The organism is Micromonospora musae, from assembly GCF_003626545.1.
GTDB classification, from domain to species: Bacteria; Actinomycetota; Actinomycetes; order Mycobacteriales; family Micromonosporaceae; genus Micromonospora; species Micromonospora musae.
On sequence record NZ_RAZS01000007.1, the window covers coordinates 228,925 to 340,556 of the forward strand.

General features: G+C 73.0%; 114 protein-coding genes, 2 pseudogenes and 2 riboswitches (2 of these 118 only partly in view). Of the genes and pseudogenes, 68 read left to right on the forward strand and 48 right to left on the reverse strand.

What is annotated here, in order from left to right:
* The 7 genes in view from D7147_RS21045 to D7147_RS21075 are tightly spaced (at most 3 nt apart) and all read left to right on the forward strand, a layout consistent with a single transcriptional unit that may run on beyond the window.
* Positions 1–54, forward strand: the end of a protein-coding gene (locus tag D7147_RS21045) for a GvpL/GvpF family gas vesicle protein (RefSeq protein WP_120680290.1). It extends 702 nt beyond the left edge of the window; 54 of the gene's 756 nt are visible here — the last part of the coding sequence; its start codon lies beyond the left edge, outside the window; its stop codon occupies positions 52–54.
* Positions 55–57: 3 nt separating this feature from the next.
* Positions 58–531, forward strand: coding sequence for a gas vesicle protein GvpG (locus tag D7147_RS21050; RefSeq protein ID WP_199734221.1), 474 nt, complete (start codon positions 58–60; stop codon positions 529–531).
* Positions 488–835 carry a gas vesicle protein GvpO gene (locus D7147_RS21055; RefSeq protein WP_120680292.1) on the forward strand — a complete coding sequence of 116 codons (348 nt, stop codon included), beginning with the start codon at positions 488–490 and terminating at the stop codon, positions 833–835. Before D7147_RS21050 ends, D7147_RS21055 begins: the two co-directional genes overlap by 44 nt.
* Position 836: 1 nt before the next feature.
* A complete protein-coding gene (gvpJ, locus tag D7147_RS33785) occupies positions 837–1,214 on the forward strand; it encodes a gas vesicle protein GvpJ (RefSeq protein ID WP_120680294.1) in 378 nt (125 codons plus the stop codon).
* Entirely contained in the window at positions 1,198–2,214 is a 1,017-nt protein-coding gene (locus D7147_RS21065) for a GvpL/GvpF family gas vesicle protein (protein WP_120680296.1), read from the forward strand. The genes gvpJ and D7147_RS21065 overlap by 17 nt, the downstream gene beginning before the upstream one ends.
* Positions 2,208–2,675, forward strand: a complete 468-nt coding sequence (locus tag D7147_RS33145) for a gas vesicle protein (protein WP_120680298.1) — start codon at positions 2,208–2,210, stop codon at positions 2,673–2,675. The genes D7147_RS21065 and D7147_RS33145 overlap by 7 nt, the downstream gene beginning before the upstream one ends.
* Complete coding sequence (locus tag D7147_RS21075) at positions 2,672–3,025, forward strand: gas vesicle protein K (protein WP_233563264.1); 354 nt, start codon at positions 2,672–2,674, stop codon at positions 3,023–3,025. Before D7147_RS33145 ends, D7147_RS21075 begins: the two co-directional genes overlap by 4 nt.
* 164 nt (positions 3,026–3,189) lie before the next feature.
* On the opposite strand, the pseudogene D7147_RS21080 reads toward D7147_RS21075, so the two are convergent.
* Together D7147_RS21080 and D7147_RS33735 are read right to left on the reverse strand one after the other, a co-directional pair.
* Positions 3,190–4,761, reverse strand: a pseudogene (locus D7147_RS21080) (AAA family ATPase); the annotation flags it as partial.
* A gap of 99 nt (positions 4,762–4,860) precedes the next feature.
* Positions 4,861–5,472: pseudogene (locus D7147_RS33735) on the reverse strand (AAA family ATPase); the annotation flags it as partial.
* A gap of 95 nt (positions 5,473–5,567) precedes the next feature.
* On the opposite strand from D7147_RS33735, the gene D7147_RS21085 reads away from it, so the two are divergent.
* Together D7147_RS21085 and D7147_RS21090 are read left to right on the forward strand one after the other, a co-directional pair.
* Positions 5,568–8,435 (forward strand): alpha/beta fold hydrolase, encoded by a 2,868-nt coding sequence (locus D7147_RS21085; RefSeq protein WP_120680302.1) that lies wholly within the window; start codon positions 5,568–5,570, stop codon positions 8,433–8,435.
* A complete protein-coding gene (locus tag D7147_RS21090; RefSeq protein WP_120680304.1) occupies positions 8,435–9,298 on the forward strand; it encodes an ABC transporter permease in 864 nt (287 codons plus the stop codon). The genes D7147_RS21085 and D7147_RS21090 overlap by 1 nt, the downstream gene beginning before the upstream one ends.
* 6 nt (positions 9,299–9,304) lie before the next feature.
* On the opposite strand, the gene D7147_RS21095 is transcribed toward D7147_RS21090, so the two are convergent.
* A complete protein-coding gene (locus D7147_RS21095) occupies positions 9,305–9,985 on the reverse strand; it encodes a DUF4232 domain-containing protein (protein ID WP_233563266.1) in 681 nt (226 codons plus the stop codon).
* A 172-nt stretch (positions 9,986–10,157) separates the two neighbouring features.
* Positions 10,158–10,292, forward strand: a riboswitch (SAM riboswitch).
* A gap of 11 nt (positions 10,293–10,303) precedes the next feature.
* Here D7147_RS21095 and thrC point away from each other — a divergent pair.
* The 3 genes from thrC to paaN all read left to right on the forward strand — a co-directional run bounded on the left by thrC (position 10,304) and on the right by paaN (position 14,678).
* The gene (thrC, locus tag D7147_RS21100) at positions 10,304–11,590 is read left to right on the forward strand and encodes a threonine synthase (RefSeq protein ID WP_120680306.1); all 1,287 of its coding nucleotides are present in this window, start codon (positions 10,304–10,306) and stop codon (positions 11,588–11,590) included.
* A gap of 342 nt (positions 11,591–11,932) precedes the next feature.
* Entirely contained in the window at positions 11,933–12,952 is a 1,020-nt protein-coding gene (locus D7147_RS21105) for a GNAT family N-acetyltransferase (RefSeq protein WP_120680308.1), read from the forward strand.
* A gap of 52 nt (positions 12,953–13,004) precedes the next feature.
* Complete coding sequence (gene paaN, locus D7147_RS21110) at positions 13,005–14,678, forward strand: phenylacetic acid degradation protein PaaN (protein WP_120680310.1); 1,674 nt, start codon at positions 13,005–13,007, stop codon at positions 14,676–14,678.
* 73 nt (positions 14,679–14,751) lie between these two features.
* Here the strand turns inward: paaN and D7147_RS21115 are convergent, their stop codons facing one another.
* On the reverse strand, positions 14,752–15,207 hold the full coding sequence (locus D7147_RS21115; RefSeq protein WP_120680649.1) for a GNAT family N-acetyltransferase: 456 nt from the start codon (positions 15,205–15,207) through the stop codon (positions 14,752–14,754).
* Positions 15,208–15,504: 297 nt separating this feature from the next.
* Here D7147_RS21115 and D7147_RS21120 point away from each other — a divergent pair, with 297 nt between their 5' ends.
* The 3 genes from D7147_RS21120 (at position 15,505) to groL (ending at position 19,193) form a co-directional block, all read left to right on the forward strand.
* Entirely contained in the window at positions 15,505–15,708 is a 204-nt protein-coding gene (locus D7147_RS21120; RefSeq protein ID WP_120680312.1) for a cold-shock protein, read from the forward strand.
* Positions 15,709–16,471: 763 nt separating this feature from the next.
* The gene (locus tag D7147_RS21125) at positions 16,472–17,296 is read left to right on the forward strand and encodes a hypothetical protein (protein WP_120680314.1); all 825 of its coding nucleotides are present in this window, start codon (positions 16,472–16,474) and stop codon (positions 17,294–17,296) included.
* A gap of 274 nt (positions 17,297–17,570) precedes the next feature.
* Entirely contained in the window at positions 17,571–19,193 is a 1,623-nt protein-coding gene (groL, locus tag D7147_RS21130; protein ID WP_120680316.1) for a chaperonin GroEL, read from the forward strand.
* A gap of 401 nt (positions 19,194–19,594) precedes the next feature.
* On the opposite strand, the gene D7147_RS21135 is transcribed toward groL, so the two are convergent.
* The 3 genes from D7147_RS21135 to D7147_RS21145 all read right to left on the reverse strand — a co-directional run bounded on the left by D7147_RS21135 (position 19,595) and on the right by D7147_RS21145 (position 23,476).
* Positions 19,595–19,837, reverse strand: a complete 243-nt coding sequence (locus tag D7147_RS21135; RefSeq protein ID WP_120680318.1) for a hypothetical protein — start codon at positions 19,835–19,837, stop codon at positions 19,595–19,597.
* Between the two features lie 90 nt (positions 19,838–19,927).
* Positions 19,928–20,860: a GNAT family N-acetyltransferase gene (locus D7147_RS21140; protein WP_120680321.1), complete on the reverse strand. Its 933-nt coding sequence runs from the start codon at positions 20,858–20,860 to the stop codon at positions 19,928–19,930.
* A gap of 57 nt (positions 20,861–20,917) precedes the next feature.
* Positions 20,918–23,476, reverse strand: a complete 2,559-nt coding sequence (locus D7147_RS21145; RefSeq protein ID WP_120680323.1) for a S8 family serine peptidase — start codon at positions 23,474–23,476, stop codon at positions 20,918–20,920.
* Between the two features lie 148 nt (positions 23,477–23,624).
* On the opposite strand from D7147_RS21145, the gene D7147_RS21150 reads away from it, so the two are divergent.
* Both D7147_RS21150 and D7147_RS21155 read left to right on the forward strand, forming a co-directional pair.
* Positions 23,625–25,436 (forward strand): glycerol-3-phosphate dehydrogenase/oxidase, encoded by a 1,812-nt coding sequence (locus tag D7147_RS21150; RefSeq protein WP_120680651.1) that lies wholly within the window; start codon positions 23,625–23,627, stop codon positions 25,434–25,436.
* 64 nt (positions 25,437–25,500) lie between these two features.
* On the forward strand, positions 25,501–26,028 hold the full coding sequence (locus D7147_RS21155) for a hypothetical protein (RefSeq protein WP_120680325.1): 528 nt from the start codon (positions 25,501–25,503) through the stop codon (positions 26,026–26,028).
* 9 nt (positions 26,029–26,037) lie between these two features.
* Here D7147_RS21155 and D7147_RS21160 read toward each other — a convergent pair whose 3' ends face one another.
* The gene (locus tag D7147_RS21160) at positions 26,038–27,438 is read right to left on the reverse strand and encodes an FAD-binding oxidoreductase (protein WP_120680327.1); all 1,401 of its coding nucleotides are present in this window, start codon (positions 27,436–27,438) and stop codon (positions 26,038–26,040) included.
* Positions 27,439–27,552: 114 nt separating this feature from the next.
* Between D7147_RS21160 and D7147_RS21165 the strand changes: the two genes are divergently transcribed.
* Positions 27,553–27,855, forward strand: coding sequence for a DUF4031 domain-containing protein (locus D7147_RS21165; RefSeq protein ID WP_199716663.1), 303 nt, complete (start codon positions 27,553–27,555; stop codon positions 27,853–27,855).
* On the opposite strand, the gene D7147_RS32725 is transcribed toward D7147_RS21165, so the two are convergent.
* Positions 27,836–28,483 carry an HD domain-containing protein gene (locus tag D7147_RS32725; RefSeq protein ID WP_199716664.1) on the reverse strand — a complete coding sequence of 216 codons (648 nt, stop codon included), beginning with the start codon at positions 28,481–28,483 and terminating at the stop codon, positions 27,836–27,838. The genes D7147_RS21165 and D7147_RS32725 overlap by 20 nt on opposite strands.
* A 73-nt stretch (positions 28,484–28,556) precedes the next feature.
* Here D7147_RS32725 and D7147_RS21175 point away from each other — a divergent pair, with 73 nt between their 5' ends.
* Positions 28,557–29,819, forward strand: a complete 1,263-nt coding sequence (locus D7147_RS21175) for an FUSC family protein (RefSeq protein WP_120680331.1) — start codon at positions 28,557–28,559, stop codon at positions 29,817–29,819.
* 89 nt (positions 29,820–29,908) lie between these two features.
* On the opposite strand, the gene D7147_RS21180 is transcribed toward D7147_RS21175, so the two are convergent.
* Positions 29,909–31,174 (reverse strand): aminotransferase class V-fold PLP-dependent enzyme, encoded by a 1,266-nt coding sequence (locus D7147_RS21180; protein WP_407663376.1) that lies wholly within the window; start codon positions 31,172–31,174, stop codon positions 29,909–29,911.
* A 45-nt stretch (positions 31,175–31,219) separates the two neighbouring features.
* A riboswitch (SAM riboswitch) is annotated at positions 31,220–31,341 on the reverse strand.
* 65 nt (positions 31,342–31,406) lie between these two features.
* Here D7147_RS21180 and D7147_RS21185 point away from each other — a divergent pair.
* Positions 31,407–32,831, forward strand: coding sequence for a PrsW family intramembrane metalloprotease (locus D7147_RS21185; RefSeq protein ID WP_233563268.1), 1,425 nt, complete (start codon positions 31,407–31,409; stop codon positions 32,829–32,831).
* Between the two features lie 80 nt (positions 32,832–32,911).
* On the opposite strand, the gene D7147_RS32730 is transcribed toward D7147_RS21185, so the two are convergent.
* Positions 32,912–33,079 carry a hypothetical protein gene (locus tag D7147_RS32730; RefSeq protein ID WP_165947321.1) on the reverse strand — a complete coding sequence of 56 codons (168 nt, stop codon included), beginning with the start codon at positions 33,077–33,079 and terminating at the stop codon, positions 32,912–32,914.
* Positions 33,080–33,204: 125 nt separating this feature from the next.
* Positions 33,205–33,543 (reverse strand): GroES family chaperonin, encoded by a 339-nt coding sequence (locus D7147_RS21190; RefSeq protein WP_120680333.1) that lies wholly within the window; start codon positions 33,541–33,543, stop codon positions 33,205–33,207.
* A gap of 105 nt (positions 33,544–33,648) precedes the next feature.
* On the opposite strand from D7147_RS21190, the gene D7147_RS21195 reads away from it, so the two are divergent.
* On the forward strand, positions 33,649–35,001 hold the full coding sequence (locus D7147_RS21195; protein ID WP_120680335.1) for an AI-2E family transporter: 1,353 nt from the start codon (positions 33,649–33,651) through the stop codon (positions 34,999–35,001).
* A 48-nt stretch (positions 35,002–35,049) separates the two neighbouring features.
* Here the strand turns inward: D7147_RS21195 and D7147_RS21200 are convergent, their stop codons facing one another.
* Complete coding sequence (locus D7147_RS21200) at positions 35,050–37,209, reverse strand: ATP-dependent DNA helicase (protein WP_120680337.1); 2,160 nt, start codon at positions 37,207–37,209, stop codon at positions 35,050–35,052.
* Positions 37,210–37,332: 123 nt separating this feature from the next.
* Here D7147_RS21200 and D7147_RS21205 point away from each other — a divergent pair, with 123 nt between their 5' ends.
* The 4 genes from D7147_RS21205 (at position 37,333) to D7147_RS21220 (ending at position 40,704) form a co-directional block, all read left to right on the forward strand.
* Entirely contained in the window at positions 37,333–37,839 is a 507-nt protein-coding gene (locus D7147_RS21205; protein ID WP_120680339.1) for a DUF402 domain-containing protein, read from the forward strand.
* A 107-nt stretch (positions 37,840–37,946) separates the two neighbouring features.
* Complete coding sequence (locus D7147_RS21210) at positions 37,947–38,936, forward strand: PPK2 family polyphosphate kinase (RefSeq protein ID WP_120680341.1); 990 nt, start codon at positions 37,947–37,949, stop codon at positions 38,934–38,936.
* A gap of 129 nt (positions 38,937–39,065) precedes the next feature.
* Positions 39,066–39,692 (forward strand): DUF47 domain-containing protein, encoded by a 627-nt coding sequence (locus D7147_RS21215; RefSeq protein WP_120680343.1) that lies wholly within the window; start codon positions 39,066–39,068, stop codon positions 39,690–39,692.
* A 4-nt stretch (positions 39,693–39,696) separates the two neighbouring features.
* Positions 39,697–40,704 (forward strand): inorganic phosphate transporter, encoded by a 1,008-nt coding sequence (locus D7147_RS21220; RefSeq protein WP_120680345.1) that lies wholly within the window; start codon positions 39,697–39,699, stop codon positions 40,702–40,704.
* Between the two features lie 89 nt (positions 40,705–40,793).
* Here D7147_RS21220 and D7147_RS21225 read toward each other — a convergent pair whose 3' ends face one another.
* Positions 40,794–41,762: a Gfo/Idh/MocA family protein gene (locus D7147_RS21225; RefSeq protein ID WP_120680347.1), complete on the reverse strand. Its 969-nt coding sequence runs from the start codon at positions 41,760–41,762 to the stop codon at positions 40,794–40,796.
* A gap of 72 nt (positions 41,763–41,834) precedes the next feature.
* Here D7147_RS21225 and D7147_RS21230 point away from each other — a divergent pair, with 72 nt between their 5' ends.
* Positions 41,835–42,668 carry an NUDIX hydrolase gene (locus D7147_RS21230; protein WP_120680349.1) on the forward strand — a complete coding sequence of 278 codons (834 nt, stop codon included), beginning with the start codon at positions 41,835–41,837 and terminating at the stop codon, positions 42,666–42,668.
* A 569-nt stretch (positions 42,669–43,237) separates the two neighbouring features.
* On the opposite strand, the gene pstB is transcribed toward D7147_RS21230, so the two are convergent.
* The 7 genes from pstB to D7147_RS21265 all read right to left on the reverse strand — a co-directional run bounded on the left by pstB (position 43,238) and on the right by D7147_RS21265 (position 50,638).
* Complete coding sequence (pstB, locus tag D7147_RS21235; protein WP_120680655.1) at positions 43,238–44,014, reverse strand: phosphate ABC transporter ATP-binding protein PstB; 777 nt, start codon at positions 44,012–44,014, stop codon at positions 43,238–43,240.
* 20 nt (positions 44,015–44,034) lie between these two features.
* Complete coding sequence (gene pstA / locus D7147_RS21240; RefSeq protein ID WP_120680351.1) at positions 44,035–45,123, reverse strand: phosphate ABC transporter permease PstA; 1,089 nt, start codon at positions 45,121–45,123, stop codon at positions 44,035–44,037.
* A complete protein-coding gene (gene pstC / locus D7147_RS21245; protein WP_120680353.1) occupies positions 45,120–46,211 on the reverse strand; it encodes a phosphate ABC transporter permease subunit PstC in 1,092 nt (363 codons plus the stop codon). The genes pstA and pstC overlap by 4 nt, the downstream gene beginning before the upstream one ends.
* Before the next feature lie 38 nt (positions 46,212–46,249).
* Positions 46,250–47,356, reverse strand: coding sequence for a phosphate ABC transporter substrate-binding protein PstS (pstS, locus tag D7147_RS21250; RefSeq protein ID WP_120680355.1), 1,107 nt, complete (start codon positions 47,354–47,356; stop codon positions 46,250–46,252).
* Positions 47,357–47,915: 559 nt separating this feature from the next.
* Complete coding sequence (mshD, locus tag D7147_RS21255) at positions 47,916–48,842, reverse strand: mycothiol synthase (RefSeq protein WP_120680357.1); 927 nt, start codon at positions 48,840–48,842, stop codon at positions 47,916–47,918.
* 55 nt (positions 48,843–48,897) lie between these two features.
* Complete coding sequence (locus D7147_RS21260; RefSeq protein WP_120680358.1) at positions 48,898–49,818, reverse strand: polysaccharide deacetylase family protein; 921 nt, start codon at positions 49,816–49,818, stop codon at positions 48,898–48,900.
* Between the two features lie 100 nt (positions 49,819–49,918).
* A complete protein-coding gene (locus D7147_RS21265) occupies positions 49,919–50,638 on the reverse strand; it encodes a winged helix-turn-helix transcriptional regulator (RefSeq protein WP_187398626.1) in 720 nt (239 codons plus the stop codon).
* Between the two features lie 265 nt (positions 50,639–50,903).
* Between D7147_RS21265 and D7147_RS21270 the strand changes: the two genes are divergently transcribed.
* The 6 genes from D7147_RS21270 to D7147_RS21290 all read left to right on the forward strand — a co-directional run bounded on the left by D7147_RS21270 (position 50,904) and on the right by D7147_RS21290 (position 55,825).
* Positions 50,904–51,950, forward strand: coding sequence for a hypothetical protein (locus tag D7147_RS21270; protein ID WP_120680360.1), 1,047 nt, complete (start codon positions 50,904–50,906; stop codon positions 51,948–51,950).
* Between the two features lie 296 nt (positions 51,951–52,246).
* Positions 52,247–53,035 (forward strand): LmeA family phospholipid-binding protein, encoded by a 789-nt coding sequence (locus D7147_RS21275; protein ID WP_120680361.1) that lies wholly within the window; start codon positions 52,247–52,249, stop codon positions 53,033–53,035.
* 108 nt (positions 53,036–53,143) lie between these two features.
* Positions 53,144–53,221, forward strand: coding sequence for an Ms5788A family Cys-rich leader peptide (locus D7147_RS33550; RefSeq protein ID WP_325050676.1), 78 nt, complete (start codon positions 53,144–53,146; stop codon positions 53,219–53,221).
* Between the two features lie 208 nt (positions 53,222–53,429).
* A complete protein-coding gene (locus D7147_RS21280) occupies positions 53,430–54,278 on the forward strand; it encodes a sulfurtransferase (RefSeq protein ID WP_120680362.1) in 849 nt (282 codons plus the stop codon).
* A gap of 3 nt (positions 54,279–54,281) precedes the next feature.
* Positions 54,282–54,614 (forward strand): DUF1416 domain-containing protein, encoded by a 333-nt coding sequence (locus tag D7147_RS21285; protein WP_120680363.1) that lies wholly within the window; start codon positions 54,282–54,284, stop codon positions 54,612–54,614.
* 356 nt (positions 54,615–54,970) lie between these two features.
* Positions 54,971–55,825: a hypothetical protein gene (locus D7147_RS21290; RefSeq protein WP_120680365.1), complete on the forward strand. Its 855-nt coding sequence runs from the start codon at positions 54,971–54,973 to the stop codon at positions 55,823–55,825.
* Positions 55,826–55,888: 63 nt separating this feature from the next.
* Here D7147_RS21290 and D7147_RS21295 read toward each other — a convergent pair whose 3' ends face one another.
* The 3 genes from D7147_RS21295 to D7147_RS21305 all read right to left on the reverse strand — a co-directional run bounded on the left by D7147_RS21295 (position 55,889) and on the right by D7147_RS21305 (position 58,785).
* Entirely contained in the window at positions 55,889–57,940 is a 2,052-nt protein-coding gene (locus D7147_RS21295; RefSeq protein ID WP_120680367.1) for an amylo-alpha-1,6-glucosidase, read from the reverse strand.
* Positions 57,937–58,320 carry an SCP2 sterol-binding domain-containing protein gene (locus D7147_RS21300; protein ID WP_120680369.1) on the reverse strand — a complete coding sequence of 128 codons (384 nt, stop codon included), beginning with the start codon at positions 58,318–58,320 and terminating at the stop codon, positions 57,937–57,939. Before D7147_RS21300 ends, D7147_RS21295 begins: the two co-directional genes overlap by 4 nt.
* A gap of 90 nt (positions 58,321–58,410) precedes the next feature.
* Positions 58,411–58,785, reverse strand: a complete 375-nt coding sequence (locus tag D7147_RS21305) for a DsrE family protein (protein WP_120680371.1) — start codon at positions 58,783–58,785, stop codon at positions 58,411–58,413.
* A 12-nt stretch (positions 58,786–58,797) separates the two neighbouring features.
* Between D7147_RS21305 and mtfM the strand changes: the two genes are divergently transcribed.
* Both mtfM and D7147_RS21310 read left to right on the forward strand, forming a co-directional pair.
* Positions 58,798–58,902: a small membrane protein MtfM gene (mtfM, locus tag D7147_RS33395; RefSeq protein WP_267900765.1), complete on the forward strand. Its 105-nt coding sequence runs from the start codon at positions 58,798–58,800 to the stop codon at positions 58,900–58,902.
* Positions 58,903–58,957: 55 nt separating this feature from the next.
* Positions 58,958–59,563: an FABP family protein gene (locus D7147_RS21310; RefSeq protein ID WP_120680373.1), complete on the forward strand. Its 606-nt coding sequence runs from the start codon at positions 58,958–58,960 to the stop codon at positions 59,561–59,563.
* A gap of 92 nt (positions 59,564–59,655) precedes the next feature.
* Here the strand turns inward: D7147_RS21310 and D7147_RS21315 are convergent, their stop codons facing one another.
* Positions 59,656–60,510, reverse strand: a complete 855-nt coding sequence (locus D7147_RS21315; RefSeq protein WP_120680375.1) for an aminotransferase class IV — start codon at positions 60,508–60,510, stop codon at positions 59,656–59,658.
* A gap of 67 nt (positions 60,511–60,577) precedes the next feature.
* Here D7147_RS21315 and D7147_RS21320 point away from each other — a divergent pair, with 67 nt between their 5' ends.
* From D7147_RS21320 to D7147_RS21335, 4 genes are all read left to right on the forward strand, one after another.
* Positions 60,578–61,006: a Fur family transcriptional regulator gene (locus D7147_RS21320; protein ID WP_187398614.1), complete on the forward strand. Its 429-nt coding sequence runs from the start codon at positions 60,578–60,580 to the stop codon at positions 61,004–61,006.
* Positions 61,003–62,115 carry a CAF17-like 4Fe-4S cluster assembly/insertion protein YgfZ gene (gene ygfZ / locus D7147_RS21325; RefSeq protein WP_120680379.1) on the forward strand — a complete coding sequence of 371 codons (1,113 nt, stop codon included), beginning with the start codon at positions 61,003–61,005 and terminating at the stop codon, positions 62,113–62,115. The genes D7147_RS21320 and ygfZ overlap by 4 nt, the downstream gene beginning before the upstream one ends.
* Before the next feature lie 22 nt (positions 62,116–62,137).
* Positions 62,138–62,965 carry a BKACE family enzyme gene (locus tag D7147_RS21330; protein ID WP_120680381.1) on the forward strand — a complete coding sequence of 276 codons (828 nt, stop codon included), beginning with the start codon at positions 62,138–62,140 and terminating at the stop codon, positions 62,963–62,965.
* A gap of 93 nt (positions 62,966–63,058) precedes the next feature.
* On the forward strand, positions 63,059–64,018 hold the full coding sequence (locus tag D7147_RS21335) for an asparaginase (protein WP_120680383.1): 960 nt from the start codon (positions 63,059–63,061) through the stop codon (positions 64,016–64,018).
* 260 nt (positions 64,019–64,278) lie between these two features.
* On the opposite strand, the gene D7147_RS21340 is transcribed toward D7147_RS21335, so the two are convergent.
* Positions 64,279–65,076, reverse strand: coding sequence for an alpha/beta fold hydrolase (locus D7147_RS21340; protein ID WP_199734222.1), 798 nt, complete (start codon positions 65,074–65,076; stop codon positions 64,279–64,281).
* Positions 65,077–65,188: 112 nt separating this feature from the next.
* On the opposite strand from D7147_RS21340, the gene D7147_RS21345 reads away from it, so the two are divergent.
* The 6 genes from D7147_RS21345 to D7147_RS21370 all read left to right on the forward strand — a co-directional run bounded on the left by D7147_RS21345 (position 65,189) and on the right by D7147_RS21370 (position 69,571).
* Positions 65,189–65,806, forward strand: a complete 618-nt coding sequence (locus D7147_RS21345; protein WP_120680387.1) for a helix-turn-helix domain-containing protein — start codon at positions 65,189–65,191, stop codon at positions 65,804–65,806.
* The gene (locus D7147_RS21350; RefSeq protein WP_120680389.1) at positions 65,803–66,543 is read left to right on the forward strand and encodes a hypothetical protein; all 741 of its coding nucleotides are present in this window, start codon (positions 65,803–65,805) and stop codon (positions 66,541–66,543) included. The genes D7147_RS21345 and D7147_RS21350 overlap by 4 nt, the downstream gene beginning before the upstream one ends.
* Before the next feature lie 71 nt (positions 66,544–66,614).
* Positions 66,615–66,929, forward strand: coding sequence for a DUF2516 family protein (locus D7147_RS21355; protein ID WP_120680391.1), 315 nt, complete (start codon positions 66,615–66,617; stop codon positions 66,927–66,929).
* The gene (locus tag D7147_RS21360) at positions 66,926–67,813 is read left to right on the forward strand and encodes an alpha/beta fold hydrolase (protein ID WP_120680393.1); all 888 of its coding nucleotides are present in this window, start codon (positions 66,926–66,928) and stop codon (positions 67,811–67,813) included. Before D7147_RS21355 ends, D7147_RS21360 begins: the two co-directional genes overlap by 4 nt.
* Before the next feature lie 11 nt (positions 67,814–67,824).
* Complete coding sequence (locus tag D7147_RS21365; protein ID WP_120680395.1) at positions 67,825–68,562, forward strand: alanyl-tRNA editing protein; 738 nt, start codon at positions 67,825–67,827, stop codon at positions 68,560–68,562.
* A gap of 94 nt (positions 68,563–68,656) precedes the next feature.
* Positions 68,657–69,571 carry an SDR family oxidoreductase gene (locus tag D7147_RS21370; RefSeq protein ID WP_120680397.1) on the forward strand — a complete coding sequence of 305 codons (915 nt, stop codon included), beginning with the start codon at positions 68,657–68,659 and terminating at the stop codon, positions 69,569–69,571.
* Here D7147_RS21370 and D7147_RS21375 read toward each other — a convergent pair.
* Genes D7147_RS21375 through D7147_RS21395 form a run of 5 tightly spaced genes read right to left on the reverse strand, consistent with a single transcriptional unit; the run spans position 69,562 to position 74,168 of the window.
* On the reverse strand, positions 69,562–70,569 hold the full coding sequence (locus tag D7147_RS21375; RefSeq protein ID WP_120680398.1) for a helix-turn-helix transcriptional regulator: 1,008 nt from the start codon (positions 70,567–70,569) through the stop codon (positions 69,562–69,564). The two genes, D7147_RS21370 and D7147_RS21375, sit on opposite strands and share 10 nt — an antisense overlap.
* A 23-nt stretch (positions 70,570–70,592) precedes the next feature.
* Positions 70,593–71,234, reverse strand: a complete 642-nt coding sequence (locus D7147_RS21380; RefSeq protein ID WP_120680400.1) for a response regulator — start codon at positions 71,232–71,234, stop codon at positions 70,593–70,595.
* Positions 71,231–72,502: a sensor histidine kinase gene (locus D7147_RS21385; RefSeq protein WP_233563270.1), complete on the reverse strand. Its 1,272-nt coding sequence runs from the start codon at positions 72,500–72,502 to the stop codon at positions 71,231–71,233. Before D7147_RS21385 ends, D7147_RS21380 begins: the two co-directional genes overlap by 4 nt.
* An 11-nt stretch (positions 72,503–72,513) precedes the next feature.
* Positions 72,514–73,263: an ABC transporter permease gene (locus D7147_RS21390; RefSeq protein ID WP_233563272.1), complete on the reverse strand. Its 750-nt coding sequence runs from the start codon at positions 73,261–73,263 to the stop codon at positions 72,514–72,516.
* Entirely contained in the window at positions 73,260–74,168 is a 909-nt protein-coding gene (locus D7147_RS21395) for an ABC transporter ATP-binding protein (RefSeq protein ID WP_120680404.1), read from the reverse strand. The genes D7147_RS21390 and D7147_RS21395 overlap by 4 nt, the downstream gene beginning before the upstream one ends.
* A gap of 157 nt (positions 74,169–74,325) precedes the next feature.
* On the opposite strand from D7147_RS21395, the gene D7147_RS21400 reads away from it, so the two are divergent.
* From D7147_RS21400 to mca, 4 genes are all read left to right on the forward strand, one after another.
* Complete coding sequence (locus tag D7147_RS21400) at positions 74,326–75,117, forward strand: EI24 domain-containing protein (protein WP_120680406.1); 792 nt, start codon at positions 74,326–74,328, stop codon at positions 75,115–75,117.
* A gap of 1 nt (position 75,118) precedes the next feature.
* Positions 75,119–75,634, forward strand: coding sequence for an O-acetyl-ADP-ribose deacetylase (locus tag D7147_RS21405; RefSeq protein WP_120680408.1), 516 nt, complete (start codon positions 75,119–75,121; stop codon positions 75,632–75,634).
* Between the two features lie 167 nt (positions 75,635–75,801).
* The gene (locus tag D7147_RS21410; RefSeq protein ID WP_233563274.1) at positions 75,802–76,428 is read left to right on the forward strand and encodes a TetR/AcrR family transcriptional regulator; all 627 of its coding nucleotides are present in this window, start codon (positions 75,802–75,804) and stop codon (positions 76,426–76,428) included.
* The gene (gene mca, locus D7147_RS21415) at positions 76,421–77,332 is read left to right on the forward strand and encodes a mycothiol conjugate amidase Mca (protein ID WP_199734223.1); all 912 of its coding nucleotides are present in this window, start codon (positions 76,421–76,423) and stop codon (positions 77,330–77,332) included. Before D7147_RS21410 ends, mca begins: the two co-directional genes overlap by 8 nt.
* On the opposite strand, the gene D7147_RS21420 is transcribed toward mca, so the two are convergent.
* The 4 genes from D7147_RS21420 to D7147_RS21435 form a co-directional block, all read right to left on the reverse strand.
* Positions 77,268–78,173 carry a GNAT family N-acetyltransferase gene (locus tag D7147_RS21420; protein WP_120680414.1) on the reverse strand — a complete coding sequence of 302 codons (906 nt, stop codon included), beginning with the start codon at positions 78,171–78,173 and terminating at the stop codon, positions 77,268–77,270. The genes mca and D7147_RS21420 overlap by 65 nt on opposite strands.
* Positions 78,166–78,561, reverse strand: coding sequence for a RidA family protein (locus tag D7147_RS21425; protein ID WP_120680659.1), 396 nt, complete (start codon positions 78,559–78,561; stop codon positions 78,166–78,168). Before D7147_RS21425 ends, D7147_RS21420 begins: the two co-directional genes overlap by 8 nt.
* A 71-nt stretch (positions 78,562–78,632) precedes the next feature.
* On the reverse strand, positions 78,633–79,640 hold the full coding sequence (locus D7147_RS21430) for a LacI family DNA-binding transcriptional regulator (protein WP_120680661.1): 1,008 nt from the start codon (positions 79,638–79,640) through the stop codon (positions 78,633–78,635).
* 181 nt (positions 79,641–79,821) lie between these two features.
* Positions 79,822–80,583, reverse strand: a complete 762-nt coding sequence (locus tag D7147_RS21435) for a maleylpyruvate isomerase family mycothiol-dependent enzyme (protein WP_120680416.1) — start codon at positions 80,581–80,583, stop codon at positions 79,822–79,824.
* 70 nt (positions 80,584–80,653) lie between these two features.
* On the opposite strand from D7147_RS21435, the gene D7147_RS21440 reads away from it, so the two are divergent.
* Positions 80,654–81,745: a UDP-N-acetylmuramate dehydrogenase gene (locus D7147_RS21440; protein ID WP_120680418.1), complete on the forward strand. Its 1,092-nt coding sequence runs from the start codon at positions 80,654–80,656 to the stop codon at positions 81,743–81,745.
* Between the two features lie 55 nt (positions 81,746–81,800).
* Here the strand turns inward: D7147_RS21440 and D7147_RS21445 are convergent, their stop codons facing one another.
* Together D7147_RS21445 and D7147_RS21450 are read right to left on the reverse strand one after the other, a co-directional pair.
* Positions 81,801–82,571 carry an SDR family NAD(P)-dependent oxidoreductase gene (locus D7147_RS21445; protein WP_120680420.1) on the reverse strand — a complete coding sequence of 257 codons (771 nt, stop codon included), beginning with the start codon at positions 82,569–82,571 and terminating at the stop codon, positions 81,801–81,803.
* 119 nt (positions 82,572–82,690) lie between these two features.
* Positions 82,691–83,251 carry an NADPH-dependent FMN reductase gene (locus D7147_RS21450; protein WP_120680422.1) on the reverse strand — a complete coding sequence of 187 codons (561 nt, stop codon included), beginning with the start codon at positions 83,249–83,251 and terminating at the stop codon, positions 82,691–82,693.
* Between the two features lie 98 nt (positions 83,252–83,349).
* Between D7147_RS21450 and D7147_RS21455 the strand changes: the two genes are divergently transcribed.
* On the forward strand, positions 83,350–83,826 hold the full coding sequence (locus D7147_RS21455; RefSeq protein ID WP_120680424.1) for a MarR family winged helix-turn-helix transcriptional regulator: 477 nt from the start codon (positions 83,350–83,352) through the stop codon (positions 83,824–83,826).
* A 24-nt stretch (positions 83,827–83,850) separates the two neighbouring features.
* Here D7147_RS21455 and D7147_RS21460 read toward each other — a convergent pair whose 3' ends face one another.
* Positions 83,851–84,648, reverse strand: a complete 798-nt coding sequence (locus tag D7147_RS21460; RefSeq protein WP_120680662.1) for an O-methyltransferase — start codon at positions 84,646–84,648, stop codon at positions 83,851–83,853.
* A 71-nt stretch (positions 84,649–84,719) separates the two neighbouring features.
* Positions 84,720–85,487 (reverse strand): SDR family NAD(P)-dependent oxidoreductase, encoded by a 768-nt coding sequence (locus tag D7147_RS21465; protein ID WP_120680664.1) that lies wholly within the window; start codon positions 85,485–85,487, stop codon positions 84,720–84,722.
* Positions 85,488–85,677: 190 nt separating this feature from the next.
* Here D7147_RS21465 and mshA point away from each other — a divergent pair, with 190 nt between their 5' ends.
* The 3 genes from mshA (at position 85,678) to D7147_RS33150 (ending at position 88,902) form a co-directional block, all read left to right on the forward strand.
* Positions 85,678–87,042: a D-inositol-3-phosphate glycosyltransferase gene (gene mshA, locus D7147_RS21470; protein WP_120680426.1), complete on the forward strand. Its 1,365-nt coding sequence runs from the start codon at positions 85,678–85,680 to the stop codon at positions 87,040–87,042.
* A gap of 84 nt (positions 87,043–87,126) precedes the next feature.
* On the forward strand, positions 87,127–87,639 hold the full coding sequence (locus D7147_RS21475) for a type III secretion system chaperone family protein (RefSeq protein WP_120680666.1): 513 nt from the start codon (positions 87,127–87,129) through the stop codon (positions 87,637–87,639).
* Between the two features lie 690 nt (positions 87,640–88,329).
* Entirely contained in the window at positions 88,330–88,902 is a 573-nt protein-coding gene (locus D7147_RS33150) for a hypothetical protein (RefSeq protein WP_233563302.1), read from the forward strand.
* Positions 88,903–89,288: 386 nt separating this feature from the next.
* On the opposite strand, the gene D7147_RS21485 is transcribed toward D7147_RS33150, so the two are convergent.
* Both D7147_RS21485 and D7147_RS21490 read right to left on the reverse strand, forming a co-directional pair.
* Positions 89,289–90,620: an MFS transporter gene (locus D7147_RS21485; protein WP_120680428.1), complete on the reverse strand. Its 1,332-nt coding sequence runs from the start codon at positions 90,618–90,620 to the stop codon at positions 89,289–89,291.
* A gap of 138 nt (positions 90,621–90,758) precedes the next feature.
* Complete coding sequence (locus D7147_RS21490; RefSeq protein ID WP_120680430.1) at positions 90,759–92,075, reverse strand: MDR family MFS transporter; 1,317 nt, start codon at positions 92,073–92,075, stop codon at positions 90,759–90,761.
* Between the two features lie 152 nt (positions 92,076–92,227).
* On the opposite strand from D7147_RS21490, the gene D7147_RS21495 reads away from it, so the two are divergent.
* A complete protein-coding gene (locus tag D7147_RS21495; protein WP_120680432.1) occupies positions 92,228–92,995 on the forward strand; it encodes a phosphoglyceromutase in 768 nt (255 codons plus the stop codon).
* 68 nt (positions 92,996–93,063) lie between these two features.
* On the opposite strand, the gene phoU is transcribed toward D7147_RS21495, so the two are convergent.
* Positions 93,064–93,717 carry a phosphate signaling complex protein PhoU gene (gene phoU, locus D7147_RS21500; protein WP_120680434.1) on the reverse strand — a complete coding sequence of 218 codons (654 nt, stop codon included), beginning with the start codon at positions 93,715–93,717 and terminating at the stop codon, positions 93,064–93,066.
* 275 nt (positions 93,718–93,992) lie between these two features.
* On the opposite strand from phoU, the gene D7147_RS21505 reads away from it, so the two are divergent.
* The gene (locus D7147_RS21505; RefSeq protein WP_407663382.1) at positions 93,993–95,201 is read left to right on the forward strand and encodes a sensor histidine kinase; all 1,209 of its coding nucleotides are present in this window, start codon (positions 93,993–93,995) and stop codon (positions 95,199–95,201) included.
* Positions 95,202–95,223: 22 nt separating this feature from the next.
* The gene (locus tag D7147_RS21510) at positions 95,224–95,907 is read left to right on the forward strand and encodes a response regulator transcription factor (RefSeq protein WP_120680438.1); all 684 of its coding nucleotides are present in this window, start codon (positions 95,224–95,226) and stop codon (positions 95,905–95,907) included.
* Positions 95,908–96,307: 400 nt separating this feature from the next.
* On the opposite strand, the gene D7147_RS21515 is transcribed toward D7147_RS21510, so the two are convergent.
* On the reverse strand, positions 96,308–97,105 hold the full coding sequence (locus D7147_RS21515) for a hypothetical protein (protein ID WP_120680440.1): 798 nt from the start codon (positions 97,103–97,105) through the stop codon (positions 96,308–96,310).
* Positions 97,106–97,183: 78 nt separating this feature from the next.
* Between D7147_RS21515 and D7147_RS21520 the strand changes: the two genes are divergently transcribed.
* Positions 97,184–98,128 carry a Ppx/GppA phosphatase family protein gene (locus tag D7147_RS21520; protein ID WP_120680442.1) on the forward strand — a complete coding sequence of 315 codons (945 nt, stop codon included), beginning with the start codon at positions 97,184–97,186 and terminating at the stop codon, positions 98,126–98,128.
* 78 nt (positions 98,129–98,206) lie between these two features.
* The gene (locus tag D7147_RS21525; RefSeq protein ID WP_120680444.1) at positions 98,207–99,013 is read left to right on the forward strand and encodes a sugar phosphate isomerase/epimerase family protein; all 807 of its coding nucleotides are present in this window, start codon (positions 98,207–98,209) and stop codon (positions 99,011–99,013) included.
* 91 nt (positions 99,014–99,104) lie between these two features.
* On the opposite strand, the gene D7147_RS21530 is transcribed toward D7147_RS21525, so the two are convergent.
* The gene (locus D7147_RS21530) at positions 99,105–99,695 is read right to left on the reverse strand and encodes a CGNR zinc finger domain-containing protein (RefSeq protein ID WP_120680670.1); all 591 of its coding nucleotides are present in this window, start codon (positions 99,693–99,695) and stop codon (positions 99,105–99,107) included.
* A gap of 161 nt (positions 99,696–99,856) precedes the next feature.
* On the opposite strand from D7147_RS21530, the gene D7147_RS21535 reads away from it, so the two are divergent.
* Positions 99,857–100,777, forward strand: a complete 921-nt coding sequence (locus tag D7147_RS21535) for a proline dehydrogenase family protein (protein ID WP_120680446.1) — start codon at positions 99,857–99,859, stop codon at positions 100,775–100,777.
* Between the two features lie 10 nt (positions 100,778–100,787).
* Here D7147_RS21535 and D7147_RS21540 read toward each other — a convergent pair whose 3' ends face one another.
* Entirely contained in the window at positions 100,788–101,192 is a 405-nt protein-coding gene (locus D7147_RS21540; RefSeq protein WP_120680448.1) for a VOC family protein, read from the reverse strand.
* A gap of 78 nt (positions 101,193–101,270) precedes the next feature.
* On the opposite strand from D7147_RS21540, the gene D7147_RS21545 reads away from it, so the two are divergent.
* From D7147_RS21545 to D7147_RS21585, 8 genes are all read left to right on the forward strand, one after another.
* Positions 101,271–102,071, forward strand: a complete 801-nt coding sequence (locus D7147_RS21545) for an alpha/beta fold hydrolase (protein WP_120680450.1) — start codon at positions 101,271–101,273, stop codon at positions 102,069–102,071.
* Positions 102,064–102,633: a TetR/AcrR family transcriptional regulator gene (locus tag D7147_RS21550; protein WP_120680452.1), complete on the forward strand. Its 570-nt coding sequence runs from the start codon at positions 102,064–102,066 to the stop codon at positions 102,631–102,633. The genes D7147_RS21545 and D7147_RS21550 overlap by 8 nt, the downstream gene beginning before the upstream one ends.
* Positions 102,630–102,977, forward strand: a complete 348-nt coding sequence (locus tag D7147_RS21555; protein WP_120680454.1) for a YrdB family protein — start codon at positions 102,630–102,632, stop codon at positions 102,975–102,977. Before D7147_RS21550 ends, D7147_RS21555 begins: the two co-directional genes overlap by 4 nt.
* A gap of 93 nt (positions 102,978–103,070) precedes the next feature.
* Positions 103,071–104,357, forward strand: a complete 1,287-nt coding sequence (locus tag D7147_RS21560; protein WP_120680456.1) for a hypothetical protein — start codon at positions 103,071–103,073, stop codon at positions 104,355–104,357.
* 491 nt (positions 104,358–104,848) lie between these two features.
* Positions 104,849–105,058: a helix-turn-helix domain-containing protein gene (locus D7147_RS21570; protein ID WP_076466789.1), complete on the forward strand. Its 210-nt coding sequence runs from the start codon at positions 104,849–104,851 to the stop codon at positions 105,056–105,058.
* A gap of 336 nt (positions 105,059–105,394) precedes the next feature.
* On the forward strand, positions 105,395–105,496 hold the full coding sequence (locus D7147_RS21575; RefSeq protein ID WP_007465623.1) for a 30S ribosomal protein bS22: 102 nt from the start codon (positions 105,395–105,397) through the stop codon (positions 105,494–105,496).
* 120 nt (positions 105,497–105,616) lie between these two features.
* Positions 105,617–106,690, forward strand: a complete 1,074-nt coding sequence (locus D7147_RS21580; RefSeq protein WP_120680458.1) for an NAD-dependent epimerase/dehydratase family protein — start codon at positions 105,617–105,619, stop codon at positions 106,688–106,690.
* Positions 106,691–106,743: 53 nt separating this feature from the next.
* Positions 106,744–107,721 carry a lysophospholipid acyltransferase family protein gene (locus tag D7147_RS21585; RefSeq protein WP_233563303.1) on the forward strand — a complete coding sequence of 326 codons (978 nt, stop codon included), beginning with the start codon at positions 106,744–106,746 and terminating at the stop codon, positions 107,719–107,721.
* Positions 107,722–107,751: 30 nt separating this feature from the next.
* Here D7147_RS21585 and D7147_RS21590 read toward each other — a convergent pair whose 3' ends face one another.
* The 3 genes from D7147_RS21590 to D7147_RS21600 all read right to left on the reverse strand — a co-directional run bounded on the left by D7147_RS21590 (position 107,752) and on the right by D7147_RS21600 (position 110,837).
* Complete coding sequence (locus tag D7147_RS21590; protein WP_120680460.1) at positions 107,752–108,624, reverse strand: HAD family hydrolase; 873 nt, start codon at positions 108,622–108,624, stop codon at positions 107,752–107,754.
* A gap of 85 nt (positions 108,625–108,709) precedes the next feature.
* Entirely contained in the window at positions 108,710–109,591 is an 882-nt protein-coding gene (locus tag D7147_RS21595) for a DUF5667 domain-containing protein (protein WP_120680462.1), read from the reverse strand.
* Between the two features lie 286 nt (positions 109,592–109,877).
* On the reverse strand, positions 109,878–110,837 hold the full coding sequence (locus tag D7147_RS21600; protein WP_120680463.1) for an ECF subfamily RNA polymerase sigma factor, BldN family: 960 nt from the start codon (positions 110,835–110,837) through the stop codon (positions 109,878–109,880).
* Positions 110,838–111,356: 519 nt separating this feature from the next.
* On the opposite strand from D7147_RS21600, the gene D7147_RS21605 reads away from it, so the two are divergent.
* On the forward strand, positions 111,357–111,632 hold the 5' end (the start) of the coding sequence (locus tag D7147_RS21605) for an AMP-binding protein (RefSeq protein ID WP_120680465.1). Its footprint extends 1,458 nt past the window's final position; the window shows 276 of its 1,734 coding nt (coding positions 1–276); it begins with the start codon at positions 111,357–111,359; its stop codon lies beyond the right edge, outside the window.

A 111,632-nucleotide genomic window follows, 5' to 3' on the forward strand; every position in this document is an offset into this window, starting at 1 on the left:
CTCGGCCCGCTCGCCCCGTACGACTTCGTGAACGCGCACCAGTTGGCGGGGTGAGCGGTGGACATCCTGCTGAGCCTGCTGACCCTGCCCTACGCGCCGGTACGCGGGCTGACCGCGGTGCTCAGGGTGATCGCCCGGGAGGCGGAGTCGCAGCTGTACAGCCCGGTCAACATCCGTCGTGAGCTGGAGGAGCTGGACGCCGCGGCGGCCGCCGGTGAGATCTCCCCGCAGGAGCGGGACCGGCGGCAGCAGCAGGTCCTGGAACGCCTGACCGGCGCTCCGGTGCGTCAGGCGCCCGTCGCGTCCGGGCGCGCGTCTCCGGCGCAGCGGCAGACCGACGGCGGGGCGCCGGTGGTACGCCGCAACGGGCCGGCGCGGCGGCGCGGCGACGCGGCCGGTCCGCGCGGTGGACGCCCGCGTCCCGCCGCCGAGCCGGCCCGGCGGGCGGAGGCGGAGCGGCGACGAGACGGTGGGGGAGGTGTACGTGATGGAGCGGATTCGCGGCGACGGCGGCCGAACACGCCGACGTGAGCCGGAACCGGAGGAGGAGTGGACCGACGACGAGGAGTACGTCGAGCCGCTCTCGGCCGCCGAGGCGGCCCGCGAGGGGCTGCGGCAGGTCATCGAGCTGACCGGCCGGGAACCGGTGGGGACCACGTCGCTGAAGGCGGTGCGGGACGGCTGGCTGGTCGGGGTGGAGGTGATCGAGGACCGCCGCATCCCGGCGTCGACGGACCTGCTCGGCCTCTACGAGGTGGAGCTCGACATCGACGGCGCCCTGCTCGGCTACCGGCGGGTGCGACGCTACCAGCGGGGGAAGGGCGAGGTGGGCTGAGATGACCAGTACGCCGTCCGTGGTGCAGAACTCCGGCCAGGTCCTGCCGGCCGGGCACGAGCCGGCCAACCTCGGCGACATCCTGGAGCGGGTGCTGGACCGGGGCATCGTGATCGCCGGTGACATTCGGGTGAGCCTGCTCGACATCGAGCTGCTCACGCTGAAGCTGCGGCTCGTCATCGCCTCGGTGGACACCGCACGGCAGATCGGCATCGACTGGTGGGAGCACGATCCCTGGCTCAGCTCCCGGGCCCGCCCACCCGTCGAGCCGGGCCCCCGCGATCCGGAAGAGGTGGAGGCCGAGCGTCGGCCCCGGGTGGCGGCCCGGGCGCGGCGGCGGGACGTCCGACGGGAGGAGTGGGATGAGCTCGACGGCTGACGATCGATCCGCTGCCGAAGGGTCCGGCCGCTGGCTGCACGGCGTCGTCCGGGAGACGGAGCTGGGGCTGCTGAGCACGTTGCCGGGGATGACCGGCGAGCCGGTGCGCCCGGTACGCACCGACGGTCTGGTGGCGGTGGTGAGCACCGTTTCGCTGGCCGAGTACGGCGAGCAGGCGCTGCGCCGCAACCTGGAGGACCTGAGCTGGCTGGAGCGGGCCGCTCGGGCACATCACCGGGTCGTCGACGCGCTGGCCCGGGCGGGGGCAGTCGTGCCGGCCCGGTTGGCGACCGTGCACCACGACGACGAGGCGGTCACCGCCTCGCTCGCCGACCGGCGTTGCGAACTCGTCACCCTGCTCGACGGGCTCACCGGTCGCGGCGAGTGGGGTGTCAAGGGGTACGTGGTGCCGAGTGTCGCTCCCCGGGCCGAGGAGACGACCGGCCCGGGCGGGGTCGGCACGGCGTACCTGCGGCGGCGCCGCGCTCAGCTCGTGGCCCGGGAGGACGCGCAACGGGAGACCGCGCAGGTCGCCGCGGCCGTGCATGAGGCGCTCACCCGGTACGCGGTGGCCGCCCGTCGGCACCCCGCGCAGGACCGCCGGCTCTCCGGAGCGGAGACCGCCATGGCGCTCAACGGCGCGTACCTCGTGGATGCCGGGGCGGTCGCCGGTTTCGCCGGTCTGGTGGAGGCCCTCGCCGAGCGCCATCCGGAGCTGCGGCTGGAGCTCACCGGCCCGTGGCCGCCGTACTCCTTCGTGACGGAGCGTCCGGCGGAGGCCGGTGCCGATTCGCCGGGCGGCTCCGCGTCGCTCCGTGCTGACGAGGCGGTGCCGGCCGTGCCGGACGGTCCGGCGAGGCCGAGCGATCCGGCGGTGTCGGGCGGTGCGGCGGTGCCCGGCGATCCGGTGCCCAGCGGTCTGGTGTCGGGTGATCCGGTGTCGGCGCATGAGTCGACGCCGGGCCGGGGCGCGGCGGTGGTTCGGGGGCCGGCATGGTGACGACCTCGCTCGCGCCGAGCAGCGCGGACGATCCGCTGGCGTACCGGCCGGTCGCCCTGGTCGATCTGCTGGACCGGGTCCTGGCCACCGGGGTGGTGGTGAGTGGTGACATCACCCTCGCCATCGCCGACGTGGATCTGGTCCGCATCTCGTTGCGCGCCCTGATCGCCTCGGTCGGTGCGCTCGCCCCGCCCGAGCCGGTCACCTGGTCCTCCGCCGAGGTCTCGGGCGGCGGTGCGGCGCTCGGCGTCGCCGCCTCCGGTGCCGTCCTCGGCCCCGCCCGCGCCGCTGCCGAGACCGGCGGCGTCGTCAGGCCCGGCGACGCGGAGTTCGGGACCGCCGGCGTCGTCGGGACTGGCGGCGTTGCCGAGACCGGCGGTGCCGTCGGGCCCGCCGACGCGGGGTTCGGGACCGATCCCGGGTTCGGGCCCGGCGATGTGGCGTTCGGAGTCGGGCAGTGACCGGGCGGGACGAGGCGGCCGAGCTGGCCGCCGCACTGGGTGCGCCGCAGTGGCGGCCGCCCCGGGTGACTCCGCTGGATCGGCGGGTCGCCGTGGACCGGGACTCGGTCGAGCGCGGGCTGGCCAGCCTGGTGCTCACCGTGATCGAGCTGCTCCGGCAGTTGATGGAGCGGCAGGCGCTGCGCCGGGTGGAGTTGGGTGATCTCACCGAGGAGCAGATCGAGCGGATCGGCGTGACGCTGATGGCGCTGGAGGAGCAGATGGTCGGCCTGCGCGAGCACTTCGGCCTCGCCCCGGAGGACCTGAACCTCGACCTGGGCCCCCTGGGCCCCCTCCTCCCCACCGACTAACCCACCCCCACCCCCTCCCACCCCCTCCCCCTCCCTCCCGGGTCGACCGCGTTGATCAAGAGGTTGCCGTCATGTCCGAGGAGGAATCTGACGCAAACCTCTTGATCAACACGGTGGGGGCGGATCACCAGGGGTGGGTGGGTGGGGTGGGTGGGGTGGGACGTTTAGGGGGAGGGGTGGGTGGCGGCGTAGGCGGCGAGGCGGGCGACCTGGGCCGGGTCCAGGGACGGGCGTACCCGGTCCAGGGCGGCCGCGACGTGCGCGGCGGTGACCGTGGAGGCGCTCAGCGACTCCCGCATCGCGGCCAGCGCCGCCTCGCGTACCAGCGCCGCGCAGTCCGCCGCCGAGAACCCGTCCAGCTCGTCGCCGAGCGCGGCGAGGTCCACCTCCGGTGCGAGGGGGACGTTGCGCGCGGCGGCGCGCAGGATCTCCTTCCGCGCCGGCCCGTCCGGCGGCGGCACGTAGACCAGCCGCTCCAGCCGGCCGGGGCGCAGCAGCGCCGGGTCGACCAGGTCGGGCCGGTTGGTCGCGCCGACCACCACCACGTTGCGCAGCGCCTCCACGCCGTCCAGCTCGGTGAGGAGGGCGGCCACCACCCGGTCGGTCGTACCGCCGTCGCTGGCCTGGCCGCGTACCGGGGCCAGCGCGTCCACCTCGTCGAGGAAGATCAGGCTGGGCGCCGCCTCCCGGGCCCGGCGGAACAGCTCCCGGACGGCCCGCTCGCTCTCCCCGACCCACTTCGAGAGCAGCTCGGCGCCCTTCACCGAGAGCACGTTCGCCCGACCCGACCCGGCCAGCGCGGTCACCAGGTACGTCTTCCCGCAGCCCGGCGGGCCGTAGAGCAGGACGCCGCGGGGCGGCTGCACCCCCAGCCGGGCGAAGGTGTCCGGGTACGTCAGCGGCCAGAGCACCGACTCGGTGAGCGTCTGCTTCACCTCGATCAGGTCGCCCACGTCGTCGAGCGTCACGGCGGCGATCTCCAGGGTGGACCCCGCCATCGTGGTCGGCCGGACCACCTCCAGCGCGGCGACGAAGTCGGCCATCGCCACCGTCGGCGTGGGGGCCGACTTCTGGCGTAACGCCGCCCGGACGCCCGCCTCCCGGACCAGCGCGGCCAGATCGGCCGCGACGAAGCCGGGGGTCCGGCCGGCGATCTCGTCCAGCCGGACGTCCTCGGCGAGGGGCACCTGGCGGGTGAGCACGGTGAGCTGCTCCCGGCGCAGCGCCGGGTCGGGCAGCGGAACGCCGATCCGTACGGAGAGCAGGTCCGGGGCGCGTAGCGCCGGGTCGACCGCCTCCGGGCGGCCGGTGGTGCAGACGACCGCGGCCCCGGCCCGTACCGTCTCGGCGAGCACCTGGCGGAAGACGGTGGCCACCGGGCCCGGGCCGTCGGCCGGGGCGAGCGCCTCCACATCGGTGACCAGCAGCACGGCCGGCCCGCCGGTTCGGAGCGCGGCTGCGGCGGCGCGCAGCCGCTCGGCGGCGGCCTGGTTGCTCAACGCGGCGACCTCGGGCGCCCAGAGCGCGACGACCCGGGCCTCGACCTGCGCCGCCACCGCGCGCACCAGCGCGGACTTTCCCGAACCGGCGGGGCCGCTGATCAGGACGCCGAGCGAGACGGTCGTGCCGAGCCGCTTCAGCACCTCCCGGTGGTGGAAGCCGAGGTCGAGCAGCTCGGTCAGCTCTTCGGCCTGGGCGCGCAGCCCGGGCAGTTCGTCCACACTCGGCGCACCGGTGCGGGCGGCGTCGCCCGCAACCGCGACCTCGCCCGAACCCGCGACCTCGCCCGAAACCGCGAAGTCGCCCGCGACCGCGAGGTCGGCCGAGACCGCGAAGTCAGCCGCGGGACGGACGGCGGCGGAGCCGTGCGTGACCGGGCCGTGTTCCCAACCGACCAGGGTCTCCATGGTGACCAGCACGCCGTCGGCGGGTTCGGTGCCGACCACGCTGAGCAGGCTGCTCGTCCAGGCGTAGCCGACGGTGTTCGCCAGGCTTCGCCGGGCCTCGGCCACCAGGCTGCGCACCGAGGCGTCCGGCAGCACGTCCTGCGGCAGCAGCGACACGTCGTCCCCGGCGGTGACCACCTTGCCGAGCAACGCCAGCCGGAGCATCTCCGGGCTCACCGCCGCGACGACCTCCACCGGCCCGGCCAGGGTGACCCGGTCGGCGGCGGTCACTGGGAGCGGGGTCACCGTCACCTCGCCGCCGGCGCGGATCCCGAGGTTCCCCAGCGTCAGGTCGTCGGCGTAGAGCAGCGCTCTGCTCGCGCCCGGCTCCGCGGCCGCCACGATCCCCGCGGTCTGCCGCCGGCCGGTGAGCCGGACCGGGGAGCCCGGTCGCAGGTCCAGCGCCGTCAGGACTTCCGGGTGCAGCCGTACGATGCCACGCCGCGCGTCCAGCGCCGCCGGGCGCAGGCTCGCGGTCAGGGTCAGGTCGGGTCGCGCCACCGTCCGACCCTAGCCGTCGTGGCCCACCGGCGTCGGTCACGACGGGTACGGAGATCTCAGCCAATGCTCAGGAATCGACCCGTACCGTGTGCCGCATGACATCGCGGTTGTCGATCCGTCGGATCCGGCGTGCCCTCCCCACCGGCCGTCGGGCGGTCGTCGCGGCACTGGTCGCCGTGCTGCTGGCCGTCGCCGTCGGCTGGACGGTCCGGCCGCGCGGTCCCGAGCTGCGAACCGAGGCCGCCATGCTCACCGTGCGCTCCGGGCCGGACGGCCAGCAACCGGTCGACCTGGACACCACGTTCTACCTGCCCGAGGAGGCCTCGCCCGGGCACCAGGTGCCGGCGGTGCTGCTGGCGCACGGCTTCGGCGGCACCAAGGAGTCGGTACGCGACGACGCCGAGGAGTTCGCCGGCCGCGGGTACGCGGTGCTCACCTGGACGGCGCGGGGCTTCGGCCGCAGCGGCGGCGAGATCCACCTGGACAGCCCCGACTACGAGGTGCGCGACGCGCAGCGGCTGCTGGACTGGCTCGCCGCCCGGCCGGAGATCCGCACCGACGCCACCGGGGATCCCCGCGTCGGCGTGGTCGGCGGCTCGTACGGCGGTGCGCTCGCCCTGCTCCTCGCCGCGCATGACCGGCGCGTGGACGCGATCGTTCCGATGATCACCTGGAACGACCTGTCCCGGAGCCTGGTACCCGACAGCGCGGGCGGGCCGGCCACGGCGGGCGTGTTCAAGAAGGGCTGGGCGGGTCTCTTCTTCGGCGGTGGCGGAAGTGTCGGCTCCGGTCCGGCCGGGATCTCCGGCAACGTCGCGGCCCAGCCGCAGGGGGCGCCGGCCTCGGCCGGGCCGCCCAGCCCCGACCCGGGCGCGGGTCCGGGCAGCGGTCCGGGGCGGGCACCCGGGCCTGCGGCCGATCCGTCCTGCGGTCGGTTCGCGGCGGACGTCTGCGCCGCGTACCTGCGGATCGCGACCGCGGGCCGGGCCGACCAGGCGGCGGTGGACCTCTTGCAGCGGTCCAGCCCGGCCGGGGTGCTGGACCGGATCACCGCCCCCGCTCTGCTCGTGCAGGGCGAGGCGGACAGCCTCTTCCCGCTCAGCGAGGCGGACGCCAACGCGCGCGGCCTCGCGGCGAACGGCACCCCGGTCCGGGTGGCCTGGTTCACCGGCGGGCACGACGGCGGTGACGGGCCGGAGTCGGACTCCGACCGGGTGCGCTTCCTGACCGTCCAGTGGCTGGACCACTACGTGAAGGGTGCGGGCGGGGCACCCGGTAACGACTTCACCTGGTCGCGGATCGCCGGCTTCGACGCGCTGGACCGTGGGCTGGTCGCCACCGGCTACCGCACCACCGACTACCCCGGCACGGGCGGCGAGCGCCGCACCGACGTCGCGGTGACCGGCCCCGAGCAGCAGATCGCCAACCCGCCGAACGGCAACCCGGCCGCCATCTCCTCGGTGCCGTTCGCCGGTGGCCTCTCCGCGCTGCTGGACGGGGTGGCCGGGGACGTGCCGGGTCAGCACGCCCGGTTCGAGTCGGCGCCGCTGGCCGAGGCGGTGGACGTGGTGGGCGCCCCCACGGTGTCGATCCGGGCCGCGTCCCCGACCGGCGAGGCGGTGCTCTTCGTGAAGCTCTACGACGTGGACCCGAACGGCGCGGCCACCCTGCCGAACGGCCTGATCGCCCCGGTGCGCCTCACCGGTCTGCCGCAGCGGCTCGCCGACGCCCGCCCCGTCACCGTCACGCTGCCGGCGATCGTCCGCCGGTTCGAGTCCGGGCACCGGCTCCGGGTGGTGGTCGCGACCTCCGACCAGGCGTACGCGAGCCCGGCCGAGCCGGTCGTCTACACCGTGGCGGCGGGTGACGCGCCGGTCGCGCTTCCCGCCGTGGCGGGCGAGCCGATCCCGACGGCGGCGGCAGTGTGGCGCTGGGTGCTGGTCGGCCTGCTCGCCGCGATCGTGGTCGGGCTCGTCGTGGTCGTCGCCGTGGTCCGCCGCCGGCACCGCCGCCACGACAGTTCGGTGCATCCGGAGTACGCGGACGTCCCGCTCGTCGTACAGCGGCTGCGCAAGGAGTACGCGGACGGCTTCGTGGCGGTCTCCAACGTGGACTTCGAGGTGCACCCCGGTCAGGTGGTGGGCCTGCTCGGGCCGAACGGCGCCGGCAAGACCACCACCCTGCGGGTGCTGATGGGGCTCACCCAGCCCACCGCCGGCGAGATCCACGTCTTCGGTCACCGGCTGGTGCCGGGTTCCCCGGTGCTCTCCCGGATCGGCGCGCTGGTCGAGGGGCCCGGCTTCCTGCCGCACCTCTCCGGCCTGGAGAACCTGAAGGCGTACTGGCGGGCGACCGGACGCCCCGAGCCGGACGCGCGCTTCGCCGAGGCGCTGGAGATCGCCGGGCTCGGCGACTCCGTACACCGGAAGATCAAGACGTACAGCCACGGCATGAAGCAGCGGCTCGCCATCGCCCAGGCCATGCTCGGCCTGCCCGAGCTGCTGGTGCTCGACGAGCCGACCGACGGGCTGGATCCGCCGCAGATCGCCGAGATGCGCCGGGTGCTCCAGCGCTACGCGACCGACGGCCGGGCGGTGCTGGTCTCCAGCCATCTGCTCGCCGAGGTGGAGCAGACCTGCACCCACGCCGTGGTGGTCAACAAGGGGCGGATCGTGGCGTCGGGGCCGGTCGAGGAGATCATCGGCGAGTCGCCGAGTGTGCTCTTCGAGGTGACCGACCCGGATGCCGCGCGGACCGTGCTGGACCGGCTCGACGGGGTGCGGGTGCTGCCGGGGAGCAACGGGCAGCTGGTGGTGGACACGAACGGCACGGCCCGCAGCGAGGTGGTGGCCGAGCTGGTCCGGGCCGGGATCGGAGTGGACCGGGTGGTGCCGCGGCGCCGCCTGGAGGATGCGTTCCTCGCCCTGGTGGGCGAGACCTCTCGGGGAAGCGGGGACCGGTGATGGGGACGTCCACGGTGGGTACGGCCGCCGGCTATCGGCCGTCCGCGACGCTGCCGTTCCTGGCGGAGTTCCGGCGGCAGGCGTCCCGTCGGCGTACGCAGCTGGCGCTCGGGTTCATGGTGTTGCTGCCACTGATCATCTTGATCGCGTTCCAGTTCGACTCCGGCGACGACGACAACGGCGGCGGCGAGTTCGGCAGCCTGATCTCGTTCGCCACGTCGGGCGGGCTGAACTTCACGCTCTTCAGCATCTTCGTCTCGGCGTCGTTCCTGCTGGTCGTGGTGGTGGCGCTCTTCTTCGGCGACACGGTGGCCAGCGAGGCGAGCTGGGGCAGCCTGCGGTACCTGCTCGCCGCTCCGGTGCCCCGAGCCCGGCTGCTCACGGTGAAGCTGCTGGTCGCGGCCGCCTACTCGGGGCTGGCGCTGCTGCTGCTCGCCGGCACGGCCCTGGCCGCCGGCACCCTCCGCTACGGCTGGTCGCCGCTGCGCAGCACCGTCGCCGCGGAGCTGCCGCCGGGGGAGGGGCTGCTCCGGCTGCTGGCGGTGCTCGGCTACCTGGCGGTCGTACTGCTGGTGGTGGCGGGTCTGGCCTTCCTGCTCTCGGTGAGCACGGACGCCGCGCTCGGCGCGGTCGGCGGTGCGGTGCTGCTCTGGATCCTCTCCAGCATCCTGGACCAGATCACCGCGCTCGGCGTGCTGCGCGACTTCCTGCCGACCCACTTCAGCACCGCGTGGCTCGGGCTGCTGTCGACTCCGGTGCAGACCGACGACGTGGTACGCGGCACGATCTCCTCGATCAGCTACGCGACGCTCTTCTGGGCGCTGGCGTACTGGCGCTTCACCCGCAAGGACGTCACCTCCTAGCGGCCCTCACACCCGGGGGTCGAGGGTGGTCGCCCCCGAGGGCGCCCCGCTGGGCTGCGGCGGTGCCGGTGGCGGCGCCGGAGTGGTCGGCTCCGCCGGTTTCCAGGCGCTCACCCCGAGCCGCCCGGTGTTGCCCAGGTCGATCGGGCCGTCCAGCTCGACGGCCTGCCGGGCGCGGCCGGCGCTCGAAGCGACCTCCAGAGCTTCGCCGCTGGTGGCGACCACGGTCGAGTCGGTGACCAGGTTGCGCCAGAGCACCGCGGCGCCGGCCCGCTCGCCGGGTCGCAGGGTGAGCGGTCGGGGCGGGGCGTCGAAGCCCGAGGTGATGCCCTTCGCCCCCTCGATCACCTGGACTGGGATCGGCGTGCCGTCGGCGTCGAGCAGCCGCAGCGACGGGTAGCCGTTCAGCGCGTAGTCCGCCGTGCCGCAGTTGGTCAGCTCCAGGCCGAGCGCCCGCAGCCCCATGGCCGCGTTGGTCCCGAGGGCCCGGATCCGGACCCCCGACACCGGGCAGACGTTCGCCGGATCGTCGCTGGGTGCGGTGGGGCCTGCTCCGGGCCTCCCGCCCGGCCGGGGTCCGTCCCCGCCCGCGTCCGCGTGCTCATCGGTGCAGGCGCCGAGCAGCAGCAGGCCGGCGATCGGCAGACCGGTGAGCAGCAGCCGACCACGGCTGGGACGAGGAGTCACCGCCGCATCCTCGCACCGCCGCGGACCCGGCCGCACCCCTGGGTTCAGCGGGGCCGACGGGAGGAGACCCGGCCGGCCAGGGACCCGCTGCGGCGCAGCGCTCCGCTCACACCGTGGGAGCCCCGCTGAAATCGACCCCGCCGGGCGCTTAGACTCGGCGGCACAACTGAACACCTCATCCAGAGGGGCTTAGGGATACGGCCCGATGACGCCCCGGCAACCACCCCACGCGCTCACCGTCGAGCGCCGGCGGGGCAGGTGCCAATTCCGTCCCCGCCGCACGGTGCGATGCGGGGGAAGATGAGAGGACTTCTCGACATGACGTCGACGATCGCCCCGTCCGGCATCGACACCACCGCCAGCCCCGCCCGCGCCCTCGTCTGCCGCGCCTGTCAGGCCCGCTACCCGCTCGCCGCGCAGCACGCCTGCTACGAGTGTTTCGGCCCGCTGGAGGTCGAGTACGACGCGGCCGCGCTGGCCACCGTGACCCGGGAGCAGATCGAGGCCGGCCCCCGCAACCTCTGGCGGTACGCGGCCCTGCTCCCCGCCGGTCAGGACCCGGCGACCCGGGTCTCCCTCGATCCCGGCCTCACCCCGCTGGTCGCCGCCCCGCACCTCGCCGCGGAGCTGGGCATCACCGCCCCGCTCTGGGTCAAGGACGACAGCGCCAACCCGACCCACTCGTTCAAGGACCGGGTCGTCTCGGTGGCGCTCTCCGCCGCCCGGGCGCTCGGCTTCACCCGGTTCGCCTGCGCGTCAACGGGCAACCTCGCGAACTCGGTCGCCGCCCACGCGGCCCGGGCGGGCGCGCCGTCGGTGGTCTTCATCCCGAGCGACCTGGAGCAGGGCAAGGTCGTCACCACCGCCGTCTACGGAGGCGAGCTCGTCGCCGTCGACGGCTCGTACGACGACGTGAACCGGCTCTGCGGCGAGCTGGTGGAGACCGACGAGTTCGAGGACACGGCGTTCGTCAACGTGAACGTCCGGCCGTACTACGCCGAGGGTTCCAAGACGCTCGGCTACGAGGTGGCGGAGCAGCTCGGCTGGCGGATCCCCGCTCAGGTGGTGATCCCGATGGCCTCCGGAGAGCTGCTCACGAAGATCGACAAGGCGTTCACCGAGCTGATCGAGATCGGACTGGTCGAGGCGCCGGCCGGCGGCTGGAAGGTCTTCGGCGCGCAGTCGGCCGGCTGCAACCCGATCGCCACCGCCCTGCACGACGGCCGGGACGAGATCGTCCCGGTGAAGCCGACCGGCATCGCCAAGTCGCTGAACATCGGCGACCCGGCGGCCGGCCTCTACGCCCTGGAAGCGGTGCGGCGTACCGGCGGCTGGATGGAGTACGCCGACGACGACGAGATCCGCGCCGCGATCCGCCTGCTGGCCCGGACCACCGGCGTCTTCGCCGAGACCGCAGGCGGCGTCACCGTGGCGGTGCTGCGCAAGCTCGTCGAGTCCGGCAAGCTCGACCCGTCCGCCGAGACGGTCGTCTTCAACACCGGCGAGGGGTTGAAGACGATCGACGCGGTCGCCGGGCAGGTCGGCCCCACCCACCGCATCCGCCCCTCGCTGCGCGCCGCCCGGGACGCCGGCCTCCTCGGCTGACCCGCCCCGGTCCCTCCCCGCCTGCCGGGTTGCCGGGGTTCGCCCCGGTCGGAGGCGCGCGAAGTCGGGTGGATCATTCGTGGCTCGCCCGATCGGGGGATCCGGCCGATCCGCCGGGTAACCGGCTTTTCGCTCTGGGTGCGAGAAACCCGCCCCTAAGGACTTGACGGCAGGAACCGGACGGCGCAAGATGCTCCGTGCGGGAGGGCGTTTCGCCGAAGACTTTTAGTTCTTACGACCCAACGCCGGAGGCGTTGTGCGATCGTCCCTCCCGACCAACCTCCGAACGGGCCGGCGATTTAATCGCTGGCCCGTTCGTCTTGCTGCGGGCACGCTCGCGGCATGAGCATCACGATCGCGCCGTTCGACGCCACCGATCCCGCCGCGATCGAGGCGGCCTACCGCATCGGCGTCGCGGCCAACGATGCCGACGTGCCCGACTACCCGCCGTTCTGCCGCCGCCGCTTCGAGGCGATGCTGCGCCACCCGTTCCCGGGCACCGTCACGCTCTGGGCGTTGGCCCGGCTGGACGGCGTGCCCGCCGGCTACCTGGCGCTGGACCTGCCGCAGCTCGACAACACCGAGAACGCCACCGTCGAGCTCACCGTCCACCCGGCGTACCGACGCCACGGCGTCGGCCGTGCCCTGCACGAGCACTGCCTACGGCTGCTGCGCGAGCAGGGCCGTAAGCGGGTCATCGGGATGACCGTCTCGGCGCTGCCGGACGGGCCGGCGCGCAACGCGGCGGGTGGCGCCTTCGCCGCCGCGTCGGGTGCGCAGCCCGCACTCGTCGAGATCCGGCGCCGGCTCGACCCCACCGGGGTCGACCAGGCCGCGCTGGACGCGCTGCTGGTCGGTGCCCGGGCCCAGGCGGAGGGCTACCGCACGCTCCGGTGGCACGGTCTCGTGCCCGAGGAGTACGTGGCCGACATCGCCTACCTCGACGGGCGGTTGAGCACCGACGCGCCCCTCGGCGACCTGGATTGGGAGGCGGAGAAGGTCGACGCCGAGCGGATCCGGGGCACCGAGCGGGCGCTGGCCGCGCGGGGCCGGCGGCAGTATCACGTCGCCGCCCAGCACGTGGCGTCCGGCCGGCTGGTCGCGTGGACCCTGCTCGATCTCGGCCCGTCCGCCGACTGGCACGCGTTCCAGCAGATCACCATCGTCGACCCGGAGCACCGTGGGCACCGGTTGGGCCTGCTCGTGAAGGTCGAGAACCTGCGTCATCTGCTCGCCCACGAGCCGGCCGTACGCGCGATCGACACCTTCAACGCCGCCAGCAACAGCCACATGATCGCGATCAACGAGCAGCTCGGCTTCCGGCCGGTGGACGGCTGGACGGACTGGCAACTGACGATTTGAGTTGTGACACAGGTCTACTGATCGCGCACCCTTCTGTTGCATCATGACGGGCATGACGGACACCCCGCACCCTCTCTACGCCCGGCACGTCGAGACCCTCACCCGTGCGCTGACCGCGATCACCGAGCGCGGATACTGGTCCGCCTACCCGGAGTCGCCCAGCCCGCGCGTCTACGGCGAGACCGCCGCCGCCGACGGCAAGGCCGCCTTCGAGGCGTACCTGAACGGCGACTTCCCGCTCGACCAGCCGGGCGGAGGCGACCGGGTCGCCACCGAGACGAGCCCGTTCGGCGTGGAGCTCGGCGTCCGCTACCCGCACCCCGGGGTCGACGAGCTGGTCTCCGCCGCGAGCGCCGCCCTGCCCGCCTGGCGCGACGCCGGCCCGCAGACCCGGATCGGGGTCTGCCTGGAGATCCTCGACCGGCTGCACAAGCACGTCTTCGAGCTGGCCAACGCGGTGCAGTTCACCAGCGGCCAGGCGTTCGTGATGGCCTTCCAGGCCGGCGGGGCGCACGCGCTGGACCGGGCGCTGGAGTCGCTCGCGTACGCGTACGCCGAGATGACCCGGCACCCGGGGACGGCCGGCTGGGAGAAGGCCGCGGGCAAGGGTGACCCGCTGCGGATGACCAAGACGTTCCACGTGGTGCCCCGCGGCGTGGCCCTGGTGGTCGGCTGCAACACCTTCCCGACCTGGAACTCGTACCCGGGGCTCTTCGCCTCGCTGGCCACCGGGAACCCGGTGATCGTCAAGCCGCACCCGCGCGCGGTGCTGCCCCTGGCGATCACCGTGAAGTACGCCCGGGAGGTGCTGGCCGAGGCCGGCTTCGACCCGAACCTGATGCTGCTCGCCGCCGAGGCGCCGGGCGAGAAGCTCGCCTCCTCGCTGGCCCTGCACCCGGCCGTGAAGATCGTCGACTTCACCGGCTCCACCGAGTACGGCGACTGGCTGGAGGCGAACGCCCGGCAGGCCTCCGTCTACACCGAGAAGGCCGGCCTCAACACGGTCGTGATCGACTCCACCGACGACTTCGCCGGGCTCTGCCGCAACCTGGGCTTCACGCTCACCCTCTACAGCGGACAGATGTGCACCACCTCGCAGAACATCCTGATCCCCGCCGACGGCATCGAGACCGACCAGGGGCACAAGAGCTTCGACGAGGTGGCCGGCGGTATCGCCGCGGCGGTCGGCAAGCTCACCGCCGACGCGGCCCGCGGGGTCGAGCTGACCGGGGCGATCGTCAACGACGGTGTCCTGGAGCGGCTGGACGAGGTCACCAAGGTCGGCGCGGCGGTGCTGGAGTCGCGTACGGTCGAGCACCCGTCCTTCCCGGGCGCCGTGGTCCGTACGCCGGCGGTGGTCAAGGTCTCCGCGGACGACACCGCGACCTACGGGCGGGAGTGGTTCGGGCCGATCTCGTTCGTCATCCCGACCCGGTCGACCGGCCACAGCCTGGAGATCCTGCGCAGCACGGTGGGTGAGAAGGGCGCGCTGACCGCGGGCGTCTACTCCACCGACGAGGCGGTGCTCGACGCGGCCGAGGCGGTGGCGATCGAGGTCGGGGTGCACCTCTCCTGCAACCTGACCGGTGGCGTGTTCGTGAACCAGTCGGCGGCCTTCTCCGACTTCCACGGCAGCGGCGCCAACGCGGCCGCCAACGCCGCCCTCACCGACGGCGCGTACGTCGCCAACCGCTTCCGCATCGTCCAGTCCCGCCGCCACGCCTGAGCCGGATGCCGGGGCCCTGCCGGTAGGGCCCGGGTCCGGGCGCCGGGCCGCGCTGGTCGGCGTGGCTCGGCGCTCAGGCGGCGCGCCGCATCTGGAGTTCGGTCATCGCCGGAACGGTCGGGTGTGGCACGCGGACGCCGGTGTCGACGAAGCCGAGCCGCTCGTAGGCCCGGTAGGCGCGGTCGTTGCCGACCACGACCTCCAGCATCAACTCGGGCCGTCCGCACGCCCGTGACCAGGCCGCGACCGCGTCGACGAGGTCGGCGAGCAGCCCGCTGCCCCGCCAGCCCGGGCTCACGTAGACGGCGTAGACGACGGTCAGCTCGGGCTCGGAGGGGAGCACGGTCCCGCCCGCGTGCCCGACCAGCCGCCCACCCGGGTCCGCGACGAACTGCGCGATCTGCGACCCGATCGAGGTGGACGCGATCCGGAGGGCGTACTCCGCGTGCGGCCGGGCCGCCGCGTCGGCGACGGTCTCCAGGAAGGCCAACGGCGAGTCGGCGAGCATCTCCAGTCGCAGCGCCCGCATCCGGGCCGCGTCCTCCGGCCGGACCCGGTGGATCTCCGGCCGGCTGCGGTCGACGCCGACCGGGGTGCTCGTCACATCGCATGACTACCACAACGACGGTCGACGATGGATTCCTGTCCACCATCGGCGAAATATGCCCGATTTGTGGTCGTGCGCGGTCGTCACGCCTCGTGTAGCGTGCGATTTCGGTCACCGTTTTCAGCGTCCGTCGCCGATTGCGGAAACGGTGGTTTCGAGCGCCCGGCTGCGTCCGGGCGCTCGGGGTAGGTAACGCCGCGCAGATGGAGGAAGTGGACCGTGGCACAGGGCACCGTGAAGTGGTTCAACGCCGAGAAGGGCTACGGCTTCATCGCCGTCGACGGCGGTCAGGACGTGTTCGTCCACTTCTCCGCGATCGAGATGGACGGCTACAAGGCACTCGAAGACGGCCAGCGGGTCGAGTTCGAGATCGCCCAGGGTCAGAAGGGCCCGCAGGCGGAGCGGGTGCACGTCATCGGCTGAGCGGGATGATCGACTCGCCCTCATTGATGTCGGGGTATCGCCGACCGTGTGACACCCCGACATCAAGAAACTCGAGTCGATTACGAATCCGTCGAGCGACCGCTGGGTGGGGCTGCGCGCCGAGCGCGCGAGCAAGGAAGATCATGGGCCGTTCCAGCTGTCGCTAGGAGGGTTCATGTCCGACCTGCCGCCCCCGGCCACCCCACCCCCGGGCCAGCCCGGCCCGTACGGCTCCGATCCCGACCAGACCGGTCCGCAACCCGGTAGGCCCGGCGAGCCGATCACCCCGCCCGCCCACGGCGGCCCCGGCGCGCAGCCCGGCTGGCCCCCAGCCGGTAGGCCGGCCACACCTCCCGGTTGGGATCCGACGGGAGCCGGCACTCCAGGTGCCACCCCCGGTTGGGGTCCGACGGGCGCCGGTGCCCCGGGTGCCACCCCCGGTTGGGATCCGACGGGCGCCGGTACCTCGGGTGCCACCCCCGGTTGGGGTCCGACGGGCGCCGGTGCACCGAGCGCGAGCCCCGGTTGGGATCCGGCGGGGGCGGCCGCTCCGGGTGCGACCCCCGGTTGGGATCCGAACGCGGCGGGCTGGGGCCAGCCCGGCACCCCGCCGCCGGGCTGGGGCTATCCGCCGGCCGGGCATCCCGCTGCCCCGGCACCGGCCGGCTACCCGCCCGCTGCGGGTCCGTACCCCGGTCAGACCTGGTACGGCGGGCCGGCCGGCGGTTGGTACCCGCCCGGTATCGACCCGAACGACCCCCTGGTGACGCCGCCCGGCGTCGGCCTCGGCGGGTGGTGGCAGCGCTGTCTCGGCGCGGTGCGGCGTGGTTGGCGCGTACTGCTGCCACTGCTGTTGCTGACCCAGGTCCTGCCGGGGGTGGTCTTCTCGGTGATCTCGCTCGGGGTGGACCCGACCGCGAGATGGGACGTCTCGACCGCGCAGGACCCCTCGAGGCTGCCGGACACCTTCGTGGGTGACATGACAGTCCTGCTCCTGGTGAGCCTCGCCGGAAGCGTGCTGATCGGCCTGGTGCAGTGCCTGGGCTGGGCAGCCGGCACCTGGGTGATCGCCCGCCAGGCGGCCGGCGAGGCGGTCGACCTGCCCGGGGCCCTGCGCTACGGCGTGCGGCGGATGTTCGGGCTCTGGGGCTGGACGCTGCTGGCCGGTCTGACCATCGCCGTGGGCGTCTGCTTCTGCATCCTGCCGGGCATCTACGTCGCCTTCGCGCTGAGCCTGTTCGGGCCGGTCTACCTCTTCGAGCGGGTGAACCCGCTGGGTCGGGCGTGGGGGATGTTCCACAAGCGGTTCGCGATGGTGCTCGGCCGGGTGGCGCTGGTGGCGGCGGTGCTGCTCGTCCTGAGCCTGGTGGTGGGTGGCCTGCAGGGGGCGGCCGTCGTGCCGTTCGGCGTCGATCCGCTCGCCTCCGCGGGTACGGCGATCGGGGTGATCGTGGTGCTGGCGATCACCGGGGTGCTGACCCTTCCGGTGCAGCTCCTGCAACTGGTGGGGCTGGTGGTGACGTACGCCGAACAGCGCGCCCTGGAAGGCCCGGTGAACAGTGCGAGGCTGGCCGCGGAACTCGGCTGACGGGAGCACTCTGCTTGCACTCGGCATGGGAGAGTGCTAAACAAGTTATTGGCACTCGCACGCCGCGAGTGCCAAAGGTCGGGGCGGTGGGGTTGCGGCCACATCGGCGGACAAGTCGCTGGTGGGGCACGTGACCGGTCGTCGCGGGCTATCCGGCCCGGCCTAGGAGACGTCGTCGTCGCCCTGAGGGCGACGTCCCAAGGTGCGTACACCAGGCGGCCCATCCGGGACACACACTCGGGTGGCCCGTGAGTGTCCAGGAGGACAACGCCGTATGGCCAAGATGATCGCGTTCGACGAAGAGGCGCGCCGCGGCCTCGAGCGGGGCATGAACCAGCTCGCCGACGCCGTGAAGGTGACCCTCGGCCCCAAGGGCCGCAACGTCGTGCTCGAGAAGAAGTGGGGTGCCCCCACCATCACCAACGATGGTGTGAGCATCGCCAAGGAGATCGAGCTCGAGGACCCGTACGAGAAGATCGGCGCCGAGCTGGTCAAGGAGGTCGCGAAGAAGACCGACGACGTCGCCGGTGACGGCACGACGACGGCGACCGTCCTGGCCCAGGCTCTGGTCCGTGAGGGCCTGCGCAACGTGGCCGCCGGTGCCAACCCGATGGCCCTGAAGCGGGGCATCGAGGCCGCCGTGGCCAGCGTCTCGGAGGAGCTGCTGAAGCTCGCCAAGGACGTGGAGACCAAGGAGCAGATCGCCTCCACCGCCTCCATCTCGGCCGCCGACACCAGCGTCGGTGAGATCATCGCCGAGTCGATGGACAAGGTCGGCAAGGAAGGCGTCATCACCGTCGAGGAGAGCAACACCTTCGGCCTGGAGCTCGAGCTCACCGAGGGTATGCGCTTCGACAAGGGCTACATCTCCGCGTACTTCATGACCGACCCGGAGCGTATGGAGGCCGTCTTCGACGACCCGTACATCCTGATCGCCAACAGCAAGATCTCGTCGGTGAAGGACCTGCTCCCGATCCTCGAGAAGGTCATGCAGGGCGGCAAGCCGCTGCTGATCATCGCCGAGGACCTGGAGGGCGAGGCCCTCGCCACCCTGGTCGTCAACAAGGTCCGGGGCACCTTCAAGTCGGTCGCCGTCAAGGCGCCGGGCTTCGGTGACCGCCGCAAGGCCATGCTGACCGACATCGCCATCCTCACCGGTGGCCAGGTCATCAGCGAGGAGGTCGGCCTCAAGCTCGACGCCGCCGGCCTCGAGATGCTGGGCCGCGCCCGCAAGGTCGTGGTGACCAAGGACGAGACCACCATCGTCGACGGCGCCGGTGACGCCGAGCAGATCCAGGGCCGGGTCAACCAGATCCGGGCCGAGATCGAGAAGAGCGACTCCGACTACGACCGCGAGAAGCTGCAGGAGCGCCTGGCCAAGCTGGCCGGCGGTGTTGCGGTGATCAAGGTCGGCGCGGCCACCGAGGTCGAGCTGAAGGAGCGCAAGCACCGCATCGAGGACGCGGTCCGCAACGCGAAGGCCGCCGTCGAGGAGGGCGTCGTCCCGGGTGGTGGCGTCGCGCTGGTGCAGGCCGGCAAGACCGCCTTCGACAAGCTGGACCTGACCGGTGACGAGGCGACCGGCGCGCAGATCGTCAAGATCGCGCTGGACGCCCCGCTGCGGCAGATCGCCGTCAACGCCGGCCTCGAGGGTGGCGTCGTCGTCGAGCGCGTCCGCAGCCTGGAGCCGGGCCACGGCCTCAACGCCGCCACCGGCGAGTACGTGGACCTGCTGGCCGCGGGCATCATCGACCCGGCCAAGGTGACCCGTTCGGCGCTGCAGAACGCATCGTCGATCGCGGCGCTCTTCCTCACCACCGAGGCCGTCGTGGCGGACAAGCCGGAGAAGACCCCGGCCGCCCCGGCTGGCCCGGGTGGCGGGGAGATGGACTTCTGAGTCCAGAGCTTCCGTTCGGGAACGGGGCGGGTCGCGTCAGCGGCCCGCCCCGTTTCTGTTTCGCCTGATGCCCCGACTTCAAGGACCCCGAGTCGATCACGAGCGGTGCCTGGGTGATTGGCGAATGGTGTCCGGTTTACGGCCGGCGGCCCTCGATTGGACCTTCGCGCGGATCGCGCTGGCGCCCCCGGGCGGAGCCCGGTCGCTGGGCACCACCCGCCGCCCCTCCAGGCCCACAAACCGGACACATCGCGCTCATCGCCCCAAGCGCGCCGATGATCAACTCGGCTTCCTTGATGTCGGGGTGTCCCGGCCGCCTGATGCCCCGACTTCAAGGACCCCGAGTCGATCACTGGTCGCGCCTGGGTGATTGGCGAATGGTGACCGGTTTACGTTTCTCGTCAGGTTGGCAGCGGTCGTTGGTTGCGCCGCTTCTGCGCCCGGTCGTACGGGGCGCGTAGCTGGATCGGCGCGTCCACCATCTCCAGCGACTCCTCGGTCACCGGTTCCCCGGTGTCGGTCATCTCCGCCAGCTGCTCGGCGTCGCCGAAGTCCAGCCGGTCGATCGGTAGCTGCCCGGGGAGATCGCCGACCGGCGTCCAGGTGACGGGCGCGACGTCGTCGCTCTCTTCGTCCGTGGTCATGGCTGCCTCCTCTACCGAAACGGTAGGGGGCGCCGCTCGTCGATGGGGGCGAATGGCATTATCTGGGTCTATATCCCATTCGCCCTTTTATCAATTCCCGAAACGCTTGCGGTAGAGGAAGAAGACGCGCTCGATGCGGGCGCCCGCGCTGCGGGAATAGAACGGTACCGGCCCGACCCAGCCGATCTGCGCCGAGTCGTGCCCCGCCGCCCGCTGGTCGCGCAGGCAGCGGCGCAGCAGCACCCCGCCGATCCCCGAGCCCTCGGCCGCCGGGGCGGTGCCCATCGGCCCGAACCAACTCGGCCGGGACGAGCCGTACGCCGCGAAGGCGATCACGGCACCGTCGCGTTCGGCCAGATGGCAGCCGGCCCCCGGACGGCCCACCGAACCGGCCAGCTCGGCGGCCCAACTCCCACCGAAGGTGCCCTCGGCCAGCTCGGCCAGCGCCGGCAGATCGCCCGGCCCCGCCGCGCGTACGGTCACGCCCGCACCGGCGAGGCGACGCTCCGCCGCCGCCGTGGACCGCAGCGCCGGCGAGTCGTCGTACGACAGGTCGGCCGTCATGTTCCACGCGGTCCGGTCCTGCTGGTAGCCGAGCGCCGACGCCGCGCAGACCGCCGGGGTGTACCGGACGTCGATCCCCGGCCAGGCGTAGAAGGGTGGGTTGCCGGCGAGCAGCACCTCCGCCGCGCCCAGCCCGGCGAGCCGCCGCTCCGCCTCGGCCAGCAGCGCCCGGGCGACACCCCGACGCCGGTGCTCCGGTGTCACCGCGACCAGGTCGACGTGCCCGAGCCGCTGGTCGGCCGCCGCCATCGAGCCGATCAGCGCCCCGACCAGCTCCGACCCGCGGTACGCGCCGAGGGTGAACCCGGGCCGATCGGCAACGGCCCGGAGCCAGAGGGTCGCCACGATGGCGTCCGCCTCGGCCGCGTCCTCCGGCAGGTCCAGCGCCCCCTCGCAGAGCCGTACGACAGCCGGGGCCAGGTCTGGGGTCAGCTCGACGACGGTGATCTCTGCGTCCATGGTGGCCGACCCTAGATCACCGGGTACGGGTCGGCGCAAGAGCACCCCACCGGCGGTTCACCGGGCGGCGCGCACGGCGGCGTACGCGTCGACCAGCCCCGCGCCGGTGATGTTCGCGTCCCCACCGCAGGTGTCCGACGGGTCGCGGGAGAGGTAGGTCGGCTGAGCCGGGGTGGCCGTGTCCCGCAGCAGTTGCCGCGTCCGGGTCACATCGCCGACCAGCGCCGGGTTCGCCGACCACATCAACGCCACCACGCCGGCCACCTGCGGGGTCGCCATCGAGGTGCCGTCGAGGGTGGCGTACCCGCCGCCGGGCATCGCCGAGCGCACCCCGACCCCCGGCGCCACCACGTCGGGTTTCGCCGCACCACCTCGCGCCGGGCCCCGCGAGGAGAACTCCGCCACCCGGTCCCGGTCGTCCACCGCGCCCACCGTGAGCACGTCCGGGTACGGCGCGGGAGGATCGTCGACCGAACCGCACCACGGGCCGGTGTTGCCGGCCGCCGCGGCCACGAAGATGCCCGCGGCGTCGAGCGCGGCGGTCGCCGACCGGAGCACGCCCGCGTCGCAGCCCTCGATCCCCGGGCAGCCCCACGAGTTGGTGAGGATGTCCGGGGCCCGCTCGGGCCGGCCGGCGGTGAACGGATCGGCCCCGGACGGGAACGGGGCCAGCATGAACTGGAGGCAGTCGAGGTAGTGGCCGGGGCTGCCCAGGTTCCGGTCCAGGTTCACGCAGCCCACCCACTGGGCGCCCGGGGCGACCCCGATGCCGTCCCGGCCGACGGCGCTGCCGATCGTGTGCGTGCCGTGCCCACCGGAGTCGGTGGGGAAGCGGGTGCCGTCCCACGGGTCGTACCAGGAGTCGTCGCCACCCCGGAAGCCCGCGGCCAGGGCCGGATGCCGACCGTCCACGCCGGAGTCCGAGCTGCCGATGACCACGCCGGCGCCGCTCACCCCCTCCGCCCAGACCCGGTCCGCGCCGAGCCGGCGGATGTTCCACTCGGGACCGGTCGGGGCGGGGTCGGTACCCCGGGTGATGCCGGCCGGCGCGGGCAGCGGGCGCAGCCGCTGGCTCACCAGCACCCGGTCCACCTCGGGCCGGCCGGAGAGCCACGCCCGCACCGCCGGCCCACCGTCGACCTCGATCGCGTTCACCAGGTAGTACGACGTCGGGCGCAGGCCCAGCCGGGTCACCTCGCGACGCAGCCCCGCCTGGGTGCGGTCGGCCGTGTCGACCAGCCGCCGGTACACCTCACGGGCCCGCGCGTCGCGTCCGGCCCGCCCCGGCGCGACGGTGGGCAGGCTCGTCAGATCGGCCTGCTCCCGCAGCACCACGAGCAGGCGTTCGCCATACAGCCCGGGTCGACCCGGACCGAGGTAGACGGCGACCAGCGCCACCAGCAGCGCCGCGGCGGTGAGGGCGGCGGTGCGCCGGCCCGGGGTGCGCGCGGCCGGGCGAGCGAGCAGCACTCCGTACCCGACCGCGAGGAGCAGCGCCACGGCGAGCCCGACGGCGGCGGTGACGGCCACCCAGAACGGCACGTCCCGGGTGGTGCCCAGCAGCAGGGTGATCTCCTCCGGATCCGCGAAGGCGAGCGGGCCGAACGCGGCGAGCCCGACCAGCCACCGGGTCGGTGCGGCGGACCCCGCGCCGGAGTTGCGCCGACGGTGAGCGGCGGCGTGCAGCGCGGCCGACGCGAAGCCGATCGGGGGGAGGGTGAGCAGGGCCGGAAGTTGCGCGCCCGACTGGCCGGCGCCGGCGGCGAGCAGCAGCAGCGTCACCCCGGCGACCAGGCCGCCGACGAGCACCAGCCGGACCGGTCGGGGCGGCTCGCCGACCGCGAAGCGGGACCAGAAGCCGGCGTCGAGAAGCGCCCCGGTCAGCGCGCCGAGCGCGGCGGCGGCGAGCGCGGCGAGCACCGTCTCCAGCGGCCCGCCGAGCGCACCCAGCCAGGCCCACGGCAGCAGCACCGCGAGTCCGGCGGCGATCGCGAGCAGCGTCACCGGCCCGGCCCGCAGCCCACCGAGCGCCCTCCGGCCCGGGGCCGGGTCATCGGCCGCACCCGCTCCGGCGGTCCGGGGGTCCTCGACGGCCGGTGGGTGGGCTGTCGGGCCCGCCGGTCCGGTGGGGACCGCACCTGCCGCGTCCGGGACGGCCACCGTCGGGCCGGGGCGGCCGTCGGTCCGCCGTCGGCGGGCGAGCCGGCCCAGGACGGCGGCGGCCAGGGCGGCGGTCGCGGCGAGCCCGCCGAGGTAGGCCTCGTGGTGCACCGGCGGGACCGCCCGCAGCAGCGTGAACACGCCGAGCACGACGACGCCGGTCAGCCAGGCGCGGCCGGTGGCGCGGATCGCGGCCGAGCGGGGCAGCAGAGCGAGCAGCAGCGCGGGCGTACCGACCAGCAGCACGGTCAGCAGGCCCGCCGCCGGCCAGAGCCAACCGGCCCGGTCCCGTCCGACGCCGAGCAGCAGCTGATCGGCGAGCCAGCCGCCGGCCTGGACCGGCACGGTCACCGCGACCGCCCAGCAGCCGACCAGGACGGCCCCGACCACCGGCCAGGGCCCGGGCGGGGAGTCGCTCGACGCGCGGGGAACGGCCCACGCCGGGGGTTGGGGCATTGAGAAACAGTACGCCGAGCCACCGTTCACACCCGGCCCGGCGACGCGCGACTCCCGGACGCCCAGGGGTCGAACCGGCGCGGCCGACCCCTGCGACGTGCCCTCGGATGTTCTTGGCGGTTACCGTGGACGCGTGCGCGACCCCAACGTGTCCCGATCCGTCGCCGGCCGGCTGTCGCCCGAGCGGCGCAGCAACGACCTGCGCAAACTCCGGGCGGAGCGATTCGACGTACTGGTGATCGGGGGCGGGGTGACCGGGGCGGGCGCGGCGCTCGATGCGGCCTCCCGCGGCCTGAAGGTGGCCCTGGTCGAGGCGCGCGACCTCGCCGCCGGCACCTCCAGCCGCTCCAGCAAACTCATCCACGGCGGCCTGCGCTACCTGGAGCAGCTGGAGTTCCACCTGGTGCACGAGGCGCTCACCGAGCGGGGGCTGCTCGCCACCCGGCTGGCGCCGCACCTGGTCCGGCCGGTGCCGTTCCTGGTACCGCTCCCCGCCGGTGCGGGCGTACGCGACCTGCCGGGGCGGGTCTTCCGCCGCTCCTACTACGGCACCGGTGTGGCGGCGTACGACGCCTTCGCCGGGATCTTCGGCAGCGGCCGGGGCATGCCGCTGCACCGGCACCTCACCCGGGAGGGGGCCCGGCGGATCTTCCCGAGCCTGCGCGCCGACGCGCTCGCCGGGGCGATCCGTTACTACGACGGGCAGGTCGACGACGCCCGGTTGGTGGTGACGCTGGCCCGCACCGCGGCGAGTCTCGGGGCGACCGTGGTGAGCAGCGCCCGGGCCGTCGGCCTGATCCGGCAGGCGCGGGAGGTCACCGGCGTGCGCGTACGGGACATGGAGGCGCCGGCCGGCTCGCCGGAGGCCGAGTTCGAGGTGCGGGCCCGTACGGTCATCGCCGCCACCGGGGTGTGGAGCGACGACATGGCGCGGATGCTGAACGACGTCGGGCTCCGGCCCGGGCTGCGGGTACGCGCCTCCAAGGGGGTGCACCTGGTGGTGCCCCGCTCGGCGATCACCGGCGAGACCGGCCTGATCCTGCGTACCGCCACCAGCGTGCTCTTCGTCATCCCGTGGGGCGGTCACTGGATCATCGGCACCACGGACACGGACTGGCGGCTGGACCGCTCTCATCCGGCCGCCACCGCGAGCGACATCGACTACCTGCTCGACCAGGTCAACACCGTGCTGGAGCGGCCGCTGACCACCGCCGACATCGAAGGGGTGTACGCGGGGCTGCGCCCGCTGCTGGCCGGTGAGGCGGACTCCACCTCGAAGCTCTCCCGTGAGCACGCGGTGGTCGAGCCGATGCTCGGGCTGCTGCTGGTGGCCGGCGGCAAGTACACGACGTACCGGGTGATGGCCTCGGACGTGGTGGACCGGGCGGCGCGGCGCCTCGGCGGGGTGCGCCCGTCGCGCACCGCCGACCTGCCGCTGCTCGGCGCCGACGGATACACCGCGATGTGGCGGGACCGGGCCGACCTGGCCCGGCGGCACGGGGTGGCGGTCGGCGCGGTGGAGCACCTGCTGGAGCGGTACGGCACGCTCACCCTGGACATCCTCGCGCTGATCGACGCCGACCCGCTGCTCGGCACCCCACTGGCCGGCGCGCCGGAGTACCTGGCCGCCGAGGTCACCTACGCCGCGCGGGCCGAGGGGGCGCTGCACCTGGAGGACGTGCTGACCCGGCGTACCCGGATCTCGATCGAGACCAGCCACCGGGGCGTCGAGTCGGCGGAGCACACCGCCGAGCTGATGGGTGCGGTGTTCGGGTGGGACGCCGCGCGGCGGGCCCGTGAGGTGGAGCACTACCGGGCCCGGGTCGAGGCGGAGCGGCAGTCCCAGCTGATGCCGGACGACGTCGCGGCCGACGCGGCCCGGCTCGGCGCGCCGGACGTACGTGGCTACGCGGCCGACCGGGGCGGCGACGGCGACCCCGCGGAGCTGCCCGCCGGCTGATCGCCGAAAGCTACCGAGCTGTAGGGCTACCAGGCGCAACCGGCGGTGCGGTAGCTTCCGGCGAGTGTCCCGCCCCTCACGTCTGCTCGGTCCTCTCCTCGGTGTGCTGCTCTCCACCGCGCTGACCGGCTGCACCCTGGTCAACGCCTCCACGGACGAGCCGGCCCCCGCGCCCAGCGACCCGGCGAGCGCGCTGCCGGAGCCGGGTGCTCCGACCACAGTGGGGGACGGTCAGGTCAGCCTCTTCCAGAAGCTCGGCGCGTACGGCCCGCTGCGCACCCTGCAGGTCGAGAAGAACGGCACCTGGAAGTGCCTCGACTGCGCCGGTGACGGCGTGACCTCCACCGGAGGGTTCGCCCCCGAGCAGGTGAGCCGGTTGCAGCAGCTCCTCGCCGATCCGGGGCTCGCGGCGGAGACCGACCAGGCGCGGCACTACCGGTCGACCTGCATCGACGCGCTGACCTCCAGCCTGCTCACCGCCGTCGGGTCGATCACCACCGAGGACTGCCCGGGGGTGGAGGCCCCGCCCATCGCCGGCGAGGTCCTCCTGCTGCTCACCCAGGCCACCCCGGCCGAGCTGACGGAGCAGTAGCCCCGGCGCTCAGAGCATCTTTCCGGGGTTCAGCAGCCCGGTCGGGTCCAGCGCCGCCTTGATCGCCTGGTGCACGCGTACGCCCACCGGCCCGATCTCGCGGGCCAGCCAGTCCCGCTTGAGCAGGCCCACCCCGTGCTCGCCGGTGCAGGTGCCGCCGAGCTCCAGGCCGAGCCGCATGATCTCGTCGAAGGCCCGCCGGCCGCGCTCCAGGCTGGCCGGGTCGGCCCGGTCCACCACGATGTTCGGGTGCAGGTTGCCGTCCCCGGCGTGGCCCACGACGCCGATCGGCACGTCGTACTCCGCCGCGATCCGGGACACCCCGTCGAGCAGTGCGGCGAGTGCGCCCCGGGGCACCGCCACGTCGTCGATGACGAGGCCACCGTTGCCTCCCGGGTAGGCGTCCGCGGCGAACTTCTCCATCGCCGGGTGCGCGAGCCGGCGGGCCTGGAGCAGGGCCGCCGCCTCGACCGCGTCGGTGGCGGCGAAGACCTCGTCGGCCCCGGCCGCCTCGCACACCTCCGCGAGCGCCGCCAGGTCGTCCGCCGCCCGGGTGCCGGTGTCGGCAGCGGCCAGCAGCAGGGCCTCGGCGTCGGTGCGCAGACCCATCGGCCGGTACGCCTCGATGGCCCGCAGGTGCGTCCGGTCCAGCAGCTCCAGCAGGCTCGGGCTGAGCCCGCGGGCGGCGATCTCGGCGACCGCGGCGCCCGCCGCCGCCGTGGTGGGGAAGACCGCCACCAGGGTCAGCGACTCCGCCGGGGCGGGCCGCAACGCGACAGTCACCTCGGTGACCACGCCGAGGGTGCCCTCGGAGCCGACGAAGAGCCGGGTGAGGTCGTAACCGGCCACGCCCTTGGCGGTGCGCCGGCCGGTGCGCAGCACCTCGCCGGAGGCGAGCACGACCTCCAGGCCGAGCACGTACTCGGTGGTCACGCCGTACTTCACGCAGCACATGCCGCCGGCGTTGGTGGCGACGTTGCCGCCGATGGTGGAGGACTCCCAGGAGCCGGGGTCCGGCGGGTACCAGAGCCCCTGCTTCGCCACCGCCGCGGCGAGCGCCGCGTTGACCACGCCCGGCTGCACCACCGCGATGCGGCTCACCGGGTCGATCTCCCGGATCTCGTCCATGGCGACGGTGCTGAGCACCAGCGCGCCGTCGACGGCGTTCGCCGCCCCGGCCAGCCCGGTGCGGGCGCCCTGCGGCACCACGGGTACGCCGTGCCGGGCCGCCGCCCGGACCACGGCGACCACCTCCTCGGTGCTGCGCGGCCGGACGACGACCAGCGGGGTGCCGGCGGCGCAGAGGTCGGCCTCGTCGCGTTCGTGGATCCGGAGCAGGTCCGGATCGGTCAGCACGGCGCTCTCGCCGAGGGTGGCAAGCAGTTCGTCGATGAGGGGGGATCCGGCCATGCTGGAGAGGCTAGGTGCCCGGACGCCGTTCATCAACATGATCCACTGCGTGGGGCGGGTCGGCGCGGTGCCGGACAACGCCGGCGCTGCCGGACATCGCGCTACGTTGGGGGGATGCTCTACCTGGACCAGCCCGCCTGGCCGTCCCGGGGCCGGCTCTGGTCCCACCTGATCAGCGACGTCTCGTACGCGGAGCTGCACGCGTTCGCCGAGGCGCTCGGCTCGCCCCGGCGGGGCTTCGACCGGGACCACTACGACATCCCGGCCACCCGGTTCGCGATGGCCGTCTGGCTCGGTGCGCGCGTGGTGCCGAGCCGGGAGCTGGCCCGGTTGCTGCGCGCCGCCGGGCTGCGCCGGCCGAAGCACCTGGTCCGGGCGGCGCAGACCGGTGACCTCGCTACCCCGCAGGAGCGGTGAGGACGGCCAGCTCCCGGCGTAGGTTCGCCCGGGCCGGCTGCTCCCACAGTCGGGCCAGCGGGGGCGACCGGAACAGCGCCGGCAGGTCGAGCAGTGCGCGGAGCACCTGCGCCCGGCCGACCCGGAACTCCGCCTCGGCCACGTGGGCGTACTCCCGTCGCACCGCCGCCGCGTACCGCTCGTAGGTCGGTGCGGGCGCGGCCAGCACGGCGAGATCGGCGTCGCAGAGCAGGGTGCCGTCGGCGTCCCCGGCGTCGACCAGGTGCCCGGCGGTGAGCAGGACCAGCCGGCGGACCTCGGCCACCGCGTCGGCCGGGAGCCCGAGACCGGTGAGCAGCCGGACGGCCAGCTCGGCGCTGTCCCGCTCGTTCGCGTCGCCACCGGCCCGCGGGTCGTAGACCGCGTCGTGGCACCACGCGGCCAGCCGGACCAGGTCAGGTCGTACGGCGAGCGCGGCGTGCCGGTCGATCACGTCCAGCACCGCGCGGAGATGGTCGACGGTGTGGTAGTGCCGGTGCGGCTCCCGCCACCGGCGCAACAGCTCCTCCCCGGCTTCGGTCGGCCCGGCCGGGCCGGTCGCGCCGGCGCCCCGGGTCGCCGTCGTCCACCGTTCGAGTAGTTCGGCCACGCGACGAGTCTGCCCCAGCCCCGAAGGGTCCGGAAGCGAGGATTCACCGGGCGCGCCCCGGGTAGTAGCGGGCATGACGGCGGCCCGGGAGCGTAAACGGTTCGGACGGGTGCGCCCGCGTGAGCTGGTCGCCGACACCGACAGCACGCGCATCGCCGACGCGATGGAGCAGGTCCGGCACATCAGCAAGGCGACGCTGCACGAGCGGCTGCACCGGGTCCGGATGGCCGCCGGGTTGGCCGTGCAGGCCGGGCTGGCGGCCGCGCTGGCGTACCTGGTGTCGCATCGGCTGCTCGGCAACCCGCAGCCGGTCTTCGCGCCCATCTCGGCGGTCGGCACCCTGGCGGCCTCCGTCGGCCAACGGTTCCGGCGCACGGTGGAGCTGATCATCGGAGTGGCGGTCGGGGTGGCGGTCGGGGACGGCTTGATCTACGTCCTCGGGACCGGGGCCTGGCAACTCGGAATCGTGGTCACGGCGGCCATCCTGCTGACGATCTTCGCGGGCGCGAGCGTCGCGATCGTGATCCAGGCGGCGGCCACCGCCGTGCTGATCGTGACGCTGAGCCCCTCCACGCAGAACCTGGAGATCCCCCGATTCGTCGACGCCTTCCTCGGCGGTGGGATCGCGTTGCTGGTGACCGCCATCCTGCTGCCGCTCAACCCGCTCCGGGTGCTCAACCGGGCCGCCCGGCCGGCGCTCGACCTGCTCGCCGCGCAGCTCGACGCCACCGCGGACGGCCTGCGCAGCCGGGATCGCGCGAGGGTGCAGCGGGCCCTGGACCGGCTCCGCGACAACAAGGAGCAGCTGGCCACCTTCGTGGAGGCGATCGAGGGGGCGAAGGAGACCGCGACCCTGTCACCGGCCCGGTGGCACCGCCGCAACGAGCTGACCCACTACGCGGACGCGGCCGACCCGATCGACCGGGCGATGCGCAACAGCGGCACGCTCATCCGCCGGTCGGTCACCCTGATCGAGGACGAGGAGCCGATCCCCGAGCCGATGCCGGACGCGATCAACCATCTCGCCGAGTCGGTGCGCCTGCTCAGACACGAGTTCGCCGTGGGCGACGAGCCGGAGCAGGCCCGGGAGCGGTCGCTGCGCGCGGTCAGCGAGGCCGGCCGGGCGTACGAGGACGGGGTCGGCTTCTCCGGCAGCGTCGTCGTGGCGCAGGTCCGCACGGCGGCGAGCGACCTGCTGGTGGCCTCCGGGATCGATCAGGAGGAGGCGAACCGGCTGATCCGGAGCTCCTTCGGCGATCTGGACACGCCCCGGGGCGGCAGCCCCGAACCGGACGGTGGGCGGCCGAAACCGCCCACCGCGCCGCCCGTCGGCTGACCGTCCCACCGCGCCGCCCGTCGGCGCGCCGCGACCGGCCCGGTGCGGCGTGCTCCGGGGGCTTCGGCCGGTGCCTCGCCGCCGGGGGCTCAGGCGAACGTGGCGAGGGCCGCGATCAGCCGGTCGACGTGCTGTTCGGTGCTGCCCAGCCCGATGCTGGCCCGCAGCGCCGTCGGCGGCAGGTCCCGCCGTCCGGAGCGGGTGGCCGCCTCGGTGAGCAGCCGCTGGGCGAGCGGGTGGGCGCAGAACAACCCGTCGCGCACCCCGATGGAGTGCTTGCGGGCCAGCTCGGCGGCGACCTCGCTGGAGTCCCACCCCGCGACCGCGAAGGAGACGATGCCGACCCGCGGTGCGTCCGGCTCGAAGGTGCGCAGCTCCACCACGTGCGGCAGGGCCGCGATGCCCTCGCGGAGGCGGGCGAGCAGCCGCTGCTCCCGCTCGTGCAGCGCCGCACGGTCCGCGTCGCTGAGGGCGTCGCAGACGGCGGCCAGCGCCACCGCGCCCAGCAGGTTCGGGGTACCCCCCTCGTGCCGGGCCGGGCCGACCGCCCAGGTGACCTCGTGCGTGCCAGCCCCGACCCGGGCGGTGGCACCGCCGCCGGCCAGGTACGGCTGCGCCGCGTCGAGCCAGTCGGACCGGCCGATCAACGCCCCGGCCCCGAACGGGGCGTAGAGCTTGTGGCCGGAGACGGCGAGGTAGTCCACGTCCAGCGCCAGCAGGTCCACCGGCACGTGCGGGGCGAGCTGCGCTGCGTCCACGGCGATCCGGGCACCGTGCCGCCGGGCCACCCGGGCCAGCTCGGCCACCGGCCACCGTTCGCCGGTCACGTTGCTCGCCCCGGTGAAGGCCGCCAGCACCGGCAGCCCCGGCTGCGCTGCCCGACGCAGCTCGGCGAGCGCCGCGTCCAGCGCGCGTACCGCCTCGCCGGAGTCGGCGGGCACCGGCAACCGGACCGAGCCGCGCGGCCAGGGCAGCAGGTTCGCGTGGTGCTCGCCGGCGAAGGTGACCACCGTGGTGCCGGCGGGCAATGCCCGGGCCAGCAGGTTCAGCGCGTCCGTGGTGTTACGGGTGAAGATCACGTGGTCGTCGGCCCGGGCGCCGAAGAAGTCACCCACCGTCTGCCGGGCCCGCTCGTAGGCGAGCGTGCAGCGGCGGGAGAGCGCCCCGGCGCCGCGGTGCACGCTCGCGTACCAGGGAAGCAGCTCGGCCACCGCGTCGGCCGCGGCCCGCGCGCACGGCGCGGTGGCCGCGTAGTCGAGGTTGATCTCACCCGGTACACCGAGCACGTCGAGCGGCTCCGCCTCGGCCGGGACGGCGGGCACGGTGGCGTTCGGGGACACGAGGGCGACGGACACGGGGGAACCTCCCGGGCCAGGGACCCCGGGGCTACGTCGGGACGGGGTCCGCGCTTGCCCGGCACGCGGATCGGGGCCGGGCCCGGTCATCACCCGGGGCACCCCACCGCGAACTCGACGAGGGTTGCCGGCCAGCAAGCCGGGGCTTGACGCTGGCGCTCGTGACCTGCGGGCAGCATAGCGGCTGCCGATGCGCCAGGACCACCCGGCCGGTGGTGGCTAGGCTGACCGCATGGCCGACACCCCGCCCGGCGGCGTACCGCCGTCGCCGACCGCGCCGTCCGCCCCGTCCGCCCCGGGTGCCGCGCCCCGGATGCCGCTGCGTCGGCTGGGTTGGCGGCGGCTGCTGGTGCTCGCGGGGCTGGTGCTGCTCATCGCGGCGTGCGCGGTCTTCATGGTCTACACCATCGGCGAGAACATCGGCGTGCAGGCGCTGCTGATCGGCGCGGCGACCGCCGTCCTGCCGGTGCCCGTGCTGGTCGGCTGTTTCCTCTGGCTCGACCGGTACGAGCCGGAGCCGCTGAAGTACCTCGTCTTCTGCTTCGCCTGGGGCGCCTTCGTCGCCACGGCCGCCTCGCTGACCGTCAACGACTTCGCGGCCGGCCGGATCGCCGACGCGCACCTGCCGGCCGCCCTCACCGGTGTGCTGGTCGCCCCGTTCGTCGAGGAGCTGACCAAGGCGCTCGGGCCGATCCTGCTGCTGGTGTTCCGGCGACGGGAGTGGTCCGGCATCACCGACGGGCTGGTCTACTGCGGGCTCTCCGCGGTCGGCTTCGCCATGGTGGAGAACATCCTCTACCTGGGCGGCTACGGCTTCGCCAGCGGCGCGGAGCGGTTCGGGCCGGCGACCGGGGCGCAGCAGGTCATCGCCATCTTCATCGTCCGGATCCTGCTCTTCGGGTTCGCCCATCCGCTCTTCACCTCGATGACCGGGGTCGGGCTGGGCATCGCCGCCCGGACGGCCGACCGTCGGGTCCGGGTACTGGCGCCCGTCGCGGGTCTGCTGCTGGCCATGATGCTGCACGGCACGTGGAACCTGCTGCCGACGCTCAGCCAGGCCGCCGGCCAACCGCTGATCATGCTGTACGGCTTCATCGGCCTGATGGTGCCGATCTTCTTCGGCATGGTCGGGCTGGCCGTCTGGCTGCGCGCCTGGGAGGGGCGGCTCACCGAGCGCAGGCTGCCGGACTACGTCCGGGCGGGTTGGCTGAGCCCGCCCGAGGTGGCGGCGCTGAGCAGCCTCGGTCGTCGGCACGCGGCCCGCGCCTGGGCCCGTCGGGTGGCCGGCGACGCCGGGGTGCGGGCGATGCGCGGCTACCAGTTCGCCGCCACCCGGCTGGCCCTGCTGCGCGACGGCTCGCTACGCGGTCTGGACCGGAAGGCGGCGGATCAGGAGCGGACCGCCCGGGAGGAGCGGGAGCTGCTGGAGGCGATCACCGCGTACCGCTCGTTCTTCGTCGGTCGGGACCCGCAGGCGCCCGCCGGGGTGTGGGACGGCGACCGCTACCACCTGCGCTTCCCGGACGGCTCGGAGCGGACGGTGGCCGCGCCGGTCGAGCCGGTGGTGCCGATCCCGGTGGTGCTGGGCGGGCCCCCGCCCGCGCCCGTTCCGCCGGGCTGGCACCCGCCGCACTCCGGCCGGCCCGGACACGCCTGACCGGTCGGCGCCGGAGTGCGAGCCGGTGCCGACCGGCGGTGCGTGCGCGGGCGTCGCGCCGTGCGGCCGGCGCAGGCGGGTCAGGTCATCAGGCTGGTGAGGAAGTCCCCGAGCCCCTGGAACATGGCCACCAGACCCGCTCCGATCGCCTTGAAGATGTTCGCCGCGCCGTCCGGCCGGAAGGCCATGAAGTAGATCAGGAACGCGATGAAGCCCCAGAACAGCAGCTTCCTGATCCATTCGGGCATCGTCCCTCCCCAGGGCCGGTGATGCGGCTGGCTTCCCGGCGGGGAGCGGTGCAAACGGCGTCCGTGCCGTGCGAGCGGGGTCCGTGCGGCCGGAGCCGGTCCGGCACCGCCCGACGGGGGACCCGCTAGAGGTAGAGCCCGGTGGCGCCCTCGTCGACCCGCTCGGCGGCCACGGCGTGCACGTCCCGCTCGCGCAGCAGCACGTAGCCCCGGCCGTGCAGCTCGACCTCGGAGCGGTCGTCGGGGTCGAAGAGAACCCGGTCGCCGGAGACGATGGAGCGGACGCTCGGACCCACGCCCACGGCGGTGGCCCAGGCGAGCCGCTTGCCCACCGCGGCGGTCGCCGGGATCACGATGCCGGCGCTGGAGCGGCGCTCGCCCTCGCTCCCCTCCAACCGGACCAGCACCCGGTCGTGCAGCAGGCGAATCGGCAGGCCGGCGTCGAGATCGTTCTGGGCGGTCACGTCCTCAGACGCTACCGTGTCGCCCCCGCCACCCGAGGCGGTGGTTACCGTCACGGCGGCCAGGGCAATGTTGCGGAACAGGCCTAAGGTGACGAAGGCCGGCGTATGCTGTCCGACCTGTCGCCATGGGCGGACGGGCCGTCTTGCCAGGAGGTGCGCTTGAGCCGCTTCGAGCGGGTACGCGACCGGCTCCGTCGCGGGTACGAGTCGGTGCGGTCGTCCAGACGCCACGCGCGAACCACGTCCCACGACGTTCCCGCCGGGGCTGGGGTGGCCTCCCCGGCGTCGCCGGGACCGGTGGCGCCACCGACGGCGACGGTCGTCGACGAGGAGCTGCCGCCGCCCCCGCCGCCGAGCACCACCAGCCGGGACGACGCGGAGGTGCCGCACGCGCTGCGCATCGCCGCCGCCTGGTCGTGGCGTCTGATCGTGATCGGCCTGGTCGCCTGGGCGCTGCTGCGGATCGTCGGCACGATCCGCATCGTCATCATTCCGCTCGCCATCGCGCTGCTGCTCTCGGCGCTGCTCGCCCCCGCGGTGGGCTGGTTGCTGCGCGCGCGGTTCCCCCGGTCGCTGGCGACCGCGGTGGTGCTGGTCGGCGGCCTGGCCGCGGTGGTCGGCACGCTGACCCTGGTGGTGAACGAGTTCATCAAGGGTGTGCCGGAGCTGAGCGACAAGTCCACTCAGGGCGTCCGGCAGATCCAGGAGTGGCTGAAGACCGGCCCGCTGCACGTCTCCGACAGCCAACTCGATCGCTACATCGAGGAGGGTCAGAAGTGGGTCAGTGAGAACACCGGCCGGTTCACGGATGCGGCCACCACCATCTCGGGCACCCTGGCCGAGGTGGTCACCGGCATGCTGCTGGTGCTCTTCGCGACCTTCTTCTTCCTCCGCGACGGCAGCCGGATCTGGCGCTTCCTGGTCCGGCTGCTGCCGGTGGCCGCCCGCTGGCGGGTGGACGACGCCGGTCGGGCCGCCTGGGGGACGCTCGTCGCCTACGTACGGGCCACCGTGCTGGTCGCCTTCATCGACGCCGTCGGCATCGGCATCTTCCTGGTCATCTTCGACATTCCGTTCGCCTTCCCGCTGGCCGCGCTGGTCTTCCTGGGCGCGTTCATCCCGATCGTCGGCGCGGCGCTCTCCGGCGGGGTTGCCGTGCTGGTCGCGCTCGTCGACAGCGGTCCGGTGACCGCGCTGATCATCCTCGGTGCGGTGATCGGCGTTCAGCAGCTGGAGGGGCACGTGCTCCAGCCGCTGATCATGGGTCGTGCGGTGGCCATCCACCCGCTCGCGGTGATCATCGGCATCGCCGCCGGTGTGGTGCTGGCCGGGATCACTGGCGCGCTGGTCGCCGTACCGCTGATCGCGGTCCTGAACACCGCCGTCCGGCGGCTCGCCGCGCGTACCGTGCCGGCGACCCCACCGGACGCCGTGGTGGTCGCCTCGCACGCCCCCTGACCCGGCCCGGCGGCCCCCCGCACCCACGGTGGGCGCGGGGCCGCCCGGTCAGGAGTCGGCGAGGCGGGTGAGGGCGCCCCGGACGACCTCCGGGCGGGTGGTGTACCAGAACGGCGGCAACGAGCGGCGCAGGAACGGCCCGTAACCCCGGGCGGTCTCCAAGCGGGAGTCGAGGACCGCGACGACTCCCTTGTCGCCGGTCGCCCGGATGAGCCGTCCGACGCCCTGCGCGAGGCGGATCGCGGCGATCGGCACGCTGACCGCGGCGAAGCCGGAGCCGCCGCCGGCGTCCACCGCCGCGGCCCGGGCCGCCGCGAGGGGCTCGTCGGGCCGGGGGAAGGGCAGCCGGTCGATCACCACCAGCTGGCAGGCGTCGCCGGGCACGTCCACCCCCTGCCAGAGCGACATCACCCCGAACAGGCAGCTCTCGCGCTCCTCGCGGAACCGGCGGACCAGCAGCGGCAGTGCGTCCTCGCCCTGCAGCAGCACGGGCAGGTCGGTCCGCGCGCGGACCAGCTCCGCCGCCTGCTGCGCGGCCCGCCGGGAGGAGAAGAGCCCGAGGGTACGCCCGCCGAGCGCCTGGACGAGCTCCAGCAGCTCCGCGCCGGCCGGGTCGGGCAGCCCCGAGACGCTCGGCCGGGGCAGGTGCGCGGCGACGTAGAGGATGCCCTGTCGGGCGTAGTCGAAGGGCGAGCCGACATCCAGCGACCGCCAGCCCGGCCCGCTGGTGACCTCGGCGCCCGCCGCGCGCCCCGGGCTCGCCTCGGCGCGGGTGCCGCCGTCGTTCGGGCCGGGCCGTCCGCTCCGGCCGGTTGCGGCGGCCATGGCGGCGGCCGCCGGGGAGGGCGGTGCCGCCGGCGGGGCCTCCAGCCCCAGCGCCCGGGCCACCGTGTCGAACCGGCCGCCCAGGGTCAGGGTGGCCGAGGTGGCCACCACGGTGCGGTCCTCGTAGAGGTGGGTGGCGAGGGTCCCGGCGACCGAGAGCGGGGCGACCACCAGGGCGCGGCGGCTGCCGTTGTCGGGCTTCTCGACCCAGGCGACGTCGTGTTCGGACTCCTCCAGCAGCCGCTGCGCCGTATTCGACAGCTCGTCCAGCGCGGCCCGGGCCTGCTGCTTGCGTACCGGGTCGGGGTCGTCGGACTTGACGTCCCCGATCGCGTCGAGCGCGGCTCGGGTGGCCGCGTCGAGCAGGGTGCACGCCTCGCGCAGCGGCGCCGGCAGCCCGGCCGTGAGCCGCCCGGCCGGCGCCTCGGCCAGCCCTACCGCGAGCGCGTCGCCCGCCGCGGTGAGCGCCTCCGCGGTCTCCGGTTTCAGCAGCGGGCGGGCCCGCCGGGTCGTCCGGTCGATCAACTCCGGCACCAGCTCGGCCTGGGCCGCCGAGGAGACCCGGTCGGCCAGCTCGTGCGCCTCGTCGACGACGAGCAGCTTGTGCGGTGGCACGATCTGCCGCCCGGCGAGCATGTCCACCGCGAGGAGGCTGTGGTTGGTGACGACGATGTCCGCCTCCCGGGCCCGGGCCCGGGACGCCTCGGCGAAGCACTCCGCGCCGAACGGGCAGCGGGCCGCTCCGACGCATTCGCGGGCCGGCATCGAGACCAGCCGCCAGGCCTGGTCGTCGACGCCCGGATCCAGCTCGTCCCGGTCGCCGGTCTCGGTCTCCGTCGCCCAGTCCCGCAGCCGCTGGACCTGTTTGCCCAGCCGGCCGGCCTCACCGAGCCACTTGCCGCCGGCCGGTCCGGAGGACGGTGCGTCGAAGAGGGCGTCGCCCGGCTCCTCCTCGGTCGAGTTGTCGAGCCGGGCCAGGCAGAGGTAGTGGTGTCGTCCCTTCAGCACGGCGAAGGTGGGCCGCCGGCCGAGCAGCGGCTCGACCGCGTCGGCCAGCCGGGGCAGGTCGTGGTCGACGAGTTGGGACTGGAGCGCGAGAGTGGCGGTGGAGACGACGACCGGCCCGTCGACGGTGAGCGCCGGGGTCAGGTAGGCCAGCGACTTCCCGGTGCCGGTGCCGGCCTGCACCAGCAGGTGCTCGCGGGAGGCCACGCACTCCTCGATCGCCGTGGCCATCTCTTCCTGGCCGGGGCGGGTGGCGCCACCGGGGACCGCACCCACGGCGGCGGCGAGCAGCTCCGTGCCGCTCGGCCGGGCGCCCCGACGCCGTCCCGTGCGGGCCGGCGGGGTGCGGGAACCGGTGGCGGCACGGGGGAGGGTCACCGTGCGACGGTACCCGCCGCCGCCGACACCGGGCGCGCCCCTCCGCCGCGTGGCGGCATGTCAGGTTCCAGCCCGTGACGCGAGCGCTACGACGAGTGGGTGGTATCGGTTAGGGTGCGACTCATGCCGAGCGACGTGGTCCGTGTGATCTACCGGAAGTACGACGGCAGCGCCCACCGCGACTACCCGGCCCGGCGGCTCACAGAGGACGACCTCGGGGTCTGGCTCGGCGTGACCGCCGGCACGCAGTCGATCTACCACGGTCGTCCGTCGGTGGAGCAGATCCCGTTCGTGCTCCTGGTGCCCCACCAGGCGTGGTGGACCGGCATGTTCAACCCGCCGCCGCGCACCAGTGAGGTCTACTGCGACATCGCCAGCCCGGCCCGCTGGGAGTCCGACGACACGGTTCACCTCTACGACCTCGACCTGGATGTGGTCCGTCGACGCGAGACAGGCGTCGTGGAGCTGCGTGACGAGGACGAGTTCGCCGAGCACCGGGTCCGCTTCGGCTACCCGGAGGAGGTCGTGGCGGAGGCGGAGGCGGCGGCGCGGTGGCTCTTCACGGCGCTCGGCGACGGCACCGAGCCGTTCGCCACCGCCTACCGCAAGTGGCTCGCCCTGGTCCTCTGACCTTCCTCCCCCAGGGGTGGGTGCCTGTCGGGTGGGGTGGCGAGGGGGCGCGTTGCCGGGCGGGTTCGGGCCGGGCGGGTGATGATCCGAGGGTGGCATCTCGTGAGATGGAAGTCATAGCGCCGGCCGGCGACCCGCTGCGGCGGCTGTTGCGGGTGACGGCACCGGTCCAGCTCGACGCGGTCCACCCCCGGTCCACGCCGGGGCTGCCGGATCCGGCGGTGACCGGCCGGTCCCCGAAGGCCTGGGCCCGAGCCCAGGTGCGGCTGATCGGCGCCGAGCTGGGCCGGCAGCAGGAGATGCTCTACGCCGAGGCGAAGGCCGCCGAACCTCCGCGCCGCGCGGCGGGCGGGTCAGGTGGGGCGGGCGCCACCGCTGCGCCGCGCGGTGGCCGGGGTGCTCCGGCGCGGCGGGTGCTGCTGGTGCTCCAGGCGATGGACTGCGGCGGCAAGGACGGCGCGATCAAGCGGGTGGCCGGCGCCATGAACCCGCTCGGTCTGCACATCCGCTCCTTCGGCCCACCCACGCCGGAGGAGCTGCGGCACGACTTCCTGTGGCGGATCCGCCGGGCCCTGCCGGCCCCCGGCTACCTCGGCGTCTTCAACCGCTCCCACTACGAGGACGTCCTGGTGGCCCGGGTCGAGGCGCTGGTGCCGGAGGCCACCTGGCGGGCCCGGTACGACGAGATCAACGCCTTCGAGCGCGAGCTGACCGCAGGCGGCGTGATCCTGGTCAAGGTCATGCTGCACATCTCGTACGCGGAGCAGGGCGAGCGGCTGCTCGGCCGGCTGGACGACCCGCGTAAGCGCTGGAAGTACAGCCCGTCGGACGTGGACGCCCGGAGCCGTTGGAGCGACTACCAGGCCGCGTACGCCGAGGCGCTGAGCCGGTGCGGGACGGATTTCGCGCCCTGGTTCGTGGTGCCCGCCGATCGGAAGTGGTACCGGGACTGGGCGGTGGCGCACCTGCTCCGAGAGACGTTCGACACTCTGCGCCTCGACTATCCGCCGGCCGGTTTCGACCCGGTACGGGAACGGGAACGATTGTTGTCTGGGGGAGCGGAGACGGGTGGGACGCCGGAGGTGAACGTCAGGTGAACGACCGATGAATGCGGCCTGGCCAGGGGTGGGCCGGGAATTTCCCGCCATCGGCGTTCCCTAGCATTCCCAGGGCAGGCGTCCTGGCGGCGTCCGCCACCCTTCCACCGACACGACGAGGTCCGTGCTGTGAAGTTTTCCTTCCGCCCTACCGAGGGCGCCTTCTACGAGCTCTTCACCAGGGCCGCGCAGAACCTGGTCAAGGGCACCGATCTGCTCAACGAGCTGGGCCTGCCGGGGGTGGAGGTGCAGTCGGTCAGCGAGCGGCTGACCGAGGTGGAGCACGACAGCGACCAGATCACCCACGAGCTCTACAAGAAGATCAACTCCACCTTCATCACCCCGTTCGACCGGGAGGACATCTACCGGCTCGGCTCGCTGCTCGACGACGTGATGGACCACCTGGAGGCGGTCGGGAACCTCCTCTACCTGTACGGCCTGACCAAGCTGCCGTCGCTGCCCCGGGAGATGCACGAGCTGATCAACGTGCTGGACCAGCAGGCGAAGCTGACCGCCGAGGCGATGCCCCGGCTGAAGTCGATGAAGGATCTCGAGGACTACTGGATCGAGTGCAACCGGCTGGAGAACGACGGTGACCAGGCGTACCGGATGCTGCTGGTCCGGCTCTTCTCCGGCGAGTTCGACGCGCTGACCGTGCTGAAGATGAAGGAGGTCGCCGACGAGCTCGAAGCCGCGTGTGACGCCTTCGAGCACGTGGCCAACACCGTCGAGACGATCGCCGTCAAGGAGTCCTGAGCCTGTGACACCCGAACTCATCGCCGTACTGGCGGTGATCGCGGCTGCCCTGGTGTTCGACTACACCAACGGTTTCCACGACGCCGCCAACGCGATCGCGACGAGCGTCTCCACCCGGGCGCTGACTCCCCGGGTCGCCCTCCTGCTCGCCGCGGTCGGAAACTTCGTCGGCGCCCACTTCGGCGCGGGCGTGGCGAAGACCGTCGGCGACGGCCTGGTGACTTTGCCCACCGGGGTCGGGAGCCTCGGAGTCGTCTTCGCCGGTGTGCTCGGCGCGATCTGCTGGAACCTCATCACCTGGTACTTCGGCCTGCCGTCGTCCTCCTCGCACGCCCTCTTCGGTGGCCTGGTCGGTGCCACGCTGCTCGCCGCCGGGGGCGTGGTGCAGTGGATGAACATCGTCGAGAAGGTCATCCTGCCGATGGTGCTCTCGCCGATCGTCGGCCTCACGCTCGGCTACCTGGTGATGCTCGCGATCCTCTGGCTCTTCCGGAAGGGGCAGCCGGGCAAGCTGAACCGCGGCTTCCGCTGGGCGCAGACCGCCTCCGCGGCGGCCATGTCGGTCGGCCACGGCATGCAGGACGCCGCCAAGACCATGGGCATCGTGGTCCTCGCCCTCTACACGGGCGGCTTCCAGGAGAGCAAGACGCACATCCCCGGCTGGGTCTTCTGGACCTCGGCGACCATGCTGGCGCTCGGCACGTACGCGGGCGGTTGGCGGATCATCCGTACCCTCGGTCGCAAGATCATCGACCTGGGTCCGCCGGAGGGCTTCGCGGCCGAGACGGTGGCCAGCGCCGTGCTCTACTTCAACGCCCTGGTGCTCAAGGCGCCGATCTCCACGACGCACACGATCACCTCGGCGATCATGGGCGTGGGCGCGACGAAGCGACTCTCCGCGGTCCGCTGGAACGTCGCGGGCAACATCGTCCTCGCCTGGGTCATCACGTTCCCGGCCGCCGCGTTGATCGCCTGCATCACGTACCTGGTGGTGCGCCCGCTCTTCGGCTGAGCCCGAGGAGTCCGGCGCCCGCCTCCGGGACGAACACGGTGGGGAACCGGGGCCCCGGTCACCGCAGCGGCGGTGACCGGGGCCCCGTCTCATGCGTAGTCGACGCCGATCTGGCCGCGGATCGTGTCGAGCAGGGTCATCACCTCGAGGGTGGTGGAGTGCGGCACCAGCGGGCTCTCGATCAGGCCCTCCGCCAGGCAGCGCTGCACCTCGATCGCCTCGTACTGGTAGCCGCCGCCGGGCACCTCCACCGAGACGGTCTCCGGCTCGGCGTCGTCTCGGTGCAGGGTCAGCGAGTCGGGCCGGAAGAACGGCGCCGGCAGGTCGATCCGGCCGTCGGTGCCGGTGATCGAGGCGACCAGCGGGGTGGCCCCGATGATGCCGCAGCTGAGCGTCGCGACCGCCCCCGAGTCGTAGCCGAGGACGATGCCGGTGTTCTCGTCCACGCCCTCCGGCCCGATCTTGGCCCAGGAGTGGACGTGCTGGGGCACGCCGAGCAGCAGGTGCGCCAGGGTGAGCGGGTAGATGCCGAGGTCGAGCAGGGCGCCGCCGCCCAGCACGCGGGCGCGCATCCGGTGCTCGGGCGGGAACGGACCGGCTACGCCGAAGTCGGCCTGCACGCTGGTCACGTCGCCGATCGCGCCCTCGGCGACCAGCTCGACCAGGCGCCGGATCACCGGATTGGTCCGCATCCACATGGCCTCCATGAGGAAGACCCCGGCGGTGCGGGCGGTCTCGACGAGCTCGATGCTGGTCTCCGCCTCGAGCGTGAACGGCTTCTCCAGCAGCACCGCCCGGCCCGCCGAGAGGCAGGTCATGGCGGCCGCGTGGTGGGCGGAGTGCGGCGTCGCCACGTACACGACGTCGATCTCCGGGTCCGCGGCCAGCTCCGCCCAGGAGCCGTAGGCGCGCGGCACCTGGTGCTTCTTTGCGAAGAGCTGCGCGCTCTCCGGCGTACGCGACGCCACGGCGACCAGCTCGGCGTCCGGCACCAGCCGGAGGTCCTCGGCGAAACGGCCGGCGATGTGGCCGGTGGCCAGAATGCCCCAACGAGTCATGGCAGCAACGCTAGTCCAGGCCGGTGAACGGCCGATCATGCTCTCCCGGCGTCGCGGCCCTAGGCTCACGGCATGACGATCGACCCCGAAGGCTTCCCCGCGCCGCCGGCTCTGGTGGAGCACGCCCAGCGGTTCCGTGCCGAGGGCGGCGTACCGGCGGCCCCCCGGGTGGCGGCGACCGTGTTGCTGCTCCGCCCGGCCGGCACCGGCTTCGAGGTCTACCTGATCCGGCGGGTCGCCGCGATGGCCTTCGGCGGGATGTACGCCTTCCCCGGCGGCGGGGTGGACCGGTCGGACTCCGAGGCTCACCTGGACTGGGCCGGGCCGACGCCGGCCGAGTGGGGCGAGCGGCTCGGGCTCGCGCCAGACGCCGCGCAGGCGGTGGTCTGCGCCGCCGCCCGGGAGGTCTTCGAGGAGGCCGGGGTGCTGCTCGCCGGGGCGGACCCGGCGAGCGTGCTCGGCGACGTGAGCGGGGACGACTGGGAGGCCGCCCGGGTGGCCCTGGAGAAGCGCGAGATCGGCTTCGCGGAGCTGCTCGCCGAGCGGCGGCTCACTCTCCGCTCCGACCTGCTGCTGCCCTGGAGCCGCTGGATCACGCCGGAGTTCGAGCCGCGCCGCTTCGACACGTACTTCTTCGTGGCCCTGCTGCCCGAGGGGCAGCGCACCCGGGACGTCTCACGCGAGGCCGACCGCACTCTCTGGGCCTCGCCGGCGGCCGCCCGGGCAGAGGCGGAGGCGGGCGAGCTGAGCATGCTGCCGCCGACCCTCGTCACGCTGGGGCAGGTGGCGGCGGCGGCCGATCTGGCGGGCGTGGTGCGCGCGGCGACCACCCGCGACGCCGCCACCCCGGTCACCCCGCGCCTGGAGCTGTCCGGCGAAGGCGGCGGGCGCTTCCTGCTCTCCTGAGCGCTGTCGGCGCCCGGGTGCGGACGTGTTCAACGCCGGCGGCCCGGCCAGGATTTCGACCCCGGGATGTTGGGGTCACACTCCCGAACCCGGCCCAACCGCCCAGACGGGTCGAGCCGTCCGGGATCGCGCCCGCCCAAACCGGACATCACGGCCTATCCGCCCCGGCCGCCCGAATGATCGACTCGACTTCCGTGAAGTCGCGGCATCCCCACGACCAGACGGCCCGACATCAAGGAGCCCGAGTCGATCACCGGCATGCCCGGGCGCGGCTCAGGCCGCCCCCTGTGGCTACTACGTCAAGGGCGACCGGGGCTACATCAGCGGGCCACGAACTGCCACTTCGCGGCGTGACCGGAATCGGCATTCGCCCGTGCGGCCGGATTTCCCATTCGGCTGGCGCCGGGCGGTCCGATCCCCGAATTCGGGGTAGCTCCGGAGCTTCTGCGGCGCAGCGACGCCGAACTCGTCTCCGGGGAACTGATCAAGGCGCACGGGAAAGGGCTCCCGATCGAAGTCGATCGGGAGCCCTTTCGTGTCGGAGTCACCGGCTGCCGCCGGGATGCGGCTCAGCCGAAGCGGCCGGTGATGTAGTCCTCGGTCTTCTTCTGGCTCGGGTTGCTGAAGATCTTCTGGGTGTTGTCGTACTCGATGAGGCGGCCGGGGTCGCCGGTCTTCTCGATCGAGAAGAAGGCCGTACGGTCCGAGACCCGGGCGGCCTGCTGCATGTTGTGCGTGACGATGATGATGGTGAACTTGTCCTTGAGCTGGAACATCAGGTCCTCGATGGCCAGCGTGGAGATCGGGTCGAGCGCCGAGCAGGGCTCGTCCATCAGGACCACCTGCGGCTCGACGGCGATCGTCCGGGCGATGCAGAGCCGCTGCTGCTGACCGCCGGAGAGGCCGGCGCCGGGCTTGCCGAGCCGGTCCTTGACCTCGTCCCAGAGGTTCGCGGAGCGCAGGGAGTTCTCGGCGGCCTCGTCGAGGATCGACTTCTTCCGTACGCCGTTGAGGCGCAGCCCCGCCACCACGTTCTCGTAGATGCTCATGGTGGGGAACGGGTTGGGCCGCTGGAAGACCATTCCGATCATGCGCCGGACGGCGGTCACGTCGACGTCCCGGTCGTAGATGTCCTGGTCGTCGATGGTGAGGCTGCCCTCGACCCGGGCGCCGGGGAGCACCTCGTGCATCCGGTTGATCGAGCGGAGGAAGGTCGACTTGCCGCAGCCGGACGGGCCGATCAGGGCGGTGACCGTCTTCGGCTCGACGGTGATGTTGATGTTCTCGATCGCCTTGAAGGCGCCGTAGTAGGCGGTCACGTTCGAGGCTTCGATGCGCTTGGCCATGGTGGTGGTACCTCCGAAGTTCATCGGCCGAGCCGGTTACGACGGGCCAGCAGCTTCGCCGCGATCGTCAGGATCAGGACGAGGGCTACCAGGGTGAGGGCCGCGGCCCACGCCCGGGCGGGGGCGTACCGCGACGCGTCGCCGGCCTGCTGGTAGACGAAGAGCGCAAGCGACGACTGGTTGTTCTCGAACGGGTTGAAGTTGATCGCCGCGCCACCGCCGGCGACGAGCAGCACCGGCGCGGTCTCGCCGGCCGCACGGGCGACGGCGAGCATCACGCCGGTCACGATGCCCGGCAGCGCGGTCGGCAGCACGACCCGCAGGATGGTCTTCCACTTCGGCACGCCCAGGGCGTACGCGCCCTCGCGCAGCGGAGCCGGGACGAGCCGGAGCATCTCCTCGGTGGAGCGCACCACCGTGGGGAGCATCAGCACGCTGAGCGCGAGCGCGGCGGCGAAGCCGGAGAAGCTGGGCCGGCCGTCGTTGAACCACGGCGAGACGATCAGCACCCAGAAGGCGAGTACGAAGAGACCGGAGACGATCGACGGGATGCCGGTCATGACGTCGACGAAGAAGCGGATCGCGAAGGCGAACTTGCCCCGGCCGTACTCGACGATGTAGATGGCGCAGAGGATGCCGAGCGGGACGGAGATCAGGGCGGCGACGCCGACCTGCTCCAGGGTGCCGATGATGGCGTGGTACGCGCCACCGTTCGGGTCCCGTGCCCCGATGTTGTTCATCGAGGTGAGGAAGAAGTCGCCGTCGAGCCGCTCGACGCCCTTGCTGATCAGCGTCCAGGCCACCGACGCCAGCGGCAGGACGGCGAGCACGAACGCCGAGTGGATCAGCGCGCTCCAGGTGCGGTTGCGGGCTGCGCGCGGCCCCTCGACCGCCTTCGCCGCGACGAAGAGCCCGACCAGGTAGAGCAGTGCACCGAGGACGACCACGAGCACCGGGCCGCCGATGCCGGCGCCGTACACCACGACGGCGGCGACCAGCAGCGCGGCGAGCGCGATGGCCGGCGCGGCGTACCGGGGGAGTCGCTTGGTCCGCAGGCTCTCCGGCTGGGCGGCCGGGCGGGGGCGGTGGCTGGTGACGGTGGTGGTCATGCGGCCGACTCCGTGAACTCTCGCCGGCGGTAGATGATCACGCGCGCGGTGATGTTGACGATGAGCGTGATCGCGAAGAGCACCAGGCCGGAGGCGATCAGCGCGCCCCGTCCGGTCTCGTTCGCCTCGCCGAACGTGTTGGCGATGTTCGCGGCGATGCTGTTGCCGCCGTTCTGGATCAGGTTGAACGAGATGTTGAACGTGATGCCGAGGGTCATCGCGAGGGCGATGGTCTCGCCGAGCGCGCGACCCAGGCCGAGCATGACGGCGGCGATGATGCCGGGCCGGCCGTACGGCAGCACCGCGGTCCGGAGCATCTCCCAGCGGGTGGCGCCCAGCGCGAGGGCGGCCTCCTCGTTGGCGGTCGGGGTCTGCAGGAACACCTCACGGGAGAGCGAGGTGATGATCGGCAGCACCATGATCGCGAGGACCAGCGAGCCGAGCAGGATCGACTTGCCGAAGGGGCCCTCGCCGCCGAAGATCGGGATCCAGCTGAAGTACTTGTTCAACCAGACCGAGAAGTCCTGCACCGGCCGCAGGAAGATCTCGCGACCCCAGAGACCGAAGACCACGCTGGGTACGGCCGCGAGCAGGTCGATGAGGAACCCGAGCGTGGTGCCGACCCGGCGCGGCGCGTAGTGGGACAGGTAGAGCGCGATGCCCAGGGCGACCGGTACCGCCACCAGCAGCGCGAGTGCGGCGGTGAGGACGGTGCCGAAGGCGAGGGCGCCGATGCCGAACTTCGGCTCCGAGTCGTTCGGGAACCAGCCCTCGAACGTCCAGAAGTTCTCGGTGTCGGCGCGAATCGCCGGTACCGCTTTCGCGACCAGGAAGACCGCGATCGCCGCGATGATGACCAGGACCACTGTGCCTGCGGCCAGGGTGAGGCCGCGGAAGCCCCGTTCGGCGCCGAACGCACGGGCCCGCGGCAACGCGCCGCCGCCGCCCAGCCCGGTGCCGCCCGGGGTACGGGTGCTGACTGGTGCCTCGACCAAACGCGCCGAGGCACCGGCGGAACGCTCGTGACTCTCAGTCACGCGGGTTCCGCCGGTGCCGGCGTCGGCCGAGCGGTGGGGGGTTTCACCCATCTGCTCGCTCGATTCGATTGCGGAGGTGGTGTGTCAGGTCAGGAGATGTTCTTGACCGCGGCCTCGACCTTGGTGCGGACGGTCTCCGGCAGCGGGGCGTAGCCGAGCTCGGTCAGCGAGTTCTGGCCCTCGGTGCTGGCGGCGTAGCCCAGCAGACCCTTCACCAGCGGCAGCTTGTCGGCGGGGAGGCCCTTGCTGCAGACGACCTCGTAGGTCGCGAGGACGAGCGGGTAGGCGCCGGCCTCCTTGGTGTTGTAGTCGATCGACAGCTTCAGGTCGTCGCCCTGGCCCTCGACCGCGGCGCTGGCGATGGTCTTGCCGGCCGACTCGGCGGTCAGCTCGGCGAACTCGCCGGCGCCGTTACCGAGCTTGGCCATCTTCAGGCCGCCGTTCTCGGCGTACGACCACTCGACGTAGCCGATGGTGCCGGCCTGGCCCTTGATGGCGCTGGCGACGCCGTCCGACTTCGCGGCGCCGGTGCCACCCGGGGCCTTCCACTCCTTCGCCTTGCCGAAGGTCCAGTCGGCCTCGGCGGTCTTGCTCAGGTAGGCGGTGAAGTTGTCGGTGGTGCCGGAGGAGTCCGAGCGGTGCACCGCGTTGATGGCGGTCGACGGCAGCGTGGCGCCGGGGTTGTCGGCCTTGATGGTGGCGTCGTCCCACTTGGTCACCTTGCCGGCGAAGATCTTCGCCAGGGTGGCCGGCTTGAGCTGGAGGTTGTCCACGCCGTCGAGGTTGTAGGCGATGGCCACCGGGCCGATCACCATCGGCAGGTGGATGGCCTTGCCACCGGCGCACTTGGCGTCGGCCTGCGGCTGCTCCTCCGGCTTGAGGGCGGAGTCGGAGCCGGCGAAGTCGGCGGTGCCGGCGATGAAGGCCGAGATGCCCGCACCGGAGCCGCTGGGCTCGTAGTTGATCTTAGCGTCGGTGCACTTCTGCTGGTACGCCTTGATCCACTCGTCCATCGCGTTCTTCTGCGCGGACGAGCCCTGGGCGTTGACCGTGCCGGAGGCGCAGTCGACCGCGGCGGCCGAGCCGGAGGCGCTGGCGCCGGTCGCGGGCTCGTTGTTGTCCGAGCCGCATGCACTGAGAGCGAGCGTCGCAGTAACAGCGAGGCAGGCGAGAGTGCCATACCGCTGGAGCTTCACCTGAGGGGTTTCCCTTCACGTCTGACTTGGCGCCCCGGTGGTCCGGGGAGAACCGGCAGTGACCGGCCGATTCCACAAGTTAGGAGCGCCAGGTAGCCGGTTCGCCGGTCGCAAGTGAACGCAGGGTGAACAGGTTCGGCAGACGAGATGACCGCTCGCCGAGGGCGGGTTGTCCGTTAAGTGAACTCGCGGACGCGTGTCGGAAGTATGGGTATATTTCCGGTCGGCTGTTACTCGGCCGTGCCGAGCCTGTTATCCCGGGGAGACCGGCGGGCGCGGCGGCGAGCGGTCTCGACGATAGGCCGCCGGACCGCGTGCTCCGGCCGTCGGCCGCTCCGGTGTGCCGAGAGGCACTCACCGGATCCGCCGCGGGGCACACGACGCCGGGTGGCGGTGCCGGTGAACCATCGGCGCCGGGCAGCCGGGCGGCGGTTGCGGTACGTGTTCACGCCGCCCGCCCGGGCCGCCCGCCGGTGGCACCGCCCTGCCGGGCGGGGATCAGGGCCGGGCGGGGATCAGGGCCGGGCGGGGATCAGCGGAGCGGTGTCGAACGCGCGGGTCAGCCCCGGTGGTAGTTCACATGCGCCGACCAGCGCAGGAATCCGAGCCGCTCGTAGAGGGCGACCGCCGGGGAGTTCGACTCGTCGACGTAGAGCATCACCCGGTCCAGCCCGCGCCGGTCGCGCAGGTATTCGAGGCCGGCGGCGGTCAACACCCGACCCAGACCACCGCGGTGCGCCGAGGGGTCCACCCCCAGCACGTACACCTCGCCGATGCGGGCCGACCCCGGGCGCTCGTGCACCTTCGTCCAGTGGAACCCGAGCAGCCGGCCGGTCGACTCCTCCACCGCGAGCAGGAAGCCCTCCGGGTCGAACCAGGGCTCGGCCAGCCGTACCCGCAGGTCGTCGGCGGTCCATCTGCCCTGCTCGGGATGCTCGGCGAAGGCCCGGGCGTTGAGTGCCAGCCAGGCCTCGTCGTCGGCCCCGGGCCGGAAGGCGCGCACCGTCACCCCGTCGGGCAGGCCGGGCGCGGTCAGCGGGGCGGTCAGCGAGCGACGCAGTTGCCAGAGCACCCGGGCCCGGGCGAAGCCGAGGTCGACCGCGAGCGCGGCGGCGGACGGGTGGTCGCCGTGCGCCCAGGCGCGCAGCGGGCCGGTGGCCGCAGCCAGTACGCCCCCGGCGAGTGCTCGGCCGGTGCCGCGCCGCCGATATGCGGGATGCACCACCAGTTCGACTCCGACACCGGCGCCCGGGTCGGTGGTGTCCAGGTGGGCGTACCCGCTCAGCGCCCGGTCGTCGGCCCGGGCCACCAGGTGCACGGCGGGTGCGTCGGGGTCACGCAGGCGCAGCAGGGTGTGCTCGTCGAACGGATCGGCCCCGTCGGTGTCGCCGGCCACGCGGGCCAGTGCCAGCACATCGGCGATCTCCGTGGGGGAGAGCCGGTCGGCGCGGGTCACCTGGTCGACGCGGGGCTCGGCGCTGCTCATCCGTCCACCGTAGCCCGGCGATCTTCCGGCGGCCGCCGTCCCCCGGTCGGTCGGCTCACGTCCGGTCGGTGGGCAGCGCCTCCAGCTCGAACCGCGCGGTCAGCTCCGGAAGGAGTTGCCAGAGCGCTTCCACGGTGCCCTGCCGGTTCCCGCCGGCGTCGTGCATCAGCACCACCGAGCCCGGTTCGATCTGGGAGGTGACGGTGGCGGCTATTCGCGCGGCTCCGGGCGCCTCCCAGTCCGCCGGGTCCACGGTCCAGTGCAGCGGCGTCATGCCCAGCGCGTTCGCCACGGAGACGACGGGGTAGGTCCAGGCGCCGCCGGGCTGGCGGTACCAGACGATCGGGGCGTCGGGGGCGGCGGCCCGGATGGCCTCGTTGGTGCGGAGCAGGTCGGCCCGGATGACGTCCGGTGACCGCTTGCCGAGGGCGACGTCGTGGTTCCAGGAGTGGTTGCAGAGGGTGTGCCCGTCGGCCACGATCGCCCGGACCAGGTCGGGGTGGCTCTCGGCCATCTCGCCCACCACGCAGAAGGTGGCCCGGACGCCGAACTCGCGCAGCGCGTTGAGGACCTGCGGGGTGTACTGCGGATCGGGCCCGTCGTCGAAGGTCAGTGCGACCCGCTCGTCGCCGGTGGTGGAGTGCGCCCCGAAGAGGCTGTCCCCGTTGGCGTCGCTCGTGTTGCCGTCCTGTCCGGCCTCGGGCGGCGCGCTGCGATCGCCGTCCTGGTCCGACTGCTCGGTCTCGGTCGGCACGATCGGGGGCTGGTCGGCGTAGCGGCTGCTGTTCGGGTCGCCGGTGACCCCGGTGGCGCTCTGGTGCGGCCGGTCCGGGATGAGGCTCCGGCCGAGCACGTACGCTGAGCCGAGCAGTGCGGCCACCACCAGGACGGCGATCGCGGCCGAGCGTCCGGTTGAGCCGGGCCGCAGCAGCCCTCGTACCCGGCCCCTTCGCCAGGTGCCGCCCCCGTTGGTCATCGCACGTCCCACCATGCCTTTCGCCGCAAACCAGGCAATCAGGATAAGTCTGACTACCTACGCGAAAGGGGCATATGGGAAAAGCTTGGACAGTCTTGGGTCAGACCGGCAGCGGCGCGGATTCCGACTCGGGCAGTGGACGCGACGGCGGCACCACGAACTTGTAGCCCACCTGACGAACCGTGCCGATCATCGACTCGTACTCCGAGCCGAGCTTGGCCCGCAGGCGCCGGACGTGCACGTCCACCGTGCGGGTGCCGCCGAAGTAGTCGTAGCCCCAGACCTCGCGCAGGAGCTGGTCCCGGGTGAAGACCCGGCCCGGGTGCTGCGCCAGGAACTTCAGCAGCTCGAACTCCTTGTAGGTGAGGTCGAGCGGCCTCCCCTTGAGCTTCGCCGCGTACGTGTCCGGGTCGATCGTCAGCTCCCCGGCCCGGATCGAGCCGCCGGCGCCCGCGACGGCGCTGCTGTGCCGCCCCACCACCAGCCGTAACCGCGCCTCCACCTCGGCCGGGCCCGCCGAGGCGAGGATGACGTCGTCGACGCCCCAGTCCGCGTTCAGCGCGATCAGCCCTGCCTCGGTGACCACCGCGACCAGCGGCACACCGAGGCCGGTGGCGTGCAGCATCCGGCACGTCGCGCGCGCCTCGGTCAGCTCCGAGCGGGCGTCCACCAGGACCGCGTCCGGGCTCGGGCCGGAGACCAGCGTGCGTACGTCGCGCGGCGCGGTGCGCACCGAGTGCGGCAGCAGGTCGAGTGCCGGCAGCACGGCGGACGGCTCACCTGCACGGGCGCCTACCAGCAGCAGGATCTCCACGATCACCTCCGTCCCGGCGGCCGGTCGGCCGCGCGCGACCAGCGACACTCCGGTCGAGGGGTGTGCTGAGAACTAGCGTGGGTCCCGGCGTCTCTGACGGGCGGGTAACGGCACGAGCCTAACCGATTGGTCCCTCCGCGCCCCTGGACCGTTTCCCGTTTGTTCGCTTTGCCCGCGATCGGGGCTCGGGTTTTAACGTTGCCGAAACCGTGATCCCCGTACGGGCGGGCGGGGCCTCCGCTCCGCGCGGCCGGTCTGGCACGATCGGGGCGTGTCTCCCTCCACCTCGCCCGACGCCGGTCGCGACTCCTGGTCCGACGGGCCCCGGCCCGGGGCGACCTACGGTCCGCCGCCGGAGCAGCGTAGTGCGCCCGGCACCGACGACGGTGACCGCCGTGAGCGGCGCGGCCCCCGCCGGATCCGGCGAGGCGGCGAGCCGGCGCGGAGACCGGACGACGTGACGGACGAGCCGGAGGAGGAGGAGATCCCGCCCGTCGAGGTCCGGCGACCGCTCTCGCTCGCCGTCGCGGGATTCTCGGTGCTGCTCGGGATCGGCCTGGTGCTCGGGGCGCAGACCTCCGGGCCGGGGCACCGGCTGCCCTTCGTGATCATCATCCTCGGCGTCCAGCTGCTCTTCGTGCTGGCCTGGACGATGGCCATGCGACCGCCGGCCCTGCTGCTGGTCGCGCTGGTCAGCGTCGGGGTGGCGGTGGCGGCCGACGTGGCGGCGGTGCAGTCGGAGGTCGCCGGGCTCGCGCCGCTGGGCTACGTCGCGGCCGGCGGCTTCCTCCTCGGCGTGCTCGGTCAGCTGGTGCGCCGGGTCGACCGGGTCCGGGTCACCGACTCGCTCGGCAGCACCCTGCTCATCGTGGTGGGCGTGGTCGCCTTCGGCACGCTGATCGTGCTGAGCCGGGTCCCCGCGGGCACCCAGGCCATCACCGTCTGCCTGACCGCCAGCGGCGTCGCGCTCACCGTCGCCCGGGCCGTCGACGCCGTGGCGCCCTGGCCCCGGCTCGCCCCGCAGGTGCCCCGTGGCGCCGCCGGCGTGGTCGGCGGCGCGATGGTCGGCACGCTCGTCAGCGCGGTGCTCGGCAGCTACCTGGTGGCCCCCTTCACGCCGACCAAGGCCGCGATCATCGGCCTGGTCGCGGCGGTCGCCGCCGTCCTGGCCGACCTCGCCGTCGGCTACGCCGAGGCCGGACGGCTGATGGCCGGCGAAGCGCCGACGATGTGGATCGCCCGGCACATGCAGGGGCCGCTCGGTGGCTTCGCGCTGGCCGCCCCGGCGGCCTACGCGATGTGCATGCTCTTCCTCTGAGAGACTGTCGGGAAACCTCGGGGCGAGCGAGGCGGAGTCCAGGCGGCGATCCGGCAAGGCGGAGATTGGTCCGGATACCGGTGTCGTATCCGGGTCGATCTCCAACGTCGCCGGTCGTCGGCTGGGCCCGCCGCAGCCGTCGCAGGGTTTCCCGCCAGTCTCTCTACGTACGGTTGAGCCCGTCGCCGGTCGGGTAACAAGCGGGCGCCACGGCGCGGCACCGGCAGCGACGACCCGCCGCGACCGGGCGGACGTGACAGGACGAGCCGCGAAGCGGCCCACGGACAGGAGGCGGCGTGGCCCAGGCGCAACCGGCGTATGTGGAACGTCCCCGGCGACGGGGTCGTCGGGCGATCGTCGTGCTCGTCGTACTGCTCCTGCTGCTGGTCGGGATCCTGGTGGTCGCCGACCGGGTGGCGGTCGGGGTGGCCGAGCGCGCCATCACCGACCAGGTCCGCCAGGAGGTGGCCAAGCAGGGCGCCCAGTCCGCGCCGCCCGAGGTCGAGGTCGGCGGCTTCCCGTTCCTGAACCAGGTGCTCGACGGCCGGTACGAGCGCATCTCGATCGTGCTGCGCGAGGTCCGGGGCTCCGTCCAGGGCGACGCGGTCAGCCTGCCGACGCTCGACATCGACGCGCGCGACGTCACCGCCTCGCTGGACACCCTCCGCTCCGGGCAGGGTGAGGTGGTCGCCAAGACGGTGAACGGCACCGCCACCATCAGCTACGACAGCCTCGCCGCCCTGCTCGACCGGCCCGGGCTCAAGCTCAGCGAGCAGGGCGGGAAGCTGGCGGTGACCGCGCCGGTGGACGTCCTCGGCCAACAGCTCACCGTCACCGGCACCGCCGACGTGGCGGTCGGCGAGCAGGGGAAGGTCAGCCTCCGCTTCAACGACCTGAACGCCGAGGGGCTGCCGGACGTCCCGCTGGCGCGCACGCTGCTGAACAACTACGCCCGGAGCATCTCGGTCGACGTGCCCCTGCCCGAGCTGCCCTTCCAGCTCACCGTCCGCGAGGTCCGGCCGACGCCGGACGGCTTGGCGGTCACCGCGGACGCGACCGACGTGCCCCTCAACTCCGCGGGCTGAACCGGCCGGTCGGTGGGCGCCGGGGCGGATACCGGTCGACGGGCGCCGATTCCCGGATGCTGGTCGACACCCTGGCGCTCAGCTCGACGGCTGATAGGCTCGCTGCCCATGGGGACTCTCCTCACCAAACGGCGCGCGGTCGACCTGTGCCGCGTGGCCACCTGCCTGTGTCGCCCCGCCATCTGACGGCGGGGCTGTCCTCGGTCGCCTGACGCGACCATCGGCACGCAGGGTCCGCGTACCCTCCGGTGCCTCCACCCCATTCGCCCGGCAGCGGCGCCGTCGCACGAACCCGTGATCCGTCCTAACCCATGGGTCCCGCGCGTGGTGCGACATCGACAACTTCGCTTCTCGCGCGCTGGCTCACCGCCCATCCTCACCAGGGAGTGATCTGATGAGTCGCGACACCGCACTCGTGTCGGCCGACTGGGCCGAGAAGAACCTCGACACCCCGGGCGTCGTCTTCGTCGAGGTCGACGAGGACACCTCCGCCTACGAGACCGGCCACCTCTCCGGCGCGATCAAGCTGGACTGGAGGACCGACCTGCAGGACCCGGTGCGCCGGGACTTCGTGAACAAGAGCCAGTTCGAAGCGCTCCTCTCCGAGCGTGGCGTCGGCAACGACGACGTCGTCGTCCTCTACGGCGGCAACAACAACTGGTTCGCCGCCTACGCCTACTGGTACTTCAAGCTCTACGGACACCGGGAAGTCAAGCTGCTCGACGGTGGTCGCAAGAAGTGGGAGCTGGACGCCCGTCCGCTGGTCAAGGACGCGGTGACCCGGCCCGCCACGCAGTACGTCGCGCAGGAGCCGGACACCTCGATCCGGGCCTTCCGCGACGAGGTGGTGGCCGCCATCGGCACCAAGAACCTGGTCGACGTCCGGTCCCCCGACGAGTTCGCCGGCCGGCTGCTCGCCCCCGCGCACCTGCCCCAGGAGCAGGCGCAGCGGGCCGGGCACATCCCGACCGCGATCAGCGTGCCCTGGTCGAAGGCGGCCAACGAGGACGGCACCTTCAAGTCGGACGACGAGCTGCGCAGGATCTACGCCGACGCGGGGCTCGACGACGGCAAGGAGACCATCGCGTACTGCCGGATCGGCGAGCGCTCCTCGCACACCTGGTTCGTGCTCCGGGAGCTGCTCGGGCACGACCAGGTGAAGAACTACGACGGCTCCTGGACCGAGTACGGCTCGCTGGTCGGCGTGCCGGTCGCGCTCGGCGACGAGCCCGGGGAGGTGTGAGCCGTGACCGCTCCCGCTGCTCCCACCGCCGCCGGCTGCGCCGCCCCCGACCAGGCCGCCCCGCTGCCGGCCGGTCTGGACCTGGAGAAGGAGACGGTGATCAGCGGCGTCGTCCGGTCCGCCGGGGGTGAGGTCGTGCCGGGCGCGTACGTCCGGCTGCTCGACTCGAGCGGCGAGTTCACCGCCGAGGTGGTGACCTCGGCGGCCGGCGAGTTCCGCTTCTTCGCCGCGCCGGGCACCTGGACCCTGCGCGCGCTCTCCCGGCACGGCAACGGCGACACCAGCGTGACCGCCGGCCGGGGCGTCAACGAGGTCTCCGTGACCGTCGCCTCCTGACCCACGCTCCGAGAGACTGTCGGGAAACCCTGCGGCGGCTGCGGCGGGCCCAGCCGACGACCGGCGGCGTTGGAGATTCGTCCGGATACAACACCGGTATCCGGACGAAGCTCCGCCTTGCCGGATCGCCGCCTGGACTCCGCCTCGCTCGCCCCGGGTTTTCCCGACAGTCTCTGATCGCCCCGGGGCCGGTCACCCGCACGGGTGGCCGGCCCCGGGCGCGTACGCCCACCTGCGGGCGGCCGGGCGTGCGGTGGCCGTCGCTCGGCGCCGCGCGGGCTGCCGGGCCGGCCGGCCCCGGGCCCGACCATCGACGCGGGTCCGGACGGCCGGGCGTCACGTGACACGATGGCTCGGTGAGCGGTGCTGTCCAGACGGGGTACGCCCCGCCGACCGGTCCTGACGCCCCGGTGCCCAGCCGCCGCCGCTGGCTGCTGGCCGCGACCGTGGCCTGGGCACTGCTGCTCGCGCTTCTCGCCTGGACCTCGGTCCGCGACGACCCGCCCACCGTGCGCGAACAACGCACCCTCTCCGAGGCCGGCCCGCTCGTCGACCGGGCCGTCGGCGAGTTGGTCGCCGCCGCCGGGAGCGCCGTGCTGGAGCTGACCCCGCCGCAGGTCGAGCGGGGCTGCCGGCTCACCCCGTTGGCCGAGGGCGCGACGCTGAGCCGGAGTGTGGCGGTGGCCGCGGCCGAGAGCGGTGAGCGGCAACTGCTCGACGGGCTCGCGGATCGGCTGCCGGAGGATTGGCGGGCGGGGGTGCGGACGACGCCGGACGGGCTCCGGCTGCGCGCCGACGCCGGTGAGTTCGTCGCGGTGACCGGCCGACCGGCCGGCGAACGCCGGTTCCGGTTGACCGTCGACACCGGCTGCCGCCCGATCGGCGCCGGCTACCGGCAGGCCGACGACGCCGCGACGGCCGGAGCGGAGGTGGCCGAGCTCGCCGACGCGCTGCGTGTCCTCGGCGTCCCCGCCGAGACCGAACCCGAGCTGGTGACCGCCCGCTGTCCCGACGGCGGGGTCGCGCGTACCGTCCGCTCCGACACCGACCTCGGCCTGAAGGCCCAGGTCGCCCCGCTTGCGCCGCTCGCCACGGGCGGCCCGGTGCTGGAGACCGCGGAGGCGTACGCCTACCGCACCGACCGGGCCACCGTTCTGCTCGACACCAGCGCCGACGACCCGCACCTGGCCGCCACCACCGTCTGCTCCTGACCCGCCCGCCGGAGAGGCCGTGACCGGCCTGCGACGACCACGCGGTCGGCAGACCGGGGAACGTCAGGGGCGGTGCTCCTCGCTCGGGATGCGGCTGCGACCGAGCGCGTCGACCCGGCCCCAGCGCCCCGGGATGTCGAGCAGCTCGATGCGGCCCATGCCCTCCGGCACGGCCGGGTCGATGACCAGGTGCTCGCCCTGCGGTTCGAGGCCGAGCATGACCCGCAGCAGCAACAGCGGCGTCCCGGTCGACCAGGCCTGCGGGCTGCACGCGGTCGGATACATCACCGGATAGTCGGTGAGGCTGCGGTGGTATCCGGCGAACGCCTCGGGCAGTCGGCCGTTGAAGTAGTGGGAGGCGGCGAGCATCGCGTCGCAGATGCGCCCGGCCTCCTCGCGGTAGCCGTACCGCCGCAGACCCCAGGCGATGATCGAGTTGTCGAACGGCCAGACGGTGCCCACGTGGTAGCCGATGGGGTTGTACCGCCCCTGGTCGTTGGCGAGGGTACGCACACCCCACCCGGAGAAGAGCCGTGGCCCGAGCAGATGGTCGACGATCCGCCCGGCCCGAGCCTCGTCCACGATGCCGCTCCAGAGCAGGTGGCCCATGTTCGAGGCGAGGGCGTCGACGTGCCGGCCGTCGGCGTCGAGGGCGAGCGCGTAGTACTCCTTCTCCGGGATCCAGAAGTCGCGGTTGAACCGCTCCTTCAGCTCCGCCGCCTCGCGTTCGAGCCGGTCGGCGTACTCCGGGTCGTTCCAGAACTTGCGGGCCAGTCGGGCGCCCCGGATCTTCGCGTCGTAGGCGTAGCCCTGGAGTTCGCAGGTGGCCCGGGGGAAGCCGGGCAGCCGCCCGTCCGCGTACGAGATCGAGTCCGGTGAGTCCTTCCAGCAGTGGTTCTGCAGACCCGTACGCGGGTTGCGGGTCTGGTACCAGATGTAGCCGGTGCCGAGCAGGTCGCCGTACGTGTCGATCCACCCCAACGCCGCCCGCGCCGCCGACTCCAGCAGGAGCACGAGCTGGCTGTCGCCGGTCCACCGCTCGTACTCGTCGAGCAGGATGACGAAGAGCGGTGTCGAGTCGGCCGAGCCGTAGTACGGCGAGTGGGGCTGCTCCTCGAAGCCGGCCGTCTCGCCGTAGCGGAGTTCGTGCAGGATCTTCCCCGGCTCCTCGTCCCGGAAGTCGTCCACCCGGTGCCCCTGGAGACCGCCGAGGATCTGCAGGGTGGGCGGGATCAGCTCGGGCAGGTACGGCAGCACCTGGAGCGAGGTGAACATGCTGTCCCGGCCGAAGAGGGTCATGAACCAGGGCAGCCCGGCGGCGAGCAGCCGGACGCCGAGGGCGATCGACTCGTACCGCAGGGCCGCGAGGTCGTTGAGGCTGCGCCGGTACGCGGTGGCGAGCGGCTCGCAGTCGCAGCCGAGCTTCGGTGCCCGCTCGATGAGCTCGCTCTGTTCGGCCTCGATGACGGCCACGTCCCGGCTGCCGCCGTACCGCAGGCTGGAGCGGATGTCCTCACCGCGTGCGCCGTAGACGATGGTCGCCGCGTGCAGCCGGGTGGTCCACTCGCCGTGCCGGCCGACCTGGACGTGGAACGTCATGCCGGCCACGTCGATGTCCGCCGGTTCGCTCGTCGTGACCACCGTCTCCCGGTGGAACGCCTCGCGACGGTAGGTCAGGCGCAGCTCGTTCCCGCTCACCGTCGCGGTCGTCCGCCCCTTCTTCTGCCGCGGGCTCTTGATCTCGAAGAGGTCGGCGAAGTCGGCGCCGATGTCGAGCCGCAGGGTGAACTCGACAGGCTCCCCCGAGTGGTTGAGCACCGTCAGCTCCTCGTTGAAGCTGCCACCGATGGCGCGGCTGCGGATCACCGAGACGTTGGCGTCCAGGTAGTGGGTCGGCTCGCCGGGGGCCAGGAAGAAGCGGGTGCGGTAGGACTTCGCGTCGTCGATCGAGAGGGCGTGCAGGCGCTCCCCGTCGAGGGTGAGCAGCCAGGTGGAGAGGAACCGGGTGTCGAACGAGAAGAGGCCGGTGGGGAAGTCGAAGGAGGGCTCGACGTCACCACGCCTGTCGCTCACCAGGAAGGTGCTGCCGTCCAGGATGCTGACCAGGTCCTTCACGCCGACCGCCCGGTCTGCTGCCGAGCCGTCTCGCGGGGGTCCCGGGTGCCGGGCGGGTCGGGGAAGAACCGGCGGAAGACCAGGAAGAGCACGACGTTCCCGCTGAACGTGCTCTCGTTGCGGAACACCGCGGCGACGCCCTGCGCCTGCCCGCACACCATCCGTTCGAAGAGGTCGGCGCTGCTGTACCAGATCGCGTCGGCCGGGGCGCGCTCGCGGCGCACCTCCACCACTCCCGGGCGCATCCGGACCAGCCAGTGCTCGGTGACACCACCGTCCACGGAGAGGTCGATCTGGAGGGTGCCGCTCACCAGCCCGCGCAGGACCTCGGGAGCGCGCGCCGGTAGCGATTCGAAGAACCGCTCGATGGCCTCGCCCACAGCAGAATCGTAGGCAGCGGCCGGACAAATCGGGCGGGTATCGGTATTGCTCACCGAGCCGGTGAGGCGGCGCCGGCCCCGGGGGTGCCGTCAGTAGACGAGCGCCTGCGCGCCCTCGGCCATCGTCTCCTCGACGAAGACCGCCGCGCCGGCGATCCGTACGCCCGGCAGCACGTCGTCCGGGCCGATCTCCCGCCGCGCGGCGCACTGGGTGCAGGCGGTGACCGTGCCGGTGGTGAGCAGCACGTGCAGCAGCTCGGCCAGCGGGGCCGAGTGCGGCAGGTCGAACTCCTCGGCGCGGCCGGGCAGCGCGAACCAGGTCGACTCACCGGTCAGCCAGAGGGAGACCTCCACTCCGGCGGCGGCGGCCGTCGCGGCGACGGTGAACGCCTGGGCGCACCGCTCCGGGGCGTCCGCACCAGCGGTGGCCTTGACGACGAGAGTACGGGCCATGGGGCCCAGCATAGGATGGCCGCGATGGTTACCGAGATCGGGTTCGTCAGCCTGCTGGTCGCCGGCCTGGGCGCGCTCGCCGGTGGCCTGATCTATCTGGCCGTACGCATCTCGAGAGGTAACTGGTGAGCGCGAGGAGTGGACCGGGTTTGCGAGCCCCGCAGTCGCGAGCGAAGGAGATCCGGTGAGCGCGAACCCGTCGGACGACAACCCGCTGGCGCCACCTCCGTGGCTGAACGCGCCGCCGGTCGACCCGTACCCGTACGAGGAGAGCAACGACCTGCGGGTCGGCCCGAAGCTGCACCCGACGCTGGACGGCCTGCTGCCCTACATCGGGGTGTGGCGCGGTCGTGGGCGGGGCGGTTACCCCACCGTCGAGGACTTCGACTTCGCGCAGGAGATCCGAATCAGCCACGACGGGCGGCCGTTCCTCTTCTACGAGTCGCGTGCCTGGATCCTCGACGAGCAGAGCCGCCCGGTGCGCCCGGCCGGCCGTGAGGTGGGCTGGTGGCGGCCGGTGCTCGACGGTGGCCGGGCCACCGACGAGCTGGAGGTGCTGTTGACGAACCCGACCGGGGTGATGGAGCTCTACCTCGGGCGGCGCAAGGGCACCCAGGTCGAGCTGGTCACCGACGCGGTGGTGCGGACGTCGACCGCCAAGGAGGTCACCGCGGGGCACCGCCTCTTCGGCATCGTCGAGGGCGCGCTGCTCTACGCGCAGGACATGGCGGCGGTCGGTCAGGGGCTCAACCCGCACCTCTCCGCCCGCCTGATCCGCGTCGGTGGCTGACCGGCCCACCCCCCTCGGCGGCTGACCCGCCCACCTCGTCGATCATGAGGTTGACGGGTCCGCCGGGGCGGTGACGCCCGCCAACCTCATGATCACGCCGGTTCGACGGGGAGGCCCAGGAGCGCCTGCAGGGGAGCGGTGTGCGGGGACGGGGGGCGGGGCTCGCCGTCCAGGGCGGTCACCTCGACTAGGCCCCGTACCGACGAGGTGAACCAGACGCCGTCCGCACCGCGCAGCCCGGCCGGCGTGACCATCCGTTCGTCGGCGCCGAGCCCCAGGTCGCCGGCGTGCGCGAGCAGCCAGGCCGCCGTGGTGCCGGGCAGGACGCCGGTCCGGGCGGCCGGCACCGTGCAGAGCGTCCCGCCGACCAGCCACACCAGGTTCGCGCTCGGCCCCTCCAGGGCGTACCCGTCGGAGGAGACCCAGAGCACGTCGTCGACCCCGGTCCGCAGCGCCCAGCGTCGGGCGGCCGTGCTCACCGCGTACGACGTCGACTTGATCCCCGTGGGCAGCCACTCCAGCGCGGTGCGCGACGCGGCGGGCACGCCGAGTGGCAGGGTGGCCACCGTGATTCCGGTCACCCGCGCACGGCGGGCGGCCGCCGGAACCTCGGCGAGGGTGGCGTAGACGGTCGGCGGGCCCCCGCTCTCCGGTCCCCGGGTGCAGACCAGCCGGAGCGCGCCCTCCACCTCGGCCGGCCAGCCCGCCCGGACCGCGTCGAGCAGCCCGACCAGCACGGCCCGGGGCGGCAGCGCCAGCTCCACTGCCGCCGCGGCGCGGGCCATTCGGTGCAGGTGCTCGTCGCGCAGCCACGGCGTCCCGGCGCGCAGGTGCATGGTCTCGAAGATCCCGTCACCGTGCAGTACGCCCCGGTCGTCACCGCGCAGCACCGGATCATCCGCGGAGACGGCGTCGCGACCCAGTACGGCGATCCTCGCTGCCACCATGACCGCCGAGCGTAGCGGCGGAGCAGGTGGACCGGGATCCGCGCTGATGACGAACTATGATCGGACGGTGTCCGAATCCTCCCTCGCCGAAATGCTCCGCTCCCGTGGGCTGCGGCTGACGGCGCAGCGACAGCTCGTGCTGCAGGCGGTGCTGGACCTCGGTCACGCAACGCCGGAACAGGTGCACACCGCGGTCCGCGAGGTGGCCGCGGGCGTCAACATCACCACCATCTACCGCACGCTGGAGCTGCTGGAACGGCTCGGCCTGGTGACCCACACCCACCTCTCGCACGGCTCACCGACGTACCACGCGGCCGGCGAGCACCAGCACGTCCACCTGGTCTGCCGCAACTGCGGCGGGATCGACGAGATCGACCCCGAGCTGATCCGGCCGTTCGCCGACCAGCTCCTCGCCCAGCGTGGATTCCGGGTGGACATCGGGCACGTGTCACTCTTCGGCGTCTGCGGCAGCTGTGAGAACGGGGACCAGGAATGATCGACATCGCGGGCGCGGTGGCCGTCGAGAGCATCGACGAGGCCAGCCGCGACCAGCCCGAGCCGGAGCACGCCGCGGCCGGGGTGCGCGGGGTCGCCGCGCACTACGGCGATCCGATGCGGGAGCAACGCGCGCTGGACACGGCCGTCGGTCTGGTGGACCGGTCGCACCGGGGTGTGATCGCGGTGCCGGGCGAGGAGCGGGCGAGCTGGCTGCACACCCTGACCTCGCAGCACCTCGCCGACCTCGCCGCGGGCGAGGGGACCGAGCTGCTGGTGCTCTCCCCGCACGGGCACATCGAGCAGCACGCCCTGGTCGCCGAGGACGGGGTGACCAGCTGGCTGGACACCGAGCCCGGGGCCACCGCCGGACTGCTGTCGTACCTGGAGAAGATGCGCTTCTTCAGCAAGGTCGAGCCGCGCGACGCCACCGCCGATCACGCGCTGCTCTCCCTGGTCGGGCCGGAGGCGCCCGCGGCGCTGGAGACGCTCGGTGTGACCGGGCTCGCCGCACCCGACGCGGTAGCCGTGCCGGGCCCGAAGTTCCGGCACGGCGAGGTGCCGCCCCGGCCCACCGCGCGCTACGCCGTGCAGCCGCTGCCCGCCGGTGGCTGGGCTCGCCGGGTGCCCCTCGGGGTGGATCTGCTCGTTCCTCGGGAGTCGATGGAGCAGGTGGTCGCCGAGCTGCGCGGCGCGGGCGTGCCCGTCGCCGGGCTCTGGGCGTACGAGGCGATCCGGGTGGCCGCCCGCCGTCCTCGCGTCGGCGTGGACACCGACCACCGGACGATCCCCGCCGAGGTGAACCTGATCGGCCCGGCGGTGCACCTTGACAAGGGCTGCTACCGGGGCCAGGAGACGGTGGCCCGGGTGCACAACCTGGGCCGGCCGCCGCGACGTCTCGTCCTGCTGCATCTGGACGGGGTGACCACCGACCACCCGCCGACCGCCGGCACCCCGGTGACGCTCGACGGCCGTACGGTCGGCTTCGTGGGCACCGCCGTGCACCACCACGAGCTGGGCCAGATCGCGCTCGCGGTGATCAAACGCAACGTCCCCGAGGACGCGACCCTCATGATCGGAAGCATCGCCGCCGCCATCGACCCGGACTGACCTCGGCGTCTAGGATCCCGGCATGACCACAGGGACGTTGATCACGGTTGCCCCGACCGGCGCGGAGTCGGCCAAGGCCGAGGTCCCGGCGCTGCCGGTGACTCTCGACGAGCTGCTGCTCACCGCGAAGGAGTGCGAGGCGCTCGGCGCCGCCGTGATCCACGTCCACATCCGTGACGACGAGGCGAAGCCGACCCTCGACCAGGGGCGGCTCCGCGACACGGTGGCGGCGCTGCGGGAGAGCACCGACCTGATCGTCCAGCTCTCCTCCGGCGGCGCGGTGACCGATCCGGAGTCCCACCGGCTCGCGGTGCTCGACGCCGCGCCGGACATGGCCTCCTGCACGATGGGCACTGTCAACTTCGGCGACGACGTCTTCCTCAACCGCTGGGAGTTCATCGTCGACCTGCACACCCGCATGCAGGAGCGGGGTGTCGTGCCGGAGTACGAGATCTTCGACCTCGGTCACCTGACCGCGCTGCAGCGCCTGCTCGGCAAGTACGGCCTGCCGCACGGTGGGCACGTCCACGTCGACTTCGTGATGGGCGTGCCGGGCGGCATGCCGGGCACCACCGAGACGCTGGTCGCCGCGCGGCAGATGCTGCGGGACCTGCCGGAGGGGACCACCTTCTCGGCCACCGGCATCGGCCGCAGCACCATCCCGGTGCTGCTCGCCTCGCTCTCCGCGGGCGGACACCTGCGGGTCGGCATGGAGGACACGGTGACCTACGCCAAGGGCCGCCCGGTGGAGTCCAACATGCAGCTGGTCGCCCGGGCGGTCGGCTTCGCGCAGCTCGCCCAGCGTCCGCCGCTGACCACCGCCGAGGCCCGCGAGCTGCTCGGCCTGTAAGGCCAGCCCCGTTCGGCACTCCTGTCACAGATTGCCGGACGACCTGGTCACCCGGCCGTCGGAGGCCGCCGTCGCGTCGGTACCGTCCACAGCGTGGCAAAGACGTACGAGGGCGGCGCGCCGCTCGCCGAGGTGGTCCGGTCGGAGTTCGTCGAGGGGGTGCACCGCGGCTCGGTCGTGGTGCTGGACGTCTCGGGGGCGACGGTGGCCGGCGCCGGGGACGTGACCTCCCCGATCTTCCCCCGGTCTTCCAGCAAGCCGATGCAGGCGATCGGAATGCTCCGCGCCGGTCTGTCGCTGGGCGATCCGGCCGACCTGGCGCTCGTCTCGGCGAGCCACGCGGGTGAGGACTTCCACCTGGAGCGGGTCGCCGGGCTGCTGGCGCGGGCCGGGCTGGACGAGTCGGCGCTGCACTGCCCGCCGGACCTGCCGGCCGGCGAGGAGGCGCGGCAGGTGGTGCTGCGTTCCGGTGGCGGGCCGACCCGGATCCAGATGAACTGCTCCGGCAAGCACAGCGGCATGCTGCTCACCTGCCGTGCCGCCGGGTGGCCGCTGGACGGCTACTGGAGGCCGGAGCACCCGCTCCAGCAGCGGCTGCGTGAGTCGATCGAGGAGTTCACCGGCGAGGAGGTGGCGGCCGTCGGCGTCGACGGCTGCGGCGCGCCCGTGCTCGCGGTCTCGCTGACCGGGCTGGCCGGCGCGTTCCTTCGACTCGTCTCGGCCGAGGCCGGCTCGCTGCCGCGTACGGTGGCCGACGCGATGCGGGCGTACCCGGAGCTGGTCGGCGGCACCCAGGCCGACGACACCCGGCTGATGCGCGGCATTCCGGGGCTGCTCGCCAAGGTCGGCGCGGAGGGCGTGATCGCCGCGGCGCTCCCCGGCGTGGGCGCGGTCGCCCTGAAGATCGACGACGGGGCCGCGCGTGCCCGGATGCCGGTGCTGGTCTCCGCGCTGCGCCGGCTCGGTGTGGAGGCCCCGGTGCTCACCGAGTACGCCGAGGTGCCGCTCTTCGGCGGGGGCGTGCCGGTCGGCGCGGTCCGCCCGCTCTGGTAGCCCCACCCCGCCCCATCCCACCGGCCCGGCCCTGCCCACATAGGTCCATTGAGCGTGATACCGCAGAGGCGTATTTATGCCTCTGCGGTATCACGCTCAACTTCTCCCGGCCCCCGGGCGAGCGGTGTCGCTCGGGACGCGCCCGTTGTTGATCATGACGTTGACGGCGGAGTCGATCTCCGGAACCGCGGTCAACGCCATGATCGACAGGCTGGGGCTCACGGCTGGGGGAGCGGCGGGGGGGACGGGGTGGGTGCGGCTCAGGGTAGGAAGTCGAGCAGCGCCCTGTTGATCGGTTCCGGGCGCTCCAGCGGCGCCAGGTGAGCGCTGTCCGGCACGTCCGGCATCCGTACGCCCCGCGGCACCTCGGCGGCGATGCGATCGGCGAGCCGGCGCAGGTCCGCCACGTCGTCGGCGCCGGTCCCGACCAGCACGGGTACGGCCAGCTCGCCGAGCCGGTCGGTGGCCGGCGGGTCCAGCTCGCCCACCTCGACGGCGCTGAGCGCCTGCTCGGCGGCGAGGGCCCGCTGGTCCATGAGCTCGGCGAAGCGGACCAGTTCGGCGTCGACCTCCTCCGGGCGACGGGTCGGGCCGACCACCCAGAACCGCACCTCACCGGCGGCGGTGGCCGTGAAGTCCTCCGGGTCGACGTCGCCGACCAGCTCCTCCCAGAGCTGCTCGGTCTCCTCGGACCACTCGTGGCCGGAGACCGGAGCGCCGAAGAGCGCCAGGGCGGAGACGCGGTCGGGGTGGGCGAGCGCGGTGTCCACGGCGACCCGACCCCCGAACGAGCAGCCGACGAGCGCGGCCCGGGGCAGGCCGAGAGCGTCGAGCAGGCCCGCCACGTCGTCGTGGTGGGTGAACGGCAGCGGCGGCAGCTCGGACTCGCCGTAGCCGCGCAGATCGACGGCGAGTACCCGGTGCCGGGCCGCGAGGGCCGCGATCTGCGCCCGCCACATCCGCCGATCCGCGATGCCGGCGTGCAGCAGCACCACGGGGCTGCCCTCGCCGGCGTCGTCGTACGCCAGCACGGCGCCGTTCACTTCGATCTTGGTCATTCGAGGACGGTAGACACGGACAGACGGGACGCGCAAGCACGTTGGTGAGATGCTGCTAACTCTGGCAAGCATATTGCTTGCAGTAGCTAGCACCCCGGGCTACCGTCGAACCATGGCCACCGGCAAGGACCTTCCCGACATCGGCGGGTTCATTCGCGACCTGCGACGCAACGCGAAGATCTCGCTGCGTCAGCTCGCCGAGCAGGCGGGGGTCAGCAACCCGTACCTCAGTCAGATCGAGCGCGGCCTGCGCAAGCCGAGCGCCGAGGTGCTCCAGCAACTCGCCAGCGCCCTGCGGGTCTCGACCCCGGCGATGTACCTGCGGGCCGGGCTCCTGGACGACAAGGAGGGCCACGGTGTGCTCGCCGCCATCGCCGTGGACCCCGACCTCACGATGGCCCAGAAGCAGTCGCTGAGCCAGATCTACGAGACCTTCCGCCGGGAGAACGTCCGCCTCGCCGAGGCTACCGCCGCGGCGAACGCGACCCACGAGCCACCGGCCGCCGCCGGGCAGCCGGCCACCCCGACCGAGGCGGCCGGACTCGTCAACCCGGCCGCCACCGGACCCACCACATCGGAGGGCACCCCGACCGAGGCGGTCCTCGAGTCGGTCGCGGTCACCGAGGCCGGTCCGGCGCCCGCCCCGACGAGCAGCAGTAGCCCCGAGAAGAAGGCCGCCGGCAGCGCGGCCCCGAAGGCCGGGGAGCCGGCCGAGGAGGAGAAGTCATGACCGAGCCGAAGACCAACCGCATTCCGGCCCCCGTCTACGCCGCGGCCGGCGCCGGCGAGCTGGCGATCGAGCAGCTGCGCAAGCTGCCCGCCACGGTCAGCGACCTCGGCACCAGGGTGGTCGCCGATCTCGGTGGCAAGGCCGTGGTCACCGGCTTCGAGCTGCGCGAGAAGGCCAACGAGACGCTGCGCACCGCGAATGCCCTGCGGGAGAAGGCGGCCGCCGGTGACCTCGACCTGAACCAGCTGCGCGCGGCGGCCACCCGCAACGCGGCCGCCGACCTGAACCGGCTGCGGGAAGCGGTAGACCCGGAGAAGCTGCGTGCCGCGGCCACCCGCAACGCGGCCGCGGTGCTGGCCGGTGCGCAGGTCGCGCAGGAGCGGGCGTTGGCCGCGTACGACGCGCTGGTCGCCCGCGGTGAGCGCGTGGTCGGGGCCGGCGTGCCGGAGGCGGCCGACACGGTGAACACCGACATCGAGGCGACCGGGGCCGGCACCGGGCCGGCGCGGGCCGACGCCCAGCCCGCCGAGGCGGCCGCCACCGAGACCACCGCCCCGGCCGAGGTGCCCAGCCCGACCGAGGTGGCGAAGCTCGTCGAGGAGAAGCCGCTCGCCGTCAGGGCCAAGACCGGAGACGCTCCGGCCCGTAAGCCCCGCACCAAGGCCGCGAAGCCGGCCGAGACCCCGTCGGGCAAGCTGCCCCGGGCAACCAAGCGGACCCGCCCGGCCGCCGAGTAATCCACTGCACCGGCATCCCCGGAGGCGTCCTTGTCGGACGTTTCCGGGGTCGCCGACATAAGCTTGCCGTCATGGCCTACGCCGCGCCGATCTTCGCCTTCGAAGCCCGCTACGTGATCGAGCTGGTCCTGCTCGTCTTCGCGCTGATCATTCAAGGCGTCGCACTGGTGCACGCCATCACCCAGCGGTCCGACGCCTTCAACGCGATCGGCACCCTGCCCAAGGGGGGCTGGATCGCCATCCTGGCGGTCTGCCTCGTGCTCACCCTGCTCGGCTTCGGCCCGATCAGCCTCTTCGGACTGATCGGCATCGCGGCCGCGCTCATCTACCTGCTGGACGTACGGGTCGGGCTGCGTGACCTCAGCGACGGCCGAGGGTTCTGGTGAGAGGCTTTCGCTGGCCTCCTCCGCCCGACGGCGGACCCCGCACCTGGGGCCCCGGCCCGGGTGCTCCCCGGACCGGTCGCCCCGCGCTGCCCGAACCGGAGACCGAACTGGTCACCACGCCGCACGGTGTACGGCTGGAGCGGCTGGTCACCGGCGCCGGCGACCCGATCACCGTGTTCGCGCACGGGCTCGGCAACGGCATCGCCACGACCAGGCCGTTCGGTAGCGGCGTCAGCGGCCGCAAGGTCTTCTTCCAGTTCCGCGGCCACGGCCGTTCGGACGCGCCGCCCGGCCCGTGGAGCTACGCCGACCTGGCCCGGGACGTCCGGGCGATGGCCGATCTCAGCGGCGCCACCCGCGCCTTCGGCGCCAGCCTCGGTGCCGGCGCGCTCTGCCGGCTGCTCTCGCAGAGCCCGGAGCGCTTCGAACGGCTCGTCTTCTTCCTGCCCGCCGTGCTCGACCGGCCGCGCGACGACGTGGCCCGGCAGCGGCTCACCGCGCTGCTCGAAGCGGTCGAGAGCGGGGACGCCGCCCTCGTCGCCGAGGTGGTCAGCGGTGAGTTGCCGACCGCGATCCGCAACACGCCGGCCGGCTGGGCTTACCTGCGTCAGCGGCTGGACCAGCTGCTCCGGGACGGGCTCGCGCCGGGACTGGCCGACCTTCCGGAGCAGGTCGCACTGCCGGACGCCCGGGCCCTGGCGGCGGTGAGCACACCGGCGCTGGTGATCGCGTGTGCCGGCGACGACCTGCATCCGGTGCCGGTCGCCGAGCAGCTCGCGGCCGCGCTTCCGCAGGCCACCCTGCACGTCTACGACCGACCGAACGTGCTCTGGACGGAACGCGCCGATCTGCGCGAACGAATCTCCACCTTCTTCAACGAGTAACCTGCCCTGACATGGGTGTCACACATCACGGCCGGACGCACCGGCTGGATCTCGCCGACCCGACCCTCCGCGAGTGGGAGTGCACGGTGCTGCACGCCGACCCGGAGCAGGGCATCGTGCTCGACCGTTCGGCCTTCTACCCGGGTGGCGGTGGGCAGCCGCCGGACCACGGGGTGCTGCTCTGGCAGGGCGTACAGACCCGGATCGCCGGCACCCGCAAGGGCGACGACCTCTGGCTGATCCCCGTCGAGGGGGATCCGCTGCCGCCGGTCGGCAGCACCGTCACCGGCGCCGTTGAGGACGGGCGGCGTACCCGGCTGATGCGTACCCACTCGGGCCTGCACGTGCTCTGCGGTGTGGTGTTCCGCGACTTCGGGGCGCTGGTCACGGGCGGCAACATGGAGCCCGGCGAGGCGCGGATGGACTTCAACCTCCCCGAGGTGCCGACGGACTTCAAGACGCGGATCGAGGAGCTGGTCAACGCCGAGGTGGCCGCCGACCGCTCGGTCGCCGTCCGGGTGCTGCCCCGGGCGGACGCGCTGGCGCTGCCGGACATCATCCGTACCCAGTCCAACCTCATCCCGGCTGACGAGCAGGAGGTGCGGATCGTCGACATCGTCGGGTTGGACGTGCAGGCCGACGGCGGCACCCACGTCGCCTCCACCGCCCAGATCGGGAAGGTGCAGGTGGTCAAGGTGGAGAGCAAGGGCCGGGCGAACCGCCGGGTACGCATCCGTCTGGTGGAGTGACGCGACGGTCGGGTCGCCGCTGCGGGCCGGTCGCCCGACATCCGTTCGGAAAACCGGACTTCGGCTGTCAGGTATCGCTGGCAGTCTCGCTGGTATGACGAAACCGCTGACAGGGAAGATCGCGCTCGTGGCCGGGGCGACCCGGGGCGCCGGCCGGCAGATCGCCGTCCAGCTCGGCGCGGCCGGGGCCACCGTCTACGCCACCGGCCGCAGCAGCCGGGCCGGCCGATCGGAGCTGGACCGTCCGGAGACGATCGAGGAGACCGCCGAACTGGTCACCGCCGCCGGCGGCGAGGGCCACGCCGTCGTGGTCGACCACCTGGTCCCCGAGCAGGTCCGCGACCTGGCCGCGCGGATCGACGCCGAGCAGGGCCGCCTCGACGTGCTGGTCAACGACATCTGGGGCGCCGACCCGCTCGTCACCTGGCACGAGCCGGTCTGGAAGCAGCCGCTCGACGCGGGCCTGCGTACGCTGCGGCTCGCCGTCGACACCCACGTCATCACCAGCCACTTCGTGCTGCCGCTGCTGATCCGCCGGCCCGGCGGACTGGTGGTCGAGATGGGCGACGGAACGAAGGCGTACAACGACGACAACTACCGGCTCTCGGTCTTCTACGACCTGGCGAAGGTCTCGGTGAACCGGCTCGCCTTCGCCTGGTCGCACGAGCTGAAGCCGCACGGCGGCACCGCTGTCGCGCTCACCCCGGGCTGGATCCGCTCGGAGGCGATGCTGGAGCACTTCGGGGTGACCGAGGAGAACTGGCGCGACGGGGCGGCCAAGGACCCGCACTTCCTCATCTCGGAGACGCCGGCCTTCGTCGGTCGTGCGGTGGCCGCCCTCGCCGCCGACGAGGAGCGGGCCCGCTGGAGTGGCCGCTCCGTCTCCGCCGGGGAGCTGTCCCAGGTGTACGGCTTCACCGACGTCGACGGCAGCCGGCCGGACGCGTTCCGCTACATCAGTGAGGTGGTCGACGCCGGCCGGCCGGCCGACGTCACCGGCTACCGCTGACCGTCCGCACTCGGCGGCGGCGGGTTCGGGTCGGCGTAGAGCCGGCTCATCCGCTCGGCGGCGGCGACCATCAGGGTGCGCAGCTCCGACGGTTCGAGCACCTCCACCTCGGGGCCGAGCGTGAGCAGTTGGGCGTGCGCCACCTCGACGGACTCGACGGGCAGCCGCAGCACGACCCGGCCCTGCCCGTCGGGGCCGTCGGCGGCGGCGACGGCCTCGTCGTACACGAAGGGGGCGTCGACGAGGTGACGGAGCCGGCGCAGACCGGCGGCGCTCAACCGCAGCGTGACCTCGACCCGGAGCATGCTCCGCAGGAACGCCTCGGCCTGCTCCCGCCAGTACCCGGCCAGGTCGAAGCCCTCGTCGCGGTCGAACGTCTCCGCGCCGACCTCGACGTCGGTGACCCGGTCCACCCGGTACGTCCGATGGTGGCCGTCGACCCGGCCGACCAGATACCAGGTACCGCTCTTGAGCACCAGACCGTACGGGGCCAGCTCCCGGGAGACCTCCCGGTCACCGCGGCGATAACGCAGCCGTACCGTGCGCTCCTGCCACACCGCGCCGGCCAGCTCGGTGAGCCACGGCGGCGGACCGGCCTCCCGGAACCAGCCCGGCACGTCCAGGTGGAACCGCTGCCCGGTGCGGGCGGGCGCGTCGCGCAGGCTCGGCGGGAGCGCGGCGAGCAGCTTCAGCTCGGCGGAGGCGACCGCGTCGGCGAGCCCCATGTCGCCGGCCGGCCCACGCAGCCCGGCGAGGAAGAGCGCCTCCGCCTCGTCCCGGGTGAGCCCGGTCAGCCGGGTCCGGTAGCCGCCGAGCAGGCGGTAGCCGCCGGCCCGGCCGCGGTCGGCGTAGACCGGCACCCCGGCCGCCGAGAGCGCCAACACGTCCCGGTAGACGGTCCGCTCGGAGACCTCCAGCTCCTCGGCCAGCTCGGCCGCGGTCATCGTCTCCCGCGCCTGCAGGAGCAGCACCAGGGAGATCAGCCGGGACGCGCGCACCCGTCCATCCTGCCCCGGCGGCCTCACCGCCCGCCGGGGGTGAGCAGGCCCCGGTCGTACGCGACGGCGACGGCCGCCGCCCGGTCGTTGACCCCGAGCTTGGCGTAGACGTGCAGCAGGTGGGTCTTGACCGTCGCCTCGCTGATGAAGAGCTGGGCCGCGGCCTCCCGGTTGGACGTGCCGCGGGCGACCAGGGTGAGCACCTCCAGCTCGCGCTGGCTGAGCGGCTCCTGGGCCGGGGCGCGTAGCCGTCCCATCAGCCGGCCCGCCACGCTGGGCGAGAGCACCGACTCGCCCCGGGCCGCCGCGCGCACGGCGCGGACCAGCTCGTCCCGGGGCGCGTCCTTGAGCAGGTACCCCGTGGCGCCGGCCTCGATCGCCGGCAGCACGTCGGCGTCCGTGTCGTACGTGGTCAGCACCAGGACCTTGACGGTGCTGCCGGAGCGGGCCAGCCGGCCGATCGCCGTCACCCCGTCCATCCCGGGCATCCGCAGGTCCATCAGCACCACGTCCGGGATCAGGTTGGCGGCCAGCGCCAACGCCTCGGCGCCGTCGCCGGCCTCGCCGACCACCTCGAAGCCCGGGTCGCCGGTGAACATGCCGCGTAGGCCGTCCCGCACCACCGGGTGGTCGTCGACGATGAGCAGCCGTACCGGTGCGGTCAACCTGCACCTCCGGGGAGCGCGGGCACGGAAGCCGAGACGGCGGTGCCGCCGCCCGGCTCGGACTCGATCGTCAGCTCGCCGCCCACGCCGGTCACCCGCTGCCGCATCGCCGTGAGGCCGTAGCCGCCGTCCGCCTGCCGGGGCACCTGTCGCACGTCCGGGTCGAAGCCGATCCCGTCGTCCCGGACGTCCAGGGTGACCACGTCCTCCATGTACGACAGCGTCAGCCCGACCCGGGTGGCCTTGGCGTGCCGCGCGACGTTCGCCAGCGCCTCCTGGGCCGCCCGCAGCAGCGTCACCTCGACCTCCGGGTGCAGCGGGTGAGCGTCGCCGGTGACACTCACCTCGGCGCGGGTCTCGTTGATCGCCGACCAGCGCCGGGTCAGCTCGCTGAGCGCGTCCGGCAGCCGGGCGGACTCCAACGCCTCGGGACGGACCGCCTGCACCGAGCGCCGCGCCTCGCTCAGGCTCTCCCTGGCCAGGCCGACGGCGTTGTCGACGTGCCGTCGCCAGTCGGCCCGCCGGTCACGGGCCTGCCCGGCGGCCTCCAGCTGGGTGATGATGCCGGTGAGGCCCTGGGCGAGCGTGTCGTGGATCTCCCGGGCCATCCGCTGCCGCTCGTCGATCACCCCGGCCTCGCGGGCCTGGGCGAGCAGCTGGGCGTGCAGACCCTCGTTCTCCCGCATCGTCTCGGCCAACCGGCGGTTCGTCTCGGCCAGCTCCTCGACGAGCCGTTTGCGGTTGGCGTTCTGCCGGTCGGCGACCATGCTGAACCAGGTCACCCCGCCGGCGAGGCCCGCGTTGAAGAGCACCAGCACCGCCCAGAGCAGCCAGTGCGACAGCGAGGTCGGCGGGCCACCGCTCTGCGCGGTGGCGATCAGCACGGAGGTGAAGACCACCCCGGCCATTCGCCACCGACCGTCGAGCACGAGGAACGCGTGCGCGAACCCGATCCAGGCGAAGAAGGCGTACCAGGGGCTGGAGAGCACCAGGAGGGCGGCGAGCCCGAGCAGCCCCGCGTAGTACACCGCCATCAGCCTGGGGCGTCCCGCCCAGGCCGGGTGCAGGTTGACGAACCATCCGATCCAGGCGGCGGTCACCAGGGCGACCACCAGATCGGGGGCGACCGAGATGCCGCGGGGCGCCGGGGCGAAGGTGGTGATCAGCATCCCGACGCCCAAGCCGACGAAGGGCAGCACCCGGTAGAGGACGGCCTCCCGAGCCTCCCAGGTGGCCAGCCGGTCGACCTGCTCGGCGCTGCTGGTCATCGTCTCTCCGCTCACTCCCAGCGGAACAGCTTGGCCGCGCCCGCTCCCGCCAGTACCGCGACCACCGCCATTATCACCAGGTGCAGCGGCCGGGGTGGGGTGCCGGTCCAGCTGTCGAGCAGCGCCTGCACGCCGGGGGGCGTGTAGTCACCGACCCGGACGAGGAAGTCCGGCAGCAGGAACCGGGGCAGGTAGACCCCGCCGAAGAACATGATCAGCAGGAAGAGCGGCGCCATCAGCGCCTGCGCCACCTTGGCGGTCCGGGCGACCGCCGCGACCAGCAGACCCAGCGCGAGCAGCGCCGCCGTACCCAGCACGAAGGCGACCGTGAAGCCCAGCGGATGACGGGGCAGCGGTACGCCGAACGCCAACCGGCCGACGACCACCAGCAGGACGGCGCTGGCCACGATCGCCGCCAGGGTGATCACCAGTTGGGCGGCGAGCAGGGCGGCCGGGCTGGCGGGGGTGGTGGCGAGCCGGCGCAGCACCCCCCGCTCCCGGTAGGTGGCGAGCATGGTGGGCAGCACGTTCAGCCCGGCCACCGCGAGCGTCACCACCATCAGCGAGGGAGCGAAGTACGAGACGAACGTCTGCCCGTCGAAGGTCGGGTCCGGTCTGCGGAGCGCGGGAATCAGCCCGAGCACCACGAGCACCAGCGTCGGCAGCCCGACGGTGGTCACCACCGTGGCGATGTCCCGCAGGTACAGCCGCGTCTCGATCCTGAGGAGTTGCCCGAAGCCGCGCATGTCGTTCCCCTTCACTCGGTGATCCGCCGCCCGGTCAACTCGACGAACGCGTCGTCGAGGGTGGACTGTTCGAGCCGGAGATCGGCGGCGACGATCTGGTGGCGGGCGAGCACGGAGGCGACGGCGTGCAGCACGTCGCCGGAGCCGCTGACCACCAGCTGACCACCGGTACGTTCCACCGCGGTGACCTCGGGCAGGTCGGTGAAGAGCCGGTCGTCCACCTCGGCGCTGGGCCGGAACCGCACCCGCTGGGTCGGCGCCACCCGGCGTACCAGTCCGGCGGGGCTGTCCACCGCGACCACCCGCCCCCGGTCGATCACCGCGAGCCGGTCGCAGAGCCGCTCCGCCTCCGCCATGAAGTGGGTGACCAGGATGATCGTCACGCCGCGGTCCCGGATCCGCTCGATCAGCTCCCACGTCACGCGGCGGGCCTGCGGGTCCAGGCCGGTGGTCAGCTCGTCCAGGATGGTGATCTCCGGGTTGCCGACCAGCGCCAGCGCGATCGACAGCCGCTGCTTCTGCCCGCCCGACAGCTTCTTGTACGGGGTGTTCCGCTTCTCGCCGAGCCCCAGCTCCTCGATGAGCCGGGCCGGATCGGCGGGCCGCCGGTAGAACGACGCGAAGAGCTCCAGCGCCTCGGCGACCTGTAGTCGGTCGGGCAGCTGGCTCTCCTGGAGCTGCACCCCGACCCGCTCGCGCAGCGCGGCCGCGTCCCGGCGAGGGTCGAGCCCGAGCACCGACACCTCGCCCCCGTCCGGCACCCGGAGGCCGGCCACGCACTCCACCGTGGTGGTCTTGCCGGCGCCGTTCGGGCCGAGCACGCCGAAGATCTCTCCGGCCTCGACCGTGAAGGAGACGTCGTCCACGGCCACCACGTCGCCGTACCGCTTGTGCAGATTGGTCACCTCGATGACCGGCATGCCCCCGCCTTCCGCCGTCGTTCATCCCTACCGTCGAGGGTGGTGTTCGGGAGGCTTCGGCGCATCGACCAGCCGGCGCTCGCCCAGGACGAGGCCGGTGGAGCCCTGATATCCATCAACCGGTGGATGCGCCGATGGCCGGTTAGGCTCTGCGGTCGTGGACGTGATCAGCATCGCCCGTCCGGTGACCGGGCCCGCCAGCCGCTTCCTCTCCGGAGCGGGGCTGCTGCTGCGCGGCATCGGCCTCTACGTACGCAGCCCGAAGCTGATGCTGCTCGGCATCGTGCCGGCACTGATCTCCGGCGTGCTCTACCTCGCCGCGTTCGCCGCCCTCGTCTGGTTCGTCGACGACCTCGCCGCGCTGATCACCCCGTTCGCCGACGACTGGTCGACGGTCCTGCGCAACCTGTCGCGGGTGGTCGCCGGGCTGGCGATCCTCGGGGTCGGTGGCCTGCTCGGCGTGGTCACCTTCACCGCGGTCACCCTCGTCATCGGCGACCCCTTCTACGAGGCGATCTCCGAGCGGGTGGAGAACCGGCTCGGCGGCACGCCGGGTGCGGTGGACGTGCCGTTCTGGTCGTCGCTGCGCCGCAGCCTCGCCGACTCGCTACGCCTGATGGCGCTCTCCGCCCTCGTCGGCGTCCCGCTCCTCGTCGCCGGTTTCATTCCGCTGGTCGGGCAGACCGTGGTTCCGGTCGTCGGGGCTGCGATCGGTGGCTGGTTCCTCGCCGTCGAGCTGGTCGGCGCGCCGTTCTACCGGCGCGGCATGCGGCTGCCGGAGCGGCGGGCGCTGCTGAAGGCGGACCGGCCCACCGCGCTCGGCTTCGGGGTCGCGGTCTTCGTCTGTTTCCTGATTCCACTCGGCGCGATCCTCGTCATGCCGGCCGCCGTGGCGGGCGCCACCCTGCTGGCCCGGCGTTCGCTGGGTCAGTCCACGAAGGAGGGCTGACATGGAGCTAACCCTGCTCCAGGGCGACATCACCGCCCAGCAGGTCGACGCGATCGTCAACGCCGCGAACTCGTCCCTGCTCGGCGGCGGGGGTGTCGACGGCGCCATCCACCGCAGGGGCGGGCCGGAGATCCTGGCGGAGTGCCGGGCGCTGCGGGCGTCCCGGTACGGCCGGGGTCTGCCCACAGGCCAGGCGGTCGCCACCACGGCCGGCCGGCTGCCGGCCCGCTGGGTGATCCACACCGTGGGTCCGGTCTGGTCGGCGAGCGAGGAGCGCTCGGCGCTGCTGCGGGATTGCTACCGCAACAGCCTCGCCGTCGCCGACGAGCTGGGCGCGGCCACTGTCGCCTATCCGCTGATCTCCTCGGGCGTCTACCGCTGGCCCGTGGAGGACGCCGTGCGCCAGGCGCTGACCGTGCTGCGCGCGGCCACCCCGGAGCGGGTGACCGAGGCCCGGCTGGTGCTCTTCGACGCGGGCACGTACGCCACCGCAGAGCAGGTCGCCGCGCCGGGCTGAACCCGGCTCCGCCCCGCACCAGGGGCGGTGCGGGACGGGCCGAGATCACGTGTCACCGGGTGATACGCAGGTTCATGCTGTCCTCCCTTCGGCGGTCACGAGGGTAGGCCCGGGCCAGCTCCTAGGACAATCCTATTTTTGGGTCCGACCCATGTATGCTCGCCGGCGTGGGTACCGACGGCGGCCTTCGGGAGCGCAAGAAGCAGCAGACTCGGCAGTCCATCTCGGACGTGGCGACCCGGCTGTTCCTTGAGCGCGGCTACGACCAGGTGACGATCGCGGAGATCGCGGGCGCGGCCGGCGTGGCGAAGATGACGGTGACGAACTACTTCCCGCGCAAGGAGGATCTGGTCCTCGACATCGCCGACGAGTTCGTCGCGCTGCTGGCCCGCACCGCCGCCGACCGGCCCGCCGGGGAACCGGTGCGGGACTCGCTGCGCCGGCGCTACGCCGAGGCGGTGGCCCGGCGTGAGGCGCTGGTCGGCTTCGCGGGTGCCCCTTTCGTGCGCCTCGTGCAGGAGAGCCCCGCGCTCGCCGCCCGCCTGCGCGAGCTCTTCGAACTGCGCGAACGGGCGCTCGCCGCGCAACTCGCCGTCGAGGCGTCGACGGACGGGGACGACCTGACGGCGCGGCTGGTCGCGGCGCAGCTCGCCGGGGCGTACCGGGTGCTCTTCGGTGAGGCGTTCCGGCTGGTCCGGGCCGGGCACGACGAGGAGCAGGTCGCCGAAGCCCTCGACCAGGCCGGGGCGCGTGCCTTCGACCTGCTCGCCACGGGAGAGAGATGTGATGTCTGAGCCCTTGCGACTGATGGCCGTGCACGCCCACCCGGACGACGAGTCCAGCAAGGGCGCCGCCACCCTGGCCCGGTACGCGACCGAGGGGGCCGACGTACTGGTGGTGACCTGCACCGGGGGCGAGCGGGGCGATGTGCTCAACCCTGCCCTGGACCGGCCGGAGGTGCGAGCCGAGCTGGGCCGCGTCCGCCGGGAGGAGATGGCCCACGCGGCGGCGATCCTCGGCGTACGACAGCGGTTCCTAGGCTTCGTCGACTCCGGGCTGCCGGCCGACGGCGCCGACCTGCCCGCCGACGCGTTCGCCCGGCTCACGGTCGCCGAGGCCGCGGCCCCGCTGATCGCGACGGTCCGCGAGTTCCGGCCGCAGGTCCTGGTGACCTACGACCCGAGCGGCGGTTACCCGCACCCCGACCACGTGATGGCCCACCTCGTCGCCCGGTACGCCTTCGACGCCGCCGCCGACCCGTCTGCGCAGCCGGAGGCGGGCCCGGCCTGGGCCGTCTCGAAGCTCTACTACCTGGCCTCGTTCAGCCGGGCGTGGTTCCAGGCGTTGCACGACGCCACCCGGGCCGCCGGCCTGCCCTCGGCGATGGACGAGGTGCTGCGGGAGCTGCCCGAGGACCTGCCGGAGCCTCGTGTCACCACCCGGGTCGCCTGCGCCGACCACTTCGCCACCCGGGACCGGGCGCTGCGGGCGCACGCCACACAGGTCGACCCGGACCATCCCTTCTTCGCCCACTCGCGGGAGATCGAGCGGCGGGTCCGGCCGACCGAGGACTACGAACTCGCCGAGGCGCGGATACGGGTGAGCCTGCCCGAGGACGACCTCTTCGCCGGCCTCAGGCCAGCTCGCGCAGGCAGGACCACTGGGCGGCCACCGGCCGGTAGCCGAGCCGGGCGTTGATAGCCAGCATCGGCACGTTCGCCTCGTCGTTCGAGGTGTACGCGGCGCGCACCCCGCCGGCGGCGGCCCGGTGCAGGGCCGCCTGCTTGACCAGCCGGGCCAGGCCACGTCCGCGGTGGCTCGGCAGCGTGGCGGTGTAGTCCGACCACATCCGGTCGCCGTCCCGCTTGACCACGCTGAACGCCACCAGCTCACCGTCGGACTCGGCGGCCGTGCTGGCCGCCTTGTCCAGGCCGAGGTTCTGCCAGACGTCGTGCTGCCAGGTCTCGTAGCTGATCGTGTCGGAGGGTACGTCGCCCGGCTCGTCTGCTGCGGTCGCGGACTCGGCGCGGTACAACCGGTGCGGGTCCAGTTCGGCGAAGGGCAGCAGCCGTACGTCCGGGGGAGCCACCGGCATCGGCGGCGCCGGGCGCAGGTCGAGCGCTGAGTAGCGCATCTCCCGGCTCGGTGTGAAGCCGTGCCGGCGGGCGAAGGGGAGCGCCTCCGTCAGCGCCCAGGTGCGGAGCCGGCGGACGCCGAGCACGCGGAGGTGTCCCAGCGCCGCGTCCAGAAGGGCCGTGCCGACGCCCCGGCGACGGTGCTCGGGGTGCGTGTGCAGCAGGGAGGCCTCGCCGAAGTCGGCCTCGGAGGTCCGGATGTTCCGGTACGCCGAGACCCAGCCCACCACCCGGTCGTCGACCTCGGCGACGAAGGCCGTCCACTCCTCGTCGGCGGGCGGTTCGGCGATCATCTTCCGGGTGGAGGCCTCGCCGCGCACCAGGTACGGGTAGACGAGCGCCCGGAGCGCGACCACGGCGGGCGCGTCGTCGGGGTTGGCCCGCCGGATTCGGAAGTCAGCCATCGTGACGCACCGCCGCTACCGCCTCGACCTCGACCAGCTGCTCGGCGTAGCCGAGCATCGCCACTCCGAGCAGGGTGCTCGGCGGGTCGTGATCGCCGAAGGCGTCCCGGACCACCTCCCAGACGGTGACCAGATCCTCCCGCCGGGACGACGCCACGTAGACGGTCGTCTTGACCACGTCGGTGAGGCGGGCGCCGGCAGCCGCCAGCGCGGACTCCAGGTTGCGCACGACCTGGCGGGCCTGCGCGGCGTGGTCGCCCGGCGCGACCGTGCGACCCTCGCTGTCGAGCGGGCAGGCGCCGGCGGTGAAGACCAGCCGGGCCGGCGGTTCGACAGTGGCCGCGTAGGCGTACTCGGCGACGTCGGAGAGGCCCGGGGCGGAGATCAGGCGTACGGGTGCGGTCACCCGCGCGAGGCTACCGGCGGGCTCTCCGACCCACGACTCATTAACGGTGCCGTTCAGGCGGAGTCGCGCAGGATCAGCTCGGTGGGGAGCACCAGGGCCGGCTCGATGCTCCCCCCGGCCGCGAGCCGGAGCAGTTGCCGGGTCATCTGGCGTCCGATCTCCTGGATCGGCTGCCGGACGGTGGTCAGCGGCGGCTCGGTGTACGCGGCGGTCTCGGTGTCGTCGAAGCCGATCACGGCGACGTCGTCCGGCACCCGGCGGCCCGCCTCGCGCAGCGTACGGAGCGCGGCCTGGGCCATCAGGTCGGACGCGACGAAGACCGCGTCCAGGTCGGGGTGCTGGGCGAGCAGGTCGCGCATCGCCGCCGCGCCCGATTCCCGGGTGAAGTCGCCGACCGCGACCCGCGCCGAGAGCCCGGCGGCGGCGACCGTCTGCCGGTATCCGGCGAGTCGCTCGATGCCGGCCACCATGTCCGAGGGCCCGGCGATGGTGGCGATCCGTCGCCTGCCGGTGCCGATGAGATGCTCGACCGCGCGGCTCACCCCGCCCACGTGGTCGACGTCCACGTAGGGCAGCCCGGCGCCGTCGAGCGGCCGGCCGTTGCAGACGACCGGGATGCCGAGCTGGGCCAGCAGCGCGGGCAGCGGGTCGGCCGCGTGCAGCGAGGCGAAGAGCACGCCGTCGACGTGCCGTCCGGTGGTGTACCGGGCGACGCGTTCCCGGCCGGCCGGTGAGCCGGCGAGCATCAGGACCAGCTGCTTGTCGGCCGCCTCCAGCTCCTGGCTGACTCCGCGAATGATGCCGGGGAAGAACTGGTCGTCGGAGAAGACCCGGTTCGCGTCCTCGGGCATGACCAGCGCGATGGAGTCGGTCCGCTGGGTGACGAGGCTCCGGGCGGCGAGATTCGGCACGTAACCCAGCTCGGCCACCGCCCGGTGGACCGCTTCCCGGATCTCCTCGGCGACGGTGGTGGAGCCGTTCACCACGCGGGAGACGGTTGCCCGGGAGACGCCGGCGCGCCGCGCCACCGCCTCCAGCGTCGGCCGCCCTGCCGTCCTCATCGCCGCCACCGCGGCGCCGTCGCACCGAACTCCGTCACGCTCGACCGCACCTTCCGTGATCCCGGTGGTTCGTCGGACCTTCCCAGGTCGGGCGGAACGGTGGTCGGAATTGATCTGGGAGAGCGCCCTCGGACAGGGTGGTGTGTGCCACGCCACATGTCAAGAGAGCGCTCTCCGAAGATCAGCTGACCCGCAGCCCCTCCAGCAGACCGCGGTCGCCTGTCACGTCCAGGGTGTCGAAGCTCACCCGGCCCCAGAGGGCGAGCAGCAGATCGCTGGCGGTGCCGCTGACCAGCGCCCGCGCGTGGTGCTCGTCGTGGTCGAGGATCGTGTCGGTGTCCAGCAGCGCCACGCCCTCACCCCGCAACCGCAGGTACCACTGCTGCGCCGCGTCCGCCGCGACCAGCTGCACCACACCGTGCCACTGCCCGGAAGTCCGGCGCCTGCCCGCCGGCAGCCAGGTGTCCAGCACCTCGCTGACCCCGTCGGCCGCGAGCTTCGCCTCGACCGGCTCACCGGCGGCGATGGCGAGCTGGGCGTCCCAGCGGTGCACCGCCGTCTCGTGCGCCGCCCGGCGCGGCCAGAAACCGGCCCTCTTCGGCTGCGGCGCCCAGTTCCACGCCGACGCCTCCGGATCCAGCCCCTCGAAGACGGCCATCAACTTGTCGTACCCCTGCTGCCAGTACTGCAGCGGCGTGACGCCCGGGCCGGGCTCGCCCCGCTCCGGACGCTCCGCCGGGGCACCCGTGACTCCGGAGCCTGCGAACGAGGAGACCCAGTGGTAGAAGCCACCGAGGTGCAGGGTCAGGTCGGCGACGGTCCAACCGGGGCAGGAGAGCACGGGTGTCTCCGACGGTGCCTCGGCCACCGCCGCGGCGAAGGCCGGGCCCTCCACCCGGAGCGCACCGATCCAGAAGTCCTTCGTGCCATGCAGTCTGCTCATCGCCATCCTCCCGGGGGTGACCCGGCTACCAGTGGGTGCCGTGGCTACCCCTCAGCCTAGGGTGAAGGGTGTGTCAGACGTCTACGCCCAGCCGACAACCGGAGTCGACGCGACCGACGTGAAAGCCCTGGCCAGCTACACCACGCTGCGCATGGGCGGATCGGCCGGCCGGATCGTGCCGGGCAACAGCGCCGAGGAGATCGTACGAGCGGTACGCGAGGCCGGCATCCGGGACGAGCCGGTGCTGCTCCTCGCGGGCGGCAGCAACGTCGTGATCGGGGACGCGGGCTTCCCCGGCACGGTGGTGCTCGTCCGCTCCAGGGGGCTGAAGGTGGTCGCCGAGGACGCCGAAACGGTGACCGTACGGGTGGAGGCCGGCGAGCCGTGGGACGAGCTGGTCGCCGCGACCGTCGCCAACGGGTGGTCGGGCCTGGAGTGCCTCTCCGGGGTCCCCGGCTCCACGGGGGCCACGCCGATCCAGAACGTGGGCGCGTACGGCCAGGAGGTCGCCGAGACGATCACCGGGGTCGAGGCGTACGACCGGGCGAACGGCACCGTCGGCCGGATCGACGCCGCCGACTGCGGCTTCGCGTACCGGTCCAGCATCTTCAAGTACAGCGACCGGTGGCTGGTGCTCTCGGTCGACTTCCGGCTCGCCCGCTCGCCGCTGTCGGGTCCGGTGCGCTACGCCGAGCTGGCCCGCGCGCTCGGCGTCGAGGTGGGGGACCGGGTGCCGCTGGCCGACGCCCGCGCGACGGTGCTGCGCCTGCGGGCCGGCAAGGGCATGGTGCTGGACGCGGCCGACCCCGACACCCGCTCCGTCGGCTCGTTCTTCACCAACCCGGTGCTGGACCGGGCGGCGTACGAGCTGTTCCGCGAGGGGGCGGCGGATCTGGGCGAGGCGCCCTCGTGGCCCTGCCCGGGTGACATGGTCAAGTTGAGCGCGGCCTGGCTGATCGACAAGGCCGGATTCGGCAAGGGGCACCCGGGGCCGGGCGGGGTCGCCATCTCCAGCAAGCACACCCTGGCGCTGACCAACCGCAGCGGCCAGGCCAGCACCGCCGACCTGGTCGCGCTGGCCCGCGAGATCCGCGACGGCGTCCACAGCCGCTTCGGCGTCACCCTCCACCCCGAGCCGGTCCTGATCAACTGCACGATCTGACCCTCGCCCCTGAGCGCGAGGACGCGTGCCTGGGCGGGCACGCGTGCCGCTGGGATCAGGTGAAGTTGGCGCCGCCGTCGACGAGCAGCGACTGACCGTTGACGTAGGCGCCGTCGTCGGAGAAGAGGAAGGCCACCATCGCGGCGAGGTCCTCCGGCTTGCCCAGCCGCGGCGAGCGTACGGTCGCGAGGATCTGCTCGCGCCACTCCTCGGTGGTGGTGCCGAGCGCGGCCCCGGTGAGGATCACGCCGGGTGAGACGAGGTTGGCCCGGACGCCATGCCGGCCGCCGAGGCTCGCGGTGTGCCGGGTGAGCCCGATCAGGCCACTCTTGGCGGCCTGGTACGCGACCCGCTCGGTCTCGCCCAGCCACACCGCGCTCGACATCGTGTTGACGATGGAGCCGGTGCCCTGCTCGATCATGATCGGCAGGGCGTGCCGGACGCCGTACATGTAGCCGGTCAGGGTGACGTCGATGGTGTGTCGCCAGACGTCGACCGGTACCGAGGTCACGTCGGTGTCCCGTGCCAGGGTTCGCGGCGAGAGGTCCGCGGCCACGTTGAAGAGGCCGTGCAGGCCACCGAATCGCTCGACGGCGAATTCGATCAGACCTCGGTACGAGTCCTCGTCGCTGATGTCGAAGCCCCGCGCCACGGCCCGTCCACCCGAGCCGTTGATGCCGTCGACGACGGCCTGAGCGGCGGCCTCGTTCAGATCCGCCGCGACGACCAGCATGCCTTCCTCGGCGAGACGGATCGCCGTCGCGCCGCCGATGTTGCCGGGCGCCGCACCGGCGACGACGGCCACCTTGTCCTTGAGCCCGCGCATCGGCCTGCTCCCTTCACTCGTCGTCGTTCAGTTCCTCGGAAGAGCGAAGTACGGGCGTCGCCGGCTCGCCGGCCACGCCCGTACCGCGATGGTGCAGAGAACTCTTTCCCGGCCGTCGACTACTTGGCGCGCAGCGGCGCGAGAGCCTGGCTCCAGGCCACGACCTGGTCGAGGGTCGTGTTCAGCGCGTCGCGCTGGAAGTCGTTGGGCTTGAAGACGCTGAAGTTCTCGAAGTCGGTGAAGAGCGAGAGCGCGACCTGGGAACGGACGTCGGCGAGCTGCAGCTCACCGGCGATCAGCCGCAGGTGCTCGACCGCGCGGGCGCCGCCGACCGAGCCGTAGCTGACGAAGCCGACGGCCTTGTTGTTCCACTCCTTGTAGAGGAAGTCGATCGCGTTCTTCAGGGCGCCGGACGTCGAGTGGTTGTACTCCGGCGTCACGATGACGAACCCGTCGAACGATGCGATCTTGTTCGCCCACTCCAGCGTGTGCGGCTGCTGGTACTGGTCCATCGCCGGCGGGTAGATCTCGTCCAGGTGCGGCAGCTTGTAGTCGAGCAGGTCGACGAGCTCGAACTCGACATCGGTGCGCTGCTTGGCGATCTCGTAAACCCAGCGCGCCACGGGCTCGCCGACCCGACCCGGGCGGGTGCTGCCGATGATGATTCCGATCCTGGTCATCGCGGTCTCCTCCTCGTACGGGACCCCGAGTGGAGTCCTTGCTTGACGAAGCAACTATACGGCGAGCGATTGCTTCGTCAAGCAAGTAGCATGGAGGCATGTCCAGCGTCACAGCGAAGCCGTCAAAGGACCCGGAAGAGCTTCTACCGCTCAGTCCGGACGAAGAGGCCGTCGTGCGCGCCCTGAACCGGGTGATCTACTCGCTGCCCCGCGCCATCGACGCCGACATGCTCCGTGAGCAGGGGCTCCCGCTCATCGAGTACCTCACTCTCATGCACCTCTCCGAGGCCGCCGACCGGCAACTGCGGATGAGCGAGCTCGCCACCATCTGCGAGCTCTCCCTCAGCGGCATGACCCGGGTGGTGCAGCGGCTGGAGGCCCAGGGGTTCGTCCAGCGGGTCCGCTGCGAGCAGGACGCCCGCGGGTGGAACGCCGTCCTCACCGACGCCGGCTTCGCCCGGCTGGTGCAGTCCTGGCCCACCAACCTCGCCGCCACGCGCCGGCACTTCATCGACCACCTCGCCGGCCTGGACCTCAAGCAGCTCGCCGCGGCGATGCAGAAGATCGCCAGCTGAGCAGGTCGTCGGAACGGCCGCCGGCTAGGCCGGAGCGACCGCGGACCAGGGCACCGTCAGCTCCCCGAGACGCCAACGTGCGGGGCGGTCGAGCAGCGGCCAACCCCCGTTCCGCACCGACTGGACCGCGTGCAGCCAGCGCTGCCGCGGGCCGTACGGGGCGTAGCCGGCGGCGGCCCGCCAGGCGTCGTCGAGCGCCCGGATCAGGTCGTGCACCCGCTCACCCGGCACGTTGCGGTGGATCAGCGCCTTCGGCAGCCGCTCGGCCAGCTCGGCGGGGGTCTCCAGGGTGGAGAGCCGCGCGGCCAGGGTCAGTGAGCGCGGGCCGTCGGCGTCGACCAGCAGCCAGCCGCCCAGCCGGCCCAACTCGTCGCAGGTCCCCTCGACCAGCAGCCCACCCGGTGCCAGCGCAGCGGTCATCGTCCGCCACGCGCCGGGCACCTCGCTCTCGTCGTACTGACGCAGCACGTTGAGCGCGCGAACCAGCACCGGACGCAGACCGGCCAGCTCGAACCCGCCCCGGGCGAAGGTGAGCCCCGGCGGATCGGCGGCCGGCGCGGCGGCGGCCACCCGCTCCGGGTCGATCTCCAAGCCGACCAGCCGCACGTCGGGTCGCACCCCGGCCGCCAGCCGGGAGCGCAGCTCCACAGCGGTGATCGGGCTCGCGCCGTAGCCGAGGTCCACCACCAGCGGATCGGCCGCGTCGCGCAGCAGGTCACCACAGGTGGCCACGATCCAGTTGTCCACCCGGCGCAGCCGGTTCGGGTTGGTCGTCCCCCGGGTGATCACGCCGTACGGCCGGCGCCGCCCGGGCACCGTCATCGCCACGACCGGCGCCGCGTCACGCCCGCCCGCCACCGCGGGGCTCGCCGACCCGGCTCACTCTTCGCCCCTCACTGGCCGACGCGGTGCACCTTGTGCTGCGCGGCCTGAGCCAACGGGCGAACCACCAGCCGGTCCACATTGACATGGTGCGGGCGGGTGGCGCACCACGCCACGCAGTCCGCCACGTCCTCGGCCACCAGCGGTTCGGGAACCCCGGCGTAGACGGCCGCGGCCCGCTCCGCGTCACCGTCGAAGCGAACCAGGCTGAACTCCTCCGTCCGCACCATTCCCGGGTCGATCTCGATGACCCGTACCGGTCGGCCGTTGAGCTCCAGCCGCAGCGTGCCGGCGATCGCCGTCTGCGCGTGCTTGGCCGCGGTGTAGCCTCCGCCGCCCTCGTAGACCCCGAGCCCCGCCGTCGAGGAGACGACCACGATGGTCCCGGCGCCGGACGCCTCCAGCGCCGGCAGCAGCGCCTGGGTGACGCGGAGCGTACCGAGCACGTTGACGTCGTACATCCACTGCCAGTCCTCGACCGACCCGGACTCCACCGGGTCCAGGCCGCGCGCGCCGCCGGCGTTGTTCACCAGCAGGGTGACCGGCCCCGGCGCGGCCCCGGCCGCCTCGGCCAGGGCGGCCACCGACTCGTCCGACGTGACGTCACAGGCGACCGCCGTCGCCCGGCCGCCGGCAGCCTCGATCTCGGCGACCAACCCGGCCAGCCGATCGCTGCGCCGGGCCGCGGCGAGCACGTGGAAACCCTCGGCGGCGAGCCGGCGGGAGGTGGCCGCGCCGATCCCACTCGATGCTCCGGTGACGATGGCGACAGAGCTCATCCGGCCATTGTCACCTTCGCCGGGGTCGGCCGTGGGCCCGCACGTGTCGTGGCTCACCATGAGGTCCGTCACGCCGACCGACCGCCCGTGCGCATTTCCGTGGCTCGATCGGGAAGATGACATCCGGCGTACGGGTTGTCCCAAGCGCCGGTAGTGCGAGACGGCATCAACCGTGAGCAGGGGAGCGGACGTGGCGGAACTGCACACCGGCGTCGGTCGTCAACGAGGGACTCAGCCGTGGCCGCGGCCCCGGCGCATCGCCACCCTCTCGGTGCACACCTCGCCGATGCACCAGCCGGGCACCGGCGACGCCGGCGGCATGAACGTCTACATCCTGGAGGTCGCCCGCCGGCTGGCCGAGGCGGACGTCGAGGTGGAGATCTTCACCCGGGCCACCTCCGGTGACCTTCCTCCGGTGGTCGAGATGGCGCCGGGCGTGACGGTCCGGCACGTCACCGCCGGGCCGCTGGAAGGGCTCACCAAGGAGGAGCTGCCCGGCCAGCTCTGCGCGTTCACCGCCGGAGTGCTCCGCGCCGAGGCCGCCCGCCCCCCGGGCCACTACGACCTGATCCACTCGCACTACTGGCTCTCCGGGCAGGTCGGCTGGCTGGCCAAGGAGCGTTGGGGCGTACCGCTGGTGCACACCGCGCACACCCTCGCGAAGGTCAAGAACGCGCAGCTCGCGGCGGGCGACCGCCCGGAACCGAAGGCGCGGGTGATCGGCGAGGAGCAGGTGGTCGCCGAGGCCGACCGCCTGGTGGCGAACACCCGCGGTGAGGCCCACGACCTGATCGAGCGGTACGCGGCCGTTCCGGACCGGGTCGCGGTCGTGCAGCCCGGCGTGGACCTGAACCGGTTCCGCCCCATCGCCGGGGACCCGGACGAGTTGACCGTCACGGCCCGACGCCGGCTGGGCCTGCCCACCCGCGGATACCTGGTGGCGTTCGTCGGCCGGATCCAGCCGTTGAAGGCACCGGACGTGCTGGTACGCGCCGCCGCCGCGCTGCGCGAGCGGGATCCCGCGCTCGCGCAGCAGATGACCGTGGTGATCTGCGGCGGCCCGAGCGGCAGCGGGTTGGACCGCCCGGCCGCCCTGATGGAGCTGGCCGCCTCGCTCGGCGTCGCCGACCGGATCCACTTCCTGCCGCCGCAGACCGGTGACGACCTGCCCACCCTCTACCGGGCGGCCGACCTCGTCGCGGTGCCCTCGCACAACGAGTCCTTCGGCCTGGTCGCCCTGGAGGCCCAGGCGTGCGGTACGCCGGTGCTGGCCGCCGCGGTGGGTGGTCTGGTGACCGCCGTCCGCGACCACGTCAGCGGTGTGCTCATCGACGGACACGACCCGGTCGACTGGGCCCGCGCGCTCGCCCGGCTGCTGCCCGACCGGGTGCTGCGGCGGAGCCTCGCGCGCGGCGCCGTGCGGCAGGCCCGTCGCTTCTCCTGGGACCGTACGGTCGCCGAACTGCTCGACGTCTACGGCGAGGCGGTCGCCGCGCACCGGGCACGCCTCACCGCGCAGCTCGCCGGCGACGCGGCCCTCTCCTGCTCCTGGTGAGCCCGTGCGGTGTCCCGGTCGGCGTCGGTCGGGCGGCCCGCCGGCGACGGGTGGGGTGACCGGCGCGACCGTAGAGTGGGTCCGGTGAACGGGAAGAGCGACCTCGCGGCCCTGATCGAGTCGGTCTGTGACGAGCGGGAGCTGGCCTGGGAGCCGACCGGCCCGCACTCGTACGCGGTGACCCTGCCCGGCACCCACAAGCTCAAGACGGTCTGCAACCTGATCGTCGGCGAGCACGCGCTCCGGATCGAGGCGTTCGTGATGCGCCAGCCCGACGAGCGGCGCGAGGAGCTGTGGGCGTGGCTGCTCCAGCGCAACGCCCGGATGTACGGCGTCTCCTTCTCCGTCGACGCGGTCGGTGACGTCTACCTGACGGGGCGGGTCAACCCGGCCGGCGTCGACGCCGAGGAGCTGGACCGACTGCTCGGGGCGGTGCTGACCTACGCCGACGAGTCCTTCGACACCATGCTGGAGATCGGCTTCGGCAGCTCGATCCGGCGGGAATGGGAGTGGCGGGTCAAGCGCGGCGAATCCACCGCGAACCTTGCCGCCTTCGCTCACCTCTTCGAGCCGTCCGGAGGTTCGGACCCGTCCTGACGGGTATGCCGCACCGCGCGGTGCGGCACGTTGGGACACGCCGCGCGCCGAGGACCATCTGTCGAGGAGCGTGAGCGTCTCATGGCTCAGCGGAACAGCTCGGGTCGCGGCGGGACTGCGACCAGGACCAGGCAGCGGGCGGGGAACCAGAGCCCGAACACACCAATGATCTCCGAGTCGGAGATCTCCCGGATGCGGGTGGACGACCTCCGCGGTCGGCTCCGCAAGTACGGCGTCTCGGGCATCAGCGCCCTGCGCAAGCCGGAGCTGGTGAAGGAGCTGGCGAGGGCGATGCGCGCGGGCGGTCGTGGCGGCGGGGCCGCACGCAAGGCCACCGGGCCGGCCGGCCGGGCCACCGGAACCCGCGCCGCGGGGCGGGCCTCGGCCACGAAGAAGGCGGCCGCCGGGCGGGCGGCCAAGGCGGCCTCCGGCCGCGCCCGGGCGGTACCCGCGAACAAGAGCGCGCCGGCGAAGAAGGCCGCCGTGAAGAAGGCCGCCGCGAAGCGGACGACGGCCGCCAAGAAGACGACGGCCGCCAAGAAGACGACGGCCGCCAAGAAGACGACGGCGGCGAAGAAGACGACGGCCGCCAAGCGGACCACCGCCGCGAAGAAGACGACGGCGGCGGCCAAGAAGACGGCGGCGAAGAAGACGACGGCGGCGAAGCGGGCTGCGCCGGCACGCAAGACGGTGGCTGCCACGAAGGCCGCCGCCACCCGCCGATCGGTTACGGCCCGGAAGACCGCGCCCGGGAAGAAGGCCGCGCCGGCCCGCAAGACCGCCGCCGCCCGGAAGGCCGCGCCGGCCCGCAAGAGCACTGCCGCCCGGAAGGCCGCGCCGGCCCGCAAGAGCACCAGCCGGCCCGGTACGGCCGCGAAGGCGACGGGCGGCGGGCTCCGTACCGGACGCAGCACCTCTCGTTCGGCGCGTTCCTCGCAGGTCATCTCGTCACTGGCGGACCGGCCGGAGCGTCCGGGGCGCAGCCTGGTGACCAGCAACCACGAGGTGATCATGCGCTGGGCCCGGGAGCGCGGGGCGAAACCCGCCACCATCGCGGGTACCGAGCGGGCGGACCGGGTGTCGGTGCTCACGTTCAACATTCCGGGTTACCGGGAGAGCAGCCGGATCCGTGAGATCACCTGGGATGACTGGTTCCACACGTTCGACCTGCGGCGGCTGAACCTGATCTACCAGGAGCAGATGCGCGACGGCCGGCAGAGCAACTTCTTCCGTACCGAGTCGCCGGACCGTGAGGACGGGTGACCCGGTTTGCGGGAATGCCCGACGGGTATGCGCTGTTGCCAGAGAACGTGGCCCGGAGCAGCGACGACTGCGCGCTGTGACCGGCGGAACAGCCAGTTTGGGTTGAAACCGTAATCCGGGCGAATTAGCTTTATTGCGCCGCGCCACGCTTGGAAACGTTCGGGGGAGCGGCGGATCGATCAGATCCGCGCACCAGGCGAGGCGCGAGGGGACGGGTGGATCAACCGTTGGGGGACGGTGCCCACCTGTTTGGACCGGCGGCGCGAGCGGGCGACGCTTACGGGGGTGAGTGTTGCCCGCCGCCGCCGGCCCCACCAGTGCGCGAGTGCCCACCGCTGCCAGAGGGCGTGGTGGGCACTCTGCGTCTCCTGCGTCACCTGTGACGTTCAGGCGATCCGGATCCGCTCGTCCGTCGGCTCCGCCCCGCCGGCCGGCGCCGGCTCTGCCGCCGGCACCACGCTCCGCCCGGACCCCGTACTGCGGACCAGCGCGGCGACGCGACGTTCCCGCGGCGGCCCCGCGAGCAGGTGACCGACCGCGGCGAGCAGGCCGAGTCCACCCACGACGAGCCAGTGGGCGGAGCCCAGGTACTGCAGGCTCACCCCGCCCAGCGTCGGCGCGACGAACGACGCGGCGGGGAAGGTCAGGTAGAAGACCGACTGGTAGCGGGCGCGCAGCTCGGGCGGGGCCAGGTCGGCGTTGATCTGAGCGTTTGGTGGGGCCGCGAGCATCGAGCCGACCGTCCAGACGACGGCGGCGCCCAGATAGAACGCCAGTTGGTCGGCGAAGGTCAGCGCCCCGAAGCCGATCGCCATCAGCCCGGTGGAGACCGCGAGGACCACGGCCTTGCGACGCCGGTCGATCAGCCGGGGCACGAAGAGCTGGCCGAGCACGATCAGCGCGCCGCCGAGCGCCACCACCAGCCCGTACGCCGACGGTTCGAGGCCGTCCGCACGCATCGCCAGCGGCATGATCGTCGACGTCTGCATGGTCAGTACGGCCAGCACGAAGGTGAGCCCGACGAAGGTCAGGAAGATCCGGTCGGTGAGCGCCGTGAGCAGTCCCGGGCGCCGGTCACCGGGCGGTGCCGTACCGGCCGGCAGGTCGACCCGCGGTGTCAGGGCGGGGCGACTCAGCGTCTCGGGCACCTTCCACGCGATGACCAGCGCGGTGGCGAGCGTCGCCCCCGCGTCGACCAGGAACAGCGCCAGGAAGCTCGCCTCGGCCAGTACGCCGGCGAGCAGCGAGGCCACCGCCATGCCCAGGTTGAACGCCCAGAACTGCAGGTTGAACGCGCGGGAACGGCGCCGCTCCGGAACCATGTCGACGATCGCCGCCACGAAGGCCGGGCTGGGCATCGAGTGCACCACCCCGACCAGCGCGGAGAGCACCGCGATGAGCAGCAGATGCCGGCTCAGGGCGAGGGCGACCATCAGGCCGGCGGTGATCAGATGAGCGGTGAGCAGGGTCGCGCGCCGCCCCCAGCGGTCGGCGAGCACGCCGCCGAGCAGCACCCCGACCGCCCCGCCGGCTCCGTACGCCCCGACCACCAGGCCGGCGAGCGCCGCGCTGGCACCCCTGGCCTCGGTGAGGTAGAGCGACAGGAAGAGCATCGCGAAGGCCCCGGCCCGGTTGATCAGGATGCCGGCCCAGAGGTACCAGAAGGTGGCGGGTAGGTCGCCTGCGGTCTCGTTCCACCAGCGCCGCAGGGGTTGCACCCGTCCTCCAGACAGTTCGGTTTGTTAACCGTTTCTGGCTGACCGTAGCGGAAGCTCGGTGACCGATCCGACCCGCGCCCGGCGCGCGGACGACGCCACCGGCGTCCGGCCCTCGATCACCGGCCGGGCCCGCCTCGGTCAGTTCGCGTGGGCCGGCTCGGCGGGGGAGATCGCCGCCGCCTCGGCGGCCTGCGGCGCGGGCGGCTCGATGACGGTGACCGGTTCGGTCGGCGTCGCGACGGAGCGCAGCGCGACGGCCCGCCGCTCCCGGGCCGGGCCGGAGATCAGGTGCGCGACGGCCATCGCCCCGCCGAGGATCGCGCAGCCCACCCAGAGCGTGCTGTTGCCGGCGTGCTCGCGGATCAGCCCCCCGAGGATCGGGGCGGCGGCACCGGCGATCTGCCAGGAGAGGGAGAAGACCCCCTGGTATCGGCCGCGCAGTTCGCCCGGGGAGAGCTCGGCGATCAGGGTCGCGTTGGAGGGGGACTGGAGCATCTCGCCGAGCGTCCAGATCAGCACGGTGAGCCCGTAGAACCAGGCGGCTTCGGCGAACGCGGTGAGGCCGAAACCGACGCCGGTCACCAGGGCGGCCAGGGCGAGCACGTGCGACCGGCTCCGACCCCGGATGAGCCGGGGCACGAAGAGCTGACCCACCACGATCAGTACGCCGTTGAGCGCGATCACCGTGCCGTACGTCGCGGGGCTCAGCCCGGAGTCGCCCATCGCGATCGGCAGCATCGAGATGTGCTGGAGGAAGATCAGCGCGGCGAAGAGGTTGAGCGCCACGAAGCCGAGGAAGACCCGGTCGGCGAGGATGGTCCGCAGGGCGCCCGTCGGCGCCGCGGCGCCCTTGCTGACCGGCCGGGCCCGGCGGGTCTCGCCGACCCGGGTGAAGATGATCAGCGCGGTGACCAGCGTGGTCGCCGCATCGATGATGAACAGCAGCAGGTATCCGGCCTGGGCGGCGAAGCCGGCGAGCACCGCCGCGCTGGCGAAGCCGAGGTTGATCGCCCAGTAGTTGAGCGAGAAGGCCCGCAGCCGGTCCTTCTCCGGCACCACGTCGATCATCATGGCGCCGAACGCCGGGCGGGCCGCCTCGGCGAACGCGCCGAGCAGCAGGGCGCCCAGGGCGACCGCCCAGAGCGGCCGGGCCAGGCCGAGCGCGAGCATCATGACGGCCCCGCCGAGCTGCGCGGTGAAGAGGGTGGGCCGTCGTCCCCAGCGGTCGGCGAGCGTACCGCCGATCGTGGTGCCGACCGCGCCGCCGACGCCCCAGAGTCCGATGACCAGGCCGGCCTGGGAGGCCGAGAAGCCGCGTTCCTGGGTCAGGTAGATGGCGAGGAAGACCAGTACGAAGGAGCCGAGCCGGTTGATCAGGGTGCCGGTCCAGAGGTACCAGAACCGTGCCGGGAGCCCGCCCGCCGTGTCCTGAAACCAGCCGCGCACCGTCCGCATCCGCTACCGCCCCGTGTTTGTAATGACCGACCCAACTCAAACGCCTTACAACCTAGTGGCCGCCCGGCGGCCCGGTCATCAGCTTTTCCACGTGGTGGTCGTCACGACGGGTCCCGGCATGTCCGCCTGCGACGTGCGGCAGGATGATCCGCATGACTGCGAGTGAGGGCCCCACCGTCGGGACGCTGGTCCTGCTGCGCCACGGCGAGAGCGACTGGAACGCCAAGAACCTCTTCACCGGCTGGGTGGACGTAGACCTGACGGCCAAGGGGGAGACCGAGGCGCGGCGCGGCGGTGAGCTGCTCCGCGAACACAACCTGCTGCCGGACGTGGTGCACACGAGCGTGCTGCGCCGGGCGATCCGCACCGCGGAGCTGGCGCTGAGCGCCGCCGACCGGCACTGGATCGCGGTGCGCCGGTCGTGGCGGCTCAACGAGCGGCACTACGGCGCCCTGCAGGGCAAGAACAAGAAGCAGACCCTCGACGAGTACGGCGAGGAGCAGTTCATGCTCTGGCGGCGCTCGTACGACACCCCGCCGCCGCCCATCGACGACAACGACGAGTGGTCCCAGGTCGGCGACCCCCGCTACGCGCTGCTGCCCACCGAGCTGATGCCGCGTACCGAGTGCCTCAAGGATGTGGTGGAGCGGATGCTCCCGTACTGGTACGACTCGATCGTGCCAGACATCCTGGCCGGCCGTACGGTGCTGGTGGCCGCGCACGGAAACTCGCTGCGCGCGCTGGTGAAGCACCTCGACCAGATCTCCGACGACGCGATCGCCAAGCTCAACATCCCGACCGGCATCCCGCTCCGGTACGACCTGGACCCGAACCTGCGTCCACAGGTCCTCGGCGGGTCGTACCTCGACCCGGAGGCCGCCAAGGCAGCCGCGGCAGCGGTCGCCAACCAGGGCCGCTGAGCCGGACCAGCGCGCGAACGGGCCCCTGCCGCACGGTAGGGGCCCGTTTCGCGACTCAGGTTCGCGGCTCAGGCGGTGGGCGGGGTCTGCTCGCCGGTGATCAGGTAGAACACGTGCTCGCCGACGTTCACCGCGTGGTCGGCGAAACGTTCGTAGTAGCGGCCGAGCAGGGTGGCGTCGATCGCGGTCTCCACGCCGTACGGCCAGTCATCGCCGAGCACCACGCCGAAGAGCCCCTTGTGCAGCTCGTCCATCGCGTCGTCGTCGCGGTCGAGTTCGGCGGCGATGTCGGCGTCGGGCTTGGCCAGCACCGAGGCGATCTTCCCGGCCATCCGGTCGGCGGTCGAGTCCATGTCCGTGAAGATCTGGCGCAGCTCGGCCGGTACGGCGGGCGAGGGGTGCCGGCGCAGCGCGGTCTTCGCCACGTGCTCGGCCAGGTCGCCCATCCGCTCCAGGTCGGCGGCGACGTGCAGGGCGGTGATCATGGCACGCAGGTCGGAGGCGACCGGTGCCTGGCGGGCCAGCAGGTCGCTGACCCGCTCCTCGACGTGCCGGTAGAGGCCGTCGATCTCGGCGTCCCGCTCGACGACCGTCTCGGCCGCCTGCCGGTCGGCGGTGAGCAGGGCCCGGGTAGCCTGCCGCATGGCGGACCGGACTCCCTCGGCCATGTCCACCAACAACTGGCTTACGAGGTGTAGATCGGCCCGGAACTCGTCGCGCATTGTCACGTCCTGTGGGGGTCGAGGCCGGCCGAAGCCGGCGCAGGATTGAGCGGTGTGCCGACCACGGTAGGGCGCACGGGCGGACCCGGAATGAACCACGGTGAACGACGCCCGACGGTTACGTAAATTTTGCCGTAACCGAGCCTGATTCATCCCTTTCTGGGCGGTAGCCAGGTTAACAATGACCCTACGATCGCCAGGTGGAATGGGCGGTGGCGGTCGTGGTGGCCGTAGCGCTGGCGACCGGAGTGGTCGTCGGCATCTTCCTGCCCGGGATCCGGTCGAGGTGGAGCAGCCGCGACAAGTCGACGGGGGGCGGCAGTTCCCTCGTGAGCAGGGGGAGGCCCGCGATAGCCGACGATCCGCAGGCTGGGCTCGGCCGCCGTACGATCGACTCCCTCCGAGCCGGCGTCGTCGTGCTGGATCCGGACGACGTTCCCGTTCTGGTCAATCCCGCCGCGCGGGCGATGGGTCTGTTGCGCACTGGCGCCAGCCCGGGCTCGATAGCGGCGCACCCACTGATTCGTACCCTCGCCGGTCAGGTGCGGCGGACGGGCATCCGGCGCGAGATCGAGCTGGACCTGCCCCGAGGCCGCGACAACGCGGGGGAGAACCCGCTCGGCGTGCACCTGAGAGCGATGGGGGTCGGCGGCGGCTACATCGCCGTCGAGGCCGCCGACGTGACCGAGTCGCACCGGCTGGCCCGGGTGCGGCGCGACTTCGTGGCCAACGTCAGCCATGAGCTGAAGACGCCGATCGGCGCGCTGCAGCTGCTGGCCGAGGCGCTGCTCGACGCCACGGAGCCGGCCACCGACGTCGCGCCGGACCTCTCCGAGGACCTGGTCGCCGCCCGTCGCTTCGCCGAGCGCATCCAGCACGAATCCACCCGGCTCGGCCGGTTGGTGCAGGAACTGCTCGAACTGACCCGCCTGCAGGGGGCCGAGCCACAGCCGGCGCCCGAGCCGGTCTCGGTGGACTGGGTGATCGCCGAGGTCGCCGACCGTACGCGCACCACGGCCTCCGCCCGCGAGATCGAGGTGCTGGCGGACGGCGAACGCGGTCTCACCGTCTACGGCAGCGACAGCCAGCTCGCCACCGCCGTGGCGAACCTGGTGGAGAACGCGATCAACTACTCGGCCGACGGCACGAAGGTGCGGATCGAGACGCGTCGTGGCGAGGAACACGTCGAGATCGCCGTCACCGACCAGGGCATCGGCATCGCCCCCACGGACGTCGACCGGATCTTCGAGCGCTTCTACCGAGCCGACCAGGCGCGTTCCCGCTCCACCGGCGGGACGGGGCTGGGGCTGGCCATCGTGAAACACATCGCGAGCAACCATGGCGGACGGGTCGATGTGTCGAGCACTCTTGGTGGTGGGTCGACGTTCACCCTCCGGCTGCCCGCTCGTCCCCCGGAAGACCTTCTGACGACACTACCGGGGGCTGGGATCGAGTCCGGTTCACCCGAACTTCGGCAGGTCTGACAGCAATGGAAAGGAACACCCGTTGAGCCGCGTACTGGTGGTCGAGGACGAGGAGTCGTTCTCCGACGCCCTGTCCTACATGCTCCGCAAGGAGGGTTTCGAGGTCTCGGTCGCCGCGACGGGCCCGTCGGCCCTGACCGAGTTCGACCGGACCGGAGCCGACATCGTGCTGCTCGACCTGATGCTGCCCGAAATGTCGGGTACTGAGGTCTGCCGGCAGCTCCGGCAGCGCTCGCACGTGCCGATCATCATGGTCACCGCGCGGGACAGCGAGATCGACAAGGTCGTCGGCCTGGAGATCGGGGCGGACGACTACGTCACCAAGCCCTACTCGCCGCGCGAACTGGTGGCCCGGATCCGTGCCGTCCTGCGCCGGCAGACGCCCGAGGCGGCCGAGTCGGGCACCCCGACGCTGGCGGCCGGCCCGGTCCGGATGGACATCGAGCGGCACGTGGTGACCGTGGACGGCGGCGGGGTGCAGCTCCCGCTCAAGGAGTTCGAGCTCCTGGAGCTGCTGCTGCGCAACGCCGGCCGGGTGCTCACCCGGGGGCAGCTCATCGACCGGGTCTGGGGTGCCGACTACGTCGGCGACACCAAGACCCTGGACGTGCACGTCAAGCGACTCCGCTCCAAGATCGAGCCGGAGCCGTCCGCGCCGCGCTACATCGTCACGGTGCGGGGCCTGGGCTACAAGTTCGAGCCCTGATCGGCGGAGGCGAACGGGGGGCGCCCCAGGTTGCGCGGGCCGCAAACCGGACACGGTTCGTCACCCCAGTCGCGACCGGTGATCGACTCCGGTTCCTTGAAGTCGGGGCATCACGCGGCCGGGACACCCCGACATCAAGGAAACCGAGTCGATTAACCGGCGCGCGCCGTGCCGGGCTGAGCAGGTACACCCTAGCGACGAAGGCCCGACCTGGCGGTGCCCCTCGCGACGAGGGCCCGACCCGGCGGCGCGCCCCTGCGACGCGGGCGCGACTCTGCGGCGCGGCGCGGCGCCAACTTGCGGTGCGTGCGAGCCACCCCGTATGGCGTTCGGTGACGACGTGGGTTCGGCGGGCAGCCCGCCCGCCACTGGCAGGGCGATCAGGGCCGGTGCGGGGTGATCAGGACCCGTCGGCCGGGTGCGGGGCGACCAGACCCTGGCGGGACCGGGCCGCGCAGAGTTCCGCGAGCCTCCCGTAGGCCGGCGCGCCGATGAGCGCGGTGAGCTCCGGGCCGTAGGAGATGTACATCGGCTCGGTGCCGACGTGCGCGTCGGTCGAGGAGGTGCACCACCAGTCGAGGTCGTGCCCGCCGGCGCCCCAGCCCCGCCGGTCGAACTCCGACAGGGTGGACACCAGCACCTTCGTGTTGTCCGGCCGCTTGACCCAGTCCTGGTCCCGACGGATCGGCAGTTGCCAGCAGACGTCCGGCTTGTACTCCAGCGGGTGCACCCCGTCGCGCAGCGCCTGGGCGTGCAACGCGCAGCCGCCGCCGCCCGCGAAGTCCGGCTCGTTGAGGAACACGCAGGGGGCGTCCGCCGCGCGGGTGGCCGTCCGGCGGGCCGGGGTCTTGCCGTCGACCGTGTCGTTCTCGGTCCAGTTCTTGAAGCCCCGGCGGAAGTGCTGCCAGGTCTCCGGGGTGAGCCGCTTCACGGCGGTGCGTACCCGCTTCTCGTCGTCCGCGTCGGTGAAGAAGGCGCCGTGCGAGCAGCAGCCGTCGGCGGCCCGGCCGGCGATGATGCCGTGACAACCCTGGCCGAAGATGCAGGTCCAGCGGGAGAGCAGCCAGGTGAGGTCGGCCCGGATCAGGTGAGTCTCGTCGGCCGGATCGGTGAACTCGAGCCACTCCCGGGGGAAATCCAGCGGCACCTCGCGGCTGCGCGGGTCACCCGGGTCGTCCACCAGCACGCGGAGCTCCATCGTCACCCGGCCCAGCGTACGCGTGGTAGGCCGTCCGGGCCGGTGAGCCGAGGAAACCTGTTGCCCTAGGGTCGAACCATGCGACTGGGGGTCCTCGACGTCGGTTCCAACACGGTGCATCTGCTGGTGGTGGATGCGCACCATGGCGCGCACCCCTGGCCGGCGCACTCGGAGAAGGTGGTGCTCCGGCTCGCCGAGCAGATCGGCCCCGACGGCGCGCTCACCGAGGTCGGCGCCGACATGCTGGTCAAGGCGGTGAGCATGGCGAAGGCGGCGGCCGCCGGCCTGAACACCGACGACCTGATCGCGTTCGCCACCTCGGCCGTGCGGGACGCCACCAACGCCGCCGAGGTGTTGGCCCGGGTCCGCGACGAGACCGGCGTACGCCTGGAGGTGCTTCCCGGCGCCGACGAGGCGCGGATGACGTTCCTCGCGGTGCGGCGTTGGTTCGGCTGGTCGGCAGGGCGCCTGCTGCTGCTGGACATCGGCGGCGGGTCCCTGGAGATCGCCGCCGGGATCGACGAGGACCCGACGTCCGCCGTCTCGCTGCCGCTCGGCGCGGGCCGGCTGACCCGGGAGCGGCTGCGGTTGTCGCCGGAGGACGACGCGCCACCGTCCGCCCGCGCCGTGGAGGAGCTGCGGGAGTACGTCGACGCGCAGCTCGACCCGGTCGTCGAGGAGATCGTCGAGGTGGGCTGGGAGCGGCCGGTCGGTACGTCCAAGACGTTCCGGACCCTGGCCCGGCTGGCCGGAGCGGCCCCCTCCGGCGCGGGGGTCTGGGCCAAGCGCAGCCTCACCCGTACCGGGCTGCGCCAGGTGATGGGCTTCATCCGGCTCATCCCGCCCCGGCAGCTCACCGAACTGGAGGGGGTGAGCATGGGGCGGGCGCACCAGCTGCTCGCCGGCGCGGTCGTCGCCGAGGCGGTCATGCGCAAGCTGGACCTCGAGAAGCTGACCATCTGCCCCTGGGCGCTGCGCGAAGGCGTCATCCTGCGCCGGCTCGACCAGTTCGGTCCACGTTGAGGACCCCGGCGCGGTACGGCCGCTTTGTGGTCGCTCGTCACCATGTGCGGTGGGCCCGGCGGAGCTACCCTGGCTGATGTGACGTCCCGAGTCCCGGTGCTTCTCTCCAGCTCCTCGGTCTTCCCGGAGCGGACCGCGGCAGCCTTCCAGCTGGCCGCGGCCCTCGGTTACGACGGGCTCGAGGTGATGGTCTGGACCGACGCGGTCAGCCAGGACGGCGGCGCGCTGCGCGGCCTGGCCCAGCACTACGGGGTGCCGGTGCGCTCCGTGCACGCGCCCTGCCTGCTCGTCACCCAGCGGGTGTGGAGCCCTGATCCGTGGGAGCGGCTGCGCCGGTCCGCCGAGCTCGCCGAGACGCTGGAGGCGCCCACGGTGGTGGTGCACCCGCCGTTCAGCTGGCAGCGCGACTACGCCCGCAACTTCGGCGAGGGGCTCGCCGAGATCGCCGACCGCCACCCGGACCTGCGGTTCGCCGTGGAGAACATGTACCCGGTGCGTATGGCCGGCCGGCAGTTCGTTCCGTACGTCCCGGGTTGGGATCCGACGGAGGCCGGCTACCCGGCGTACACGCTCGACCTGTCGCACTGCGCCGCGTCGCACACCGACTCGATGGAGATGGCCGACCGGATGGGCGACGCGTTGGCGCACGTCCACCTCGGCGACGGCACCGGCGAGGGGCGCGACGAGCACCTCGTCCCGGGACGCGGCACCCAGCCCTGCGCCGAGGTGCTGCGGTCACTGGCGGGGCGGGGCTTCACCGGTTCGGTGGCGGTGGAGGTGTCGACGCGGGGTGCGCGCAGCCGTGCGGTACGCGAGGCCGACCTGCGCGACGCGCTGGACTTCGCCCGTCAGCACCTGGGCACGCCGTCCCCGGTCGACGCCTGACCTTCGCCGAGGCCGCGGTGACCGGCCCCGGTACGCGCTGATCCGCCCGCCGGGGCGCTGCCGGCGACGGCAGCCCCGGCGCGTGGTGAGCTCAGCTGACGGGCGTGAGCGAGTCGGCCGGCACCGGCTGGGCGGCGACGGCGGCGGCCTGCTGCTCGCCGATCGCGGCCCGCTTGCGTGCCCGGTGCGCGGCCACGTGGGACCGGGTGGCGCAGCGCTCGGAGCAGAACCGCCGGCAGCAGTTCGACGAGGTGTCCAGGTAGACGTTGCCGCAGCGCTCGTCGGCGCAGACGCCGAAGCGGGCACTGCCGTACTCGCAGAGCCAGACCGATAGGCCCCAGACGGCACCGGCGAGGTATTCCGCGCTCACCGAGGCACCCCGGCTGGTCACGTGCATGTGCCAGTCGCTGGAGTCGTGGCCGGAGATGCGCGGCTGCACGGGGAACGCCTCGAGCAGCGCGTTGAGTTCGGCCACCGCGTCCGCGTCCCGCCCGGAGGTGCCGTAGTCGAAGACGTCACGTAGGCGCTTCTGCGCCCGCCGGAAGATCGCCAGGTCCCGCTCGGCGACCTCCTCGCGCATCCAGGCGCTGGTCTCGGGGAAGCTGGCCCGCAGGTCGTCGAGGTCGTCCAGGCGGGCGTTGACGAGGTCAACGCCGGTCCGGGCGTACGCGTCGAAGTTCACGCCCACAACGGTAGACGACTCGGACGCCACGTGGCGCGTCGATGTAGTGCGGCGGAGGGTGGGCGTGACCGTCCGTGCCGGCCGATGCTCCCGCACCTGCCCCTGCTGAGCTGCGGGCCGCCCCTCGGCGACGGGCTCCAGGCGGGCGTTACCCTCGGCTCATGCTCCGTTCCGTCATCCTCGCCGCTTCTCGGTCATCCCAGGTCGAGCGGCTCGTCGCGACGGCCCCGTTCACCCGGGACGTCGTACGCCGGTTCGTGGCCGGCGCCAAGACCGACGACGCGCTGCACGCGACCCGTGCGCTCGTCGACGACGGTCTCGCGGTCACCCTCGACAACCTCGGCGAGGACACCGTCACCCCCGATCAGGCAAACGCCACCCGGGACGAGTACCTGTCGCTGCTGCGGCTGCTCGGCGAGGCCGGGCTCACCCCGGCGGCCGAGGTCAGCGTGAAGCTCTCCGCGCTCGGGCAGATGTTCGACGAGCAGCTCGCCGCCGACAACGCGCGGGCGATCTGCGCGGCGGCGGACGCGGTCGGCACCACTGTCACGCTGGACATGGAGGACCACACCACCACCGATTCGACGCTGGAGATCCTCGCCAAGCTGCGCAAGGACTATCCGTCGACCGGGGCGGTGCTCCAGGCGTACCTGCGGCGGACCGAGTCGGACTGCCGGGAGCTGGCCACGGCGGGCTCCCGCGTACGCCTCTGCAAGGGGGCCTACAAGGAGCCGGAGTCGGTGGCCTACCAGTCCGCCCAGGAGGTGGACAAGTCCTACGTCCGCTGCATGAACATTCTGATGTCGGGCGAGGGCTACCCGATGCTGGCCACCCACGACCCGCGGCTGATCGCGATCGGCGAGGACCGGGCCCGGTGGTTCGACCGTGGGCCGGAGCGGTTCGAGTTCCAGATGCTCTACGGCATCCGGCCGGAGGAGCAGGCCCGGCTCGTCGGTGAGGGCTACACCCTGCGCACGTACGTTCCGTACGGCGACCAGTGGTACGGCTACCTGATGCGCCGGCTCGCCGAGCGCCCGGCCAACCTGGCCTTCTTCGCCCGCGCTCTGGTCTCGAAGAAGTAGCTCGGCCCGTTCACCGGTTCGACCAGCCCCGGGTGCTGAGCACCAGGCGGTAGCCGTCCGGATCGGCCAGCGCCACCCCCCAGCGGTCCCAGTACGGGCCGGCGGAGACTCTCGTCCCGCCGGCCCGTTCCAGTTCCCGCACCAGATCCTCGTCGACCGGCCCGTCCAGGTAGAGGACCAGCAGGTCCTCCTCGGTCGGGGTCGGGGTGGGCGCGTCTGCGGCGACCAGTTCCAGGTGCCAGTGGGCGTCCGGCCAGCCCAGCATCAGCAGGTCGTGCTCGTCCGGCCCATCGGCCGTGGAGCGCCAGAGCACGTCGAGGGTGAGGCCGTCGACCCAGAAGCGTTCGGCCGCGGCCAGGTCCCGGCTCGGGCGGGCGATGCGCAGGTGCGGTACGGCGGAGCGAAGGTTCGGCATGCCGGTGATCGTGCGAGTTGAAGTCGAGGTGAGGTCAACCCCTTGACGAATTTAGCTAATGAGGTTAGCTTTTGGGTTATGAGTGTTAGCTACGTTGAGCGATCCGCTGGACGGATCGCGTACGAGGTCCACGGGGCGGGTCCGCTCGTCGTGCTCGCGCACGGCATGGGGGAGAACTGGGCCTCCTACCGGCACCTGGTCCCACTGCTCGTCGCGGCCGGGCACCGGGTGGCCGCAGTCGACGTACGGGGGCACGGCGCGTCGAGCGTCGGCTGGCCGACGTACGCCCCGGCGGAGGTCGGTGGCGACCTGCTGGCCGTCGTCGACGAGTTGGGCGGCGGCCCGGCCGTCCTGGTCGGCAGCTCGTCCAGCGCCGCCGCCGTCGTCTTCGCCGCCGCCGAGGCGCCCGAGCGGGTCGCCGGGATCGTGCTGGTCGGCGCGTTCGTCGAGCCGCCCGAGGCGAACCCGCTGATGCGGCTCGCCCAGGCGGTGGTGCTGCGCAGTCCACGACTCTTCGGGATGTTCCACAAGACGCTCTTCCCGGTGACCCGTCCCGCCGACGACGCCGACTACCGGCGGGCGATGGTGGCCAACCTCCGCGAGCACGGCCGGATGGCGGCGGTACGCGGGGTGGTCGCCCTCGTCGAGCCGCACTGGACCGCCCGGGCCCGCGACGTCCGGCAGCCGGTCCTGGTCCTCATGGGCGCCCGTGACCCGGACTTCCGCGACCCGGGCGCCGAGGCGCGGGCCGCTCGGAGACTCTTCGGCACCGCCGAGGCGCGCATGATCGAAGGCTCCGGCCACTACCCGCACGCGGACCAGCCGGCGGCCACGGCGGAGCAGCTCATCGCGTTCCTGAAGGTGACCACCGGTGCCTAGGGTCGGGCTGAACCAGCAGATAGTCGTACGCGAGGCGGCCCGGCTGGTCGACGAGGTCGGCCGGGAGCAACTCACTCTCGCCGCGCTGGCCGGCCGGCTCGGCGTCGCCCTGCCCAGTCTCTACAAGCACGTCCGAGGTGCGGACGCGCTCGCCCAGAAGCTCTCCGCGTACGCCACGGCGGAGCTGGCCGACGAGTTGACGGCGGCCGCCGTCGGACGGGCCGGTGTCGACGCGCTGCACGCCGTCGCCGCCGCCTACCGGGCGTATGCGCGCCGGCACCCCGGCCGCTACCCGGCCACCCAGCAGGTGCCGGAGCCGGCCGACCCGGACCACGTGGCCGCCGGGGAGCGCGCCGTCGGTGTCATCTACGCGGTGCTGCACGGCTACGGGATCACCGGCGACGCGGCCGTCGACGCCGCCCGGACGCTGCGCAGCGCGCTGCACGGGTTCGTCTCGTTGGAGGCGGCCGGCGGCTTCGGCCTGCCCCGCGACCTCGACCGCTCGTACGACGAGATGGTCGCCTCGCTCGACACCGCGCTGCAGGGCTGGCGCAGGGCATGAGAACCCCGATCCGGGCGCTCGCGCTCCTCCTGCTGTTCCTGCTGGAGCTGGCCGTGCTGGTGATCGGCGCCCGGTGGGGCTGGGCGCTGGAGGCCGGCCTGCCGCTCCGGCTGCTCTCCGCCGTCGCGGTGCCGCTGCTGCTCGCCGCGCTCTGGGGCGTCTACGGCTCGCCGAAGGCGCGGATCACGCTGCCGCTGCCGGCCAGGTACGGCTTCCAGGCCGCCTGGTTCGTGGCCGGCGGCGCGATGCTCGCGGCACTGGCCGGGCCGCTGCTCGGGGGCGCACTGGTGGCCGCCTGGGCGGCGACCGCCGCGCTGGTCCGCGCCACCAACCGCCCGACCTGACCGACAGAGAATGCCCGAACGGCAGTCGTTGCGGGGGAGCGCCGGTGACGCCGGCCTCGCCGGATCGGGCGAAAGGTCGTTACCCTTCGCCGGGTGACGGACGGTCTGGACGAAGCCGCCCCGCGTCGGATCCGACCCCTGTGGACGGTGCTCACGCTGGTCGTACTGCTGCTGATCACCTGCGGTGTACCGGCGGCGGTCCTGACAGCGGCGATTCGGGAGCCCGGCGGGCGGGCGGTGGTGCAACGCGCCGATCCCACGGCCGGCGACCCGGCCCGGGACGCGCGTGACTTCGCCGCTCGGATCGCGGCCGTGCTGAACCGACAGTCCGCCGCGCTGCTCGCGGGCGACCTGGCCGGCTTCCTCGCCGTGGCCGAGCCGAGCGCGCACACCGACCTTCGCCGCCGGTTCAACGCGTTGCGGGCGCTGGGGGTGACCACCTGGCGGGCCGAGGTGACCGGCCTGCCCACCGCCATCGGCGACCGGCCCGGCGAGTGGCGGATGCTGGTGCGCTTCCAGTACTGCTTCGCGGTGCCCGGCTGCCGCCCCAGCCCGGTGCTCGCCGGCACCCGCTGGCGCGACGACGCGCGGCAGCCCCGGCTCGTCGCCGTCGAGGAGTCCAAGTCGGCGGAGACCGGCACCCGCCCGTGGGAGGTCAGCGAACTGGCCGTGGCGACCGGCGCGCGAACCAGCGTCGCCACGACGCCGGCGCTGCGCGGCAAGTTGCCCGCCCTGCTCACCCAGGCCGAGGCGGCGGCGAAGGTCGCCGACCGGTACGCGGTGGCCGGCTCGCCGCCGGACCGCTACCGGATCTACTACGCCGGCCCCGCCGAGTGGGAACGCTGGTACGGCGGTGGCCGCCCGAAGTGGACCGGCGGGTACGCGGTCACCGTCGGCGGTGGCCACCACGAGATGGTGATCAACGCGGACGGGGCGACCGCCGCGGGCCTCGACGACCTGCTCCGGCACGAGTTGACCCACGCCGCCTCCCTGCCCGAACAGGGCTACCCGGGCAGGAGCATCTGGTGGCTGGTGGAGGGGCTGGCCGAGTACGCGGGCGCGGGCGGCCAGCCGGTGAGCCGCTACCAGGGCATGGCCCAGGTGCGTGAGCTGGTCCGGGGCGGCTGGAACAGTCGACTCGACGATCTCGCACCGGCCGACGACGCGCCCGCCGCCCGGGTCGCGGGCAGCTACGGCCTCGGCTACCTGGCCGTCCGGCACCTCGTCGACCGGTTCGGTGAGCAGCGGCTGCTCGCGTTCGTGGCGGCCGTGCTGCACGACCGTACGCCGCCCGAGCAGGCGGCCGAGGAGGCCTTCGGCGAGCCGTGGTCGGCCCTGCACGGCCAGTGCGTCGCGTACATCCGCACGCTGGCCGCCTGACGGTCTCCGCCGAGCCGGCGACCGGGCCTCCATGATCCACCGGTGTCGGGCGGTCGCGGCGTACCTGCGACACTGGTCCCGCTCCCAGCGCGGAGCCCCGGTGCCGCGTCCGGAAGTGGCCCGGGGCACCCGCCCGGTGGCTCCGGTGGCGCCGCCGGAGCCACCGGGCGCCTTCCGCCCGCAACCGACGGCGCACGACCGACGGGGGCGGCGCACACAAGCCCGGGTCGAGCGGACCCCCGGCTGCTCTCCGTGGTGGAGCGACTCCGGGGCGTTCCGGTCCCGGCAATGGGACACGCGCCGCGACAGGGCGCAAATCGGCAGGTCGGAACGGGTGAACCCGAGGCCGGAAGCATGATCAGTTGTACGAAGGGATCGCGCCGGTCACAGCCGCCCCGCTACCGTACTGGTAACACGCGCGTCGCCGGTCCGGGCGGGAGCACTCCGCCGGCACGGGTGCGCGCTGGGCATGGGATGGGGACGGGTGAGCCATGACCGGGTCGCAGTCCGACGGTCGACTGTCGGAGGTCAAGTTCCTGACCGTCGCCGAGGTGGCGACGGTCATGCGGGTGTCGAAGATGACGGTCTACCGCCTGGTGCACAGCGGTGAACTCACCGCCGTGCGGGTCGGCCGGTCCTTCCGGGTGCCCGAGCACGCGGTGCACGAGTACCTTCGCGGTGCCTTTCAGGAGACCGCCTGAGCCGCCGGACCAGCAGGGGCGTCGAGGCCCGACCGACCACGGCGGGCCCGAGCGATGAGCTTCTCGGATGCCCGGCGCGAGCGGTCCGGTCCGGGCCGGCGGCCGGTCCGCGAGCATCGCGGTGGTGGCCCTGACGCAGCCGGCGAGGGCGCATCGACGGGGCCGCGTTGGTCCTGCTGATAGTCTCCCGCTACCCTGGACTCCGACCGTGACCGCACCCCGGTGCGCCCTGATGCCCGACCTGGTCCGGTCCGTTGTCCGCAAGCGGTCGCCGACGCCCACCCGCGTGGTGGTGGCAGCCGGTCCGCCCCGCACGTTGCATCGAAAGGCTTTCGTATGGGCTCGGTGGTCAAGAAGCGCCGCAAGCGCATGGCTAAGAAGAAGCACCGCAAGCTGCTGCGCAAGACCCGCGTCCAGCGTCGCCGTCTCGGCAAGTGATCGCCGCCGGGCCGACGGCCCGGTAACGGCGTCACTTGCCACCTGTCGACCCTCGGAGGCTCAGGTGATCAGGCCGTGGTTGTCCCGGCACGATCCCGCCTGTCGAGGGAGGTGCGGTAGATGACCCCCGGTAGCACCCCAGGTGCTCCGGGGGTCGTCGTCGTCACCGGAGTGGGTCGGTACCTCGGTGCGCACGTGGCCGCGCGGCTCGCCGCCGACCCGCGCATCGAACGGGTCATCGGCATCGACCCGCCCGACTCCGGTGGCGAGTTCGCCGACCTGCTCGACGGGGTGGAACGGCTCCGCGTCGACGCGGGCTCGCTCGGCAACCTCCTGGCGGATCTGGACGTCGACGCGGTGGTGCACCTCGCGCTCGCCACCGCTCCCGATCCACAGCACGGCGGTCGTGCGGCGATGAAGGAGCAGAACGTCATCGGCACGATGCAGCTCCTCGCCGCCTGCCAGCGGGCGCCCCGGCTGCGCAAGGTCGTGGTGCGCTCCTCGACGGCGGCCTACGGGGCGTCGTTCCGGGACCCGGCGGTCTTCACGGAGGAGACCGAGCCCCGCGAGGTGCCGCGCGGCGGTTTCGGCCGCGACATCCTCGACATCGAGGGGTACGTTCGCGGCTTCCGCCGCCGTCGTCCCGACGTCACCGGGACGGTCCTGCGGTTCGCGCCCTTCATCGGCTCCACCGCCGACACGACGCTGACCCGTTACTTCTCCCAGCCGCTGGTGCCGACCGTCTTCGGCCGGGACCCCAGGCTGCAGTTCCTGCACTTCGACGACGCCCTCGAGGTGCTGCACCGGTCCGTCGTCGAGGACCATCCGGGCACCTACAACGTCGCCGGGCCGGGCGTGCTCTCCCTGACCCAGGCGATCCGGCGGGCCGGCCGGGTGGCCGTACCGGTGCTGGAACCCGGGCTCTCCAACGCCGCCGCGCTGGCGCGTGGGCTCGGGTTCGGCCGGATCGGTCTGGACCAGGTCGACCTCTTCGTGCACGGCCGGGTGGTGGACACCGGCCGGTTGGAGCGCGAGTACGGCTTCACCCCCCGCTCGACCGCCGCCGCCTTCGACGACTTCATCCGCGCCCACCACGGTCGGGCCGTGCTGACCCGGGAACAGTTGGCCGCCGCCGAGCAGGCCGTGCTCGACGGGATCCGGCAGGTGCGGACCGCCGTCCGGGAGCGGTCGTGAGCGGGGTCGGGCGGGAACACACGGGTGCCGAGGGTGGCCGGTTCGACGTACCGATGGACGCGCCGGACCCGGCCGCGGAGCCGGCGCGGCGCAACGGACGCCGACCGGCCGACCCGACGACGCCCGGCGTGACGACCGCGCGCGACGAGCCGCCGCGGCCGCCCGAGGCGGCGGTGACCGACCTGCCCGGAGACCCCTGGGACCGGAGGGTGGCCGGCGGCCTGGCGTACCTGCGCCGGCGGCTCTCCGGCGACTACGAGGTCGACGAGTTCGGCTTCGACCCGGACCTGACCGAGCGGGTCCTGCATCCGCTGGTGCGGGTGCTCTACCGGGACTGGTTCCGCACCGAGGTGACCGGGATCGAGAACGTCCCCGCCGACGGCGCGGGCCTGGTGGTGGGGAACCACTCCGGGACGGTCGCGCTGGACGCGTTGATCCTCGCGACCGCCCTGCACGACCGGCATCCCGGGCACCGGTTCCTCCGCCTGCTCGGCGCCGACCTGGTGTTCCGGATGCCCGTCGTCTCCGAGCTGGCGCGCAAATCGGGCGGCACGGTGGCCTGCAACCCGGATGCCGAACGGCTGCTCGCCAGGGGTGAGCTCGTCGGCGTCTTCCCCGAGGGCTTCAAGGGCATCGGCAAGCTCTACGCCGACCGGTACAAGCTGCAACGCTTCGGCCGGGGCGGCTTCGTCTCGGCCGCGCTGCGGACCGGAACGCCGATCGTGCCGGTGGCGATCGTCGGCGGCGAGGAGATCTATCCGATGCTCGCCGACATCAAGCCGCTGGCCCGGCTGCTGAAGCTGCCCTACTTCCCGGTCACGCCGACCTTCCCCTGGCTCGGCCCGCTGGGCATGATCCCGTTGCCGAGCAAGTGGCTGATCGAGTTCTGCCCGCCGATCCCGACGGCGCACCTGACGGATTCCGCCGACGACCCGCTGGTGGTCTTCAACCTCGCCGACCAGGTGCGGGAGACCATTCAGCAGACCCTGCACAAGCTGCTCGAACGCCGTCCGGACCCGTTCGGTCCGTGAGCGCCCGTCGCCCCGGGACGGCGACCTCCGTCAGCCCGGGCGGCGGCGACGGTGCAGGGCCAGCCCGGCGCTGACGGCACCGACCAGGGCGCCGGCCACGGCGGTGGACGGTACGGCGATCTTGACGGCTCGGCGGCCGGTACGGAAGTCGCACACCTCCCAGCCGTGCTCCCGGGCGCGGCGCAGCAGCGCACCGTCCGGGTTCACCGCGACCGGCCGGCCGACGGTGGAGAGCAGCGGCAGGTCGTTGGCGGAGTCGCTGTAGGCGGCGCAGCGGGTGAGGTCGAGCCCCTCCACGGCGGCGAGCTGCGTCACCGCCTCGGCCTTCGCCGGCCCGTGCATCAGGTCGCCGGCCAGGCGGCCGGTGTAGGCGCCGTCGACCACCTCGGCGACCGTGCCGATCGCGCCGGTCAACCCCAGCCGGGACGCGATGACCCGCCCGATCTCCACCGGCGCGGCGCTCACCAGCCAGACCCGCTCCCCGGCGTCGAGGTGCCGCTGGGCGAGCTGCCGGGTGCCCACCCAGATGCGCGGGGCCATCATCTCGTCGAAGATCTCCTGGGCGAGCCGCTCCATGTCGTCCACCCGCCAGCCCTCGATGAAGGCGAGCGCGGCGTCCCTGGCCTGCGACATGTCGCCGGCGTGCTCCCGGGCGAGGAGCCGGAACCGGAGCTGCTGCCAGGCGAAGCGGGCCAGGTCGGTGGTGGTGAAGTAGTTGCGGGCGGCGAGCCCACGGGCGAACCAGTAGATCGAGGCGCCCTGCATCATCGTGTTGTCGACGTCGAAGAAGGCCGCTGCGGTCGGATCCGGTGCGGACGGCGGCGGGGCCGGCTCGGCCTCCGCCCAGCCGGCGGTGTGACCGTGGACGTCGGTGCTGACCGTCACCCTGCGGGTGCGCGCCACACGACCTCCCTCCCTGGACCGGTGAGCCTCCAGCGAGCGTAGCCGGACCGGGGACGGCGGGTGGAGTTCTGGCGTTGCCCGCCGCTCAGCGGTCGGCGGGGCAGGTGTCGGGCGCCGGGCCGAGGCTGTCGCTGGCCACCGGTGCGGGCAGGCCGCAGCCGAGCGCCGCACGCAGTGCGTCGGAGCGTTCCCGAACCGTGTCGAGCAGCTCCAGCGACTCGCGGGTGCGCTCCCGGTCGGTCCGGCCGGCGCCGTCGAGCAGGTCGCCGACCGCGCGCCGCTGCCCGGTCACGAACGTGTTGACCGCGTCCAGGCTCGCCGTGTCGGCGCGCTGCACGGCGGCGGCGGTCAGCAGGCGTACGCCCTGGCGGGTGTCGGCGTCCATGTCGTCGAGCACGCTGCTGAAGCCGACGTGGTCGCCGCGCAGCTCGGCGGACTCGCCGAGCCGGGTGCGGGCGAAGTCGAGGAAGAGCTGGCCCCGACTGATGTCGGAGCTGGCCAGGGCGAGCTGGGCCCGCTCGGTCCCGCGCTTCATGCCGTACAGCGCGTCGCCCGGCATCGCGTTCTCGCTGGCGGCCGAGATGCCGGAGACGGCGATCGCGCCGGCCGCCACGCCGATCAGGATGGCGCCGCGGGCGCGCGCCCGGCGGGCCGTGACCGCCGGCAGCAAGGAGTTCCGGGTGCCGACCGTGGCGCGCTCGCTGCCCGGCTGGGCCTTTGCGGCGGCCGGTGTGCCGAGCCCCTCGCGCTCGGCGGTGGCCAGCAGCATGGCGCGCAGGCCGGTACGGAACTCCGGATCCACCTCGACCTTGGGCCGCTCGGCGACGATGCGCTGCCCGACCGCCACGAGTGGGGCGAGCTCGTCGTCGACCCGGGACCGGACATGATGCCTGCGGGCGCCGTTCGCCTCGTCGAGAAGCTGGGCGAAGCGCTCGGCGCGCCGGCGGGAGGAGAGGATGTTGTCCACCGCGGGCACCTCCTCTCGCTGGTCACGGCCGGTCGGCCGCCGTATGGCCGACGACCGGCGGCGACGTGACACCGCGAGATGAGGTCGTGGGCAGGATGTGCCCGCCGACCTCCGGGGCCCGGGGGGATACCGGGGCAACCACCGGTCGCACCCGGAGAAACGGAGCGCGCCGGGCACGGGTTACGGGCCCGGCGGGGCGGAAATCACGGAAAGTGATGGGGATCACCTCGTGAAAAAGCCTCTGAGCTGCACGATCGAAGATCGTGCAGCAATGCCCCGGTAACGACTACGGCTGGAAGCCGTCGGGCAGCAGGCGGGCCAGGGCGCGTACGGCGCGGTACTGCAACGCCTTGATCGCACCCTCGTTCTTGCCCATCGCGCGAGCCGTCTCCGCCACCGAGAAGCCCTGGAGGAAGCGGAGCACGATGCACTCCTGCTGCTCCGGGTTGAGCTGCTTGACCGCGCTGAGCAGGGCGACGTTCGTGATGTGTTCCACCACCGCCGCCTCCGGGCTCCCCTCCGGGCCGCGGTCCTCGCGGTCGGCGTCGAGCACGTCGCCGGTGGTGACCTCCAGCCGGTAACGACCGGACTTGAAGTGGTCGGCGACCAGGTTGCGCGCGATGGTGACGAGCCAGGCGCCCAGGTCGCGGCCCTGCCAGGTGAAGCTGCCGATCCGCTTGAGGGCGCGCAGGAAGGTGTCGGAGGTCAGGTCCTCGGCGAGCTGCCGGTTGCCGACCCGGAAGTAGACGAAGCGGAAGACCGTGTCGACGTACCTGTCGTAGATCAGGCCGAACGCCTCGGACTCGCCGGCCTGCGCCCGCTCGACCAGCCCCCACACCTCGGTCGCCGGATCGGACGGGTCGGGGCGGCTCGGAAAGCCGGTGGTGCTGCCGGTGCCGGAGGGCGCGGCCGCGACCGGCACGGCGGGCAGCACGGCCGTCTCGCCCGCGGACGGGTCGGCCACCGCGGGGGCGTCCTCGACGCGGCGGCTCGGCATGGCGCGCTGGGGTGGCGCCACGACCCGGCCGCCGGGCTGCTTGGCGTTCCCGCCGGGCACGGTCGGGCGGGCCGGCGGCTCGTTGTGCGGCCGGTTACGCAGCCGTTTGGCGGTGCCCTCGCCCTGGACGGCGAGCGCGGCGCCGTCGTCGTGGCCGCCCGTTCTCGCGGCGGTGCGCTCGTTGACGGCGCTCCGGGGGGTCGGGCCGGTCAGGCCGACCGGGCGTTCCGTGTAGCCGAAGGTGCTCATCGTCCGGCCCCCGTCCCGCCGGCCAGCGGCCGTGCCGGTCGCACCGCTCGGCCACCGGTGGTCAAGCCACCGGAGGGCACGGCGGTTCCGGGGTGTGCCGGCGGGCGGCAGTTCCCCTTGAGGTGCTGGTCCAATGCGCTGACGGGCACGGGGGCCTCCTCGGGCTGAGGGGTGTCGACTCACGGCAAATGGGGTGAGCCGACCCGAGTGATGATAGGGGCCAACGTCACCCGCGCGTGGCAAGTCCGTTACACAGGGCCGAAGTATTTCCCGCCGTGTCGCACCGATGGCGGACCGGTTGTCCGTCGTGTGCGGTTGACTTTGGCCGGTCCCGGTGGTCCGGAGTGGATGCCCTGGTCAGCGGGGTCGTGCCGGGCGTCGGTCGGGCGTGTCGGTCGGCTGGCTGACAGGCCGCGGACGGAATCGTGGCGCCATGTCGCACTGTCCCATCGATGAGACACGATTGGATCACCCTCGGCACAACAATCTGTCCCGTGAACGGGACCGCCACTGCCGACGATGGAATCCGGGCGCGCGCGTGCGGGGCATGGCCGCCCGTCGGCCGCTGTGCGAGACTCAGCCACCGTGCAGGACGCAGGAATCGGAACGGCCCCGAACCTCGCCGACCGGGTACGCCGGGCGGCCCTCGCCCACGGCGACCGGCCCGCGTTGCACTGGCGGGACCGGACGCTCAGCTGGTCCGAACTGGACGCCTCGGTGACCGCGGTGGCCCGCGCGCTCGCCACCACGACCACACCGGACCCGGACGGGCGGCCGGCGCGGGTCGCCGTCGCC

Coding starts and splice junctions, on each gene's coding strand:
- D7147_RS21055 (WP_120680292.1), top strand. CDS start 488: ATGGAGCGGATTCGCGGCGACGGCGGCCGAACACGCCGACGTGAGCCG.
- gvpJ (WP_120680294.1), top strand. CDS start 837: ATGACCAGTACGCCGTCCGTGGTGCAGAACTCCGGCCAGGTCCTGCCG.
- D7147_RS21065 (WP_120680296.1), top strand. CDS start 1,198: ATGAGCTCGACGGCTGACGATCGATCCGCTGCCGAAGGGTCCGGCCGC.
- D7147_RS33145 (WP_120680298.1), top strand. CDS start 2,208: ATGGTGACGACCTCGCTCGCGCCGAGCAGCGCGGACGATCCGCTGGCG.
- D7147_RS21085 (WP_120680302.1), top strand. CDS start 5,568: ATGACATCGCGGTTGTCGATCCGTCGGATCCGGCGTGCCCTCCCCACC.
- D7147_RS21090 (WP_120680304.1), top strand. CDS start 8,435: ATGGGGACGTCCACGGTGGGTACGGCCGCCGGCTATCGGCCGTCCGCG.
- thrC (WP_120680306.1), top strand. CDS start 10,304: ATGACGTCGACGATCGCCCCGTCCGGCATCGACACCACCGCCAGCCCC.
- D7147_RS21105 (WP_120680308.1), top strand. CDS start 11,933: ATGAGCATCACGATCGCGCCGTTCGACGCCACCGATCCCGCCGCGATC.
- paaN (WP_120680310.1), top strand. CDS start 13,005: ATGACGGACACCCCGCACCCTCTCTACGCCCGGCACGTCGAGACCCTC.
- D7147_RS21115 (WP_120680649.1), bottom strand. CDS start 15,207: ATGCGGGCGCTGCGACTGGAGATGCTCGCCGACTCGCCGTTGGCCTTC.
- groL (WP_120680316.1), top strand. CDS start 17,571: ATGGCCAAGATGATCGCGTTCGACGAAGAGGCGCGCCGCGGCCTCGAG.
- D7147_RS21135 (WP_120680318.1), bottom strand. CDS start 19,837: ATGACCACGGACGAAGAGAGCGACGACGTCGCGCCCGTCACCTGGACG.
- D7147_RS21140 (WP_120680321.1), bottom strand. CDS start 20,860: ATGGACGCAGAGATCACCGTCGTCGAGCTGACCCCAGACCTGGCCCCG.
- D7147_RS21145 (WP_120680323.1), bottom strand. CDS start 23,476: ATGCCCCAACCCCCGGCGTGGGCCGTTCCCCGCGCGTCGAGCGACTCC.
- D7147_RS21160 (WP_120680327.1), bottom strand. CDS start 27,438: ATGGCCGGATCCCCCCTCATCGACGAACTGCTTGCCACCCTCGGCGAG.
- D7147_RS21165 (WP_199716663.1), top strand. CDS start 27,553: ATGCTCTACCTGGACCAGCCCGCCTGGCCGTCCCGGGGCCGGCTCTGG.
- D7147_RS21175 (WP_120680331.1), top strand. CDS start 28,557: ATGACGGCGGCCCGGGAGCGTAAACGGTTCGGACGGGTGCGCCCGCGT.
- D7147_RS21185 (WP_233563268.1), top strand. CDS start 31,407: ATGGCCGACACCCCGCCCGGCGGCGTACCGCCGTCGCCGACCGCGCCG.
- D7147_RS32730 (WP_165947321.1), bottom strand. CDS start 33,079: ATGCCCGAATGGATCAGGAAGCTGCTGTTCTGGGGCTTCATCGCGTTC.
- D7147_RS21195 (WP_120680335.1), top strand. CDS start 33,649: ATGCTGTCCGACCTGTCGCCATGGGCGGACGGGCCGTCTTGCCAGGAG.
- D7147_RS21205 (WP_120680339.1), top strand. CDS start 37,333: ATGCCGAGCGACGTGGTCCGTGTGATCTACCGGAAGTACGACGGCAGC.
- D7147_RS21210 (WP_120680341.1), top strand. CDS start 37,947: ATGGAAGTCATAGCGCCGGCCGGCGACCCGCTGCGGCGGCTGTTGCGG.
- D7147_RS21225 (WP_120680347.1), bottom strand. CDS start 41,762: ATGACTCGTTGGGGCATTCTGGCCACCGGCCACATCGCCGGCCGTTTC.
- D7147_RS21230 (WP_120680349.1), top strand. CDS start 41,835: ATGACGATCGACCCCGAAGGCTTCCCCGCGCCGCCGGCTCTGGTGGAG.
- pstB (WP_120680655.1), bottom strand. CDS start 44,014: ATGGCCAAGCGCATCGAAGCCTCGAACGTGACCGCCTACTACGGCGCC.
- pstA (WP_120680351.1), bottom strand. CDS start 45,123: ATGACCACCACCGTCACCAGCCACCGCCCCCGCCCGGCCGCCCAGCCG.
- pstC (WP_120680353.1), bottom strand. CDS start 46,211: ATGGGTGAAACCCCCCACCGCTCGGCCGACGCCGGCACCGGCGGAACC.
- mshD (WP_120680357.1), bottom strand. CDS start 48,842: ATGAGCAGCGCCGAGCCCCGCGTCGACCAGGTGACCCGCGCCGACCGG.
- D7147_RS21260 (WP_120680358.1), bottom strand. CDS start 49,818: ATGACCAACGGGGGCGGCACCTGGCGAAGGGGCCGGGTACGAGGGCTG.
- D7147_RS33550 (WP_325050676.1), top strand. CDS start 53,144: ATGGGGACTCTCCTCACCAAACGGCGCGCGGTCGACCTGTGCCGCGTG.
- D7147_RS21280 (WP_120680362.1), top strand. CDS start 53,430: ATGAGTCGCGACACCGCACTCGTGTCGGCCGACTGGGCCGAGAAGAAC.
- D7147_RS21305 (WP_120680371.1), bottom strand. CDS start 58,785: ATGCTGGGCCCCATGGCCCGTACTCTCGTCGTCAAGGCCACCGCTGGT.
- mtfM (WP_267900765.1), top strand. CDS start 58,798: ATGGTTACCGAGATCGGGTTCGTCAGCCTGCTGGTCGCCGGCCTGGGC.
- D7147_RS21315 (WP_120680375.1), bottom strand. CDS start 60,510: ATGGTGGCAGCGAGGATCGCCGTACTGGGTCGCGACGCCGTCTCCGCG.
- ygfZ (WP_120680379.1), top strand. CDS start 61,003: ATGATCGACATCGCGGGCGCGGTGGCCGTCGAGAGCATCGACGAGGCC.
- D7147_RS21330 (WP_120680381.1), top strand. CDS start 62,138: ATGACCACAGGGACGTTGATCACGGTTGCCCCGACCGGCGCGGAGTCG.
- D7147_RS21340 (WP_199734222.1), bottom strand. CDS start 65,076: ATGACCAAGATCGAAGTGAACGGCGCCGTGCTGGCGTACGACGACGCC.
- D7147_RS21345 (WP_120680387.1), top strand. CDS start 65,189: ATGGCCACCGGCAAGGACCTTCCCGACATCGGCGGGTTCATTCGCGAC.
- D7147_RS21350 (WP_120680389.1), top strand. CDS start 65,803: ATGACCGAGCCGAAGACCAACCGCATTCCGGCCCCCGTCTACGCCGCG.
- D7147_RS21355 (WP_120680391.1), top strand. CDS start 66,615: ATGGCCTACGCCGCGCCGATCTTCGCCTTCGAAGCCCGCTACGTGATC.
- D7147_RS21365 (WP_120680395.1), top strand. CDS start 67,825: ATGGGTGTCACACATCACGGCCGGACGCACCGGCTGGATCTCGCCGAC.
- D7147_RS21370 (WP_120680397.1), top strand. CDS start 68,657: ATGACGAAACCGCTGACAGGGAAGATCGCGCTCGTGGCCGGGGCGACC.
- D7147_RS21385 (WP_233563270.1), bottom strand. CDS start 72,502: ATGACCAGCAGCGCCGAGCAGGTCGACCGGCTGGCCACCTGGGAGGCT.
- D7147_RS21395 (WP_120680404.1), bottom strand. CDS start 74,168: ATGCCGGTCATCGAGGTGACCAATCTGCACAAGCGGTACGGCGACGTG.
- D7147_RS21405 (WP_120680408.1), top strand. CDS start 75,119: ATGGAGCTAACCCTGCTCCAGGGCGACATCACCGCCCAGCAGGTCGAC.
- mca (WP_199734223.1), top strand. CDS start 76,421: ATGTCTGAGCCCTTGCGACTGATGGCCGTGCACGCCCACCCGGACGAC.
- D7147_RS21420 (WP_120680414.1), bottom strand. CDS start 78,173: ATGGCTGACTTCCGAATCCGGCGGGCCAACCCCGACGACGCGCCCGCC.
- D7147_RS21430 (WP_120680661.1), bottom strand. CDS start 79,640: ATGAGGACGGCAGGGCGGCCGACGCTGGAGGCGGTGGCGCGGCGCGCC.
- D7147_RS21435 (WP_120680416.1), bottom strand. CDS start 80,583: ATGAGCAGACTGCATGGCACGAAGGACTTCTGGATCGGTGCGCTCCGG.
- D7147_RS21445 (WP_120680420.1), bottom strand. CDS start 82,571: ATGCGCGGGCTCAAGGACAAGGTGGCCGTCGTCGCCGGTGCGGCGCCC.
- D7147_RS21450 (WP_120680422.1), bottom strand. CDS start 83,251: ATGACCAGGATCGGAATCATCATCGGCAGCACCCGCCCGGGTCGGGTC.
- D7147_RS21455 (WP_120680424.1), top strand. CDS start 83,350: ATGTCCAGCGTCACAGCGAAGCCGTCAAAGGACCCGGAAGAGCTTCTA.
- D7147_RS21460 (WP_120680662.1), bottom strand. CDS start 84,648: ATGACGGTGCCCGGGCGGCGCCGGCCGTACGGCGTGATCACCCGGGGG.
- D7147_RS21465 (WP_120680664.1), bottom strand. CDS start 85,487: ATGAGCTCTGTCGCCATCGTCACCGGAGCATCGAGTGGGATCGGCGCG.
- D7147_RS21490 (WP_120680430.1), bottom strand. CDS start 92,075: ATGCGGACGGTGCGCGGCTGGTTTCAGGACACGGCGGGCGGGCTCCCG.
- D7147_RS21495 (WP_120680432.1), top strand. CDS start 92,228: ATGACTGCGAGTGAGGGCCCCACCGTCGGGACGCTGGTCCTGCTGCGC.
- phoU (WP_120680434.1), bottom strand. CDS start 93,717: ATGCGCGACGAGTTCCGGGCCGATCTACACCTCGTAAGCCAGTTGTTG.
- D7147_RS21515 (WP_120680440.1), bottom strand. CDS start 97,105: ATGGAGCTCCGCGTGCTGGTGGACGACCCGGGTGACCCGCGCAGCCGC.
- D7147_RS21520 (WP_120680442.1), top strand. CDS start 97,184: ATGCGACTGGGGGTCCTCGACGTCGGTTCCAACACGGTGCATCTGCTG.
- D7147_RS21535 (WP_120680446.1), top strand. CDS start 99,857: ATGCTCCGTTCCGTCATCCTCGCCGCTTCTCGGTCATCCCAGGTCGAG.
- D7147_RS21540 (WP_120680448.1), bottom strand. CDS start 101,192: ATGCCGAACCTTCGCTCCGCCGTACCGCACCTGCGCATCGCCCGCCCG.
- D7147_RS21545 (WP_120680450.1), top strand. CDS start 101,271: ATGAGTGTTAGCTACGTTGAGCGATCCGCTGGACGGATCGCGTACGAG.
- D7147_RS21555 (WP_120680454.1), top strand. CDS start 102,630: ATGAGAACCCCGATCCGGGCGCTCGCGCTCCTCCTGCTGTTCCTGCTG.
- D7147_RS21570 (WP_076466789.1), top strand. CDS start 104,849: ATGACCGGGTCGCAGTCCGACGGTCGACTGTCGGAGGTCAAGTTCCTG.
- D7147_RS21575 (WP_007465623.1), top strand. CDS start 105,395: ATGGGCTCGGTGGTCAAGAAGCGCCGCAAGCGCATGGCTAAGAAGAAG.
- D7147_RS21580 (WP_120680458.1), top strand. CDS start 105,617: ATGACCCCCGGTAGCACCCCAGGTGCTCCGGGGGTCGTCGTCGTCACC.
- D7147_RS21585 (WP_233563303.1), top strand. CDS start 106,744: ATGGACGCGCCGGACCCGGCCGCGGAGCCGGCGCGGCGCAACGGACGC.
- D7147_RS21600 (WP_120680463.1), bottom strand. CDS start 110,837: ATGAGCACCTTCGGCTACACGGAACGCCCGGTCGGCCTGACCGGCCCG.